Consider the following 82,794-nt stretch of genomic DNA (forward strand, 5'->3'; position numbering starts at 1 on the left):
TCGCACTGCTTCATCTTGTCATTCTGCCCGCCTCGCTTGAGGCTCAGAAAAGATACAGGCCCACGCCCAAACTGTCAACCCCTCCCCACAGATACCAAGCGAAAGCCCAGAGGATTCTGAGAAAACCTGCGCCGCGTCGCAAAAAATCGGAAAGGCCGTGACAGCCTTTCCGATTGATGATGGGGAGTCCGGAGGCCGCTCAGCCCGGCTGCACCGTTTCCCGCGCACCCTGTTTCTGCTCTTCCAGCACTTCCGGCTTCGGCTGCTCGCCCAGGGCGGCGGCGATCACGGCGGCCTGCTCGCGGGCGTGGACGCTGGCGTATCCGGCGGCGGTACTCGCGCTGCGCGGGCGGCTGGCATGGCTGAGGGTCTGGCCGGGAGCAAGCACGTATTCCAGGTCCTCCCAGATCATCAGCCACGCTCCCTGGTTCTCGGGCTCTTCCTGGGCCCAGACCACCTGTGCGCCCGGGTGGCGGGCCAGCTCGGCGCGCAGGGCGTCGGCGGGGAAAGGGTACAGCTGTTCCAAGCGGACCAGGGCCGTCTGCGCGTGGGCTTCCGGCTGGGCGGCGCGGGCCTCGACGAGTTCCCAGTGCAGCTTGCCGCTGCTGATCACCACGCGGCGTGCTCCGCTGACCTCTGCGTCGCCGATCACCTCACAGAAACGGCCGTCGGTAAAGTCGCTCAGGGGGTTCATGGCCTGTTTGTTGCGCAGCAGGCTCTTGGGCGTCATCACGATCAGGGGCTTGCGGTAGGGCCGCAACACCTGGCGGCGCAGGAGATGGAACATCTGGGCTGCGCTGCTGGGTACAACCACTTGCATGTTCTTCTGGGCACACAGCTGCAGGTAGCGCTCCAGGCGGGCGCTGGAGTGTTCCGGTCCCGCGCCCTCGTAGCCGTGGGGCAGCAGCAGGGTCAGGCCGCTGAGACGCAGCCACTTGCTCTCCCCGGCCGAGAGGAACTGGTCAATTACCGCCTGCGCGCCATTGGCGAAGTCCCCAAACTGACCTTCCCAGGCCACCAGCCCCTTGGGTTCAGAGGTGGAATAACCGTACTCGAAGGCCATCACGGCCTCTTCCGAGAGCGTGCTGTCCACCACTTCCACCCGGCCCTGCTCGGGCGAGAGGTGGGCGAGCGCCATGTATTCCTCGTTCAGGGGGTCCTGGGCATTCTGGTTGTGCAGCACGGCGTGGCGGTGAACGAAGGTGCCGCGTCCACTGTCCTGCCCGACCAGGCGCACCCCGTAGCCCTCGTCCAGCAGCGTGGCGTAGGCGAGCATCTCGCCCATACCCCAGTCGAGGGGCTGCTCGCCGCGTGCCATCGCCGCCCGCGCCTTCAGGACGCGCTCCACGCCCCGGTGGGGCTGGAAGTTCTCGGGCACGCTGGCAAGCTGCAGCCCCAGTTCCTCCAGTTTGGCCTGCGGAACCGCCGTGGGCACCTCGTCTTCCCAGCGGGTGTCGGTGTAGGCCGACCAGTCCACGGCCAGCGCACTCTGGGCCAAGTTCTCCATCTCGGTGACCACCGGCTTGCCCGCGTCGAGGGCGTCTCGGAACTGGTTGATGAGTTCATCACCCTCACCCGCTTTGAGCACTCCCTCCTGTTCCAGACGGGCGGCGTACAGCGCGCGCGCGCCGGGGTGCTTGTCGATCTCGCGGTACATGATCGGCTGGGTCATGCGCGGCTCGTCGCCCTCGTTGTGACCGTTGCGCCGGAACGAGATCAGGTCAATGAACACGTCCTTGCCAAATTCCTGACGGTAGGCCAGCGCGAGGTCGCCGCAGAACACCACCGCCTCAGGATCGTCGCCGTTGACGTGCAGAACCGGCGCGTTGGCGACCTTGGCGATGTCGGTGCAGTACCGGCTGGAGCGGGTGTCGCGCGGATCGCTGATGGTGAATCCCACCTGGTTGTTGATCACGATGCGCACCGCGCCCCCGGTGGCAAAGCCGCGCAGGCGCGAGAGGTTCAGGGTCTCCATGACCACGCCCTGCCCGCTGACGGCCGCGTCACCGTGAATGGTGATGGGCAGGACGGTCTTGCGCTCGGTGTCGCCCCGGCGGTCCTGGCGGGCCCGCACGCTGCCGTGAACGACCGGCGAGACGATTTCCAGGTGCGAGGGATTGAAGGCCAGCGCGAGGTGCATCGGCCCGCCGGGGGTCCGCACGTCGCTGGAGTAGCCCATGTGGTACTTCACGTCGCCCGCCACGTCGGGGTTGTCGCTGAGCTTCTTCTTGCCGTCGAACTCGTCGAACAATACGCCCGGCGGCTTGCCGAAGATGTTGACCAGCGTGTTCAGGCGGCCGCGGTGGGCCATGCCGATCACCACTTCCTTGACTCCGTAGACGCCGGCCTGCTGAATCAGGCGGTCCATCAGCGGAATAAAGCTCTCGGAGCCTTCTAGGCCAAAGCGCTTGACCCCGGGGTACTTGTTCTTGAGGTACAGCTCCAGACCCTCGGCGGCGTTGAGCTTGAGCATGATGCGCCGGCGTTCCTCGGCGCTGAAAGCGTGCCGGCCCTGCCCGCGGCCCTTCTCGATGCGCTCCTGGAACCAGCGGCGCTCGTTGGCAGGCAGATAGTTGTACTCAAAGCCGATGGAACCGCAGTAGGTGTCCTGCAGCTGGGCGATCACGTCGCGCAGCGGCCCGCTGAAGGGACCTTCGTGCACGTGCTCACTGAGGTCAGCCTCCGACAGACCGTAGAACTCCGGGGTCAGTTCGGGAACCACCGGCTGACCGCGCATCTTGAGGGGATTGTTGCGGGCGCTGATGTGCCCGTAGACCCGGTAGGCCGTGACCAGGGCGCCGCCCGCCTGCTGAGCGCCACTGACACTGGCCGGAGCCGCCTGCGGCGCGGCACCCCGGCGGCTCTGACCGAGCTCATAGAAGGCCTGCTGGACCGGTGAATGGGCGATGTCCTGCGCCCCGCCACGCATTTCATCAAAGTAGGTGCGCCACTCGGGGTCCACGCTCTGCGGGTCACTGAGGTACGCCTCGTACAGGCCCTCAATAAAGGCCGCGTTCCCGCCGGACATGATCGTCTGCCACTGCGTCATAACGCCTCCCAGCATACCCCTGTCCCGCGTGGCAAAGGTGGCCTTCTGAAATCCCCGCGAAATGTTCCTGCGGCGGTGTCAAGCCGGGAAAGTCTTTAACTCTCTGTCAGGGACAGTGTGGGACAGGTCGTCCCCGACGGCCTTAAAATGGGTTCATGCAGCTTCTGTCCCGCTTCGTTCTGGCGTTCGGTTTGATCATGATCATCGCGGCGGCGCTGCTGCTCGGCAAGGACGTGATCGACATCAATCAGTTGCACGCCGTTGCCAACGCCAACCGCTCGGCCACCTTTCCCAGTCCGCTGAACAATGTGCTGATCACCTTCGTGCTCGCAGTGGCCGGGGGCTTTCTGCTGGGCCTGGGCATCACGTTGCCGCGCCGCCGCAAGGTCTGAGCTAACGCAGCGCGCCGATCAGTTCGGCCTTGCTCATCTTGCTGCGTCCGTGAATGTTCTTTTCCCGGGCGCGGTTGTACAGCTCGTCGCGGGTCAGATCGGACAGGTCGGCGTGGGGATTACCGGTGCCCTGCGTGCGGGTGTTGGGAGTGCGGCCCTCCTCGCGGCGGCCCTTGTTGACCGTGCGCGCCGCGATCTCCTCGGCGCGGTCCTCGCCCACGCCACGCTCCAGCTCACTGTCCCTGATGTGGCCGTACTTGCGTTCGTCCTTTCGGCTCCAGGCATCTGGCATGAAGATCACCTCCTGCCCGCACGGTAAAACCCGCGTTTCAGACGGGGGTGAGAGGTGCCGTCAGATCCGCTTTAGCTCTGCTGGTCTGCCGCACCACCCTCTGTAGCCAGCGCCTGCACCCGTCCGACCTCCCCGGTAGCGAGGCGCACCTTGATGCCGTGCGGATGCGTGGCCGAGCGCGTGAGCAGCTGCGCCACCTCTCCGCGCGTGCGCCGCCCCGTCCGCTGGTCCTGCTTCTGGACGATGTCCACTACGGTGCCGGGCGTCAGGGCCGAGCGGGGGGGCAGGCCGCTCATGCCTGACCGCCCAGCCGCCCGATCAGAGCGCGCGCCACGGTGGGCAGCGACCCGGAGACGTCGGCGCGCATCAGCGGGTTCTGGGCCTGTCCGGGCCGCTCCACAAAAGCGGTGCGCAGGCCCGCCGCCCGCGCCCCGGAGATGTCCCAGCCGTGCGCGGCGAGCAGCCAGCTGTCCTGCGGGGTGGCCCCCACCTGGGCCATACCGTACTCGTAGGCCCCGCGTCCGGGCTTGAGCACTCCCGAAGGGTCCACCGACACGGCGCGGTCCACCAGATCGGCAAATCCGGCCTGGGCCAGCTGGGCGTCCAGCACCTCCTGCTTGTTGTTGGTCAGGCACACCAGCCGCGCTCCGCCGGCCCGGAGGATTTCCAGCCCCTCGCGGGTATCAGCGTGCGCGGGCAGCGCCCGCATGGTCGCCGCCACCTGTGCGGGCAGCTCCCCGGGCACCGCCTCCCCCCGCGCCTCTCCCAGCGCCGACAGCGCCTCGCGGCCCAGCACCGAGAAGTCGCGGTACTCCCCCAGGACCGTGTGGGTCAGCGCGAGCTGCAGCACCAGATTGAACCACTGCTTTCTGGCTCCCATGTCCCCGAACGCCCCGGCGAACAGCGGATCGAGCGCCGAGAGGTCCAGCAGGGTCTCGTTCATGTCCAGAAAGACGGTGGGAGTCATGGGGCCAGCATAGTGGAGCGCCCGCGCACTCCGGGACGGGACCACCCGGGATGGGTCTTAACACCTTCTCCACTTCAGCCTTTCTCGCGGCGCTCCCCGTGCCGCTTCAGTGGCCTAGGGGTCAGGCGGCTTATTTCAGGGCGTCGGCGGCAATTCTGGCCAGGGCGGTGCTCGCCTTGCCGAAAGCCTCCCCACAGCCGCTGGCGCGGTGACGCCGCTGAAGGTAGACCGGATCGTTATAGGCCAGCACCACCTGGCCGGCCGCGTTCTGGTACGCCAGAAACTTCATGGGCAGGTCAATGGCGACCGTCTGGGCACACTGCATCAGCGGCGTGCCGCCGGCCGGGTTGCCCAGCAGCAGTACCTCGGTGGGCCGCAGGGTCAGCCCGGCGTCCTGCGCGGCCTGCGCGTGGTTGATGCGGGCCGCCGTCTTGAAGCCCAGCGCGGCCCCGGCGGCAGAAACGCGGTCAAGTGTGTCGGTGACGCTGTACGGGCTGCGCAGTTCAATCAGGCCGCTGGCCCCCGGCAGGTCGTGACCGGACATCATGGTGCAGGCGCTCAGGGAAGCGGCGAGGCTGCCCACGGTCAACAGGCGGAAAACGGTGGTCATCGGTCACGCTCCTTGGGTCCAGGAACCGGGAATGAAGGAAGCAGGACGGGCGAGTCCTCAGTGTAAGGCCTGTCGCCCGGGTAATCCCCAGCCGGCCCGGGCACCCTGGAAGCACCCAAGAAGAAGGACACTGGCGGGCCACCGGCGTCCTCTCTGGACAGACTCCCGAGCGGGAGGCTCAGACCTCCAGCGCCAGCTTGTCCACATCATTGAGCAGCGGCGTGCCCGCCGGGTACTCGCCGTTGAAACACGCCAGACACAGGCCCGGTCCACCCACCGCCTCACGGATGCCACGCTCGCTGATGAACGCCAGGGTGTCCGCACCGATCAGGGCCCGGATCTCCTCCAGGGTGTGCGTGCTCGCCACGAGTTCCTTGCGGGCGGCGGTGTCAATGCCGTAAAAGCACGGATGCGTGATGGGCGGACTGCTCACCCGGAAATGCACCTCGGTGGCCCCCGCCTCGCGCAGCAGGTTCACGATCTGGCGGCTGGTCGTGCCGCGCACGATGGAATCATCCACCAGAATCACGCGCTTGCCGCGCACGGCGCTGGTGGGCGAGAGTTTCATCTTCACCTTCAGCTCGCGGGCCTCCTGGGTGGGTGCGATGAAGGTGCGGCCCGCGTAGGGATTCTTGTACAGGCCGTAATCAAAGGGAATGCCGCTCTGGCGGGCGTAGCCGATGGCCGCGCCGATGCCGCTGTCGGGCACCGGAACCACGATGTCAGCCTCGATGGGCCGTTCGCGGGCCAGCTGCTCGCCCATGCGGATGCGGCTCTCGTGGGCGTCGATGCCGTCGAGCTGGCTGTCGCTGCGGGCAAAGTAGATCCACTCGAAGGCGCAGGGGGTCGGGGCGCGCGGCTCGACCATCAGGCTGTGCAGGCCGTCTCTGTCCACCCAGACCAGTTCGCCCGGCTGCACGTCGCGCAGCAGCCGCGCGCCCACGGCGTACAGGGCGCAGGGTTCACTGGCCAGCGCATAGGCCCCGTCGTCGCGCTGCCCGATCACCAGCGGCCGGACCCCGTGCGGATCCCGGAAGCCGATCAGCTGGGTGCGGCTCATCAGGACGCAGGCGTAGCCGCCCTTGAGCCGACGCATGGCGGCGGCGGTCGCCTCGATCAGGTCCATGTGGCTCTCGCGGGCGATCAGGTTGAGCATCACCTCGGAGTCGTTGGTGGTCTGGAACAGCGCGCCCTCATTGAGCATCTCGGCGCGGACTTCCAGAGCGTTCACGAAGTTGCCGTTGTGCGCCATGCCCAGAATGCCCTTGTTCGTGCGGGTGGTCAGCGGCTGGGCATTGAAGCGCAGGTTGGAGCCGGTGGTGCTGTAGCGCACGTGGCCGATGCTGACGCGGGCGTTGGGCAGACGCACGCTGTCCAGGCGGCGCTCATCGAAGACCTGCGTGACCAGCCCCAGGTCCTTTTCCACGTGGAACCGCTCGCCGTCGCTGACGCACATGCCCGCCGCCTCCTGGCCACGGTGCTGCAGGGCGAACATGCCCAGGTAGGTCAGCCACGCCAGATCGTTGGGCACCGGCGAGTACAGGCCAAAGACCCCACATTCCTCGCGCGGCTTGTCGGTGGCGAAGTCGTTTTCGGTCAGGACCTGCAGGGGAAGATCAGGTTGCATGGCACTCCCCCGGGACAGGGCGCCTCATCCCAGAATCCCCACGAGCGGGCTTTCGAAGGCGTCTTTCAGGGCGGCGAGGTTCACACTCAAGTGTAGGCCGCGGGTGGGGGCGGCAACCGTGAGCGTATCGCCCCCGCTGACGCCCAGCCGCGTGAAGGGCACGCCGAGGTGGCGCAGGTGGCTTTCGGCAGCGCCGGCATCGGAAACGGCCACCACCACGCGGCTGTGGGCCTCGCCGAACAGCAGCGCGTCGGTGCGGATGTCGCCGGGGGCGTCAAGCTGCACGCGGGCACCGATGCCCCCGGCAATCGCCATCTCGGCCAGCGCCACGGCCAGCCCGCCCTCGGCACAGTCGTGGGCGGTGTCGGTCAGGCCCGCGCGGATCAGCGAGAGCGTCGCGTCAATCACCCGCTGTTCCAGATTCAGGTCCAGCGGCGGAACGTGTCCGGCCTCCAGGCCGTGCACCGTTTCCAGGTACTGCGAGGCCCCGATGCTGTCTGCGTGCTCACCGAGCAGATACAGCGTCTGATCTGCCGCCTTGAGGCCCAGCGTCGCCCGCCTGGAAATATCGGGCAGCACGCCCACCATGCCGATCGTGGGGGTGGGGTGAATCGCCACACGCTCGTCGCCCTGGGTGTACTGGTTGTACAGGCTGACGTTGCCGCCCGTGACCGGCGTGTTCAGGGCGCGGCAGGCGTCCGCAATGCCCTGCACGGCCTGCTGAAGCTGGTAGTACACCTCCAGGCGGTGCGGATTGCCGAAGTTGAGGTTGTCGGTGATGGCCAGCGGCGTGGCCCCCACACACGCCAGGTTGCGCGCGGCCTCGGCGACGGCGGCGGCGGCCCCGGTGTACGGATCGAGCTGCACGAAACGCGGGTTGCAGTCGCTGGTGGCGGCCACGCCCATGCCCGAGCCCTTCACGCGCATCACGGCGGCGTCGGCGGCTCCTGGCACGACCACGGTGTTTGTCATCACCTGATGGTCAAAGCGCTGGAAGATGGGGCGCTTGCTCGCGATGGTGGGGTGCGAGAGCAGGTCCAGCAGCACCGCGCCCGCGTCGCCGGGGACGGGCACCGCGCTGAGGTCACGCTCGCGGGCCGCGCGGATGTCCGGGGACTCCACACCCTCACGGGTGTACTTGGGGGCCTCGTTCAGCAGGGCCACCGGCAGGTCACAGACCACCTCGCCCTTCCACGTCAGGCGGTAGTTGTTGTGGGCCTCCACCTCGCCGATCGTCACCACGTCCAGTTCCCACTTGGCAAGCAGGTCCAGCAGGGCCTGCTCCTTGCCCGGCACCGGCACCAGGATCATGCGCTCCTGCGACTCGCTGAGACACAGTTCCATGGGCACCATGCCCGATTCACGGGTGGGCACCAGATCCAGGTTCATGGTGATGCCCAGCCCGGCACGGTAGGCCATCTCGCAGGTGCTGGACACCAGGCCCGCGGCGCCCATGTCCTGCACGCCCGCCACCACACCGGACTCGATGGCCTCCAGAGTGGCTTCCAGCAGCAGTTTTTCCATGAATGGATCGCCCACCTGCACGGCAGGGCGGTCGGCCTGACTCGCCTCACTGAGGTCCGCCGAGGCGAACACCGCGCCGCCCAGCCCGTCGCGCCCGGTCTTGGAGCCCACGTAGACGATGGTGTTGCCGACCTCGCCCATGGTGCCCTTGGCAAGGTCCTCGTGGCGCAGCAGGCCCAGGGCCATCACGTTGACCAGCGGGTTTTCCTGATAGCTGGGATGAAAGGTGACCTCGCCGCCCACGGTGGGCACACCGATGGCGTTGCCGTAGTGGGCGATGCCTTCCACCACACCGTTCACCAGAAAACGGGTGCGGGGGCTGTCCGGGTTGCCAAAGCGCAGGCTGTCCAGCACGGCAAAGGGCCGCGCTCCCATGGCGAAGATGTCGCGCAGGATGCCGCCCACGCCGGTCGCCGCGCCCTGGACGGGCTCCACCGCCGAGGGGTGGTTGTGGGACTCCATCTTGAAGGCCACGCCCCAGCCCTCGCCGATGTCCACCACGCCGGCGTTCTCGCCGGGGCCCTGCAGCACCTGCGGGCCGGTGGTGGGAAAGGCGCTGAACAGTGGACGCGAGTTCTTGTAGCCGCAGTGTTCGGACCACATCGCGCCCACGATGGCGGCTTCCAGCGCGTTGGGCTCGCGGCCGATGCCGGACACGAGCAGGTCGAATTCCTCGGCGGACAGACCGAAGGTGGCAGCCTGGGAGCGCAGCGAGGTCGGAGACGGGCGGGCAGGAGTCTGGGTCATGGGAAATCCTTGAAGCGGGAAGGGCGGCGAGGAGGCGAAGCGGAGGACAGCACCAGGGTCGCTCAGGCCTTCTGTCCCAGCACGACCTGACCCCGGTGGTACGCCACGTGCCGCAGGTGCAGGCCCACGGCGGCCAGGCGCGGGCGCTCTCCGGTCGGGGCGCTGGGCGAGAAGGTCATGCCCTGCATGTCGGTGTCGCTCGCCCCGCGCAGATAGACAACGGCCTGTTCACCCACTGCCTCCAGCCGCGCCAGGACGGCGGCCTTGCCCCCAGCCTCGGTCATGGGAGCAGCCTCCGTCCCCATGGCCTGCGCCCAGTCCTTGTCCTCCCAGCCCAGGTAGTGGTAATTGGCCGCCCGGTCACCCAGCACGGTCAGGCGCAGCCAGTCGGCGATGTGCAGGGCGTGCCACGCCGGGCTGTGGCCCAGGCGGTCCGTTCCAAACGTTTCCTCGGAGATGGTGTCCAGCACCGCCCGGAAGGCCGTCAGCTCGGTGCGGTAGTTGTCGGCCAGAAATTCCTGAATGCTCGTCATTTGACCAGTGCTCCTTGCAGACTCTGAAACACGCCGCGACCGTCCTCGCCGCCCAGCAGGGCCTCCACAGCGCGCTCGGGGTGGGGCATCATGCCCAGCACATTGCCGCGCTCATTCACGATTCCGGCGATGTCGTTGAGGCTGCCGTTGGGGTTGTCCAGATACCGGAAGACCACCCGGCCCTCGCCCTCCAGCCGCGCCACCGTTTCCGGGTCGGCGTAGTAGTTGCCCTCCCCGTGCGCGATGGGAATTTCGATGGTCTGGCCCCCGCGGTACGCCGAGGTAAACGCCGTCTGGTTGTTCTCCACACGCAGATGCACCGGCTTGCACGAGAAGTGCAGGTCACGGTTGCGTCCCAGCGCACCGGGCAGCAATCCCGCCTCGGTCAGAATCTGAAAGCCGTTGCACACGCCCAGCACAAAACCGCCGCGTTCGGCGTGCGCCTTGATGGCGGTCATGATCGGACTGCGGGCAGCGACCGCGCCGCTGCGCAGATGGTCACCGTAGGAAAAGCCCCCAGGAACAAAGACCAGATCGGTGCCGTCCGGCAGGCCCGCCTCGCTGTGCCACACAAACCGGGCGTCCGGGTCCAGGGTCAGGCGGGCGGCGTGCAGCGCGTCGGCGTCGCAGTTGGAGCCGGGAAACTGAATAACGGCCGTCTTCATAGCCGCTGCAACTCGCTGACCGTACGCTCACTCACGACGTTTCCGGTGTTCAGGGTGCCTGCCGGCTCGAACATCATGATCCAGGTCTCCTCGGTCTCGGCGACCGGCAGGTGTTCCACGCCACGCGGAACCACGATGAGTTCGCCCTCGTTCACGACCGCCTCGCCGTCACGGAATTTCAGCCGCAGCACCCCGCGCACCACCATGAACAGCTCGTCCTCCTGTTCATGGGCATGCCACTCGAATTCGCCGGCAATGCGGGCAATCTTGACGTGCTGACCGTTGAGTTCAGCGACGATCCTGGGTTGCCAGCGCTCGGTGAACTGGCCGAACTTCTCGGGCAGGTTCACGGTTGCGGGCACGCTCATGCCGGCTCCAGATCCGTCTGGGCCGCCGCTTCTTCCAGTTCCCAGCGGGCATCTTCCATCACCGGGTTGCTCAGGACGTTCTGGGTGATGTCGCGCAGCTGGGCCTCGACGGCGGCGCGCTCACCGTCCAGGGTCAGTTCGATGTACTTGCCGACGCGCACGCCGCTGACATTGCCATGGTCGAGGTGCGACAGCGCACGCTCCACGGTGCGGCCCTGCGGATCGAGGATGCTGGGTTTCAGGGTGACAAAGACTCTGGCGCGGTACTGGGACATACAGGCTCCTTTGGGAGACGGCAGACGAGACAGACGGAAAAGGTGGGGCAGCGCAAAGGCGGGCGGAGGGGGCAATCAGCCCAGGGCGGGCGACGTCACGCGGCGCAGCATCTCGGCATAGGCATCCTCGACGCCGCCCAGATCGCGGCGAAAACGGTCCTTGTCCATCTTCTCGCCGCTCGCCGCGTCCCAGAAGCGGCAGGTGTCGGGGCTGATCTCGTCGGCCAGGATCACCGTGCCGTCGGGCAACTTGCCAAATTCCAGCTTGAAGTCGATCAACCGGACGCCGCGTTCCAGGAAGAACGGCACCAGAAAGTCGCGGACCTCCAGGGCCAGCGCACGCACCCGCGTCAGCTCGGCTTCGGTGGCCCAGCCCAGGGCCAGGGCGGTGTCCGTGTTGATCAGCGGATCGCCCAGCGCATCGGACTTGTAGCAGTACTCCACGACCGGCCGCGACAGTTCGGTGCCTTCCTCGATGCCCAGCCGTTTGCTGAAGCTGCCGGCGGCCACGTTGCGCACAATAACTTCGACCGGAATGATGGTCACGGCCCGGACACGCTGCTCGGTCTCGCTCAGTTGCTCAAGAAAGTGGGTGGGAATGCCCGCCGCCTCCAGCATGGGGTACAGGTGGGCGGTGATCGCGTTGTTGGTGGCCCCCTTGCCTGCCCACTGGCCGCGCTTGGCCGCGTTGAAGGCGGTGGCCTCGTCCTTGTACTCCACGATGTACTCGCCGGGGTGGCTGGAGGCGTAGACCCGCTTGGCCTTGCCCTCGTAGCGCAGTTCGCCCCTGTGCCGTTTGCCGCTGTGCCCCGTGTTGGTGGACCGTTCGCCTTGGCTCATGCATGCTCCATTCCGCGCAGCAAATCCCGCGCGGACAAAGTAGAAACGGCGCCCCCCGGAGTGATCTCGGGGCGACGCTGTGGTGTCGCGGTGCAGGTCATCTTGTGCCTCTCCATCGCCGCCTCTCGGGCGGACTTACCAGCTCCCTGTACGGGCGCCGGGGCGTCTCACAGGACGCGGGTGGAAATTCTGGCCTTCCCCCTGTGCGCTCGGGGCGGCCAACAATCAGCGTAACACCCCCGCACATGAAGACGGTGGGGGTGTTCAGAGGACAGAGACAGCTCCGGATCAAGCCGCCCAGGCCCGGATTCAGTGGTTGTGTGTGTGCCCGCCGCCCCGCTTGCCGCTGACCTCTTCGCGCACTTCGGCAACCAGGAAGGTGCAGGCTTCCGCACAGGGAATGCCGCCGGGCACGCCGTCAAAGAAGGTGTGGGGCAGTTTCCTGCCCGCCCACAGCCGCGTGCGCAGGCAGCCGCCGCAGACGTCCTCGGCCACCGCCTCGACCTGCGCGGGCGTGGCCTTCTGCACCTTGGCGTAGATGCCCGTCTGGCGGCGGGCCGTGGTCGGCCACGGGGTGTGGCGCAGGACGTGGCAGGTATGGGCGTAGGTTTCCTCCACCACGGCCGGATACAGGTAGTGAATCGCCCGCTTGAGGTCGGCCTCGTTGAGAACCGCCCGCCAGCCGCGCGGCAGGTTGCGCAGGGTATGCACCGGCCGGTGGTGGCCGCCCTCGTCGCGCCGCGTCGCGTCGCGCACGCCCTCGGGGGTCACCAGGGTCTGCAGTTCGTGACCGGGCATGCCCTCGTCCAGCGCGTGCCGGATCTCAAAGACCCCGCTCTGACAGGTGATCAGCACCTCGCCCAGGCGCAGACCCTGACGGGCGCGCTCCATCACGGTGGCCCAGGCAGCGGTGTGGGCGTGGTCAGGGTCACCGTCCTCGGTGGACGCTCCGCTCGCCTCCTCGGCCAGATGCAGGATCACGTCGGCCACGGCGCGGTGCGTGCCCACGGGTTTGGCGTAGTAGACCGTCTGCGGGCCGTGAGGATTCTCGGCGAAGACGGTCACCGGCCCGCTCAGGTCCATGTCCTCGGGAATGGTTTCCAGGGTGTGCCAGCCCTCGGAGGCGAAGAACGGCACCACCACGACCCGGGCCGCGCGGACGACCTCGGGCCAGGTGCCCACCTTGGGATCCTCATCGAGAAACAGGGCATGCACCTCGGCAAACTGCCCGGATTCACGCAGCGTCTGGGCGTTGTGGTAGATGACGCGGTTGCTGTTCTCGTTGCGGGTGGTGCCGTGCCCCAGCACGATCAGGGCCGTATCGGCCGCCGAGAAGTCCGGCAGGGCCTCGCGCGCCCGCTCCACGATCACGTCGGTCATGGCGGGATGCACGCCGTAAGGCAGCGTGTAGCGCACGGTCCGCCCGCCGAGCACGCGGGCCACGCCGCCGGGCGGCACCGGTCCCTGATGACCCAGCCCCAGCTCGCGCGGAATGACGGTCTCGGTGAAGTAGCCCTCCGAGATGAACATCGGAATCACGGTGACGTCCGTGCTGGCCGTGGTTTTCAGCACTTGGCGCAGCGAGGGGTCTTCCTTCCAGTAGCCCTCGATCACCTCGTCGTACAAGCCGCGCTCGCGGATCAGTTCGGCGTAGCGGTACACCGCCGAGGCCGATTCGCCGTTGAGGTGGGAGCCGTGTCCGATCAAGACCAGGGAACGCATATGACCTGCACTGTAACGCCGTGCCGGGCGCAACAATGTCCCGCTTGTTGCAGGCCGGACCCCGACGGCGTCCGCGGACCTAAGGTCCCCTGAACGGACCGCTCACGCCGGCCCTATGGTCCGCCCCTACCGTGAGTGGGAACACAAAGCAAGTGAGCCACAGGAGGTTCGTCATGTTCTTCAACCAGAAAGACCGCCACGAGCAGATGGCCCGCCTCGATCCCCGCGACACCGACGGCGACGGTCAGGTCAGCCCGCAGGAAGCCGCCGCCTACGTCCACGACTACATGCAGAACGCCTCGCCCGAGGAGCGACAGCAGATTCTGCGCGACTACCTGGGCGGCCTGTCGCCCGATCAGCGTCAGCAGATGGGCAACGCCATCGTGCGCAGTGAGGCCAATCCGGTCCAGCAGGTGAATGCCGAGGACCCCAACGACCTCGCCGACGCCTATGCCCGCACGGCCCAGGCTTCCCAGCAGGGCGACAAGAGCCCGCTGGAGGCGGCCTTCAGCGAGGGCGGCATGCTCAGCAGTCCGCTGGTCAAGGCGGGGCTGGTCGGGCTGGCGGGCATGATCGGCAGCCGAATGCTGCGGCGCTGACACGGAAGGAACCCCAGCGCGTCCAGAACCCCGGTGGTTCTGGGCGCGCTGTTTGCGGGCAGGGGTTAAAGACTTCTGTGGCCCGCCCCGCCGCTCCCCGGTCATCCAGCCGCTAGAATTGCGCCCGATGCCTCTCTCGTACCTGGCGCGCATCGCGCAGACGCCCGCTCCCACCTCGCAGGAGGGGGAGCGGGCCGACCTGATGGCCCAGCTGTGGGGCGAACTGGGCTACGCCACCGAGCGCGACAGCGTGGGCAACGTGCTGACGCGCATTACTCCGCCCGGCACCGAGGGCCGCCCGGCCCTGCTGCTCGCCGCCCATCTGGACACCGTGTTTGAGGCGGGCACCGATGTGCGGGTACGCGAGGACGGCGGCCGCCTGATCGGACCGGGGGTGGGCGACAACAGCGCCAGCCTGGCGGTGGTCACGGCGCTGCTGCGCGACCTGCGCGGGCACACCGACATGTTGAGCCGGCCCCTGTGGGTGGCCGCCAACGTGGGAGAGGAGGGCCTGGGCGACCTGCGCGGCAGCAAACACCTGCTCGCCCAGCACCGCCGGCAGCTGGGGGCCTTTATCGCGGTGGACGGCTATCTGGGGGTCGCGGTGACGCGCGGAGTGGGGGTGCGGCGTTACCGGGCCACCTTTCTGGGACCGGGAGGACACTCGTGGGGAGACCAAGGACCCAGCGCCCTGCACGCCCTGGGCCGGGCCATCCGGGCGCTGTACGCCCTGCCGCTGCCCACCTCGCCGCGCACCACCCTGAACGTGGGCATGGCCTCGGGCGGCACCAGCGTCAATTCCATCGCGGGCGACGCCGAACTGCTGCTCGACCTGCGTTCGCTGGGGCCCGACGAACTCACCGACCTCGACCGCCGCGCGCTGGGCGCGCTGCACGCGGCGGCGCGCGAGACCGGCGTGACCGTGCGGATCGAGCGCGTCGGCGACCGCCCCGGTGGAGACCTGCACAGCGGCGCGCTGCTGCCGCTGATCCGGGAGGCGGCCCGCGAGGTCCGCACCGACCTGCGTACGGCGTCGAGCAGCACCGATGCCAACGCCGCCGCGCCCTACGGCCTGAGCGCCGTGGCGGTGGGGGTCTACCGCGGCGGCAACGCCCACCGCCATGACGAGTGGGTCCAGACGGGCAGCTTGGCGCCGGGGCTGAGCTTCCTGCGGCACATCGTCGAGCTGTACCAGCGGCAGCCGGTAGCCTGAGGCGTCCGGCCCACCACCCGTGAGGAGCCTCACGTTTTGAGTTCCGGGTTTTACCGGCCAGGAGCGGCTTTTTCGTAACTTTTGCGGCAATCGCAACCCACCAATTTCCCATCTGGACGACGCACAATGAGGGACCCATGACTCCTTCCCTGCGCCGCCCACAACCGCGCCGTGACCTGTCCGTCCGCTTCTCCCCACGCCGGATGCTGCGGGCCGCCGCGCTGGGCGGTGTCATGCTGCTGGGCGCGTCCGGAGCGCAGGCGGCCTCGTCGCCGGCCCAGCTGATCTTCAACCGCGTCAACCACCTGCTGCAGGGCGAATACGGCGGCCTGTCCACGGTGGACCGTCAGAAGCTGCAACGCGAGTATCAGGGCCGGCTGGACGCCGTGTGCAGCGCCGCCCCCGACTGCGCCGAGAGCAAGGCGTATCCGGTGATTCAGGCCGAACTCACGGCGCTGGGCGACGAACACAGCTATTTCGAGACGCCCGAGGATTACCGCGAGTTTGTGGCCAGCGCGACCGGCGGCAACCGGCGGCAGTTTGGCGTGAAGCTCGCGCGGCTGGACGGCGAGAACCGGGTCGTCACCGAGGTCGTGCCGGGCAGCGCCGCCGAGGAGGCGGGGCTGCAACGCGGGGACCTGCTGCTGACCCTCAACGGACAGCCGTATACCTACGCGGCCCTCAGGGCAGCCAAGGAGGGCGGTCAGGATACCCGGCTGGGTCTGACCCGCCGCGGCGCGAGCGTGACCACCACCCTCAAGGCCCGTGAGAGCAGCACCCGGGACCTGCCGCGCCTGAGTTACGTGCCCGCGAACACCACCGGCGTGGCGAGCGCCGTGACCACCGTGCGCGGCAGCGAGGTGGGCGTGCTGCGTATTCCCACCTTTCTGTCGGGCGGGGGCGTGGCCCAGGCGGTCCACGATCTGGTAGGTCAGGCCCAGGCGCGCGGCGTCTCAGGACTCATCGTGGACCTGCGCGGCAACGGCGGCGGCAGCCTGAGCGAGTGCGACAGCGGCGTGAGCGCCTTCGTGCCCAGCGTGACCCGGCTGGCCCGCAGCGTGGGCGGCAGCGCCCGCACCGTGGTCAGCCGCGGTACCCGCGTGGAAAACGGCCAGATCGCCGGAGGCGTGCGCAACCCGCACCTGTGGACCGGCCCGATGGCAGTGCTGGTGGACGCAGGCAGCGCCTCGTGCAGCGAGTTCTTTGCCTATGAAATCCAGTACGCCGGGCGTGGCCCGGTCATCGGCGAATCCACCGCCGGAGTCGGCAACACTGCCACCCGGGTCTTCGAGGTCGGAGACGGCGCGCTGCACCTCACGGTGCTGAACTACGCCAAGCCCGACGGCACGCCGTACCCCACGCGCATTACCCCGGACCGGCCCAGTGTTCAGGGCGAGGAACAGGTCCGGCACCTGACCCAGGGCCAGGATGACCTGCTGACCGAGGGACTGCGGGCGCTGGTGAATGCCCCGGTGCTGAGCCTCGACCCCTTCCGCGACCGGCCCTGACTCGGAGCGTGGGCGTCAGCTCGGTCCGGACCGCTGGCGGGCGTACCACTGGGGCTGTGTTCCGTCGAGATCGGTAAAGCCGTAGAGCCCGGCGAGTTCGCCCACGTCCAGAACCCGGCCGGTGTGCCTCAGGGCGTCCGGGTCACGGGCCAGCGCCACGATGCCGCGCGCGGCGTAGTGTGGCGTCTCGGTCTGCCCGGTCAGTTCCTGCGGCGTGTGGTGGGTCAGCATCAGTTCGGTGCGCATCCACCCGGGGGCCACACCGATCACGGGAATGCCCCGCGCCTTCAGGTGGTGGCCCAGGGCGTAGGTCAGGCGATTCTTGGCCGCCTTGCTGACCTCGTAGGGCAGCCAGCCGGGCGGTTCGTCGGTGTGTCAGGTGGTGTTGACGATCATGCCGTGTCCGGCGGGTCCCAGCAGATGCTTGAGGGCCAGCAGACCCGTCAGGTAATCGCTGTACGCTCCGGCGAGCAGCATGTGCCGGAGCTGTTCGGGCGGCTCGTCCCAGACTTCCGGATCGGTGCCGGGTGTGCCCGTGGGCGCGTCCCCCAGCGGATCATGGCCTCCCCACGCATTGTTCACCAGCAGGTCCAGGCGTCCCCAGCGTTCGGCAATCCGGAGCATCAGGGCGTCCACCTGTGCGGGATCGGTGTGGTCACACCGCAGAGCTTCGGCGCGGCCGCCTGCGGCGCGGATGGCGTCGGCCGTGTCGTCCACCGTGGTGTCCGGAAGCCGGGGCTGCGTGCTGTGGCCACGCGTGCTGCGCGCCGTGCAAAGGACGTGCGCGCCCGCCGCCGCCAGTTCCAGCGCGGTGGCCCGTCCCAGGCCGCGTGAGGCTCCGGTGACCAGCGCGACCTGACCGTCCAGCGGCCCGCTCAGTGAGTCACTTCGTGGCGCGGCCGAAGTCATACCGGACCCCGCGCGGGGGCGCGACGCATGCACGCTTCACCGGGGGTGAACACAGAATTCGGGATGTTCATCAACACCTCCGTGGGCCGTGCCCGTCCGGTGGACCGTTGGGGTCCCCCGACCCCTCCACGGTACCGCGCGGGCATGGGTGCCGCCTGACCGTTGATCCGCCTGTGGTCAGGCAGGCTCAGGCCGCAGAGGGCGCCGGGGCCAGATCACGCAGCGCCCAGCGCAGCCCCCAGGCGGTGACCAGGCCGGTGGCCGCCAGGATCAGCCACGGCGCGGCCGGCAGGCCCACCCGCGCGCCGGTGTCGATGAGCCAGCCCCCCAGCACGCTGCCCAGCGCCCCACCCAGCCCCAGGCTGATGGCGCTGAAGCCGAAGTAGCTGCCCACCTGTTCGGGGGGAGCGAAACGGGCGGTCAGGGTCTGCTGGGTGGGATACACGAGCATGGTGCCCAGGCTGTACAGGGCCACGCACAGCAGCAGCGCACCGAAGCTGGAGACCAGGGCCATCAGCCCCAGGGCCAGCCCCACGGTGCCCACCGCCAGCGTCAGGACCGTGCGCACGCGCAGATACCGCTCGGCCAGCCGCAGCAGCGGGTATTGCAGCGCCACCGCGAGCCCCGCCGATACCGCGTACAGCGGCCCCGTCGCCTGCGGGCCGGCCAACGCAATCGCCTTGAGGGTCACGGCCACGTTGATCTGCGTGCTGAGCAGAAAGTAGCCGACCAGAACCAGCGTGAAGCGGCGAAAGGGCACGTTGGCGGCGGCGGCGCGCAGTCCGGCCATGCCGCTGCCGGGGGGGCGACGCGGGGGGCGTACATGCGGCAGGGTCAGGCCCATCAGGGCGGCAGCAAGCAGGTACACGCTCGCCGAGGCCAGGGCCGCCACCTGAAAGCCCAGGCCCAGCAGCGCCGCGCCGATCAGGGGGCCGGTGACCATGCCCAGGTTCCCGGAGATGCTCGCCAGACTGAACATCCGCGTGCGGTGCTCCGGGCGGGTCACGGCAGTGATGGCCGCACTCTTGGGAGCATCGAACAGCCCGCCCCCGATGCCGGCGAGCAGCGCCGAGGCGAGCAGTTCAGGCAGAGAACCGCTGAAGGCCATCCAGGCGAAGCCCAGCGAGCGCAGCACACACCCGGCCAGAATCAGCGGCTTGGGCCCCACCCGGTCGGCCCAGGCGCCGCCCAGCACCGTCAGGCCCTGCTGGGTGAGCTGCCGCAGGCCCAGCACCAGCCCCACGCTCGCCGCCGCCCAGCCCAGCCCCCCGGACGCCACCGACCCGGCAAAATGCACCGTCACCAGCGGAATCACGGCGAAGAAGCCGCCCCACATCAGAAAGTTGGCGACGATCAGTCCCAGCTGCGCCCCGGACAGGCGCAGCGGCGGGGGCGGGGCTGGTGGGGCGGGGGTCGGGGGCGCCGCAACGGTCACGGGCGTCACCATATCCCGGTCGCCTGCCGCCGCAGGAACACGGTCCCGTCCGGCGGAACGCTCAGATCGAGCCCTCGAAGCGGTCGCGGTAGACCACATACGCCACGCCCAGGGTTGCCAGCGTGCTGAGCAGGCTGCTCAGGCCGTAGCTGATCAGCGGCAGGGTGATGCCGGTCAGGGGCAGCACCCCCAGGGCCGCCCCGATGTTCTCCAGCACCTGAAAGCCCAGTTGCCCCAGCACCCCGGCGAACAGCACCTGATCCTGCAGCCGGGGAGAATCACCCGCCATGCTCGCCAGACCCCAGAACAGCGCGCCGTACAGCAGCAGCACGGCCAACCCACCGATCAGGCCCTGTTCCTCGGCCCAGGTGCTGAAGGCAAAGTCGGTGTGCGCCTCGGGCAGAAAGCCGTTGTGCGACTGGCTGCCCTGCTTGTAGCCCTTGCCCTGGATTCCGCCCGAGCCGACCGCGATGGTGCTCTGAATGACCTGATATCCAGCGCCGCGCGGGTCCTGATAGGGATCGAGAAAGATGGTGAGGCGCTTTTGCTGGTACGGCTCGAGGTGCGGGTACAGCACCGTGGGCACTGCGGCCCCCACAAGCAGCAGCGCCAGCAGCGCGTGCCACCACGGAATGCGGGCCGCGAGCAGCATCACTCCGAAGATGGCGGCGAGCACCAGCGCTCCGCCGAAATCCTGCACGACCACCAGCCCCAGGGCCGGCAAAAACACGGCCAGGGCCATCAGGTATGTGCGCAGGCCCGTGTAGCCCGCCCTGAGCGTCAGGGCGAGCATCAGGATCAGGGCCAGCTTCAGCAGTTCCAGCGGCTGAAACTGCACCGGCCCGATCACGATCCAGTTCTGCTGACCGTTCACGTCCCGGCCGATCACGAAGGTGCTCGCCTGCAGCAACAGCGCGAAGCCAAACAGCCACGGCGCAAAGGCGTAAATGCGGTCGCGGCCCGCCCACCACAGCAGCGCCAGTGGCACGGCGGCGAGCGCCACGCCGATCAGCTGTTTGGTCAGGATGCCGTCCGAGGCGCGCGGCGACAGCGCGGCGGTGCTCACGGTGAGCAGCCCCACGGCGAGCAGCGCCGCGACGATCAGGGGAAAACGCAGGTCGTATTTCAAGGCAGCCTCACCCCCTCAGGGTAGGGTCTGCGGGGCTGAGGGAAGTAAGTTCTCGGGCCGCGTGAGGAGTCAGGCCACGGGCCGGCCCCGCCGCAGCTGCCCGGCCTCCTTCTCGCCGTCGGGGCAGTGCGCCAGCGCCCACGCGGCGGCGGCCTCCACGTCGTATGCGGTGCGGCGAAAGGTGACGTTCCACAGCGGGCCGCGCCGCTCCAGCAGGGCCCAGCGCGCCGCCGGATCACCCTGCAACTGCCGCGACACCGGACCCACATTCACGAAGGTCACGCCGTCTGCGCACGCCACCTGTTCGCGGTGGGTGTGACCGACGACGACCACCCGCGCCCGCGGCCAGCTGCCCACCTGTTCCAGCAATTCGTCGGGGGACGCCGCGCCGCCGGACCGGTTCACGAACAGGGCGTCCCAGGCGCTGTGCAGGCTGCCATGCGCGAGCAGCAGCTCGCCGCCCGCGGCCTCGGCAGTGGTGGGCAACCGGCCCAGCACGCCGGGCACTTCCGGGGGCAGTTGGGCAACCACCCACTCCCGCCAGTGCTCGGCGCGGCCTGCGTGCCAGCCGGCCACCGTCTCGTCGGTGTTGCCGCGCACGGTGGGCGGGGCATGTTCCAGCTGCTCCGCCCACGCGCGGGCCGGGTCTGCCCCGCCCCACACCGTATCGCCCAGGTTGTACACGGCGTCCGGCGCGGCGGCGCGGATGTCGGCGAGCACCGCCTCCAGCGCGTAGACGTTGCCATGAACGTCGGAGAGCACGGCCAGACGCATGTCAGCTCACCGTGGGGACAGAAGGCTCAGACCGGGCCACGGCCCGGCGCGTTCTCGTCGATGGGGATGTTGGCGAGCAGCACCACCATGTCGCCGCGCTGCTCGATCTCAATGCTGCTGTGGCCGGTGGGAAAGTAGCGCCGCACCACTTCCAGCAGATCGTTGCGCAGGGCTTCCACCTTGCCGGGCGGAATCTGGGCGCGGTCGTAGGCGAGCACCAGTTCCAGGCGGTCTTTCAGGGTTTCCTTGGTCCGTCCGCGCTTGAGCCAGGAAAACATGTCAGGCCCCCCCGAACAGACGGCGCAGGGCGGCCAGGAACCCGCCCTCCTCCTCGAATTTGGGATACGGCACGGTCTCCCCCTTCAGGCGGCGGGCGGTCGACATGAAGGCCTCACCCGCCTTGGTCTTGCCCAGCACGGCGGGTTCACCCACGTTTGTGCTGACGATGATGCCCTCGTCCTCGGGAATGATTCCGATGGGTTTGACGCCCAGAATGTCGAGGATGTCGGCCTCGCTGAGCATGTTGCCGCTCGCGACCATCTTGGGGCGCAGGCGGTTGATGACCAGCCGGATCTCGGTGATCTGCTGGGCTTCGAGCAGACCGATGATGCGGTCGGCGTCGCGCACGCTGGACACCTCGGGGTTGACGACCACCAGCGCACCCGACGCGGGGGCGGCGGCGGTCCGGAAGCCCGACTCGATCCCGGCGGGCGAGTCGATCAGGATGCGGTCGAATTTTTCATCCTCGATCAGCCCCTGGACCACGCCCTTGAACACCTCGGGGTCCAAGGCGTCCTTGTCGCGGGTCTGGCTGGCGGGCAGCAGGTACAGGTTCTCCACGCGCTTGTCGCGGATCAGTGCCTGACTCATGCGGCACTTGCCCTCCAGCACGTCGATCAGGTCGAAGACCACCCGCGATTCCAGCCCCATGACCACATCGAGGTTGCGCAGACCCACGTCCACGTCAATCACCGCGACCTTCTCTCCCAGCCGGGCGAGCGCCGCCCCGATATTCGCGGTGGTCGTGGTTTTTCCCACGCCACCCTTGCCCGACGTGACCACAATTGCCTTGGCGTCCATTGCCGCGCAGTGTAGCGCGTGGACGCAAAGACCGGGAGGGCACCGTGTAAGACCGGTCCTATCCGGCCCCGGCAGCGGCCCTGTACACTGCTTGGCTGGAACCTCCCCGTTCATCCGGACGGGTGGCAGGAATCAGGTACGCGGGCAGGACAGCGGGCCAGGGAGTGAATGTGACGAATATACTGTCGCCCACACACGTGGGCACCCAAGAAGCGGCCGGGCAGAAAGTGGCTCAAAAAGTGGGGTTCATCAGCCTGGGCTGCCCCAAGGCGCTGGTGGACAGCGAACGAATCCTGACCCAGCTGCGCGTGGAGGGCTACGAGGTCGCCGACAGCTATGAGGGCGCAGACGCCGTGATCGTCAACACCTGCGGCTTCATCACGCCCGCCGTGGAGGAGTCGCTGAGCGCCATCGGTGAGGCGCTGGACGCCACCGGCCGCGTGATCGTGACCGGTTGCTTGGGCGAGCGCCCCGAGAAGATTCTGGAACGGCACCCCAAGGTCGCGGCCATCACCGGCAGCGAGGCGGTGGACGACGTGATGCGGCATGTGCGCGAACTGTTGCCGATCGAAACGGATGAGTTCACCGGCGTGCTGCCGGTGGCCGCCCCCGGCATGCGCCCCGAGCGCGAGGCCACCCGGCACGGCGACGTGTTCGCTCCCAGCGTCAAGCTCACGCCCCGGCACTACGCCTACGTCAAGATCGCCGAGGGCTGCAACCACACCTGCGCGTTCTGCATCATTCCCAAGCTGCGCGGCAAGCAGGTCTCGCGTGACGCGGGCGCGGTGCTGTACGAGTCCTTCCGCCTGATCGCCGGCGGCACCAAGGAACTGATGGTGATCTCGCAGGACACCAGCGCCTACGGGGTGGATGTGCGTTACCGCGAATCCGAGTTTCAGGGGGGGCAGGTCCGCGCCCACCTCACCGACCTGGCCGAGAAGCTGGGCGAGATGGGCGCGTGGGTGCGCATGCACTACGTCTACCCGTACCCGCACGTGGACCGGATTGTGGAACTGATGGCGCAGGGCAAGATCCTGCCGTACCTGGACGTACCGCTGCAGCACGCCTCGCCGCGCATCCTGCGGCTGATGCGGCGGCCCGGCGCGGGCAAACAACTGGATACCATCCGGCGCTGGCGCGGCATCTGCCCCGAACTCACCATCCGCAGCACCTTTATCGTGGGCTTTCCCGGCGAGACGGAAGAGGAGTTCCAGGAACTGCTGACCTTCCTGGAAGACGCCCGTCTGGACCGTGTGGGCGCCTTCGTATACTCGGATGTGGAGGAGGCCGACGCCAACACCCTGCCCGACCCCGTACCCGAGGATGTGAAGCAGGAGCGGCTGGCCCGCTTCATGGAGGTCGCCCAGCGCATCAGCACCGAGCGGCTGGCCGAGAAGGTGGGCCGCGTGATGGACGTGATCATCGACGAATTCAACGACGACGAGGACGACGCACCGGGCACCCGCCTGATCGGACGCACCAAGGGAGACGCGCCGGGCATTGACGGTCAGGTCTACCTGTTCGCGGGCGACTTCGCGGGTCAGATCAAGATCGGCGACATCGTGCGGGTCCGGATTGAGGACAGTGACGAATACGACCTGTTCGGTGAGGTCGTGGAGCGCCCCGAGTGGAAACCGAACGTGCCGCAGCTGGGGCACTTCGGGGGGCACCACTGAACCCGGCATGAACCCCAGAACGGTGGCGGCCGCCTCAACGAAGGGCGGCCACCACCGTTTTTCTACTTTGCCTGTGCTCAGGCCCCCGGCTGATACCGCCCCAGCAGGTACTCCACCACATCTTCTGCCCGGTAGCCACGCGGCCACGCGGCGATGTCGTTCAGGCTGTCCCCGCTGGTGATCAGCGAATCTTCCACATACCCACCCTTCTGAACCTGGGCGTAGCCCGCGTCGGTCATCAGGGCGTTGCACAGGCACTTGCGGCCCACGGTGTCCTCGACCTTGCCGCCCTTGGACACGTAGGCGTCCACCGGTTCGGCGGCGCAGCGCAGGCCGGTCTTGCCGTCCTCACCGGCATACGCCTCGCGCAGGTAGCCGATGTCGCACACGCGGGGGCGCTCGGCATACAGCTCCGGGCGGGCGAGCGTGCCGTCCACCTGCACCACCTTGAAGGGAAAGCCGGTGGGCGAGGCCAGCGGATCGGTATACACGTCCACACCGCCCTCCTTGGTCAGACCATGCACCCGCTGACGCAGGTCGTCGCGCAGGCCGCTGTCGGCGCAATACGCGAACAGCGTGCCGACCTGAATGCCCGCCGCGCCGCGTTCCAGCGCCTCGGCGAGGGCCTCCGGAGTCGCCCGGCTGCCCGCGAGCCAGAACGGCAGGCCCAGCTTCTTCATCTCATCGAGATCGGCAATGTCCCGCTCGCCGTACACCGGCTGGCCGATCTCGTCGAAGGTGGGCTGTCCGCGGGGGGGAGCGTTGTGGCCGCCGGCGGTGGGGCCCTCGATCACAAAACCCTCGACCGAGCCGCTGGCCTTCTTCATCAGCACGCCCGCCAGAATGTGCGAGGTCACAATCGGGTAGAACTTCGGACGCTTCAACTCGCGCCGCTCCAGCCCATACTCGGCCGGATCGAAGGTCAGGGTGACGGCGTCCCCGCCCTTGACGTCCAGCTTGATCGAGGCCGGGCCGCCCGCCGCGAAGGCGTCCAGCACCCCCGGAATCTCGCGGGGAATACCGGCCCCCATGATCACAACGTCGGCCCCGGCGAGCATGGAGCCGTACAGGGCGGGAACGGTGTGCAGTTGCAGCTTGGTGAGCAGGTTCACGCCCACCGGGTTATCGTGGCCCTCACGCGCGAGAAAGACCTCCACGAAGCTGCCCATCACGCCGAGTTCCCACGCGGCCCCGTGCTTGGTCACGGTGGGCAGCGGCACGCGGCGGTACGCCTGTCCTGGCTCACGGCCCGCAGGCAGGAAATACATGCGCAGCACCTTTTCCACGCGCTCCTGGTTGGGGTAGGCGGCCAGCGCGCGGCGCACGTGCCCTCCCGAATCGCCGTCCTGCAGGCGGCGCACCAGCACGTTGTCGATGCCGGTGCACGACACGATGCCCAGTTGCCCCACGCCCGAGACGGCCCGGGCCAAGCCCCAGTGCGAGATGCCCACGCCCATGCCGCCCTGAATGATCTGAGGCAGGGTGGAGGTGGAGCCGGTAGGTTCGAAAACAGCGGTGGTTTGCATCATGGTGTAGACCCTTTGAAACGCCCGAACGGGCGACGAAGCGGCTGGAGATCCCAGGGCGTGGGGGGCAGGCGCTGTTCTGGAAGGCTGCCCCCCATCTGCATGCCCTCCATCTGAATGCCTGCAGTATCCCCCCCTTCCCGAGGATGCCGCCCGGGTTGGAACGCGGTCAAAAGGAACTGGCCCACCCCACCGTCCCCCAGGGCTGGCCAGGAGCCAGATGAGGCGCGCGCACTGCTTTTTCACGCTTGCCACGTGTGGGCGTGCTACCCGTTGGAACAATGAATGTCCTTGATCTCGCCCGCGCTGCCGGGCCGCTGCTGTGGGTGTTGCTGGCCCTGTCGCTGTATGTCGTTTACCTCGCGGTGGTTCGCGCGCAGGTGCTGTCCCGGCTGGGGCAGGACGCCACCGCGCTGATCGAGCGGGCGCGGGCCGTGACCGCTGAGAGCGGGCCCGGCGCGGCCCTGGCCGAGGTGGACCGCGCGGGCCATCCCTCGCCCGCCGCCAACGTGCTGCGCGCTGGCCTGAGCCGCGCCGACCGCGGAGTGGACGCGGCCGGAGCCGCCATGCAGTCGGCGCTGCTCGCCGAGGATGCCCGGCTGTACGCGGGCCTCAGTGCGCTGGGCACCTCCGCACAGATCGCTCCGCTGCTCGGGTTGCTCGGCACGGTGATCGGGATGGTCCGCTCGTTCCTGGTCTTCAGCCAGAACGCCGCTCCCACGCCCGCGCAGCTCGCCACCGGCATCAGCGAGGCGCTGGTGAACACAGCGGGCGGCCTGATCGTGGCGATCATCGCGTACGTGGCCCGCAACGCGCTGCGCGCCCGCGCCGACCGCATCGCCGTGCAGGCCGAACGGGTGCGTGAGGACCTGCCCGGCTGGCTGCTGCGCCCGGAAGGCCACAGGCCACATCGGGCCGGGGGTCACGTGCCGGAAATGGCCTTCAACTTTGACGGAGCGGTGCCGGTCACCCCGCTGCCCTCCGGGAATGGCCGGTGAGACGGCGGCTGCGAGACGGTGGGGACGGCGTGACCTTCGATTTCGCGCCGATGGTGGATGTGGTGCTGCTGCTGCTGATCTTCTTCTTCCTGACGAGCAGCCTGGGAGCCCGCCAGAATGCCCTGCCGCTGGACCTGCCGCGCGCAAGCACCACCGTGCAGGAGACGCCCGAACTGCCCATCGTGAGCGTGGACCGGGCCGGCAAGCTGTTTCTGAACGGCCAGGAAACCACCCTGACCAAGCTGGGCGGGCAGCTCAAGCCCCTGCTCGGCACCTCGGCCGGCGTGGTGGGGCTGCGCGCCGACGAGCGGGGCAGCTACGGCACCGTCGTGCGCGTGATGGACGTGATCAAGCAGGCCGGGGGCGAGCGGCTGGCCCTGGGTACGAGGCCCACTCCATGAGGGTGGGCCCATGACCGTCCTGTCTCCCGGGTCTTCCCTGCCCGCTCCCGAAAAACGCGAACGCTTCCGCGCGGTGGCCGCGACCCTGGGGCTGCACGCGGCCCTGCTCTCCGGGCTGCTGCTGCTGCGCCCGCATCAGCCGGTGGTTCAGACCACGCCCGACCCGCTGCGGACTCCCCTGGAGGTCGTGACGCTGGCCCCACCCCCCACCGCGAGCTCCCCGGTGCCGGTGGCCAGGCCTCCAGTGGCCCCCACCCCGGTGAAACCCCCAGCACCCAAACCGCCAACGCCCAAACCGGCGGCCACCAAACCCGCCACGCCTCCCAAACCGCCCACTCCCCCGGCGGTCAAACCGGCCCCCACGCCTCCGCCTGCTCCGACCCCCAGCGTTCAACCGGCCCCGCCCACGCCAGCACCACAGCCCTCCGCACCCCCCGCACAGGTCCGGGCGCCCTCGCCTGCGCCGACGCCCCGGCCGGCCGAGACGCCCGCCGCCATTCCGCGGCCGGCCCCGACGCCGGCGGCTCCGGCGGCCGTACGGGCCCCCGCAGTACAGGCCCGGACGCCGGCGGCGGCGCCGGCCCCCAGTGCCCCCGCACGGGCGCAGGCCCAGCCCAACCCTGCCCAGCCTGTGCAGGCCACGCCCGCCGAGCGCACGCCCGCGACCCAGCCCACCGCCGAGGCACCCGCCCCGGCCCGCAGCCCGGCCACCACCCCCGAGGCCCCCTCGCCGCAGCCGGCCCCCGAGGCCGCGCCGCAGCGGGTCACGACGCCCGAGGTGGGCAGCGTGGAGCCGCAGGCCCGCACGGCGGCCCCCGAGACGCCCGCCGAGCCGGTCCAGGCAGCCCCCGCCGCGCCCGCGCCCCAGCCCGAGGCGGTGACTGCGCTGCCCCGCCGCGAGGACGCCGCGCCGCAGAGTGCTGCGGAGTCCAGCGCGCCGGCCCGCGGTCAGGCGACCGCCAGCGAGGCCCCGGCCCCCGCGCGGGCCACGGCGCGGGACCCGGCCGACCAGGCGGCCCCCAGCGCCGATCCGGTGGCCCGCATTCCCGCCCGCCCGCAGGCGAGCAGTGCGCCCCAGGCCGCCGCTCCCGCCGCGCCGGTCACTTCGCGCCCCACCCCGGTGCCGGTCACCCCACAGGCCCAGGCCGGACGGGCCGGCAGCGTGACCGATACGCCCACCACCCCTGTGCCCGCCCCGGTGGCCTCGGTCCCCAGCCGCACGTCGGCTCCGGCGGCAGCGGCCACTCCGACCCCCGCCCCCACGGCGACGCGGGGAGCAGGCGGGGACGCAAGCAGCCCGGCCCCCGCCGCGACGCCCCGGCCCGACGAAACGCCAGGGGCGCCCGCCGGCACCCAGGCGGGCACCGCCCCGGCCGTGGCCCGAGACGACACAGGGGCCACCACCTCACCCGGCGTCCCGGCCCAGGCCCCCTCACGCGGCACGGCGGGCAGTGGAGGCGTGACTTCCGGCGCACCCGCTGCCCCCCGTGAATCGGCCGGTGGATCAAGCACGGGAACCGGAGGCAGTCCGGACACGGGCGCCCCGGCCAGCGGACGTGGCGCGGGGACCGGTCAACCCGGCTCCGGGCAGGCGGGCAGTGCCCAGGGCGCTCAGGGCACGGCCCCCGCCGCGGCCCGGCCCGGCGTGGCGGGCGGCGCAGCGGGGGGCGGCGCCGGCAATGGCTCCTCGGGTGGCGAGGCCGCCGGTGGGGGCGGCGCGGGCAGTGCGGGGGGCATCAGCGCCCGCGCCGGCGGGGGGGGCGGCGGCAGCGGCGGCAGCGAGGACCGCCTGCTGAACTGCACGGTGGTCGTCGACGTGCGCGGGCTGGGCAACTTCCAGCGTGCCCAGTCGAGCTTTGTGTTCGATCAGGGCGGCACCCAGCTGTGGCCCGATGCCGTGCTGATTCAGGGCGTCAGCAGCCAGCTGGTGCAGGAAGGCAGCCTGCAGACCTATGTCACCAGCGAGTCGCAACTGGGCGAGTTCAAGAACGTCACGCGCGTCAAGGCCCAGGCCGTCAAGCCCACCAAATTTGCCCCCAGCAGCAACTACCTCACCGACGCCGTTCTGTCTCCCGCCGCCGCCGCGCAGTTCCGTTCGGCGGGCAAGGCGTGCCGGGTGGTGTATTTCAAGGACTAGTCCGTCGGGCCGCAGTGGTCTGGACCTGTGAATCGTCCGGACCCTGCGCGGGCGGCCCCCTTTCCTGCTGCCGGCGTTTCATTTGCTCCCGACGCCCCCAACGTGCCCGTCAGCTTCCCGTCAACCTCAACCCCTTCAATGGAGTGCAAGATGCGTAAACCCACCTTTCTGATCCTGACCATGCTGCTCTCGACGCCCGCGCTGGCCTGGGTACCCCAGCTGGACGAGTCCACCGCCAAATCCGTGATTGACGGTGCCTATGGCCGCCGCGCACCGGTCCCCACCTTCCAGACCGTGGACCTGAGTGTCAAGGACGGCCAGTTCGCCGCCGGCAAGGACGTGGTCAAGGCGTTTGAGGGGGGGTCCACCTGCGTTCAGAACTGGGTGGCCGCGCCCCAGGATTTCAGCGCGGGCAGCCGCCCCGTCTCGCTGACCCTCAGCGGTCAGGCCGATCAGCTGTTCTTCCAGGCCCAGGACGCCCGCGACTCGTTCAAGAATCTGAGTGCCAAGGAAGCGCTGGGCGAGGAATATGCGAGCAAACGGTTGCCTAACGGCGAACTGCGGATTGACGTGGGTGTGCGCGGCCTGCCCACCGAACAGGCCCGCAGCGCCTATCTGGTGCGTCTGAAGGGCAAGGATGGCCAGTTGCTCGCCCCCAGTCGCTCGACCTATGTCAACGACTGGAAGCCCATGGACATTGCCGGAAATCCAGGCCCTGTATCCGCAACGGCCCCGGCCAAGAGCACCACAGATGGAAACACCACGGCAACTGCGGCGCCTGCCAAGGGGCCTTTCCAGGGCACGCTGGTCTATTACTTCCAGCCACTCAAGGCCGGCCTGGGAGCCAGTGACAAGGCAGAGTTGCTGCTGCGCACCGAGGCCGATACCAGCTGCGCTTACAGCATCACGCTGGACCTGGGCAGCTTCCAGTAATTTCCCCATCCCCGCCGTCCGGACCGCACAGGTGTCCGGACGGCGGTTGCCTTGAGATCAAGACAAGACCTGCGAGGCCGGGACCCGCACATTCAAAGTACGGCGGCCTGCACCGCTTCGCCGGTCAGCCAGTCCAGGGCTGTGCGGGCCGTATGCAGCTCCGTCCACGAGTCGCGGCCCGGCGCGGCCACCGGCGTCAGGCGGGCCACGTCGGCCTCCACCTGACGCCGCAGCAGCTCGCCCCCGGCCCGCAGCAGGTGGGGGCCGTAGCGCAGCGCTGCGGCGGTGGGCAGCCCCACGTACGCTGGATCCGGTCCCCCGACCCGCTCCAGTCGCAATACCGCGTAGGTCCAGTACCCCGCCACCAGCCGCTCGGCCCGGACATGAAAACCCGCCTCGCGCGCCCACAGCCGCAGCAACAGCGCCGAATCGTTGGGCTGCAACACCAGCGCCGGGGGCAGGCGGTCTGCCGCCCGCTTCAGGATGCCCATGATGGTATGAGCGCCCATGCCACACACGCTGGCGCTGTCCACCTCGCCGGGCTGCAGGGGCGCAAAACCGTTGCCCTCACGCACCTCGATGTGGTTCTGTAACCGGGTCCGGGCGACGCTGCGCCGGGCCTGTTCCAGCGGACCGGGATTGAGTTCCACCACGACGCAGCGTGCCGCGTGGCCGTCCCGGATCAGACGCACCGGCAGGCGGGCGTGGTCGCTGCCGATGTCGGCGTGAACCCCGGCCCGGATCAGGTGCTTGACCGCTTCCAGGCGGGCGTCAAGAACGGGATTCGACATGACCCTCTCTCGGCTCGGTCCGCGCTGGGGGATGATGCAGGCGGTTGAGGACCAGGCTGTAGATTCCCACTGCCAGGATGACAGCGGCGACTGCCGCTCCGTACAGCAGGATGCTGGCGTCCCCAGTCCACTCCAGCGCCACCGCAAAGAAGTTGACCGCCAGCGCCGTGACCACCACGCCCAGCAACTTCTGCTTGAGGTCGTCGAAGGACCGCACATGCAGCCACTCCGGCACATTCTGAAGCCGGCCCACAAACAGCGCCTGCAACCCCAGACTGATGATCAGCAGGGCCACGCCCACGAGCAGGGTATCGGCCTGCTCCACGGCAGCCACAAGCAGGTGCTTGGTGGTCTCGGGGTCATCCAGATGCTCGAATGCGTCACGGATGGTGTGGTAGGCCTGCACGATGGCCGCGATGAACAGGGCCAGGCTGAAGGCCAGCGAACTGAACACGCCCAGTTCCACGATCAGGCGCGTGAACCCGAAGGCCCGCGCCACCGTGCGGGAAGCTGAGTTCCGCGCCATCAATCCCGCTCCGCCGGGTCAGGGGCCGGCAGGGCCGTCACCGTGTCGCCCACCCGGATGACCCCGCCCACGACCACCCGCGCGGTCAGGCCGCCGTGGCCGCGCACCGCGTTGTAGCCGCCGGGGCCCAGGGTCTCCTCCATACGCGAACACGGATGGCACTCGCCGGTGCCCTCCAGCACCACCGTACCGATGCGAAAGCGGGCGTCCTTGAGGGCAAGCAGCGACAGGCCGCTGACCACGATGTTGCGCCGCAGCTGTTCCGGCGTGACCTCGGCCTGCCCAGTCAGGGCGGCCATCACCGGAAAATGCTCGGCCTGGATCAGCGTGACCTGCCGCCGGCCGGGTCCGCCGGGAACCGGCTGGGCGGGCGCTCTGGTCGTTTCCTCCAGAACACCGGACAGGGCCGTCAGGCGCCCCGGGGCGGTCTTGCCGTGGTCGCCGATCAGCCCGACCAGCGGATGCGCCTCGACCTCAGCCACGGCAACCACCGCCGCGCGGCGGGCCGGTCGCAGGCCCAGCCACTGCACCCGTCCGGGGCGGGGAAAGGTCGCGCGCAGCTCATGAATCGTCTTCACGTCCGACATGCTAGCGGCCCCTCCCCTCCTTCCGGAGAGACGCGCTACACTCTGGGTCATGAGGCGTCTGACCCGACGTGCATATCGACCCCGCCGCTAACGGTGGGAGGTCAGCCACAGCCTGAAATCCAATCCCGAAGCGGCGCATCCGGCGAGACCAGCCTGTGCGCCGCTCTGTTCTATACGGAGTCCCTATGAACGAAATTCGCCGGAATGTCCCTGTCGACGAGCAGCTCGAGATCCTGAAACGCGGAGTGGTCGATCTGGTCAGCGAGGACGACCTGCGCCGCAAGCTCGGCACCGGAAAGCCGCTGCGCGTCAAGCTGGGCGCCGACCCCACCCGCCCGGACCTGCACCTGGGCCACGCGGTCATTCTGCGCAAGATGCGGCAGTTTCAGGACCTGGGGCATCAGGTGATCATGCTGATCGGGGATTTCACGGCCATGATCGGCGATCCCAGCGGCAAGTCCAAGACCCGCCCACCGCTGACGCTGCAAGAAACGCGTGCCAACGCCCAGAGTTACCTGGAACAGTGCCGCCTGATCCTGCGCTCCGAGCCGGAGGTCCTGGAAATCCGCTACAACGGTGAGTGGCTTGAGCCGATGGGCTACGCCGACGTGATTCGTCTGGCGAGCAAGTACACGGTGGCCCGCATCCTGGAGCGCGACGACTTCACCAAGCGCCTGAACGCGGGGACACCCATCAGCCTGCACGAGCTGCTGTACCCGGTCACCCAGGGGTACGACTCGGTGGCGCTGGAGGCGGACGTGGAGCTGGGCGGAACGGATCAGCTGTTCAACAATCTGGTGGGCCGGGCGCTGCAGCGCGACTATGGCCAGGAAGCGCAGGTGGTGATGACCCTGCCGCTGCTCGTGGGGCTGGACGGCAGCGAGAAGATGTCCAAGAGCCTGGACAACTACATCGGCCTGACCGATGAACCCCACGCCATGTTCGCCGGCCTGATGAAGGTCCCCGACGCGCTGCTGGACAACTACTTCACGCTGCTGACCGACCTGCCCCGTTCCCGGATCGAGGAACTGCTCGCCGGGCACCCGGTGGCCGCGCACCGTGAACTGGCCCGCGAGGTCGTCGCGTGGTTCCATTCCGATGCGGATCTGGACGCCGCCGAGGAACGCTTCCGCAGCGTGGCGAAGGGCGGCATCCCCGACAACATCCCGGTGGTGACCGTGCACGCCTCAGAGCTGGACGACAGCGTGGACACCAACCGCATCAGCATGGCCAAGCTGGTGGTGCTCGCCGGGCTGGAACCCAGCAACGGCGCGGCTCGCAAGCTGATCCAGAACCGCGGCCTCAAACTCAACGGCGAGACGTACCCCGACCCCCAGGGCCAGCTCACGCGCGCCGACCTCGCCCGGGAGGGGGGCACGGTTATCCAGAAGGGTAAGGACAAGTTCGCGCGGCTGATCCTGTCTTCCTGAGTCAGGGGTGTGGACCGGGTTTAAATAAAGGGGCTAAGAGGGCCGGGCGCGCCCTTTATATCCCCCACACCCTTCACAAAATCTTTAATGAAGTTGCGGCCTCTCGCATGGAGAAGGCCGCTTTTTCAGAGTTATACACAGGCGAGTGTGGATAAGCTCCCGTTGCTGTTAACAACGTGGACAACGTCAAAAACAGGGCGTGACCGCCTTCACTTATCCACAGGTTCAGTGTGGACAAAGTACGTGCCTGTGGATAAAAAAACCGACCCGCTCTGGACAGCGCCAGGAGCAGGTAGGAGGGTGGAGATTATTCAGGGCAAAACCGCGCGGTTCTGGACCCCGGACTTCAGAACTGGGAGACGATGCCCTCTTCGCGCAGGTGTTCCACCCGCAGCATGTTGGTGGTGCCCTGCACGCCGAAGGGAACGCCGGCCGTGATCACGTAGCGGTCGCCTACATCGGCCAGTCCACTGGCCTTGAGTTCCTTGTTGGCGATCCTCACCATGTCGTCGGTGCTGCGTGGGTCCTCGCTGAGCATGGGCACCACGCCCCAGCTCAGGGCCAGCTGATTGCGGGTGGTCTCGCTGGGGGTCAGCGCCAGGATGGCCAGCGGGGGGCGGTTCTTGGCAATGCGGATGGCCGCGCCGCCGGTACTGGTAAAGGCCACGATGGCGGGCGCTTCCAGCTTGGCCCCGATGGTGCACGCCGAGTACGCGATGGAATCCTGGGCCAGCGTGGTGTCGATGACCAGTGAGCGCTGCAGCAGGCTGTAGTGCTCGCTGGACTCGGCCTCGCGGGCAATGCGGTCCATCATGGCGACCGACTCGACCGGGTACAGGCCCGCCGCCGACTCGGCCGAGAGCATCACGGCGTCGGTGCCGTCGTAGATGGCGTTTGCCACGTCGCTCGCCTCGGCGCGGGTGGGGCGCGGCAGGTTGATCATGCTCTCGAGCATCTGGGTGGCGGTGATCACCGGCTTGCCCGCCTCGCGGCACATGCGGATGATGCGTTTCTGGATGGTCGGCACCTGCTCGGGGCGCATCTCGACCCCCAGGTCGCCGCGCGCCACCATGATGCCGTCGACTTCCTTGAGGATGTCCTCGAAGCGGTCGACCGCCTGAGGCTTCTCGATCTTTGCCATCAACTTGGCGCGGCTGCCAAAGCGCGACAGATAGTGCCGGGCCAGCAGCAGGTCATCGCGCGAACGCACGAAGCTCAGGGCCACCCAGTCCACGCCCAGTTCCGCGCCGAACTCCATGTCCCTGACGTCCTTGTCGGACAGCGCGGGCACGCTCAGGTCAGCGTCGGGCACGTTAATGCCCTTGTTGTTCTTCAGCACTCCCCCGATCACCACGCTGGTCACGATGTCCGGACCACGCACCTGCTCGACCCGCAGCGCCATGTTGCCGTCGTCGAGCAGCAGGCTCATGCCCGGATGCACGTCGCGGGCCAGGTCCTTGTAGGTGCTCGAGACCCGGGTGGCGTCGCCCTCCACATCCTGCATGGTGATGGTGAAGGTGTCGCCGGGCGCCAGCGTGACCGACCCCTCGGCAAAGCGGCCCACGCGGATCTTGGGGCCCTGCAGGTCCTGCAGGATGCCCACGGTGATGCCCTTGCGGGCGGCCAGCTCGCGCACCATCTGCACCGTCTGGCGGTGGTCCTCGGGGTCGCCGTGGCTGAAGTTCATGCGAACGACGTTCAGGCCCGCATCCATCATGCGGCCCAGAACTTCCGGGGTGCGGCTGGCAGGCCCAACGGTGGCGACGATCTTGGTGGCTCGGTCAAAGTGTTTCATGTGTGGTTTCTTCCTCATTTCAGTTCGGTTCCTACCGGATCCGGGTGGAATCACTTCCAATCACCGTCAAAAGAGCGATGAACCCGGCGCTGTGCTCGCCCCGGTGTTCATCGCCGGTCGCGTCCGGGTTACCTCAGCGCCTTGCGGCCCGGGTACACAGCGCGGTCGCCCAGCATGTCCTCGATGCGCAGCAGCTGGTTGTACTTGGCGATGCGGTCCGAGCGGCTCGCCGATCCGGTCTTGATCTGCCCGGCGTTGGTGGCCACCGCCAGATCGGCGATAAAGGCGTCCTCGGACTCCCCGCTGCGGTGGCTGATAATGGTGCCGTAGTGGTGGCGCTTGGCGAGCTCAATGGCGTCCATGCTCTCGGTCAGCGAGCCGATCTGATTGACCTTGACCAGGATGGCATTGCCCACACCAGTATCGATGCCGCGCTGCAGGCGCTCGGGGTTGGTCACGAACAGGTCGTCGCCGACCAGCTGTACGCGGTCGCCGATCTTACTCGTCAGCGCCTGCCAGCCGTCCCAGTCGTCCTCGGCCAGCCCGTCCTCGATGCTCACGATGGGGTAACGGCTGCTCCAGTCGGCCCAGAAGTCCACCATCTCGGCGGTGGAGAGCACGCGGCCTTCGCTTTCCAGGTGGTACTGGCCGTCTCTGAACAGTTCGGTCACGGCCGGGTCCAGCGCAATGGCGATGTCCTTGCCGGGCTCGTATCCGGCCTTCTCGATGGCCTCGAGCAGCACGTCGAGCGCCTCCTCATTGCTCTTCAGGTCGGGAGCAAACCCGCCCTCGTCTCCGACGTTGGTGTTGTAGCCCTTGCCCGACAAGACCTTCTTGAGGCTGTGGAAGGTCTCGGTGCCGTAGCGCAGCGCTTCACGGAAGGTCGGCGCTCCCACCGGCATCACCATGAATTCCTGAAAGTCCACCGAGTTGTCGGCGTGGGCGCCGCCGTTGATGACGTTCATCATCGGAACCGGCAGCGTCTTGGCGTTGCTGCCGCCCAGGTAGCGGTACAGCGGGATGTCCAGTTCCTGCGCGGCCGCGCGGGCGGTGGCCAAGCTGACGGCCAGGATGGCGTTGCCCCCCAGCTTGCCCTTGTTGGGGGTGCCGTCCAGCGCCATCAGGGCGGCGTCCACCGCACCCTGGTCGCTGGCGTCCAGGCCCACCACAGCGGGGCCCAGGGCCTCGTTGACGTTCTTCACAGCCTGCTGCACGCCCTTGCCGCCGTAGCGCGGGCCGCCGTCACGCAGCTCCAGCGCTTCATGGGTTCCGGTGCTGGCCCCGCTGGGCACGATGGCCCGGCCCGAGAAGCCGCTGTCCAGATGGACTTCGGCCTCCACGGTCGGGTTCCCACGCGAATCCAGCACCTCACGGGCGATCACTTTTTCAATGTTCATGGTGGATCCTCCTGAACGCAGCCTGTCCACTCCCAGCAAGCTCTGGGACCGACTAGGTGTATCCCGGACACTATAAGCGCCTCATGTCAGCTGCGGGTGTATCCGGTCTAACCGCTGGGGCGAGGACAGGGCAGAAATCAAAAAACAGCGACGCAATCGAGGTTATCCACAAAAGTTATCCACAGACGAAATACCTGTGGATAACTTTGTTCAAAACCAAGAAAGTCATTAAGCCGGGTTGAGGGGCATGAAGGAGCCGCTGCCTGCTGGATGGAATGCGGAGGGCCCACCCTTCCTGTCCCGCCAACCACGATCTGTCTTCCGGTCCTGTGATCCCCTCCCCGCATGCCCCGTGGCGGCCCGGAGAGGCCCCTTAAACGCGCAGCGTGACCATGACCGCCATGTACCCGCCCCCCCCGCTCGCGCGGAAGATGGCGGGGCTGGTGGAGCCGGAGAAGAGCAGCTCGGCTTCACCGTCAATGGGCCCCAGGGCATCGAGGACATGGCGGGCATTGAAGGCCAAGCTCATGGCCGGTTCGGCGCCGCCCTGCGTGACCGGCAGGGTGTCCTGGGCACGGCCGTAGTCACCCTCGGCGGCCAGACGCAGCTGACCCTCGGACACCAGAAACTCCACCCGGTTGTTGGCATTCTTGTCGGCCAGCACGGCCACACGGTTCACCGCTTCCTTGAGGGCCGTGGCAGGCAGGGTGACCTGCAGCTTGATGTCTTTGGGAATGACCCGTTCATAGTCGGGAAAGTCGCCGTCCAGCAATTTGAGGTTCATGCGCACGCGGTCGGTGGTCACGCTGAGCATGCCCTCGCCGTAGGTGAAACGGGCCTCGCCGTCCTTGAGCACGCGGATCAGCTCGTCCACGCTGCGGGCCGGAATGATCAGATTCCGGCCGTCACCGCTGGCCGGAAAATCGCGGATGGCGACCCTGTAGCCATCCGAGGCCACCACCCGCGCCGAACCGTCCTCAGGATGGTGTTCGAGCTTGATGCCCCGGAACACGGCCTGGAAAGCCTCGTTGCTGGCGGCGTACCGCACGCTGCCCAGGGCGCGGGCCAGTTCCTCAGCATTCAGGCTCAGGTCCGCGTTGCCCGGGAAGCTCAGCGGCGGATACGCCTCGAGGTCGCCGGTCTGCAGTTTGAAATCTGAACCGCCCGCCCGCACTGAAAGCTCCTGCGCGTTAAGTTCGAGTTCGACGAGTTCGCCACCCAGATTGCGGACGATCTGCGCAAACAGGTGTGCAGGAACCACAAAGCTCTGTGGCTGCTGCACTTCGGCAGGAACGAAGCATGACAGGTCGATTTCCAGGTTCGTGCCGCTGAGGGTCAATCCTGCCTCGCTCGCCTCGACCTTGAGGGAAGTGAGCAGGGGATTGCTGCTGCGGTTGGGGACGACGCGTTCGAGGAGACCCAGACCTTCGCTGAGAACTTTTTTGGTGACGTGTGCTTTCATGCCATGCCTCACTGAATGGTTCCCTATCTTTTACCTGTTCTTATAAACATAAAAAGATAGTAGTAGTAGTAATAGGGCCTGTGGAAACTGTGGAAAAGTGGCTTAGGGCTGCGCTGGGAGCGGGTTCGTCTTGTGGATGAAATTGTGGATAAGTGGCCGCTTCCTGTGGATAACCTGTGGACAAAAAGGCGGGTTATCCACAGGGGTCTGGAAAGCCCGAGTTATCCACAAAGTTATCCACAGAAAAAACGGGGTTATCCACAGCTTATCCACAGGGTTATCCACAGCTTGTGAAAGTCTGCACACGGTTTTGGAACGGAATTTGGAACTTATTTGTTGTGAAACAGAATGCTGCAAGCTCATTATGTTCCGGATTCCTCATCGTCAAGACCCTGCATCTTGCGGCGCAGCACCTCCACCGCGGCGGTGATTTCCTGATCTCTGCCCACCTGTTCCGTGACCTTGCTGATGGCGTGCATGACGGTGGAGTGGTCGCGCCCAAAAAACTGGCCGATCTCGGGCAGCGAGTGGTCCGTGAGTTCGCGGATCAGGTACTGGGCGACCTGACGCGGCACGACGACCTCACGCACGCGCCCTGAGCCACGAATCACGTCGGGGGGCATGTTGTAGTGGGCCGCAACCTGCCGCAGCACGTCCATCATCTCGACCTTGACTTCCTGCGGGGCAAACACGTTGCTCAGGGCCTTGGCGGCCACCGCCCGTGAGAAGGGCACATTGTTCAGGCTGGAAAACGCCACCACCCGCATCAGCGCGCCTTCCAGCTCGCGGATGTTGCTGGTGACCTGCCGGGCGATGAGTTCCAGCACTTCCTGCGGAATGTCGATGCGGTTGTGTTCGGCGTTCATCTTGAGAATCGCCACGCGCGTTTCGTACTCCGGCGACTGGATATCTGTGATCAGCCCCCACTCAAAGCGGCTGCGCAGCCGGCCTTCCAGGGTCTGGATGTCCTTGGGCGGCCGGTCGGAACTCAGGATGATTTGCTTGTGGTTCTCGTACAGCGCGTTGAAGGTGTGGAAGAACTCTTCTTGAGTGCGTTCCTTGCCCGCCAGAAACTGAATATCGTCCACCAGCAACAGATCCACGCTGCGGTAGCGGTTGCGGAACTGGGTCATGCGGTCTTCGCGGATCGCATTGATCAGGTCGTTGGTAAACGACTCGGTAGAGACGTACTCGATGCGTTTTCCGGGAAAGCGCTCGGTCATGTAGTGGCCCACCGCGTGCATCAGGTGGGTCTTTCCCAGCCCCACATCTCCGTAGATAAACAGAGGGTTGTAGGCTTTGCCGGGAGATTCCGCGACGGCCAGGGCCGCGGCGTGAGCGAGGTTGTTGTTCGGCCCGACCACGAAATTCTCAAAGGTGTATTTCGGGTTCAGCACCTTGCGGTTCTCGAATGAAGCCGGTGCCGGAGCCGAGCGGCTCGGCGCGGCAGCCGGAGGAGGGGGCGGCGGATCGTTGGGCAGCAGCAGGGCGTCCTGTGCAGCGGGCAGCACCTGAAAACTCACCTGCGGATTCTGCGCCCCCAGGCTGCGGAGCGCGTCTTCCAGCAGCTCCAAGTAATGTTTGCGGAACCACTCCTGCGCAAACGAGTTCCGCACGCCCAGCACCAGCGATCCTTCCTGCACGCCCAGGTTTTTGACCGGAGCAAACCAGGTGTGGTATTCGACCTCTGAAATGTTCTTGCGGACGTACCCCAGCACGTCCGCCCAGATTTCCTGCGAGATAAGCGCGCACCTCCCTTACCGCCTGCGTCCAGCGCCGGCGTGTGGTTCTTAGCCCAGTGCGCGGCCAGCATACCACTCCCCTTTTCTCTCCCGAAAGGAAAAGAGCGGTCCGGACAGAGAGTTCAGTGCTGTGAAACCGAGAGCAGGGCGGCCTCGCGCTCCGGGGTCAGGGTGTACGGAAGGCCAGCGCCCTGGCTCCATGCGCGGGTGTCGCGCGCCGTTGTGGCCGGATCGGTCAGGGTCAGGCCCGCCGAGACGGCACGCGTGTTGTCCACGTCCATCAGGCCGGCCTGCTCGCCGTGTTCGGGCAGGTACAGCGGCAGGTCACGTGCGGCCAGCCCGTGCTTCTCCAGGGCCTGTGGATCGGTCCACCGCGCGTCGGTGACCTCCAGTACGGTCAGGAACTCGGCCCAGGTCAGCCGTGGGCCGGCGAGGTTGAAGATGCCGCCCACTTGCTCCTCGGTCACGGTGACCGTGAACCGGGCAAGGTCACGCGCGTCAATCACCTGCACATGATCCTGGCCGTCGCCGGGAGCGAGGACGGTACCTCCGCGTGCCGCGCGGTCCACCCAGTACGGGTAACGCGCGGTGTGGTCAAACGGTCCGGCCACGATCTGCGGGCGCAGGAGGGTGCAGGCCCCGCCATAGACCTCCTGCACGATGCGCTCGCAGGTGACCTTGAGGGGCCCGTAGGTCTCGCCCGTGACCTCGGTCACGTCCTCGGCGGCGCCCGTGGACAGCGGATCGTCCTCACGCACCGGATGGCGGCCTGGCTCGGCGTACACGCTGACCGTGCTGATGAACACGTAACGGTCCACGCGGCCCTGCAGCGCCTCGGCGCTGGCCCGCACCTGCCCGGGCGTGTAGCCGCTGACGTCCACACACGCGTCCCAGCGGCGGCCCTCCAGCGCGCTCAGGCCCGCCGCCCCCTTGTTGCGGTCTCCGTGCAGGCGTTCGACCTCCGCGGACAACTCATCCTTGGATTTGCCCCGGGTCAGGACCGTGACCGCGTGGCCCTTGTCCAGAAACGCCTCCACGATATGCCGCCCTACGAACTGCGTGCCGCCCAGGATCAGGATGTTCATGCCCACACCATAGAGCGGGCAGAATAGACCGCATGAAAATCCGCTTCACTTCGCGCGGGGTCCGCGTGCGCATCGATGATCTGGAACTCGCCGCCCTGATCCGGGGCGAACGCCTCACGGTGCAGGTGGACTGGCCCGCCGGAGGGTGGATGCTGAACCTTGATCCCCACGGTGATGGAGTACAGGGAAGCGGCGGACATCTGAACATCGGGCTGCGCGGCTGTCTCGCTCTGCTGACCGATCCCCAGCGGGAGGGCGTCACGCTGGATGGGCCGCCGCGGGTAGATGTGGAAAAGGACTTCGGCCCTCAGCACGTGTAGGTGGCCGCAGGACGTGCCCTAACGCCGTGCCCAGCGCCCCCCAATCTCTTCAGCTAAGCCCATCAGATTCAGCATTACCAGGGCAGTCTGAAGGTCGGGCAGGGCCAGTCCGGTCGTGCCCTGCAGGTCATCCAGCGTGACCGGGACGCTCAGGGCAGCCAGCACGCGCCGCTGTTCGGGGGGCAGGTCGGGCTGGGGCGCGGCGGGGGCCACACCCCAGCCCATCTCGTTCAGGATGTCCTGGGCCGTCTCGGTAAGGACCGCGCCGTCGCGGAGCAACTGGTGGGGACCGGCGGCCCGTGGGTCGCCCGCCCGACCGGGAACCGCGAAGACCGTACGGCCGCATTCCAGCGCGTGCGTAGCGGTGATCAGTGACCCGGATTTGCGTTCGCCTTCCACGACCAGCGTGCCGGCGCTCAGCGCGGCGATCACCCGGTTGCGGGTGGGAAAATGGTGCTGCGCCGGGCCGGTGCCCAGCGGATACTCGCTGATCACGGTGAGGCGCTCGGCCAGACGCTCATTCTCGCGCGGGTAGATCACGTTCACGGCGCTGCCCAGCACGCCGATGCTGAGGCCTCCGGCCTCCACCGCCGCCGTGTGGGCGGCTGTATCGACGCCGCGCGCCAGTCCGCTCACCACCACCACGCCGGCCCGTGCCAGGTCGGCGGTGAGCGCCCGGGTCAGGCTCAGGGCGTAGGGGCTCGCCGCCCGCGTGCCCACGATGCCCACGGCGCGCGGCACGACCGGCAGGGCGGGCAGCCCACCGCGCACCCACAGCACCGGGGGCGGGTCGTCCAGGGCCTCCAGCGCCTCCGGGTAGCCTTGCAGGCCCCGGCCCAGCAGGGTCACCCCCGTCCGCGCGGCCTTCTGCACTTCGTCCTGTGCCTCCGCCGCCGCCCTGGGAAGGCCGATGGCCGCCACGCTCCGGCTGTCCAGTCCCGGCACCCCGCGCAGGTCGCCCACGGGTGCCTGCAGGGCGGTTTGCGCGCTGCCAAAATGCCGCCGCAAGGCCTCGATGCGGCGCGGTCCCAGGTGCGGCGTGAGGCGCAGGGTGAGCAGGGCCAGCAGTTCGGCGGCGGGAGTGGGGGGTGCGGCGCGGGTCACGCAGTTCAGGATAGGCAGAGCCGTCTTCCAGCTTCCTTTCCGGGGCCGGTCAGTCCTCGTCGCCCAGCGCCGCCCCGGGAATGGTGAGTACAAATTCCGCGCCGCCCTGTGGGTGGGTGCCGCCGTGCAACTGGCCGCCGTGCATCACAGCGATCTGCCGCGAGACGCTCAGGCCCAGGCCGCTGCTGCCCGCTCCGCTCACAAAGGGCTCGAAGATGCGCTCACCGAGTTCGGGGGGCAGGCCGGGGCCGCTGTCGCGCACCGTGAAGCTCAGGTGGTCAGCCGTTTCCTGCAGGGTGAGCCACACCTTGCCGTGGGGTCCGGCGGCGCGGCGGGCGTTGGCGAGCAGATTACGCAGCGCCTGGGTCAGCCGGTCCGGGTCGCACAGGATGCCGCCCCCCCAGTCGCCCTCAAAGGCCGTGCCGGACACCAGCCGGTCCAGCCGCTCCTGCAACGTGCGTGCGGGGATGTAGTGCCACGCCAGCCGCATTTCCAGCTGTCCGCGGGCGAGCTGCATCAGGTCCTGGGTGGTGAAGGTCAGCTCGTCGGCCACCAGCGCCGCGCGCCGGACCTCGGGGTCGTCGGTGCGCTCCTCGGCGCGGCGCAGGCTCGCCTTCAGCACGGTCAGCGGCGCGCCCAGTTCATGCACGATCTGGCCCAGCAGCTGCTTCTCGCGGGCCTGCCCCGCCTCGATGCGCACAAGCAGGCGGTTGATGGCGCTGAGCAGGCGGTGGACCTCGTCCTCGCGGGCGGGCAGCGGCAGCGTGGCGAGGCTGCGGGTGGGGTCAATCCGGTCGGCGAGGTTGGCCGCGCCCTGCAGTCCCGACAGGGCCCGCTGACCCACGCCCCAGCCCACCACCAGCAGGATCAAGGGCGTGAACACCAGCGCGGCGAGCAGGGCGCTGATGGCACTCTGGCGGGCGGCAATCAGGTCATCTTCCGGCAGGCCGACCCACAGCGTTCCGAACAGGCCAATCTTGCGCTGAACGGCCCGCACCGAGGTGTCCTGGATGGTCACGCGGCTCTGGGTGCCGTAGGGATAAGGCGCTTTCTCAAAAGAGCGCAGGATCGGGCTGGCCGCGAAGACCAGACCGTCGCCGTCTATGAGCATGGTGTAGGCCCCCGCGCCGCCCGCCGCCTTGCCCAGGCCCGCGCCGGGGCTGGTAAAGGCCTCAGCCAGGGTGTCGGCCCGCTCGTTGAGACGGTCGTTGAACTGCTGGTCCATGCGCGAGAGCAGCAGCGTGACCACGCCCAGACTGATCAGCAGAATCAGGGCGAGTGCCAGCAGGCTGTAGGTGGCGGCCAGCCGGAAGCGCAGGCTGTGGCGCCACGCCACCCGCGCCGAGGACAGCCCGGTGCCGGGCGTCAGTGCCGAGGACAGGGCCGCGCCCCGCCGGAAGGGCGCGCGGGGGGGCACACTTCGGGCGGGGCGCGGGGGCAGCATCGGGTCTCTAGGCCTGCAGCACGTAGCCGACGTTGCGGATGGTGCGGATCTTGAGGTCGCTGTCGGCCTGCTCCAGCTTCTTGCGCAGCTGCGAGATGCGGACCTCCACCGAGTTGGAGTTGGGCGTCTCCCAGCCGTACAGGTGCGACTCGATATCGGCGCGCGAGAACACGCGCTCGGGCGTGCGCATCATGAGCTCCAGAATGCGCGCCTCGTGTTCAGTCAGGTTGGTGCTCTTGTCGTTCACGGTGAGCAGCAGGCTGCTGGTGGACAGGCTGGTGTTGCCCAGATTCACCCCGGTGCCGGCGGCGGTGCGGCGCAGCAGCGCGGTGATGCGGGCGTCCAGCTCGGGCATGGCAAAGGGCTTGGTCAGGTAGTCGTCGGCTCCGGCATTCAGCCCGGCGACCCGTTCTTGCACCCCGCTGCGGGCCGAGAGCACCAGCACCGGCGTGCTGCTGTACTGCCGCAGCGCCGAGACCAGGTCCAGACCGTCCCCGTCGGGCAGGTTCAGGTCGAGCAGAATCAGCTGCGCGCTGTGCATGCCCAGCCACGTCTGCGCGTCGCGCAGGGTCGAGGAGTGGTGAACCTGATAGTCCGCCGACAGGTATTCCTTAAGCAGGGGACCGAGGTGTGGATCGTCTTCCACAACGAGAATCTGCGCCAGCATGGGAGCTCCTTGAATCAGGGAAAGGTGGGTTCGGGCAGACCGCGGAACGCTGGCCGGCTTATTTGAGGCTGGGGACGACAGGAAGCGGGAGGGCCACCTTGAGGCCCGGCAGGCTCAGGGACTGTCCGGCCGGCTGGGCACTCAGGGTCAGTTTGTAGGGAGCGAGGAATTTGACGAAGGTCACGTCGGTGTTGACGCTGCGTTCGCCCGCCGTGGCCGGAATCTGCAGGGTCAGCTTGCCGTCGCTGAGGGTGCCGTTGTAGCGGCTCTTGAGGCCCGGAAAGGTCACGCGGGCCTTTTCCTCGTCGGTGGGGGCAAACAGGACGACCACCGGGCCGTCGTAGTCCCCGACGAACTGCATGACCAGCTTGCCGCCGCTGCTCTCGCCGTCGCCCACCTTGGTCTGGAGTTCGCGGTCCCACACCTGAACTTTCAGCGCCTGCGCCGCGGGGGCCAGGGCTGTCAGGCACAGCAGGAAAAGAAGCAGACGGGGCATCATGACAGTGTAACGGAGTCTCCTGAAAGCGGGGGGAACATCGGCGAAAAAAGGCGGGTGGGCCGGGACCTGTGATCCCGGTGTTCCACCCTAGCGCCTCAAGCTGACGCCCTTTTGATGCCGCCAGGCACGCACCTTCAGGAAAGCCTGAGGTCTGCCCTCTCCCCGGTTACATCGCTTCGAGCATCAGGCGGTCGGGGTTTTCCAGCAGGCGGATGACTTCCTTGCAGAAGCGGGCCGCCTCGGCGCCGTCCACCAGGCGGTGGTCAAACGACAGGCTCAGGTACATCATGTGCGCCACGACGATGTTGTCGTTCTCGTCCACAATGGGCCGCTTGATGATGCTGTGCACGCCCAGAATGGCCGCGTCGGGCACATTGATGATCGGGAAGGAGAACAGCGCGCCGATGGAGCCGATGTTGGTGATGGAAAAGGTGCTGCCGGCCAGCTCGTCCGCCGCCAGTTTGCCGCTTCCCGCACGGCCCGCGAGATCGACAACCTCACGCGCGAGCTCGAAGACGCTCTTGTGGTTCACGTCGCGGATCACCGGCACGGTCAGGCCCGCGTCGGTGGCGACGGCCATACCGAGGTTGTAGTAGCGCTTCTGCACGATTTCCTGGGCGGCCTCGTCAAAGGAGGTGTTCAGGCTGGGGTACTTCTTGAGCGCGGCCACCACTGCCTTGAAGATGAAGGGCAGGTACGACAGCTTGACGCCCGCCGCGCTCGCCTCGTCCTTGACGCGGCTGCGGAACTCGACGAGCTTGCTGAGGTTCACCTCGTCCACGGTCAGGGTGCGGACGGTGTACAGGTGGCTGGCTTGCATCTGGTTGCTGATGGCCCGGCGCATGCCCCGCAGCGGCACGCGGTCCTCAAGCGCCTCACACCCTTTGGGTGTGCGGTACTGCACCGGTGCCACCGGCATTCCGCCCGTTCCCTTCGCGGCGGCCGGAGTGGTCGGCTGCGCAGAGGCCGGCGCCGACGCGGTCTGCGGCTGGGCGGCAGCGGACGGCGTGGCCGGGGCCTGGGCCGCTGCGCCCTGCCCGTGCGCCACCACGTCCTGCACGCGGATGCGCCCGTTGGGACCGCTGCCCTGCACCTGAGACAGGTCGAGGTTCAGTTCGCGGGCCAGCTGCCGCGCGGCGGGCACGGCGAGGACCCGGCCGTCGGCGCGGGCGGGTGCGGCGGATTCACGGTTCAGTGTGCCCGTGCCGGCGGTGGAGCTGCCCGGCGCACCGCTGGCGCTGCGGGCTCCCAGTCCCTGGACCTTCACCGTCTCGTTCGAGGCGAAGGCCTTGAACAGGCTGGCCGAGTCGTCATCGGCCCCGCCGCGCATGTGGCCGGCCTCCACGATGCTTCCGCCCTGATCGGCGATCTGTTCGCGTTCCTCCTGGGCCTGCGCCGGCAGCTGGGCATCGGCGGTGGTGGGGTTCTCGGCGCTGTCCTGAATGGCCTGGGTGGGACTGGGGGCGGCGTTTCCGCCCTCATCAATCAACGCGATGACGGCGTGAACGGCCACCACGTCGCCCTCATTGGCCATGCGCTGCTTGAGGATGCCTGCCACCGGGCTGGGCAGTTCCACGGTCACCTTGTCGGTCATGACCTCGCACAGCGGTTGTTCCAGGGCCACGGGGTCGCCCTCGTTGACCAGCCACTTGAGAATTTCGCCTTCGACCACGCTTTCGGCCAGTTCGGGGAGCAGGACTTCTTTCACAGGAATACCTCGGGAAACAGAATGGGGAAACAAGGTTGGGTGCGGCCGGCTGTTCTAGCCGATCACGAAGGCCCGCAACACGCCGTAGAGGATCAGGACACTGCCCAGCACCTGAATCCAGCGCTCGCCCCGCGCATACAGCACGGCGCTGATTCCCAGCGCGGCGAACATCGCACCGATGCTCAGCCGCTGCCACGGCTGGGGCAGATCGCCGGCCCAGGCATACAGGCCAAAGCCGATCAGCAGGCCCAGGGTGCCCAGCAGCGGGCGCAGCAGGTCAGGCCTCATGGACACGGGCCCACATTAATGGTTCAGCGCCTGCACACACGCCGCCGTGATGCGGTTGGGGCCAGGCAGGTAGATCTTGTCCTGCACGTAGGGATAGGGCGTGTCGAAGCCCGCCACCTGCGTGACCGGAGCGAGCAGCGAGTCGAAGGCCTCGTTCTGGATCACGTAGGCCACCTCGCCCATGAAGTTGGCGGTGCGCGGCGCCTCGCTGACAAGCACGGCGCGGCCAGTCTTCTGGACGCTCTGCACCACCGTTTCACGGTCCCACGGCACCAAGCTGCGCAGGTCGATGACCTCCACGCCCACGCCCTCGGCCGCCAGCGCGTCGGCGGCGCGTTCCAGGTCCGGCATCACGCCGCCGTAGCCGATCAGGCTCAGATCCGTGCCCTCGCGGCGGATGGCGGCCTCACCCAGACGCACGGTGTAGTCGTGGTCCGGCACCTCGCCCTTGGCGGCACGGTACAGCCGCTTGGGCTCGAAGAAGATCACCGGATCATCGCCGCGGATGGCGGCCTTCAGCAGTCCCTTGGCGTCGTAGGGCGTGCTGGGCATCACGACCTTCAGGCCCGGCGTGTGTGCGTAATAGCTCTCCGGACTCTGGCTGTGGTGGTGCCCGCCCTTGACTCCGCCGCCCGAGGGCGTGCGGATCACGAGCGGAGCCGTGAACTGCCCGCCCGAGCGGTAGCGGATCTTGGCCGCCTGGCTGATGATCTGGTCAAAGCCCGGGCCCATGTAATCGGCGAACTGGATCTCGGCCACGGGCCGCAGGCCGCGCACCGCCATGCCCACGGCCGCGCCCACGATGCTCGCCTCGCTCAGCGGGGTGTCAAAGACCCGCTCCTTGCCGAAAGTGGCCTGCAACCCGGCGGTGGCCATGAACACGCCTCCGCGGGCGCCCACGTCCTGCCCGAACAGAACCACGCGCTCGTCGCGCTGCAGTTCCTCGTGCAGCGCCTCGGTGACGGCCTGAATCAGGTTGATGGTGCGGGTGCCGGCGCCGGCCTGGGCCGCTTCCTTTCTGTCCTGGGTGGCGGTCATTTTGCGCTCCCTTCCTGCTCGGCGCGCAGTTCGGCGGCCTGAATGCGCAGGTGGCCCGGAAGATCGGCATAGACGTCCTCGAACATGATGCGCCAGTCGGGCTGGCCGGTGGCCTCGGCGCGGATGACCTGCTCGTCCACCTCGCGGTGGGTCTCGGAGATCAACCGGGCACGCTCCTCGGCGTCGATGGGATGGCCCAGATGCTCAAGCAGTTTCTCAACGCGCACGATGGGATCGCGGTCCAGCCACTCCTGCACTTCCTCACGGGTGCGGTAGTTCTTCTCGGCGTCCGCGTCGGCGTTGCTGTGCGAGCCGACCCGGTAAGTCAGGCACTCCACCAGCGCCGGGCCATTGCCCTCCCGCACCCACTGCGCGGCGTGGGCGCAGACCTCCATGACGGCCACGATGTCGTTGCCGTCCACGTAAAAACCGGGCATGCCGTAGGCCTTGGCCTTGATGTGGATGGTCTCGCTGGCGGTCTGCCCCGCCAGATTGGTGCTGATGGCCCACTGGTTGTTCTCGCACACGAACAGGCACGGAGCGTGGGCGGCGCCCGCCATGTTCATGCCCGCGTGCCAGTCGCCCTCGCTGGTCGCGCCGTCCCCGAAGGTGCACACCGTGATCTCGTCGGTGCCCAGGTACTTCTGCGCCATCGCGTTGCCCGCGGCGGGCGGCACCTGCGAGGCAATCGAGGAGCTGATCGACACGAAGTGCTGCTTGCGGGCGGCGAAGTGGTGCGGCATCTGGCGGCCCCGGCTGGGGTCGGAGTTGCTGCCCAGGCACTGGCTGATCAACTCGAACATCGGCACGCCCATCGCCAGCCCCAGGGTGTGGTCGCGGTAGTACGGCCACACCCAGTCGTGGCCCACGCGGATGGACCGGGCCAGACCCACCTGGGTGGCCTCCATTCCGCTGGACTGGGCGTAGAAGGTCGTGCGTCCCTGACGCAGCAGGGTGATGAGCTTGCGGTCAAATTCGCGGGCGCGCAGCATCAGCGCGTGCAGCTCGCGCAGCCGCTCGGGCGTGTAGGCGGCGGGCAGGTCCTGAACCGGCGTGCCGTCTTCGGCGACATACCGGATGGGCTGGGGAGTAAAGGGCTGCGGGGTGGATGGAATTGGCAGTGAAGAAGTCTGGGTCATGTGAAGCGGGCCTCCTGTGCAGTGGACAGAAGCGGAAGGCTGCCTCCGCCCCGCCGCTGGCAACATCTGTCTGGCTAACGGTCGTTAGGCATTCTAGACGGTCCATATGGGCCGGGGCTTCCCCCAGTGCGTCCGGCCCATGCGGACAGAAGGCCACCCCCAGGGGCGGCGCAGTCTGAAAAACCCCGTTCAGTACGTGAAGAACACCAGCTCGGCCGGAACGTGGTCGGGCAGCACCCTCCTCTCCCCTGCCGGGCCCAGGGTCTCCACCACGCGGCAGGCCTCGGCCAGATAGGCAGCGTAGGGCACGGGTCCCGGAGCGGTGACAGGCCGCTCCGGGCCGAACAGGTCCAGGGGCGGTTGATCGTTGTCATGCGTCCACGCGCCGCTCATCCAGTCAAAGTGGTACTGATTTAGAAAGCGCTCGCCGTGTTGGGCCACGAACTCGATGGCCGAGAGCAGAAAGTCCACCTCGTCGTCGGTGGCCCACGGCGCGAGGTTCAGGCGGGTCCAGCCGGGCTTCAGGCCGTCAATGTTGGAAAGGGCGCACTGCCGGTACTGCTCGCTGCGTTCGTCATCTATGCGCAGCAACACGTGTCCGTAAGGGCCCGCGCACGCGCAGCCGCCGCGGGCCTGGATGCCGAACAGGTCGTTGAGCAGCCGGACCACCAGCCGGGGATGCAGGTACGCGCCGTCTGGGGCCTGGATCAGGAATGACAGGAAGGCCAGCCGGGGGGCGTCGGGATTGCCGAGCAGCTGAATGCGGGGATGATTCCTCAGCCGGTCCAGCGCTCGCGCAAACAGCTCGTGTTCCCGGGTGGTCAGGGCCTGCACCCCCAGCTCCTCCTTGACCCGGAAGGCGAGGGCCGTGCGCAGCTTGCCCAGGATGGCGGGAGTTCCCGCATCCTCGCGCGCCTCGATGTCCTCGATGTACACCTGTTGTGTGCGGCTGACGTAGCGCACCGTTCCCCCGCCCGCCGTGCTGGGGACGTTCAGGTGATACAGGTGCTCCTGAAAACACAGCAGCCCCGGCGTTCCCGGGCCGCCCACGAACTTGTGCGGGCTGAGGAACACCGCGTCGTACCCGTCCGGCTGACCGGGCTTCATGTCGATGACAACGTAGGGGCCGCTCGCCGCGAAGTCGAAGAAGGCGTAGGCCCCGTGCCGGTGCAGGATGCGCGCCACCGTGCGGGTGTCGGTGAGCAGGCCGGTGACGTTGCTCGCGGCGCTGAAGGAGCCGATCTTGGGCCGGCGGGCGTACTGCGGCGCTTTCAGTGCCCGCACCAGGGCGTCCAGATCCAGATTGCCGCGTTCGCACAGCGGAATCTCCACGACCTCGGCGAGCGTCTCGCGCCAGCTCACCTCGTTGCTGTGGTGTTCATAGGGGCCGACGAACACCACCGGGCGCTCGTGTTCGGGAAGCGAGGCCAGCACGGCGGCGCGGTGTGGCCCGCAGACCGTCAGCCCCAGGATGTCCTGTATGCGCCGCACGGCCGCCGTGCTGCCCGAGCCGCAGAACACGAGCTTGCAACTGGCGTCTCCCCCGAGCTGACCCCGGATGTAGTCGGCCGCCTGGTGCGTCAGGTGGGTGCTGTGCGCCCCGGTGGCGCTGTCCTCGGTGTGGGTGTTGGCATACAGCGGCAGCGCAAGCGACGCGATGCGGTCTTCCACGCTGCGCAGCGCCCGCCCCGAAGCGACATAGTCCGCGTAGGTGACCCGGCGCGCTCCGAAGGGCGTCTGGATCACTGTGTCCGTCCCGATCAGGTCGGCCCTCAGTGTGGCGAAGTCCATGACTGATTGTAGGCAATCCGGCGGCGCGGCGGCGGGCGTGTCCCCCACTTCCGCCCTGCGCCCCTCTATACGCTGCCGTGGGAAAGACCCGCGTTACCGTTGCGGCGTGGCTGTCCCGGTACACTCCGCAACAGGATGAGCGGCTGGAATGTGATTGTGATTGGTGGAGGCCACGCGGGCCTGGAGGCGGCCTGGGCGGCGGCCAAGTTCTCACGGGTGGCCCTGCTGGTGGGCAACCCGGCAACGGTGGGACGCATGCCCTGCAATCCTGCCGTAGGGGGACCGGGCAAGAGCCAGCTGGTCTTTGAGGTCCAGGCCCTGGGCGGCCTGATGGGCCGTCTGGCCGACGACACCGCCATCCACACCCGCGTGCTCAACGCGAGCAAGGGCCCGGCGGTGCAGTCGCTGCGGGTTCAGAACGAGCGCGACGCCTATGCCGAACGGGCGCAGGACGTGATCTTCGGCCACCCCGAGATTGACGTTGTGCGGGGCGAGGCCGCCGATCTGGAGCCGGACGGTCACGGGGGCTGGACCGTGGTCACCACCGATGGCCGCCGTCTGGCGTGCCGCAGCGTCGTGGTTGCTGCGGGCACCTTCATGCAGGCGGTGACGTGGTACGGCCGGCAATCACGGCCCGAAGGGCGGCAGGGCGAGCCCCCCTCGCGCTTCCTTTCGGCCCCGCTGGCCCGCGCAGGCCACGTGCTCAAGCGCTTCAAGACCGGCACACCCCCACGGGTGCGGGCCGACTCGGTCAACTTCGCCGAACTGCTGAGCATTCCCGCCGATCCCCAGCCCCGCGGATTTACGGGCATGCCCGGGCCGCGCGCCGCCGAGTCTCCCACCTGGCAGACCCACACCACCCCGGAAACCCACCAACTGATCCACGACAATCTGCATGAATCTCCGATGTTTTCGGGCGACATCGAGGGCCGGGGCCCACGATACTGCCCGAGCATTGAGGACAAAGTCGTGCGTTTTGCCCACCATGACCGGCACCTGCTGTTTGTGGAACCCGACGGCGTGCAGACCAGCGAGGTGTACCTGCAGGGCTTCAGTTCGTCGCTGCCCGCCGGACTGCAGGACCAGCTGGTGAGAACGCTGCCCGGCTTTGAGAAAGCGGTGATTCAGCGGTACGCCTACGCGGTGGAATACGACGTGGTGGATTCCACCGAGCTGACCCTGAATCTGGAATCCCGGTTGCTGCCTGGGGTCTTTACAGCGGGCCAGATCAATGGAACCAGTGGCTATGAGGAGGCGGCGGCACAGGGACTGGTCGCCGGCCTCTCGGCGGCCCACCGGGCGCAGGCCCTGTCCATGCCGGTCATCGGCCGTGACACCGGGTACATCGGGGTTCTGCTGGACGACCTGGTCTTCAAGGGCAGTGACGAGCCGTACCGCATGATGACCAGCCGGGTGGAACATCGCCTGCTCGTCCGGCAGGACAACGCCGACGAACGCATGACCCCCCTGGGCCACGCCTGGGGACTGGTCGACCAGTCCGAACTGGACCGGGTGCAGACCAAATACCGCCGGGTGGCGGCCGGTGCCGAGGCCCTGGGGCGGCAGCGCAGTGCGGGAGTGACCGGCGACGCATGGCTACGTCGCCCCGAGTTCTCGCTGGCCGATGTCGAGGCGCTGGGCATGAAACTGCCCTCCCTGGATACCGCCGAGCGCGAAGCCCTCGAAATCCGCGTGAAGTATGCGGGCTACATCGAACGGGCCCGCCAGCAGCTCCGCGCCGAGGACCATGCCCGCGACCTGAGTCTGTCCGGTGTGGATTTTGCGGCCATCGCCTCCCTGTCCAACGAGGCGCGCGAGAAGCTGAGCCGGGTGCGGCCCGCCACCCTGGAGCAGGCGGCCCGGCTATCCGGGGTGCGCCACGCCGATATCGGAGCGCTGCTCGTTCACCTCAGGAAGCACGGCGTTTCACGGGAAACCTGACGGTGAAACAAAACCCTGATCTCGCTTGACGCCCCACCCGTTTCACGGGAAACTTGACGGTGAAACAGGAGGGCAAGGATTTTGGCGACATTTGATGAAGGCCTGCTGCTGGGCATCTTGATCGGCGAGGGACACTTTGGCGGCGACGGCAAACAGCCACAGGTCACCCTGCGCATGCACACCCGCCACCTGCGGCTGTTTGAGACGCTGCTGCGGCTGTGCCCCGGTTCCAAGCTGTATGGCCCCTACGAACACGGGGGACGGCGGTATTACCAGTGGATGGCCCGCGGAGAGGTGCTGCGCGAGACCCTGCTGCCGATTCTGGAGCGCCTGCCCCTGCAGGAAATTGATGCCCACGTCTACGAACGCTACAGCGAGATGAAGCTGCGGTACGGCCTGTGAACGCCCGGATCCTGGACCTGCTACGGCGGGGCGCAGATGAACTTGGCGTGGACGTGGAGGCCAAGCTGCCGCAGTTTGGTCAACTGCTCGAACTGCTGCAGCAGGGCAATGCCCGCTTCAACCTGACGGCCCTCAAATCGGAGGAGGACATCGTCCTCAAGCATTTTGTGGACTCCCTGAGCTGTCTGCGCGGCGGGTATTTCACCGCCTCAAACCGCGTGCTGGATCTGGGAACCGGAGCAGGCTTTCCTACGCTGCCTCTGGCCCTGGTGCGGCCCGACCTGCGTTTTACGCCGGTGGATTCCATCCGCAAGAAAATTGGCTTTGTCGCGGAGACGGCCCGGGCGCTGGGCCTGGACCATGTGACGCCCCTAGTGGGCCGTGCCGAGACCCTGGGACGACAGACCGAACACCGCGCCGCCTATGACCGGGTGGTGGTCCGCGCCGTGGCCGCCCTGCCCATTCTGGTGGAGCTGGCCCTGCCGCTGCTACGTGAGGGCGGACTGCTCGTGGCCCAGAAAGGCCCGATAGGAGAAGACGAACTGAATGCTGGACGGCGTGCGGCCGGCGAGCTGGGGGGGCGGGTGCAGGTGGTGGATCCGTTTGGCCTGCCGCTGTCGGGCGACGCCCGGACCCTGGTGGTGGTCGAGAAGCTCCGGCCCACCCCCGAGAAGTACCCCCGGCGCGAGGGCGTTCCCAATGCCCAGCCGCTATTCTGGAAAACGAAGTGAGGTCACGACATGACAACAGGCCAGTGGAAGCGACGCGGATGAGCGGCGGAGAGGGGCCGGAATGAAGGTGCTTGGTCTGGTCAATCAGAAGGGGGGGGTGGGCAAGACCACCACCGCCATCAACCTCGCGGCATATCTGGCGGCGGGCGGGCGGCGGGTACTGCTGCTCGACATGGACCCGCAGGGCAATGCGACAAGCGGGCTGGGACTGCGCGGCGCCGAACACGGCCTGTACGAGGCCCTGGGAGAGCCCGCCCGCGCCGCCGAGTTCACGCGGCCCACCGAGCAGGCGGGGCTGGACGTGCTGCCCGCAACGCCGGACCTCGCCGGGGCGGGCGTGGAACTCGCCGACGACCCGGACGCGCTGGGCCGCCTGCTGGCGAGCATCCACGGTTACGATCTGGTTCTGGTGGACGCTCCGCCCAGCCTGGGGCCGCTGACCGTCAACGTGCTGGCCGCCGCCGACGCCCTGCTGATTCCACTGCAGGCCGAGTACTACGCGCTGGAAGGCTTGGCCGGCCTGATGGAAACGGTGGAGCGGGTGCAGGGAGGCCTGAATCCGCGCCTGAAGGTGCTCGGCGTGGTGCTCACCATGTTCGACGGCCGCACCAATCTGGCCCAGGAGGTCGAAACCATGGTGAGGCGCCACTTCGGAGATCTGGTGTTCTGGTCAGTGATTCCGCGCAACGTGCGGCTGTCCGAGGCCCCCAGCTTCTCCAAACCGATCAACGCCTTTGCCCCGCTGTCCAGCGGTGCGGCGGCCTACAAGCGTCTGGCGGAGGAGGTGATGGCCCGTGTCGAAAAAAACTAGCCTGGGCCGTGGGCTTGATGCCCTGCTCGCCCGGCCTGCGGGTGAAGCGGCCGCAATGGTGGGAACGCCCACCAGCGGCGCACAGACCCTGGACATCACGCGGATTGTGCAGGCGGCCTACCAGCCCCGCCAGGTTTTCGAACCCGAGTCGCTGGCCGAACTGGCCCAGAGCATCCGCGAGAAGGGCGTGCTGCAGCCGCTGCTTGTGCGGCCCCGCGGCGAGGCTTTTGAGATCGTGGCGGGAGAGCGGCGCTGGCGGGCCAGTCAGCTTGCAGGGCTCACCGAGTTGCCGGTCATCATCCGTGATCTGGGGGACCGTGAGGCGCTGGAAATCGCCATCGTGGAAAACCTGCAGCGCGAGGACCTGGGACCGCTGGAAGAGGCGCGCGCCTACCAGACGCTGCTGGATCAGGGACTGAATCAGGAGGGAGTGGCGCGGGCGGTGGGCAAGGGCCGCAGCACAGTGTCCAACGCCCTGCGCCTGCTGACGCTGAACGAGGCCGCTCTGCGTGCGCTGGATTCCGGCAAGATCAGCGCCGGGCACGCCCGCGCGATCCTGGCCCAGCCGGACGGCGACCGGGCCTGGGCGCTGGAGCAGATCACCGCACGCGGACTGAGCGTCCGGGAAGCCGAGGCCCTGCGGCGCGGCGCCCGCCCGGCCGGCTCCGACTCCCAGCCCATCAAGGTCAATCCTCCGCGCACCTACCGCCAGCTGGAGCTGGACCTGAGCCGCCGCACCGGCACCCGGGTCCGCATTACCGGTGAGGACCGGGGGCGCGTGGAACTCGCCTACGCTTCGCGCGAGGAGCTTGACCGACTGCTGGGGCTGCTCGGCTTCGAGGCCGAGGAATAGAGCGCCGCGCGGCAGGGGAGAACAGGGGAGGAGAGGAGCGCTGGTCCGTCACACGGGACCAGCGCTCAATCGCTGTTCAGCAGACCTTGAGCCTCACGCGCGATCATCCACTCCTCGTTGGTGTTGATGACCAGCGCAGGTGGGCTGTCCGGCGCAGTGATGATGCCGGGATGGCCGCGGACTGCCCGCCCGTTGGCTTCCTGATCCACAGCAAACCCAAGGACCCTCAGCCGTGTCAGGGTGGCGGCCCGCACCGAGGCACTGTTCTCGCCGATACCGCCGGTAAAGACCACGCCGTCGAGCCCACCCAGCGATACGGCCATGGCGGCAATGGAGCGGGCCAGCCGGTTCACGAAGATGTCGATGGCCAGCTGCGCCTGGGCGTGGCCGCGTGCCGCCGCCTCTTCCAGCTCACGCATGTCGTTCGTCAGCCCCGACAGGGCGAGCAGGCCGCTTTCCCGGTTGAGGGCCGCCGTGACCTCAGTCAGGCTCAGGCCCGCCTGACGCGAGATGTAGTCGTGCAGCCCCGGGTCGACGTCGCCGCTGCGGGTTCCCATCACCAGTCCCTCCAGCGGCGTGAGGCCCATGCTGCTGTCCACGCTGCGCCCGCCCAGGACGGCGCAGACGCTGCAGCCGTTGCCCAGATGGGCGGTGACCAGCTTCAGCTCCGTCAATGGGCGGGCCAGCAGCTGCGCCGCCTCGGCCGCGACAAAAGCGTGGCTGGTGCCATGAAAGCCGTAGCGGCGAACTCCGTGCTGGCGATACCAAGCCTCTGGCACGGCATAGCGGTAGGCGACCTCGGGCATGGTCTGGTGGAAGGCCGTGTCGAAGACAGCCACCTGGGGCAGATCCGGAAAGGCGCGGATGGCCGCCTTGATGCCGGCGATGTTGGCTGGGTTGTGCAGCGGAGCCAGCGGCACACAGGTGCGGATGGCCTCCAGAACCTCGGGCGTGATGAGTGCCGGGGCGCTGAAACGCTCGCCCCCATGCACGACCCGGTGGCCCACCGCCCGCAGCTGACCCCACAGGCCCAGCCGGCCCAGCTCGGCCAGCACCAGATCCAGCGCCTGTGCGTAGCTGCCTCCCTTGAGGGCATGCGTCTGCCGCTCGCCACCGCGGTCCATCCGCATTGAGGCCGCCTCGCTGCCCAGCCGCTCGGCCAGTCCCGACAGCCGCACCTCACCGCTGCCCGGATTGACCACGGCGAACTTCAGGCTGCTGCTGCCGCTGTTGAGAACCAGAATCCACATGCCCGCATTCTTTCAGACCCGTCTGGTCTTGGGGATTGCCGGTGCCCAGCGTTCTTTCAGGTCCAGCGTTCCGCGTGCCTGGGAAATCAGCGCATCCGGGTGAGCCGCCGCACCTCGCCCAGGCCCTCAACGTGTTCCAGGCGCAGAATCGGGGCGTCCGGGTAATCGGCGTACAGCCCCTCGCCCCACTCGATCACGCTCAGGCGGCTGTCCGCGATCAGGTCCTCCAGGTCCATCTCATACAGCTCCTGCACATCGCGGACGCGGTAGGCGTCCACATGCAGCGCGCGGCCCGACGGAGTCGGGTAGGCGTGCATCAGGGCGTAGGTCGGGCTGGTGACGGGCCCGTCAAAGCCCAGCGCACCGATCAGCCCTCCGGTCAGGGTGGTCTTGCCGGCGCCCAGCTCGCCTTCCAGGAACAGCACCGCGCCGGGCGACAGTGCGGGCACCAGGGCGGCCCCCAGGGCGCGTTGTTCGTCGGGGCCCTGCAGGTGCCGGACCTCTCCCACCTGCAAGAGGTCTGCCAGAGTGTGCGCGCGGGTCATCACCGCCCATGCTAGAGCAGGGCCCGCCAACTTGCCCCCGGCTCAGCGGGGCGAACGGGTAATTTCCCAGCGCCCTGCCGCGTGCCGGGCTTCCCAGCGCTCACCGGGACCGCTCAGCGTCAGCTCGGTGAGGTTCAGGTCCCCGGCCAGCGCAATCAGCTGCAGCAGAGGGGCAGGCAGCGGCTCCTGCTCGCCGCCGGACAGCTGGCCTCCCTGGAGGGTCCAGGTCTGGACACCGGTGCCGGCGATGGTCTGCGGCGCGGCGGGCCACGCTCCCTCGGCCTCGCCTCCGAGCTCGAACACGTCGAGCAGTCCATTCAGGGCTTCGTTTCCGAAGGAGGCCGTGACTTCCTGCGCCGCGCGGTGCTCGGCCTGGGCCTCGGTCAGCAGGGCCTCGGCGTCGCTCAGGGTCTGGGCATAGCGCTCCTGGGCCGCGCGGCTCATCGTCCCCAGCCGGCGCTGGGCGCGCAGGGTATCGGCCAGGCGGCCCAGACGCTGGATGGTCTCTCCGGCGAGGTCACGGACCGCGTCATACTCGGCCACCACGCGGTCGGCGCGGGCATCGAAGCTCTCGCGCTCCTGGGCCGCGGCGCCCCTGCGGCGTTCCAGCACCGCCCACAGGGTGTCGAGGTCCACGGCGGCGCCCGCAGCCAGCTGCGTCTGCGCCCAGTCCAGCAGGGGGGCCAGCTCGGCGGCGGCGCCGGGAATGTCGCGGGCCGAGCGCTCGATTTCGCGCAGTTCACGCTGGAGGCCCAGACCGCCCTCGCCGCGCTTGAGGGCGTCCAGCGTGCCACGCAGCTCGTGCAGTTCGTCATTGGCGAGGTTGCCGCCGTCCAGCAGGTGCCGCGCGGCGTCCAGGGCCACGCGCACGTCGGCGCCGGCGTCCAGGCCCGCGAGCTGCTGTTCCAGACTGGTCAGCTGCGCACGCTGCTCGGTCAGGACGGTGTCGCGCACCATGCGCAGCGACTCGCGCCAGCTTTCCACCGCGTCGGTCGTGAGCTGGCCGGCGGCGGCCTCGCCGCGCAGTCCCGCCTGACGGTCGCGCAGGTCGGCGCGGGCCTGCAGCAGCGAGGCGAACTCGCGGTCCAGCGCGTTCAGGACGCCCTGAATGTGTTCCTGTTCCAGGGCGAGCACCCGGGCCTGGGCTTCCGGATCCAGGGACGGATTGCCCGGCATCCCCTGCACCACCGAGGATTCCAGCAGCTTGCGCAGGCCGTAGGTCAGGGTACGGGCGCGCTCGACCTCTCCGGGCAGCAGCGTGCCCTGCTGCTGGGCCTCGTCAATCTGGACAACCAGGGCGTCCAGGCGGCGCACCTCGCGGCCGCCCATGCCCTGCACCCGCGTCAGGGCGGCGCGCAGCTCGGCAAGGTCCTGTGCCTGCGCGACCAGTCCCTCCTGCAGGCGGCGGTCCATCTGCGCGACGAGCTCCTGTCCCTCCTGGACCAGCGCCCCGATGTCGCGCCCCTCTTCCTCCTCCTGGCGGGCAACGCTCAGGATGCCGCGCAGGCGCTGGGTCTCGGGCCAGTCGAAATACAGCGAGAACCGGCGGGCGCTGTCCTCCAGGGGCAGCAGCGAATGCTCGACCGTGCTGGCGGCCGGGCGCTCCTGGCTGGTCTTGAGCAGCTCGTCGAGCACCTCCGACACCCGGCGCTTGGCCAGGGGGGCGGGCACGCTGAGCTGCAGCCGCTTGAACACCTCACGTTTGAGGATGTCCTCCAGGGCGGCGGCGTCCAGCTGGGCGGGGGTGGTGCCGCGGGCCCCGGCGGCGTCCTGCAGGATGCGTTCCAGCGCGCGCGGCGAGACCAGATCTCCCAGCATCTGAACGGGCAGCCGGTGCAGGCCGGAGGCTGCCATCACAGGTCCTCATCCCAGTCGAGGCTCTGGCTGGCGGGAATGGCCGGATCGGCGCGGCGGCCCAGAAGGCCGAACTGCTGGCACAGTCCGCGGAAGCCGTAGGCGCTCAGTCCGATGGCCAGCGCCGAGAGCAGCGCCCACACCGGCAGGGCGTAGGTGCCCTGGGTCAATGTGAGGTTGCTGGCACCGCGCAGCGCCCCCACCCCGGCCACGTCGCCGATGGCACCCAGCAGGCCGAACAGCCCCTCCAGGAACACCGGCATCAGCAGCAGGGCCAGCCCCACCGCAATGGCCCGCCAGTACGGATTGCGCCCGCCGAAGGCCAGGTTCAGCAGGTACAGGGGAACGGCGCACAGTCCGGCCAGCAGGGCAAAGACGAGCACGCGCAGCCAGCCGCTGAAGGTGCGTGAAACGCCCAGCGAGGCGCGGTCCAGCGCACTGATCTCCTCGCCCGCAGCGCGGCGTTCCAGGTTGCTCAGGCCACCGATCAGCGCCTGCACGTCTCCGGGCCGCAGGGGGCTGCGGGTCTGGGCCGCGTTCACGTCGGCAACCAGCGCGTCGTAGCCCTGGGCCGTGCGCAGCGCCGCCGGCACCCTGGCCAGGGCGGACTGGGCCTGCGTCAGCTGTCCGCGCGCTCCCACCGGGTCGCCGTGACCGGCGGCCGAGAGGGCCCGGCCCAGCGCGGAGTACACGGCGGCCGTCCGGTCTGTGCCGGTGGAGGGAGCCACAGCCGGAGAAGCCGCTGGGGGTGGTGCCGGCGGGGTCACCTGATTTTGCGGAGATGTGGCGGCCGGAGTCACCGGGGAGGGAGCGGCGGGAATGGTGGGAGGCGTCGCTCCCGGCGCCGTGCTCGCGGCGGCTTCACCCGTTGCATGGGTGGCCGGAGCGGGGGCGCTGGTGGAAGCCGGGGCCGAGGCCAGCGAACTGGCCAGCGTCTGGGTGCCCTGCCTCAGGGTGGTCAGCGAAGTGTTCAGCGCCGCGGTGTCTCCGCCGGTGAGCTGCCGCAGCGCGTCGCCGAACTGCGAAACCTTCAGGCCCCCGCCGGACGCGGCGTCCTGCACCACCGTGAACCAGCCCGTGGCGCGGGCCAGGTTCAGATAGGAGGCGGGCGTCTGTTCGGGCCGGCTGGCAGCCAGCGCCGCCGAGACCTTCTGGACCGCTGCGCGTTGCAGGCGCCACGCGACCCGGGGCAACTGCCCGCCCGCGCTGTCGGCCTTCAGGGCCGTGGTGGCCTCGTTGCTCAGTCCGAATTCGCGGGCGAGCAGCCCCAGCTGGGTCGGGGTTCCCTCTGGCGTGCCCCCCGACAGACCCGCGAGGGTCTGGTCGTACAGCGCGCGGCGCATCAGGCCGCGGGCGAGCAGCACCTGCGCTTCCAGTTCGGCGGGCGTGCGGGCCAGTGCGCCGCGCGCTCCTTCCAGCGCTCCGCGCAGGCCGGTGGTGAGCTGACGGTTGCGCAGCGTCGGCTCCAGCCGGGTGAAGGCGGCCTGCGCCGCGTCGAGCTGCGCCAGCGCCGCTCCTGCCGAGTTCGCCCGCGCCCGAACCGCCGCGTCCAGGCTGGCGGCCAGGGCGCTGTAGGCCTCCAGGCTCTGGGCCTGTGCGGAGGGGGCCGTCATGCCCAGGCCCAGGGCGCCGAGCAGCATCAGTCTGTGAACACTTGAACGGATCATGCCGCCACCTCTAGGCCCTGCAATTCCACCAGCAGCCGGCCCACATTGGCCTGTGCTCCTGCCGGCGTTCCCACCACCACTGCCACACAGTACCCGCCCAGCGGGCGCATACACACCGTCCGTGCTCCCAGGTCGGCCGACATCAGCCGCAGGGTGCGTCCCCGGAACAGCATGGCCGTCGCGGCGACCACGCCCCCCATTCCCGAGGCTTCCTGCAGGCTCCGGGCCAGCAGCACCTCGCCGTTAGCGCGGCACAGCATCACGCCCTGGACCCCCGAGAGCCGCGCCAGATCACGCAGCAGTTCTTCCTGCCCGGCGGCGTGCGTCAGGTCGTAGCGGCGGCCCGGGGCGTGGCCATAGTCGGGGTCGTCAAATTCGAAGTCGTCTACCCCCAGCTCCGGTTCGTCCCAGCCGGCGTCGGACAGTTCGGTACCCTCGTCCCAGGCCGCCTGGGGCAGCGCCCCGGTGAACAGGGTGGGGGCCTTGGGGTACTGCGTCTCCAGTTGCCGCGCCAGAGACAGCAGTTCCTGGCGTGCGCGCGCCTGCGGCAGGACCGCCGAGAGCCGCGTCAGCAGCGGCCCGGACAGCACCCGCTGCATGTCCTGGGCCGTCAGGGTGTCCGGGCTCAGGTGGTTCTCGCGCAGCAGCGCCTGCAGCATGGTCTCTGCCGCCCGCGCCGAGACAACGCCCGACAGGGCGCGGACAGTCATGGTGTACACAGCGTTGGTCATCGGTAACCTCAAGCGAGGTTAGCCGGGGGCCACTTACACTTTTGTCTCACGCTGGGGCGTTCAGGCCGCCGCCGGCCCGCCCGTGTTCCACCGGAGCGGTCTGGCCCACGGTACGGGCCACCTGGCTCCTGTGCGCTGCTTGCTATACTCTCCGGCGCACGCGCTTGCCCACCGCGGACGCGGACTGCGCCTGCGCCCCTGAACCTGCACTCGTAGCTCAGTTGGATAGAGCGGCCCCCTCCTAAGGGGCAGGCCACTGGTTCGAATCCAGTCGAGTGCACCACATACAGAACAGCAGAACCTCCCACCATCCGGCTGGGAGGTTCTGCTGTTTGATGTTGCAGCGGTGGAACCGGGCCGGGACTGGCCTGCCCTTACATACCCAGCAACTGCCGGTACCCGGCCACGATGCTGCCGCCCCAGATCAGTGCCACCACGGCGCCCAGCGCCAGGTAAGGGCCGAACTTGACGCGGTTCTCGCGCCGCAGGGCGAGCCCCACCACGCCCAGCACGGCTCCGGCGAACACGGCGATCACCAGCGCCACCAGCAGGCGCTCCCAGCCCAGGAAGGCCCCGATCACGGCGGCCAGCTTCACGTCGCCGAATCCCATGGCGCTGGCGTCGTAGGGTTCGTCTGCCGCGTCGGCCTCGGTGCCGGGCCGGTGCCTCCACCACCAGTACAGACCCGCGACCAGCGAGACGGCGCCCGCCGCCGCCAGCGATCCCTGCACCATCAGAATCAGGCCGGGGCCGATGCCGGCGCTGCCGATGACGACGCTCAGGAGCAGGCCGCCCAGGGTCAGCAGCTCGGGCACGCGCACCACCCGGCGCGCGAGCAGGTTGGCTCCTGCCGAGAGCAGGCCCACTCCCGCACCCCACCACGGACCCAGCCACGCTCCGGCAAGCAGGCCCAGGCTGATCTGCTGAAAGCCGATGGGGTACTCGGGATACTCCCGCTCGCGCAGGCGCCGCAGCACCCACGAGCCGTATTGGTTGATGGCGACCAGCAGTCCGGCTCCGAGCAGCGCTCCGTTCACGGAGGCCGCAAGGTCGGGCAGACCGCTCACGCCGGCACGGGTGTTCAGCACCCCGAACAGCAGTCCCAGCGCCACGCCGGGCAGCGTGAGCTCATCGGGAATGGTGTAGGTGTCGAGGTCAATGGCGCTGCCCACCAGCAGCAGCGTGAACAGCACCATCAGGCCCAGCGCGCCCGCTCCGTACACGGTGAGGGGAAACAGCGCCGCGATGGTGGCGTAGCCCAGGCCAGTCAGGGCTTCCACCACCGGATACCGGGACTTGATGGGGGCGCGGCAGTAGCGGCATTTTCCGCCCAGCGACAGCCAGGAGAACAGGGGCACCAGATCGGTGGCCCCCAGCCGGTGGTCACAGCCGGGGCAGTGACTGGGCGGAAAGGCGATGTTCTCGCCGCGGGGCAGCCGCCAGATCAGCACATTCGAGAACGAGCCCACCAGCAGGCCGAACACCCCGGCGAACACCACCAGCAACAGGTCGAGACTCACGTGCGGAGTCTAAGCGTCCCTTCCTTACAAATTTGCCTCTGCGCGCCTGCGGCTCCGGAGGCTTCCTGAGCCCGCAAACCGCGGCCCCAGATACCCCGAACCGCGCCGAACACCGTCAGGGAGGGTGTCCAGGAATCCACACCAATCCGCTCGACTTTAGCTCCCGGAATGGGTAAAATGGGCAGGTAAGTAGGAATCATTCTCAAATAGAAGTGCCATCACAAGGAGTCACATGACCACAGCAGATCCGTCCAGCCAGCCCCACCAGATCGAGATTCGCAACCTGCACGCCTCCGTGGGCGACCTGCCCATCCTCAAGGGCATCAACCTGACCATTCCGCGCGGCGAACTGCACGCCGTGATGGGCCCGAACGGCAACGGCAAGAGCACGCTGGCCAAGGTCATCGTGGGCGATCCCGAGTACACCGTCACCGAGGGCGAGGTTCTTGTGGACGGCCAGAACATCCTGGAAATGGAACCCGACGAGCGCGCGCGCCTGGGCGTGTTCCTGGCATTCCAGTACCCGGTCGAGATTCCCGGCGTGACCATCGCCAACTTCCTGCGCCTGGCCATGCAGGCCCGCAAGGCCGAGGGCGAAGAGGTCAGCTTCACCGAGTTCTACGGCAAGCTCCAGAGTGCCCTGAAGACCCTGGAGTGGGACGAGAGCATCGTCGAGCGCTACCTGAACGCGGGTTTCTCGGGCGGTGAGAAGAAGCGCAACGAGATTTTGCAGATGCTGATGCTGGAGCCCAACTACATCATCATGGACGAAACCGACAGCGGTCTGGACGTCGACGCCCTGAAGATCGTCTCCAAGGGCGTGAACTCCATGCGCGGCGAGAACCTCGGCGGCCTGATCATCACCCACTACCAGCGCCTGCTGGACTACATCGTGCCGGACCGGGTCCACATCATCGTGGACGGCAAGGTCGTGCAGAGCGGCGGCCCCGAACTGGCCCAGAAGCTGGATACCGAAGGCTACGACTGGGTCAAGGAACTGGCGCTGGCGTAAGTCGGCCGGGGGAGGGTGGGCCAGTTCCCTGAGGTCCTCCCACTCCCTGGCGTTTCGCCCTTTTCGCCCCCCGAGCACCCCCGAGGAGTACCCCATGACCATCAATCCCGAAGTCAAAGACATCAACAACGGCTACGAATACGGCTGGAGCAACCCCGAGAAGTACGCCATCAAGGCCCCCAAGGGCCTGCGGCGCGACGTGGTCGAGATGATCTCCAAGGCCAAGGACGAGCCGCAGTGGATGCTCGATTTCCGCCTCAAGGCGCTGGACATCTTCAACTCCAAGCCCATGCCCGAATGGGGCGCGGACCTGTCGGGTCTGAACCTTGACGAGATCTACTACTACATCAAGCCCGAGGGCATGAACGCCCGTTCCTGGGACGACGTGCCCGAGGACGTGAAGAACACCTTCGAGCGCCTGGGCATCCCCGAGGCCGAACGCGCCGCCCTGGCCGGGGTGGGCGCACAGTACGAATCCGAGATGGTGTACCACAACCTCAAAGAGGAGTGGGAAAAGCTGGGCGTGGTCTTCCTGAGCATCGAAGACGGCCTCAAGGAATACCCCGAGCTCTTCCGCGAGCACTTTGCCACCATCGTGCCGCCCGAGGACAACAAGTTCGCGGCCATCAACAGCGCGGTCTGGAGCGGCGGTTCTTTCGTGTACGTGCCCAAGGGCGTCAAGGTGGACATTCCCCTGCAGACGTACTTCCGCATCAACGCCGAGAGCAGCGGTCAGTTCGAGCGCACCCTGATCATCATTGACGAGGGCGCGCAGGCGCACTACATCGAGGGCTGCACCGCCCCGGCGTACAGCTCCGATTCCTTCCACTCCGGCGTGATCGAGATCGTGGTCAAGGAGGGGGCGCGTTTCCGCTACTCCACCATCCAGAACTGGAGCCACAACGTCTACAACCTCGTGACCCAGCGCGCCGCCGTGTACGGCAACGGCGTGATGGAGTGGGTGGACGGCAACCTGGGCAGCAAGGTCACCATGAAGTACCCCGCGTGCTACCTGCTCGAAGAAGGTGCGCGCGGCGAGGTCCTGAGCATCGCGATGGCCGGGCGCGGACAGCACCAGGACGCCGGGGCCAAGATCGTTCACTTTGCGGCGAACACCAGCGGCTCGATTGTTTCCAAGTCCATCTCCAAGGACTCGGGCCGCAGCAGCTACCGGGGTCTGGTCAAGATCTACGAGGGTGCGCGCAACGCCAAGACCAACGTGGAATGCGACGCCCTGCTGCTTGACGAGGAAGCCCGCACCGACACCTACCCGTACATCGAGATCGAGGAAAAGACCGCCCGGGTGGGCCACGAAGCCACCGTGTCCAAGATCAACGACGAGCAGATCCTGTACCTGCAAAGCCGTGGTCTGAGCGAGGACCAGGCGGCGGGCCTGATCGTGCGCGGCTTTATCGAGCCCATCGCCAAGGAGCTGCCGCTGGAATACGCGGTGGAACTCAACCGTCTGATCGAGCTGGAAATGGAAGGCTCCGTCGGCTGAGGTCCAGGGTGCCTGTCCGGAGCCCCTCCTGAGCGGAGCCCCGCTTCTGGAACGCACTGTTTCTGAAGCGGAGGCCACGTCCCGGGGTGGGGCACACCGGGTGCCCACAGGCACATGGTGGGCCTGCGTCTGCCGGGCTGCCCCGAAGTTTGAACGGCCTGAAAGGTGCCGTGAGGAGCTGGTTTGAAACTCAACCACATCAATCTGGGCGTGACCGACGTGCCCGCCACTGTGGAACTGTTCCAGACCTACTTCGGGCTGCGTCCGGCGGGCGGGGGCATGCCCCTGAACGAGCGGATGGCCTTTTTGCGTGACGACGCCGGTTCGCTCATCTCCGTGTTCAAGGCCAGCGACGTGACCTACCCCAGGGTCTTTCACATCGGCTTCCTGCAAGACACGCCCGAGCAGGTGCGGGCCATCTACCAGCAGCTCACGGACGGTGGCTATAGCATCCCGCCTCCCAGCGAGAACCATGGGCGGCTGACCTTTTACTTCGATACACCGGGCGGCTTCGTGGTGGAAGTCGAATCCTTCCTCGGCTGACCCCGCCCTCTCTCCCCCTTTCGGAGATCCCATGACACAACCCCTCAATGAACATCTCTCCGCCCACACCGGCCCCGAGTGGCTGACCGCCAAGCGCAAGCAGAGCTTTGACCTGTTCGACAGCCTCGAAGTGCCGCACAGCGGCGTGGAAGCCTGGAAATACACCCAGGTGGAAATTGACTTTGGCAAGCTGCGCCCCCACCCCAAACGCGACGTGGTGTCCGACGTGTCGCAGCTGCCCGACAGCGTGCAAAAGCGCCTGCAGGGCACCGACGTGGGCGCCTTCCTGGTGCTTGACGGGCCGGATGTGGTGTACCGCACCGAACTGCCGGCCGAACTGACCGCCAAGGGCGTGATCTTCACCGATCTCAAGACGGCGGTGGAACAGCACGCCGACAAGGTGCAGCAGTACCTCTACAGCGTGGTGCCCGCTGAAGTGCCCGACGACACCACCATCGCCGCCCCCGGCACCACGCCGAGCAAGTCGCCCGACCCCAGCGAGGGCAAGTTCTCCGCGCTGGCGGCCGCGCTGTGGAGCAACGGCGCGTTCGTGTACGTGCCGCGCGGCGTGGAGGTGGAGCTGCCGCTGGGCTCCTTCCGCGTGATGAGCGAGGCCGGCACCTTCACGGCGACCCGAACGCTGGTGGTGGCCGAGGAGAACGCGCAGGTTACCTTCATTGACGAGCAGGACTCCGAGGAACTGCCCGGCACCTACGCGATCGGCGCGGTGGAACTCGTCGTGAAGGACGGCGCACGTCTGCGCTACGTGTCCATCCAGAACTGGGGCAAGGGGGTGACCCACATCCAGCGCCAGCGCGGGGACGTGGCCAAGGACGCGACCCTGAACAGCTTGGTCGTGACGATGGGCGGCACGCTCTCGCGCACCGAGATGCAGAGCTATCTGCGCGGCCAGGGGTCGAGCAGCGAGATGCTCGCGCTGTACTTCGCCAACGAGGACCAGCACTTCGACCATTACACCCTGCAGCACCACGCCGCGCCGAACGCCTACAGCGATCTGCTGTACAAGGGCGTGGGCGACGATCAGGCCGTGGGCGTGTTCTCAGGCATGATCAAGGTGGATCTGGGTGCCCAGAAGACCGATGCGTACCAGAAGCACCGCACCCTGATGCTGTCCAGCGAGGCCCGCAACTTCAGCGTGCCGCAGCTGGAGATCAACGCCAACGACGTGCGCTGCTCCCACGGCTCGACCACCGGCCCGGTGGACGCCGAGTCCATGTTCTACTTGGGATCGCGCGGCATCCGGCGGGAGCTGGCCGAGAAGATGCTCGTCACAGCCTTCCTGGAAGACGTTCTGGGGCGTGTGCCGCTGCAGAGCGTCGTGAAGTACATCGAGGGCATCATCGCCGAGAAGGTGGGCGCCGCCTGAGCCCCCACGCTTAACCGCGCCGACGGACTGCGCCGCCAGCCTTGCTTCATGGAGCTGGTGGCGCCTGTGTTTTAAAACCCCAGGGGGAGGAGTTCAGGGGTCAGGCCGGTTCCTGGTTCCATCCGGGCACCCGTTTAATGCGTTCCCGCGCCGCCACCACATCCGTATGTTCCGGTCGGCACACATCTCAGTCCCGACCCCCAGCGTAGGCCCCGATCACCAGCAGGTCGGGGCTGGCGCCGTCGTTGCGGTGTCCCGTTCCAGCCGGGAGCAGAACAACGTCACCGCTTGTCAGGTGCAGCGACGTGCCCCCCTCGCCGCCCAGGGTCACCCGGACCTGACCGCGTACCACCACCAGCACCTCGTGGGCAGTGGAGTGGTAATGGTGAAAGGCATAGATGCCGTTGCGCCAGGCCCCGGTCCAGCCGCGTGCAGCCAGATACTCCTCGATCTGGTCGGGGCTATGTTCCGCCAGCGCGGCGCGGTACAGCACGGCGGGCCGGGAGTTGTTGGGCACCACACCGCCGGCAGGCAGCGTCAGCTGTTCTGGAACACGTGCGGCCATCTGGATAGGGTACCGATAGCAAAGAGGCGCCCGGATGAAGGCGGCTTTCAGGACTGAAGATACCCGGCGGTCAGTTGCCGGGCAGGGCCTGGGCCATCTGCAGGTATGTGGCAACCACCGGCTCGATGCTGGCCGCGTAGGCCAGCATCTGGGCATCCTGGCCGAAGGTGAGGTGGGTCCTGATCAGATGCAGGGAGGGTCGTCTGACCTTCTTGTACTCAGCGTCAAAAGCGGCCCCGGACAGGGTGGCGAGCTTGTTTCCGAGCAGGCGGGATGCCGACGGTGGCGAACCTGGACCCGGCTGCCGTCGCAGTGTCCTGCCCACTTTCTGGCTAGCATGGGCCATGGGTCTGGGTCTTCATCCGGGATTGCGTTCGCGTGGCCGCCGTTGCATCAAACAGGACGGTCATGCGGGGCGCTAGGGGACTGGCGCTGCTCGTCGGGGCGGTGGGCCTGGGCCTGCTGCTGGCCGGATGCTCGGAGGTCCGCTACCTGGCACAGGCGGCCGGCGGGCAGCTGGACCTGCTGCGCCGGGCCCGGCCGGTGGCGGAGGTGCTCGCCGACCCCACCACCGACGCCGGGGTGCGCCGCAAGCTGCAGCTCGCTTCGGATGTGCGGGCGTTTGCCCTGCACGACCTGGGCCTGCCCGACCACGGCTCCTTTCAGAAGTATGTGGACGTGGGGCGACCCGCGGTGGTCTGGAACGTCTTTTCTGCTGCGCCCGACAGCATCCAGCTGCAAACCTCCTGCTTTCCCATTGCGGGTTGTGTGGGCTACCGGGGCTACTTCCATGAGGCAGACGCGCGGGCCTACGCCGATCAGCGCCGCGCCGCCGGCGACGACGTGAGCGTGGGAGGCGTCAGTGCCTACAGCACGCTGGGATACCTCAATGACCCGGTGCTGTCCACCATGCTCGCTGCCTCCGACGCCACCGTGATCCGCACGGTCATTCATGAGCTGGCCCATCCAGCGCTGTACGTCAAGGACGACACCGTATTTAACGAGTCCTTTGCCACGGCGGTGGAGGAGGCGGGTATGCGCCGCTGGCTGGCCGCGCACGGCACCCCCGGGTTGCGGGAGGCCGACCGGCTGGCCCAGCACCGCGCGGGGGGGTTCGAGGCGCTGTTGCTGCAGACCCGCGGCGAGCTGGAAGCCCTGTACGCCCGGTCCCTGCCCGCCCCGGAGGTCCAGACCCGCAAGGCAGCCATTCTGGCCGACCTGAACACCCGCTACGTGGCCCTCAAAGACAGCTGGGGCGGCTACTCGGGTTACGACGGCTGGTTTGCGCGGGGAGCGAACAATGCCTCGCTGGGGGCGGTGGCGGCCTACGCAACCCTGGTACCGGAGTTTCTGGCACTGTTGGACCGCCACGGGGGGAACATTCCCGCTTTTGTCGAGGCGGCCCGGGCATGTGCCGCACAGTCCGCCGCACAGCGGGCCTCGTGTCTGCGCGGGGAATAACTGCCCCCGCCGTTCATCTCACCCGGGTCCGCACACCTGCCTTCTAGGCCGTGCTGCTCGGGGCCGTGACGCCCGTATCTGAACATGTTCGGGTTCTCCGCCGCCGGATACACCGGGCAGCCGGGAGCGCCGCGTCCGCACAGGGAATTGCGGCCGGTCTTCCCCGGTCTGCACCGGTTTCCCGGACAATTCACTTTCCCCGCGGTTACGCCCGGGCCGCCAGCGCCGCGCGCGCCTCGGCTTCCTCGTTCCACGGCAGGGTCTCGTCGGTGCGTTCCAGGGTATCTTCTGGCCCCTTGCCGGCCAGCAACACGGTGTCGCCGGGCCGCGCGGCCGCGACGATGTGCCGGATGGCCTCGCGCCGGTCGCCGATGGAGGTGAAGTTGTCCCGCCCCGCTTCCCGCGCGCCCCTTTCCATCTCGGCGAGGATGTCGGCCAGCGGCGTTTCGCGGTGGTCCTCCTCGGTGAAGACGGCGTGGTCGGCCAGCCGGGTCGCCACCTCTCCCAGCGGCGCACGCTTGCCCGGATCGCGCCGGCCCCCGGCCGAGCCGATCAACACCCACAGGCGGCCCGGGGTGGTGGCCCGCAGCATCTCCAGCACTTTTTCCAGGCTCGGCGGCGTGTGCGCGAAATCCACGATGACGCGCGGAGCGTCGGCGCCCGCTGCTACCCGCTCCATGCGCCCCGGGACGCCCCGGAACGCTGCCAGCCCGGCGAGCAGCTGTTCCAGCGTGGCTCCGCACCACGACGCTGCCGCCAGAGCAGCCAGCGCGTTCGCCACATTGAAGCGCCCGATCATGGGCAGATGGGCGTCTGCCTCCCCCTGGGGCGAGTGCAGGCGAAAGTGCAGCCCGTCCGCCGTCTCGCGGACCCCGGTGGCCCGCCACCCGGCTTCGGCGCCCGCAGCGCTGTAGGTCGTTTCCTGCGGAGCGACGCCGCGCAGCTGCGCCGTCCACGGATCGTCCGCGTTCAGCACGGCGAAGGGAGCGCGCTCGATCAGGCGCCGCTTGTCCGCGAAGTAGCGGTCCAGCGTGCCGTGAAAGTCCAGATGCTCGGCGCTGAGGTGGGTCCAGACCGCCACATCCCAGGCCACGCCGCGCACCCGGTCCAGCGCGAGGGCGTGGCTGCTCGCTTCCAGCACCGCTGCCCGAGCGCCGGCCGTGACCATCTCGCGCAGGGTCGCCTGCACCTGCGGGGCCTCGGGCGTCGTGAAGTGGGCGGGAAAGTGGCGCAGTTCGCCGTCGGGCAGCTCGTAGCCCACGGTGCTGAGCAGACCGGTGGGCAGGCCCGATGCGCGCAACAGATGGCGGGTCAGCCACGCGGTGGTCGTCTTGCCGTCGGTGCCGGTGATGCCCACCACGCGCAGCTCCCGGCTGGGGTGCTGTTCCAGCGCCGCGGCCGCGTCGGCCAGAGCCGCGCGCGCGTCGGGCACGGTCAGGTAGGGGAGCGCCGCGGTCTGTCCGTCCGCCATTCCCTCGCCGATCACGGCAACCGCGCCCCGCTGCGCCACGTCGCTCAGGAAACTGTGGCCGTCAAAGCGCGCTCCGCGAATCGCCACGAACACGAAGCCCGGTTCGACCCAGGCGGCGTTGTGGGTCACGCCGCGCACCGGCAGGTCGGGCAGGGTGGAGCCCGGGGTGGGGGAGACGTTCAGGGCGGCGGCGAGGGCGGGCAGGCGCATGCCCAGGAGAGTAGCAGCCCACGTGAAAAGCCCCCGCTGAATCTGGCGGGGGCCTGGGTGTTGCCGTGGTGTTTGCGGGGAGGAGCCTACAGCGAGATCAGGAAGGGATCTTCCAGCGCCTCGGCGATGAAGCGCACGAAGCGGGCCGCGTCCGCGCCGTCAATCAGACGGTGGTCGTACGTGAGGCTCAGGGGCAGCATGTTGCGCGGCTCGAACTCGCCCTTCTCGCGGTTCCACACCGGCTCCATGCCGCCGCGCGAGACGCCCAGAATGGCCACCTCGGGGCTGTTCACGATGGGCGTAAAGGCGTGGCCGCCGATGCCGCCCAGGTTGGAGATGGTAAAGGTCGCGCCCTGCATCTCGTCGGGTTTGAGCTTGCGCTCGCGGGCCCGGCCGGCCAGCTCACTCAGCTCCAGCACGAGTTCGGTGATGCTCTTGCGGTCGGCGTCCTTGACCACGGGGACCAGCAGCCCCACCGGGGTGTCTACCGCCACGCCGATGTTCACATAGTTCTTGAACACGACCTGCTCGGCGGCCAGGTCCAGGCTCGCGCCGAACTTGGGGAACTGGCGCAGGGCGTTCGCCACGACCTTCATCAGGATGTGGGTCATGGTGAGCTTGCCGCCCGCCTTTTCCACCCGCGCGCCGAAGCGTTTGCGGGTTTCTTCCATGGCGGTCACGTCTGCCTTGTCAAAGTGGGTGACCATCGGGATGGTGGACCACGAGGCGGTCATGGAGCGCACGGTGGCCTTGCGGATGCCGGACATGTCCTCGCGCTGGACCGTACCCCACTTCTCGAAATTGGGCAGCGGAGCCGTCCCCGCCGGGGCCGGAGCTGTGGCTGGAGCGGCTCCGGCTGCGGCAGGCGGCTGGGTGGGCGTTCCGGCGCTGCGGCGCACGTCCTCCTCGCTGATGCGGCCGGCGATGCCGCTGCCGTGAACGTCGTGGATGTCCACGCCGATCTCGCGCGCCAGCCGCCTCACGCTGGGCGCGGCGGGCACCACCGTGCGCCCATCGAAGGTCTGGGTGTTGTAGGGGCGCTGCGCGCCGGGCGCCTGGGTGGTGGCCCCGGCCGCGGCGGGCAGTCCGTCGTGGGCGTGGCCCGCAGCGGTTTGTGGCGCCGGCTGCGCCTTCTGGGCGGCCTGCTGTCCCTGGGCGACCCTCTGGGCCGTCCCGGCATCTGCGGCGGTGGCGCTGGACTCCGTCGCCGCCGCTTCGTTGCCCCCGCCCTGGGCCGGACTCCCGCCCAGCGTGAGGATGGTGCCGCCCACCTTCACGGTGTCGCCCACCCCCACCGCAATGCTCTGCACCGTACCGCCCGCGCCCGCAGGCACCTCGATGACGGCCTTGTCGGTCTCGATCTCGATGACCGGGTCCCCTTCCTTGATGGTGTCGCCCACCTTGACGAGCACGGTGACCACCGTGCCCTGCTCGATGTTGTCGCCCACGTCCGGCAGGGTCACGGGAGTGCTGCCCCCGGCGGCAGGAGCCGGCGCGCTGGGTTGCGGCTGTTCGGGAGCCTGGGGCGCCGCGGCTGCCGGTATGGACGCCTTCTGTTCGGGCGCAGCCTGCTCGGATGCCGGAGCCTGGCCTTCACCGCCCAGGGTCAGGATTACGCCGCCCACGTTCACGGTGTCGCCCACGCTGACCTTGATATCCTCCACCGTGCCGCCGGCGCCCGCAGGCACCTCGATGACGGCCTTGTCGGTCTCGATCTCGATGATCGGGTCGCCCTCATTGATGGTGTCGCCGGCCTTGACGAGCACGGTCACAACGGTTCCTTTCTCGATGTTGTCCCCCACGTCGGGGAGTTTCAGTTCTGTCGCCATGGAAGGCTCCTTGGTAGAGATGGTGATGGAAGGTGGTCCAGGGCGGAGGGGCGGAACTTGTGTTCCCTCCCCACCCACCGTTGGGGGTCAGCGCAGCACGGGTGCGTCGCGTTCGGGGTCAATGCCCAGATCGGCGATGGCCTTGGCCACCACCTCGCCCCGGACCTTGCCGTCCCGCTGCAGGGCGTACAGCGTCGCCAGAACAACGTGCCGGGCATCCACCTCGAAGAAGTCGCGCAGTTCCTCGCGCGCCTCGCTGCGCCCGAAGCCGTCGGTGCCCAGGGTCCACAGCTTGCGGTCCAGGTGTCCGTTCAGGCCGTCCGCCCCCAGCTTGATGTAATCCGAGACGCTGATCAGCACGCCGGGGGCGTTCTGCACCGTGAGCTGTGAGGCGAGGTAGCTTTCTTTCGGCTTGTCCTGTGGATGCAGCATGTTGTGGCGCTGGGTGAGCAGGGCGTCCTGATGCAGCTCCTTGTAGCTGGTGACGCTCCACAGGTCGGCGGCGACTCCGTAGCCCTCGAGCATCCCGACGGCCTCCTGCGCCGCGCCCATCGCCGGGCCGCTGGCGAGCAGCTGGGCACGCAGCTTGGCCTTCTTGTTCGGGCTGCGCTGGAACAGATACATGCCCTTGATAATGCCGTCGTGGATTTCCTGATGGCTGCGGCCATCGTCGGGCATGGGGGGCTGCACCTCGTTCTCGTTGTCCACCGTGACGTAATAGAACTCGTCGATGCCGTCCACGTACATGCGCTGGATGCCGCTCTCGATGATCACGGCCAGTTCATAGGCAAAGGCCGGGTCATAGACCTTGAGGTTGGGCACCACGTACGCCTGCAGCAGGCTGTTGCCGTCCTGATGTTGCAGACCCTCGCCGGCCAGGGTCGTGCGCCCGGCGGTCGCTCCGAGCAGGAAGCCGCGCGCGCGCTGATCGGCGGCGGCCCACACTAGATCGCCCACCCGCTGCATGCCAAACATCGAGTAGAACACATAGAAGGGAATGGTCGGCACGCCGTGGTTGGCGTAGCTCGTCGCGGCGGCGATCCACGACGCCATCGCGCCGTCCTCGGTGATACCTTCTTCCAGCATCTGGCCGTCAATGCTTTCCTTGTAGGCCATCAGCGAGCCGCTGTCGACCGGCGTGTAGGTCTGCCCGCGCGGACTGTAGATGCCGATGCGCGGCACGAGGGCGTCCATGCCGAAGGTGCGGGCCTCGTCGGGCACGATGGGCACGATCAGCTTGCCGATTTCCTTGTCGCGCAGCAGCTTGCTCATGATCGACACGGCGGCCATGGTCGTGCTGACCGCACGGCCCTTGCTGCCCGCCGCGAATTCCTCGTAGAACTCGCCGTCGGGGATGCTCGGGTGCGGGTACTCCACCCGGCGCTCGGGAATGAATCCGCCCAGCGCGGCGCGGCGCTCCCTAGTGTAGGCCACCTCCGGGCTGTCCTCGCCGGGATGGTAGTACTCGAGATGCTCGACCTGCTCGTCGCTCAGCGGCAGTTCCAGGGCGTCACGCAGGTTCTTCAGGCTCTCGAAGTCCAGCTTCTTGACTTGGTGGGCCACGTTGCGGGCCTGCGCGCTCTCGCCCAGGCCGTAGCCCTTGACGGTGCGCGGAATGATGATGGTGGGGCTGCCCTTATGCTCGGTGGCGGCCTTGTACGCCGCGTAGATCTTGTGGACATCGTGGCCGCCGCGGTTGAGCAGCTCCAGATCGGCGTCGCTCCAGCCGTCGATCAGGGCGCGCAGCTCGGGGGTGTTGAAGAACTTCTCGCGCAGCTCCTTGCCCCCAAAGGCCGCGTAGCGCTGCGACTCGCCGTCCACCAGCAGCTCGAAGCGCTTGACGATCTCGCCGTTGTAATCCTTTTCCAGCAGCTCGTCCCACTTGCCGTCCCAGATCACCTTGATGACGTTCCAGCCCGCGCCCCGGAACAGCGCCTCGAACTCCTGAATCACCTTGGAGTTGGCGCGCACCGGACCGTCCAGACGCTGCAGGTTGGCGTTCAGCACGAAGATCAGGTTGTCGAGGTTCTCGTAGGCTGCGAAGCGGATCGCGCCGATGCTCTGCGGCTCGTCCATCTCGCCGTCGCCCAGGAAGGCCCACACGCGGGCGTCGCCCTTGGGCTTCAGGCCCCGGTTTTCCAGGTACTTGATAAAGCGGGCCTGATAGATCGCCTGGATCGGTCCCAGCCCCATGCTCACGGTGGGAAATTCCCAGTAGTCGGGCATCAGCCACGGGTGGGGGTAGCTGCTCAGGCCCGGACCCTCTTTGCTCAGCTCGCGGCGAAAGCGGTTCATGCGGGCCTCGTCAAAACGGCCCTCCAAGAACGAACGCGCGTACACGCCGGGGCTGGCGTGGCCCTGGTAGAACACCAGGTCGCGGTCCTGCCCGGCTTCCTGCCCGCGGAAGAAGTGGTTGAAGCCCACCTCCAGCAGCTCGGCGGCCGAGGCGTAGGTGCTGAGGTGGCCGCCGATGCCGTCGGACTGCTTGTTGGCGCGCACGACCATCGCCACGGCGTTCCAGCGGATGATGTTGCGGATCTTGCGCTCCATCGCTACGTCGCCGGGGTACTCGGGCTGCGCCTCGACATCAATGGTGTTGATGTACGGGGTGTTCTGCTTGAACTCAATGGGTGCGCCGTGAAAGTAGGCGTAGTGGTCGAGTTCCTCCAGCAACTGCGCGGCGCGGTTGTCGCCGGCGTCGGCGAACACGTAGGCCAGCGAATCCAGCCATTCCTGCGTCTCCACGCTGTTCAGCGACTCGCGCTCCTGGGGGGGCAGCCCCGCACGCGGCGGGCGGTTGGGCGGCGGTTTTGTCATACCGTGCAGTGTATGCCCGCCCCTTCCACACTTCCAACAGGATGTTATGAAGGGATTGACCACGCACAGGCGTGAATCTGTCAAGCTGAACGGCACATGGAGCTGCGTCACCTGCGTCACTTCGTCGCGCTGGCCGAGGAGGAGCATTTCGGGCGGGCCGCCGAGCGCGTCTTTGTGGTTCAGCAGGCCCTGAGCAACAGCGTGCGCAATCTGGAAGAGGAGGTCGGCGTGCCGCTGGTGCTGCGGACCACCCGGCGGGTGCAGCTGACCCCGGCGGGCCAGGAATTTCTGGTGGGCGCCCGCGAGACGCTCTCGCTTGCGGCCCAGACGGTGGAACGGGCCCGCCGCGCCGCGCGGGGCGAGGTGGGCCGCCTGACCGTGGGCTTTGTCAGCGGGCTGGCCTTTGGCGGGCTGCCCGAGATCGTGCGCCGCTTCCGCGAGCTGTACCCGAACGTCAGCGTGGACCTGCGCGAGCTGACCGCCCAGGAGCAGGAGGCGGGGCTGCGCGGCGGCACCATCGACATCGGGCTGATGCTGCTGCCGGTGCGGGCCCCCAACCTGGATTCGCGGCCCCTGTGGCAGCAACCCCTGGTGGCGGCTCTGCCCGCCGGCCACCCGCTGGCCCGCAAACGCCGCCTGCGCATTGCGGACCTCGCCCCCGAACCGTTCGTGTTCTTTCCCCGGCAGCTGCGCGCCACCTACTTTGATCAGGTGATGCGCTGGTGCGCCTCGGCCGGCTTTACCCCCAATGTCGTGCAGGAGGCCATCGAGATTCCCACCCTGCTGTCGCTGGTCGCGGCGGGCGTGGGGGTGTTCCTGCCCATCGAGTTCTTCAGCCGGCTGTCGTTGCCGGGCGTGGTCTACCGTCCGCTGGAGGACGCCCCGGTGGTGGAGATCGTGGCGGTGTGGCGGCGCGACGAGGGACGCAATCCGGTGGTGCGGGCCTTTCTGGGAGTGGCGGGCGAGATGCTGGGCCGGCAGGAACCGGAGCGGGCGTAACAGCCCCGCCCCGGCGGCAGGAGACCAGGAGGGCCGGGCCTCCCTGAAGGTTCTGTATACGTCATCTGACCTAGCACGCTCTTCTGTCCAGGGCGTAAACTGAAGGGTGCGTTCAGAGTTCAGCCGTCCCATTTGCTCGAGCCTTCCTGGAGGGTATGCATGCTCAAGGTGAAATCCGACTTCACGCCGTCCGGCGATCAGCCCACTGCCATCCGCTCCCTGGTGGGCGGCCTGGAGTCCGGCCTGAGGTTCCAGACCCTGCTGGGAGCCACGGGCACCGGCAAGACCTACAGCATGGCCAAGGTGATCGAGGAAACCCAGCGCCCGGCGCTGATCATGGCCCCCAACAAGATCCTGACCGCGCAGCTCGCCTCGGAGTTCCGCGAGTTCTTCCCGGACGCGGCCGTCGAGTTCTTCATCTCCTACTACGATTACTACCAGCCGGAGGCCTACGTGCCGGGCAAGGACCTGTTCATCGAGAAGGATGCGTCGGTGAACCAGGAGATCGAGCGCCTGCGCCATTCCACCACCCGCAGCCTGCTGACCCGGCGCGACACCATCGTGGTGGCCTCGGTGTCGTGCATCTACGGACTGGGCGATCCCAAGGAATACACCGCCCTGAACCTGATTCTCAAGAAGGGCGAGGCGGTGGGCCGCGACGAGATCCTGGGACGCCTCGTGAACATGCAGTACGAGCGCAACGACATCGAGATGATGCCGGGCCGTTTCCGGGTCAAGGGCGAGATGATCGAGGTCTGGCCCGCCTACGACGAGCAGCCGCTGCGCATCGAACTCTGGGGCGACGACGTGGAGCGCGTCAGCGTGGTGCATCCGCTGACCGGCGACCGTCTCGCCGAACTTGATGCCACGGTGGTGTATCCGGCCAAGCACTATGTCTCCAGCGCGGGCAACATCGAGCGCGCCATCGTGACCATTCAGGAGGAACTCGAACAGCGCCTGGAGTACTTCAAATCCACCGGCAAGCTGCTTGAGGCCCAGCGCCTCAAGGAACGCACCCTGTACGACCTGGAGATGCTCAAGGTGCTCGGCTACTGCTCGGGCATCGAGAACTACTCGCGCCACATCGACGGGCGCGCGCCGGGCATGACGCCGTACACCATGCTCGACTACTTCAACGACGACTTCGTGACCTTCATTGACGAGTCGCACGTGACCGTGCCGCAGATCGGCGGAATGGCGAACGGCGACCGCGCCCGCAAACAGACGCTGGTGGATTACGGCTTCCGGCTGCCCTCGGCCATGGACAACCGTCCCCTGAACTTCGATGAGTTCATGTCCAAGACCGGGCAGGTCGTGTTCGTCTCGGCCACGCCGGGCCCTTTCGAGCGTGAGGTCAGCGACGGCGTGGCCGACCAGATCATCCGCCCCACTGGCCTGATCGACCCACCCGTGACGGTGCGGCCCATCCAGGGCCAGATCGAGGACCTGCTGGGGCGCGTGCGGCAGCGCGCCGGCATCGGCGAGCGCACCCTGGTCACCACCCTGACCAAGCGCATGTCCGAGGACCTGACCGAGTACTTGCTGGAAAAAGGCGTGCGGGCGCGGTACATGCACTCGGACATTGACTCGGTCGAGCGTCAGGTGATCATCCGCGACCTGAGGCTGGGCCACTATGACGTGCTCGTGGGCATCAACCTGCTGCGCGAGGGCCTGGACCTGCCCGAGGTCTCGCTGGTCGCCATTCTGGACGCCGACAAGCCCGGCTTCCTGCGCTCCGAGCGCGCCCTGATCCAGACCATCGGGCGCGCCGCCCGCAACGTCAACGGCGAGGTGATCCTGTACGGCGACACCGTTACACCCGCCATGCGTTTTGCCATGGAGGAGACGAGCCGCCGCCGCGAGAAGCAGGTGGCCTACAACGAGGAACACGGCATCACGCCTACCACCATCATCAAGGGGGTGCGCAACGTGATTCGCGGTGAGGAACAACCCGAGGAGGTGGGCAGTGCCAGCGTGGGCAACGACCGTGACGCCCTGAGCGCGCAACTCACCGATCTGGAACTCGACATGTGGCAGGCGTCCGAGGATCTGGACTTCGAGCGGGCCGCCAGCCTGCGCGACCAGATCCGCGCCATCGAGGCCAAGCTGCAGGGCAAGGAGTTCAAGCAGGCGACCGTGCCCGGTCAGAAGGTCCGCAGCCGGGGCCGCCGCTGATCGCCCTGCTGTTCAGGCAAGCAAACAGATTGGCAAAGAGGAGCCGCCTTCCCAGAACCGGGGGGCGGCTTTTCTCCTGAAGTTTCTCCTGAAGGCTCGCGGTTGAGGGCCCGTGGGTGTTCGCGCGGTCACGCCAGGCACTCAGTTCAGCATTTTCCGGGGCCCTTCCGGATCCTCTTCCGGGCGCTGCAGCGGCAGGATCAGGTTTGCCACGATGCCCACCACGGCGGCCAGCGCCATGCCCGAGAGGTTCAGGGTGGTGCCCCCCACCATCACCGGGAAGGTCGCGCCGCCCAGCCCCAGCACCAGAATCAGCGAGACGATGATCAGGTTGCGCGAGTGGGCGAAATCGATCTTCGCCTCGGCCAGCGTCCGGATGCCCACGCTGGCGATCATGCCGAACAGCAGAATGCTCACGCCGCCCAGCACTCCCTGGGGCAGGCCCTGCAGCACCGCCGCGAGCTTGGGCGAGCAGCCGTACGCCATGGCGAACACGGCCCCGATCCTCAGGATGGCGGGGTCGTATACCCGGGTCAGGGCAAGCACGCCGGTGTTCTCGGCGTAGGTGGTGGCCGCGGGGCCGCCCAGCGCGGCGCTGCTCATGTTCGCCACGCCATCGGCGAACAGGGTGCGGCTCAGCCCTGGAGTCTTCAGGAAGTCCTGGCCCACGACCCGGCCGTTCACGATCACGTCGCCCACGTGCTCGATAAAGGTCACCACCGCCACGGGCGCGATGATTGCCACCGCCCGCCAGTCCAGCGCGGGGGCATGAAAGTCCGGCCAGCCCAGCAGCGGTGCGGCGCGGACAGCGTCGAGGGCGGCGGGAGTCACCTGTCCGGTCAGCAGCGCGATCAGGTAACCCACGACCACGCCGATCAGAATGGGCAGCATGCGGAAGAGGCCGCGGCCATACACGCTGGCGACCACCGCCGAGGCCAGGGTTGCCAGGGCCAGCCACCAGTTCGACTTGGCCTGATCCACTGCCACGCTGGACAGACCCAGGCCGATCACGATGATGACCGGCCCGGTGACCACTGCCGGAAAGACGCGCAGCAGCCGTCCGGTGCCGAACAGCTTGACCAGCGCGCTGAACAGCAGGTACATCAGGCCGGCGGCGATCAGTCCGCCCCCGGCGGCGGCGGGGCCGAATTCCTTGACCACCAGGGCGGTGGGAGCGATAAACGCAAAGCTCGATCCCAGGAAAATCGGGACGCGGCCCCCCGACAGCAGGTGGAAAATCAGGGTGGCGACGCCGGCCCCGAACAGCGCCACGCTGGGGGGCAGCCCCACGAGAATCGGAACGAGGATGGTCGAGCCGAACATGGCCACCGAGTGCTGGGCTCCCAGCACCAGCCGCCGGGCAGGAGACAGGGAAGAAGAGGGGGATGGTGGGGTGTATGTCATGCGTGCAGCCTCCAGAGCCGGCCCACCGGAGCCTCGTTCCCATCCGGGTCCGTCCTCCCGGTCTTCCGCAGCGCGTGCGTCATGGAAGACGAGGACCTCGGTACAGACAGGAAGGCCCAGGCAGACGAATTGTTCCGGGTACCCACGGTAGCGCACCCGGCTGGCCCCGAGCCGTCAGCGCCCGGCGGAATCCGTGGGTGTTTGCCGCCGCAGGGTGCAGCGGCCGAGCCGCAGTTCGGCACTCGCCTCGGCGCGCTCCTGTGGGGTCCGCGTCACGCTCGCGACCGCCAGGGCCGTCTCCAGCATGGAGGGCAGGGCATTCAGGGTGGTGACTGCCAGCACGCCGTCAAACACCTCTCCCTCCAGTGGACCGATGTAGGCGCAGGCGAGGGCCAGCCCGCCGCTCCGGGCATCGGCAAGGTCCAGCGCGATCAGCGAGGTGTGTTCCTGATCCAGCAGCAGCGTTCCCCGGTCTGCGGGGTAGGTGGCGGTGCCGTTGTGTAGCTGCGGCGCGCCTCCGTTCAGGCGCAGGGTGGTGAGAAACTGCTCGCCATCGGCACTGAGCGCCTCCAGTGTCCAGACCTGACCCGGCTGCAGGGGAGAGGCTGGGGGGGCGCTGGCCGCTGCTTGGAACCCTCCCATCCACGGGGCCAGGGCACAGGCGGTCAGGAGGGCCAAAGACAGGCGCATGCGGCAGCGTAGCGCGCCATACTGGGGGGCATGAATGCCAAGGGGGACTTGATCGCGCGGCTGCTGGCTCAGGGGCGGGGAACGCCTGTTTTCGAGGCCACCGTGTATGGCCCGCCGCACGAGCGGTCATTTCAGGTGCAGGTGCTCTCGGGTGGCCGGGTGCTGGGTGAGGGAGGCCAGGGCCGCAGCAAGCGCGAGGCCGAGCGGCTGGCCGCAGAATCGGCCTTGCAGGTGCTGGACGCCGAGGCAGGGGGGCGGACGGACCCAGAGGGTGCCGCTGAACCGCCTTCCGGGTCCGTGGAGCCGGACCGCTGGCCCATCTATTCCTCTGTGCTTCAGGCGGCGCTGGAGACGGCGCTGGAACTCGCCCCCGAGGACACCACGCTCGATGAGGTACGCCAGGACGCCGCGCGGCTCTACCGCGACCTGCTGGAAGAACTGGGTCACGGTCCGGAGCAGGCGTGAGCGCGACCGCCTGGCCGTGGCGCCCGTCGGGGGTGCTCTTTGATATGGACGGAGTTCTGACCGCCAACAACACCTTTCACCGCCAGGCGTGGCAGGAGGTGGCGGCCACGGTGCTCGGCCTGACCCTCACCGATCATGACCTCGATACCAAGGTGGACGGGGGACGCAATCCCGAGATCATCGAGCGTCTCACCGGCCGGTACCCGGACGCCGGGGTGCTGGAACGCTTTCACGAGGCCAAGGAGGGCCGTTACCGCGAGCTGGCCCACGGCGCGCTGCAGGAGGTTGCGGGCCTGAGTCCCTACCTGGATGCCCTGGAGGAGCGGGGAATTCCCTATGCCCTGGTTACCAGTGCCGACCGCACCAACGTCGAGTTCGGAATGCGGGCGCTGGGCCTGGGGCACCGCTTTGGTCCCCGCGTGCTGGGAGAGGACGTCACGCGGGGAAAACCCCACCCTGAGCCGTTTCTGCTTGGAGCGCAGCGGCTGGGTTTGGCAGCCACCGCGTGCCTGGCCCACGAGGACGCGGTGAACGGGGTGCGCAGCGCCTCGAGAGCAGGCTGCCGGGTCGTGGCCCTGACCACCACCGCAGTCGCCCAGGACCTGCAGGCGGCCGGAGCGGCGCTGACCGTACCGGATTTCACGGCCTGGCCGGACTGGCTGGAATAGCTGAGGTGAGGCAAACCGGATGAAAGGTGCCGATGCCGAGGACCGCGCGGCCCTCCACCTGCAGGCGTTGGGCCGTGAGGTGCTGGCGCGGAATTACCGCATTCCAGGCGGCGAGATTGACCTCGTCACCCGGGAAGCGGACGGCACCCTGGTGTTCACGGAGGTCCGTCAGCGGCGTACAGACCGCTATGGCAGCGCAGCCGAGAGCGTGACCCCCCGCAAGCTGGCCCTGATGCGGCGGGCCGTCCTGAGTTATCTCGCCCGTGAAGTGGGGCAGGAAGTGGGGTGCCGGCTGGAGGTGCTGACCATTGAGGGAGGGGCAAAAAGCGGGACGCTCACGCTGTTTTTCGTTGACTGAGGGTGGGTGGCCTGGGGTGGTGTGGCGGAGCCTCAAGCAACTTCAGGAGGACAGGGGTTGACAGTTTTGGGAAAGGCCTGTATCTTTTCTGAGCCTCAAGCGAGGCGCGGTGCATGACAACCGAGCGTGAAACGAGCGAGAGAGACGCAAAATATCTGCGGCCATCCCACGGGATGACCGCTTGAGAATGGA

Annotated in this window: 77 protein-coding genes and 1 tRNA gene; 27 read left to right on the plus strand and 51 right to left on the minus strand. The window is 68.1% G+C overall.

Going from position 1 to position 82,794, the window contains the following annotated elements:
- Positions 1-199: 199 nt before the first annotated feature.
- Positions 200-3,049: a 2-oxoglutarate dehydrogenase E1 component gene (locus tag IEY21_RS09720; RefSeq protein ID WP_188903880.1), complete on the minus strand. Its 2,850-nt coding sequence runs from the start codon at positions 3,047-3,049 to the stop codon at positions 200-202.
- 155 nt (positions 3,050-3,204) lie between these two features.
- Here IEY21_RS09720 and IEY21_RS09725 point away from each other — a divergent pair, with 155 nt between their 5' ends.
- Positions 3,205-3,441, plus strand: coding sequence for a hypothetical protein (locus tag IEY21_RS09725; protein ID WP_188903882.1), 237 nt, complete (start codon positions 3,205-3,207; stop codon positions 3,439-3,441).
- 1 nt (position 3,442) lies between these two features.
- Here the strand turns inward: IEY21_RS09725 and IEY21_RS09730 are convergent, their stop codons facing one another.
- From IEY21_RS09730 to IEY21_RS09785, 12 genes are all read right to left on the minus strand, one after another.
- Complete coding sequence (locus tag IEY21_RS09730; protein ID WP_188903884.1) at positions 3,443-3,733, minus strand: addiction module toxin RelE; 291 nt, start codon at positions 3,731-3,733, stop codon at positions 3,443-3,445.
- 71 nt (positions 3,734-3,804) lie between these two features.
- Entirely contained in the window at positions 3,805-4,029 is a 225-nt protein-coding gene (locus tag IEY21_RS09735; RefSeq protein WP_188903886.1) for a YwbE family protein, read from the minus strand.
- Complete coding sequence (locus IEY21_RS09740; RefSeq protein WP_188903888.1) at positions 4,026-4,700, minus strand: haloacid dehalogenase type II; 675 nt, start codon at positions 4,698-4,700, stop codon at positions 4,026-4,028. The genes IEY21_RS09735 and IEY21_RS09740 overlap by 4 nt, the downstream gene beginning before the upstream one ends.
- Positions 4,701-4,830: 130 nt before the next feature.
- On the minus strand, positions 4,831-5,310 hold the full coding sequence (locus IEY21_RS09745) for a DUF302 domain-containing protein (RefSeq protein WP_229753014.1): 480 nt from the start codon (positions 5,308-5,310) through the stop codon (positions 4,831-4,833).
- A gap of 178 nt (positions 5,311-5,488) precedes the next feature.
- Positions 5,489-6,937, minus strand: a complete 1,449-nt coding sequence (gene purF / locus IEY21_RS09750) for an amidophosphoribosyltransferase (RefSeq protein WP_188903890.1) — start codon at positions 6,935-6,937, stop codon at positions 5,489-5,491.
- Between the two features lie 24 nt (positions 6,938-6,961).
- Positions 6,962-9,208: a phosphoribosylformylglycinamidine synthase subunit PurL gene (gene purL, locus IEY21_RS09755; protein ID WP_188903892.1), complete on the minus strand. Its 2,247-nt coding sequence runs from the start codon at positions 9,206-9,208 to the stop codon at positions 6,962-6,964.
- 62 nt (positions 9,209-9,270) lie between these two features.
- Positions 9,271-9,741 (minus strand): DinB family protein, encoded by a 471-nt coding sequence (locus IEY21_RS09760; RefSeq protein WP_188903894.1) that lies wholly within the window; start codon positions 9,739-9,741, stop codon positions 9,271-9,273.
- The gene (gene purQ, locus IEY21_RS09765; RefSeq protein WP_188903896.1) at positions 9,738-10,406 is read right to left on the minus strand and encodes a phosphoribosylformylglycinamidine synthase subunit PurQ; all 669 of its coding nucleotides are present in this window, start codon (positions 10,404-10,406) and stop codon (positions 9,738-9,740) included. Before purQ ends, IEY21_RS09760 begins: the two co-directional genes overlap by 4 nt.
- Positions 10,403-10,774 carry a cupin domain-containing protein gene (locus IEY21_RS09770; protein WP_188903898.1) on the minus strand — a complete coding sequence of 124 codons (372 nt, stop codon included), beginning with the start codon at positions 10,772-10,774 and terminating at the stop codon, positions 10,403-10,405. Before IEY21_RS09770 ends, purQ begins: the two co-directional genes overlap by 4 nt.
- Positions 10,771-11,049: a phosphoribosylformylglycinamidine synthase subunit PurS gene (gene purS / locus IEY21_RS09775; RefSeq protein WP_188903900.1), complete on the minus strand. Its 279-nt coding sequence runs from the start codon at positions 11,047-11,049 to the stop codon at positions 10,771-10,773. Before purS ends, IEY21_RS09770 begins: the two co-directional genes overlap by 4 nt.
- 75 nt (positions 11,050-11,124) lie before the next feature.
- Positions 11,125-11,889, minus strand: a complete 765-nt coding sequence (purC, locus tag IEY21_RS09780; protein WP_188903902.1) for a phosphoribosylaminoimidazolesuccinocarboxamide synthase — start codon at positions 11,887-11,889, stop codon at positions 11,125-11,127.
- Between the two features lie 309 nt (positions 11,890-12,198).
- Positions 12,199-13,644 carry a CbiX/SirB N-terminal domain-containing protein gene (locus IEY21_RS09785; protein ID WP_268237790.1) on the minus strand — a complete coding sequence of 482 codons (1,446 nt, stop codon included), beginning with the start codon at positions 13,642-13,644 and terminating at the stop codon, positions 12,199-12,201.
- Positions 13,645-13,784: 140 nt separating this feature from the next.
- Between IEY21_RS09785 and IEY21_RS09790 the strand changes: the two genes are divergently transcribed.
- From IEY21_RS09790 to IEY21_RS09800, 3 genes are all read left to right on the plus strand, one after another.
- Positions 13,785-14,210, plus strand: a complete 426-nt coding sequence (locus IEY21_RS09790; protein ID WP_188903906.1) for a hypothetical protein — start codon at positions 13,785-13,787, stop codon at positions 14,208-14,210.
- A gap of 127 nt (positions 14,211-14,337) precedes the next feature.
- Entirely contained in the window at positions 14,338-15,423 is a 1,086-nt protein-coding gene (locus IEY21_RS09795) for a M20/M25/M40 family metallo-hydrolase (protein ID WP_188903908.1), read from the plus strand.
- A 137-nt stretch (positions 15,424-15,560) separates the two neighbouring features.
- Positions 15,561-16,931: a S41 family peptidase gene (locus IEY21_RS09800; protein WP_188903910.1), complete on the plus strand. Its 1,371-nt coding sequence runs from the start codon at positions 15,561-15,563 to the stop codon at positions 16,929-16,931.
- Positions 16,932-16,946: 15 nt separating this feature from the next.
- On the opposite strand, the gene IEY21_RS09805 is transcribed toward IEY21_RS09800, so the two are convergent.
- The 7 genes from IEY21_RS09805 to minD all read right to left on the minus strand — a co-directional run bounded on the left by IEY21_RS09805 (position 16,947) and on the right by minD (position 22,258).
- Complete coding sequence (locus IEY21_RS09805) at positions 16,947-17,282, minus strand: Rossmann-fold NAD(P)-binding domain-containing protein (protein WP_188904015.1); 336 nt, start codon at positions 17,280-17,282, stop codon at positions 16,947-16,949.
- Positions 17,283-17,306: 24 nt separating this feature from the next.
- Positions 17,307-17,840, minus strand: a complete 534-nt coding sequence (locus IEY21_RS09810) for an SDR family NAD(P)-dependent oxidoreductase (protein ID WP_188903912.1) — start codon at positions 17,838-17,840, stop codon at positions 17,307-17,309.
- Between the two features lie 187 nt (positions 17,841-18,027).
- Positions 18,028-19,275, minus strand: a complete 1,248-nt coding sequence (locus IEY21_RS09815) for an MFS transporter (RefSeq protein WP_229753016.1) — start codon at positions 19,273-19,275, stop codon at positions 18,028-18,030.
- A 61-nt stretch (positions 19,276-19,336) separates the two neighbouring features.
- Positions 19,337-20,404 carry an FtsW/RodA/SpoVE family cell cycle protein gene (locus IEY21_RS09820; RefSeq protein WP_188903914.1) on the minus strand — a complete coding sequence of 356 codons (1,068 nt, stop codon included), beginning with the start codon at positions 20,402-20,404 and terminating at the stop codon, positions 19,337-19,339.
- Positions 20,405-20,473: 69 nt separating this feature from the next.
- A complete protein-coding gene (locus IEY21_RS09825) occupies positions 20,474-21,178 on the minus strand; it encodes a metallophosphoesterase family protein (protein WP_188903916.1) in 705 nt (234 codons plus the stop codon).
- A 26-nt stretch (positions 21,179-21,204) separates the two neighbouring features.
- Complete coding sequence (gene minE, locus IEY21_RS09830; protein WP_188903918.1) at positions 21,205-21,456, minus strand: cell division topological specificity factor MinE; 252 nt, start codon at positions 21,454-21,456, stop codon at positions 21,205-21,207.
- Between the two features lies 1 nt (position 21,457).
- Entirely contained in the window at positions 21,458-22,258 is an 801-nt protein-coding gene (gene minD, locus IEY21_RS09835) for a septum site-determining protein MinD (RefSeq protein ID WP_188903920.1), read from the minus strand.
- A 197-nt stretch (positions 22,259-22,455) separates the two neighbouring features.
- On the opposite strand from minD, the gene rimO reads away from it, so the two are divergent.
- Positions 22,456-23,934, plus strand: coding sequence for a 30S ribosomal protein S12 methylthiotransferase RimO (gene rimO / locus IEY21_RS09840; RefSeq protein ID WP_188903922.1), 1,479 nt, complete (start codon positions 22,456-22,458; stop codon positions 23,932-23,934).
- Positions 23,935-24,011: 77 nt separating this feature from the next.
- Here rimO and IEY21_RS09845 read toward each other — a convergent pair whose 3' ends face one another.
- Positions 24,012-25,463 carry a nitronate monooxygenase gene (locus IEY21_RS09845; RefSeq protein ID WP_229753017.1) on the minus strand — a complete coding sequence of 484 codons (1,452 nt, stop codon included), beginning with the start codon at positions 25,461-25,463 and terminating at the stop codon, positions 24,012-24,014.
- Between the two features lie 278 nt (positions 25,464-25,741).
- Between IEY21_RS09845 and IEY21_RS09850 the strand changes: the two genes are divergently transcribed.
- From IEY21_RS09850 to IEY21_RS09865, 4 genes are all read left to right on the plus strand, one after another.
- Complete coding sequence (locus IEY21_RS09850; protein ID WP_188903924.1) at positions 25,742-26,458, plus strand: MotA/TolQ/ExbB proton channel family protein; 717 nt, start codon at positions 25,742-25,744, stop codon at positions 26,456-26,458.
- The gene (locus IEY21_RS09855; protein WP_188903926.1) at positions 26,455-26,859 is read left to right on the plus strand and encodes an ExbD/TolR family protein; all 405 of its coding nucleotides are present in this window, start codon (positions 26,455-26,457) and stop codon (positions 26,857-26,859) included. Before IEY21_RS09850 ends, IEY21_RS09855 begins: the two co-directional genes overlap by 4 nt.
- Before the next feature lie 10 nt (positions 26,860-26,869).
- The gene (locus IEY21_RS09860) at positions 26,870-28,996 is read left to right on the plus strand and encodes a hypothetical protein (protein ID WP_188903928.1); all 2,127 of its coding nucleotides are present in this window, start codon (positions 26,870-26,872) and stop codon (positions 28,994-28,996) included.
- Positions 28,997-29,146: 150 nt separating this feature from the next.
- Complete coding sequence (locus IEY21_RS09865) at positions 29,147-29,929, plus strand: hypothetical protein (protein WP_188903930.1); 783 nt, start codon at positions 29,147-29,149, stop codon at positions 29,927-29,929.
- Between the two features lie 92 nt (positions 29,930-30,021).
- On the opposite strand, the gene IEY21_RS09870 is transcribed toward IEY21_RS09865, so the two are convergent.
- Genes IEY21_RS09870 through IEY21_RS09880 form a run of 3 tightly spaced genes read right to left on the minus strand, consistent with a single transcriptional unit; the run spans position 30,022 to position 31,824 of the window.
- Positions 30,022-30,720, minus strand: a complete 699-nt coding sequence (locus IEY21_RS09870; RefSeq protein WP_188903932.1) for a tRNA (adenine(22)-N(1))-methyltransferase TrmK — start codon at positions 30,718-30,720, stop codon at positions 30,022-30,024.
- Positions 30,701-31,246 (minus strand): YqhA family protein, encoded by a 546-nt coding sequence (locus IEY21_RS09875; protein WP_188903934.1) that lies wholly within the window; start codon positions 31,244-31,246, stop codon positions 30,701-30,703. Before IEY21_RS09875 ends, IEY21_RS09870 begins: the two co-directional genes overlap by 20 nt.
- The gene (locus tag IEY21_RS09880) at positions 31,246-31,824 is read right to left on the minus strand and encodes an MOSC domain-containing protein (RefSeq protein WP_188903937.1); all 579 of its coding nucleotides are present in this window, start codon (positions 31,822-31,824) and stop codon (positions 31,246-31,248) included. Before IEY21_RS09880 ends, IEY21_RS09875 begins: the two co-directional genes overlap by 1 nt.
- Positions 31,825-32,018: 194 nt before the next feature.
- On the opposite strand from IEY21_RS09880, the gene tyrS reads away from it, so the two are divergent.
- The gene (tyrS, locus tag IEY21_RS09885; protein WP_188903939.1) at positions 32,019-33,263 is read left to right on the plus strand and encodes a tyrosine--tRNA ligase; all 1,245 of its coding nucleotides are present in this window, start codon (positions 32,019-32,021) and stop codon (positions 33,261-33,263) included.
- Between the two features lie 346 nt (positions 33,264-33,609).
- On the opposite strand, the gene pyk is transcribed toward tyrS, so the two are convergent.
- The 5 genes from pyk to IEY21_RS09910 form a co-directional block, all read right to left on the minus strand.
- On the minus strand, positions 33,610-35,058 hold the full coding sequence (gene pyk / locus IEY21_RS09890; RefSeq protein WP_188903940.1) for a pyruvate kinase: 1,449 nt from the start codon (positions 35,056-35,058) through the stop codon (positions 33,610-33,612).
- A gap of 128 nt (positions 35,059-35,186) precedes the next feature.
- Positions 35,187-36,455, minus strand: coding sequence for a phosphopyruvate hydratase (eno, locus tag IEY21_RS09895; RefSeq protein WP_188903942.1), 1,269 nt, complete (start codon positions 36,453-36,455; stop codon positions 35,187-35,189).
- A 373-nt stretch (positions 36,456-36,828) separates the two neighbouring features.
- On the minus strand, positions 36,829-37,917 hold the full coding sequence (dnaN, locus tag IEY21_RS09900) for a DNA polymerase III subunit beta (RefSeq protein ID WP_188903944.1): 1,089 nt from the start codon (positions 37,915-37,917) through the stop codon (positions 36,829-36,831).
- A gap of 362 nt (positions 37,918-38,279) precedes the next feature.
- Positions 38,280-39,635, minus strand: a complete 1,356-nt coding sequence (dnaA, locus tag IEY21_RS09905) for a chromosomal replication initiator protein DnaA (protein ID WP_229753018.1) — start codon at positions 39,633-39,635, stop codon at positions 38,280-38,282.
- A gap of 146 nt (positions 39,636-39,781) precedes the next feature.
- On the minus strand, positions 39,782-40,744 hold the full coding sequence (locus tag IEY21_RS09910; RefSeq protein ID WP_188903946.1) for an NAD-dependent epimerase/dehydratase family protein: 963 nt from the start codon (positions 40,742-40,744) through the stop codon (positions 39,782-39,784).
- A gap of 32 nt (positions 40,745-40,776) precedes the next feature.
- Between IEY21_RS09910 and IEY21_RS09915 the strand changes: the two genes are divergently transcribed.
- Positions 40,777-41,064 carry a hypothetical protein gene (locus IEY21_RS09915; RefSeq protein WP_188903947.1) on the plus strand — a complete coding sequence of 96 codons (288 nt, stop codon included), beginning with the start codon at positions 40,777-40,779 and terminating at the stop codon, positions 41,062-41,064.
- An 18-nt stretch (positions 41,065-41,082) separates the two neighbouring features.
- On the opposite strand, the gene dprA is transcribed toward IEY21_RS09915, so the two are convergent.
- From dprA to IEY21_RS09960, 9 genes are all read right to left on the minus strand, one after another.
- Positions 41,083-42,168 (minus strand): DNA-processing protein DprA, encoded by a 1,086-nt coding sequence (gene dprA, locus IEY21_RS09920; RefSeq protein ID WP_373290503.1) that lies wholly within the window; start codon positions 42,166-42,168, stop codon positions 41,083-41,085.
- A gap of 49 nt (positions 42,169-42,217) precedes the next feature.
- The gene (locus IEY21_RS09925; protein WP_188903949.1) at positions 42,218-43,612 is read right to left on the minus strand and encodes a sensor histidine kinase; all 1,395 of its coding nucleotides are present in this window, start codon (positions 43,610-43,612) and stop codon (positions 42,218-42,220) included.
- 7 nt (positions 43,613-43,619) lie between these two features.
- Positions 43,620-44,279: a response regulator transcription factor gene (locus tag IEY21_RS09930; protein WP_188903951.1), complete on the minus strand. Its 660-nt coding sequence runs from the start codon at positions 44,277-44,279 to the stop codon at positions 43,620-43,622.
- Positions 44,280-44,337: 58 nt separating this feature from the next.
- The gene (locus IEY21_RS09935) at positions 44,338-44,775 is read right to left on the minus strand and encodes a hypothetical protein (protein ID WP_188903952.1); all 438 of its coding nucleotides are present in this window, start codon (positions 44,773-44,775) and stop codon (positions 44,338-44,340) included.
- 169 nt (positions 44,776-44,944) lie between these two features.
- The gene (locus tag IEY21_RS09940; protein WP_188903954.1) at positions 44,945-46,486 is read right to left on the minus strand and encodes a dihydrolipoamide acetyltransferase family protein; all 1,542 of its coding nucleotides are present in this window, start codon (positions 46,484-46,486) and stop codon (positions 44,945-44,947) included.
- A 54-nt stretch (positions 46,487-46,540) separates the two neighbouring features.
- Entirely contained in the window at positions 46,541-46,774 is a 234-nt protein-coding gene (locus tag IEY21_RS09945; RefSeq protein WP_188903955.1) for a hypothetical protein, read from the minus strand.
- Between the two features lie 15 nt (positions 46,775-46,789).
- Positions 46,790-47,812, minus strand: coding sequence for an alpha-ketoacid dehydrogenase subunit beta (locus tag IEY21_RS09950; RefSeq protein ID WP_188903957.1), 1,023 nt, complete (start codon positions 47,810-47,812; stop codon positions 46,790-46,792).
- The gene (locus IEY21_RS09955) at positions 47,809-48,951 is read right to left on the minus strand and encodes a thiamine pyrophosphate-dependent dehydrogenase E1 component subunit alpha (RefSeq protein ID WP_188903959.1); all 1,143 of its coding nucleotides are present in this window, start codon (positions 48,949-48,951) and stop codon (positions 47,809-47,811) included. Before IEY21_RS09955 ends, IEY21_RS09950 begins: the two co-directional genes overlap by 4 nt.
- 189 nt (positions 48,952-49,140) lie before the next feature.
- Positions 49,141-50,742 (minus strand): aminotransferase class V-fold PLP-dependent enzyme, encoded by a 1,602-nt coding sequence (locus IEY21_RS09960; protein WP_188903961.1) that lies wholly within the window; start codon positions 50,740-50,742, stop codon positions 49,141-49,143.
- A 135-nt stretch (positions 50,743-50,877) separates the two neighbouring features.
- Between IEY21_RS09960 and mnmG the strand changes: the two genes are divergently transcribed.
- The 5 genes from mnmG (at position 50,878) to parB (ending at position 55,480) form a co-directional block, all read left to right on the plus strand.
- Positions 50,878-52,683, plus strand: coding sequence for a tRNA uridine-5-carboxymethylaminomethyl(34) synthesis enzyme MnmG (mnmG, locus tag IEY21_RS09965; protein WP_188903963.1), 1,806 nt, complete (start codon positions 50,878-50,880; stop codon positions 52,681-52,683).
- 81 nt (positions 52,684-52,764) lie between these two features.
- Positions 52,765-53,085 carry a hypothetical protein gene (locus IEY21_RS09970; protein WP_188903965.1) on the plus strand — a complete coding sequence of 107 codons (321 nt, stop codon included), beginning with the start codon at positions 52,765-52,767 and terminating at the stop codon, positions 53,083-53,085.
- The gene (gene rsmG, locus IEY21_RS09975; protein WP_188903967.1) at positions 53,082-53,816 is read left to right on the plus strand and encodes a 16S rRNA (guanine(527)-N(7))-methyltransferase RsmG; all 735 of its coding nucleotides are present in this window, start codon (positions 53,082-53,084) and stop codon (positions 53,814-53,816) included. Before IEY21_RS09970 ends, rsmG begins: the two co-directional genes overlap by 4 nt.
- Before the next feature lie 61 nt (positions 53,817-53,877).
- Positions 53,878-54,627 carry a ParA family protein gene (locus tag IEY21_RS09980; RefSeq protein WP_188903969.1) on the plus strand — a complete coding sequence of 250 codons (750 nt, stop codon included), beginning with the start codon at positions 53,878-53,880 and terminating at the stop codon, positions 54,625-54,627.
- The gene (gene parB / locus IEY21_RS09985; RefSeq protein ID WP_188903971.1) at positions 54,611-55,480 is read left to right on the plus strand and encodes a ParB/RepB/Spo0J family partition protein ParB; all 870 of its coding nucleotides are present in this window, start codon (positions 54,611-54,613) and stop codon (positions 55,478-55,480) included. Before IEY21_RS09980 ends, parB begins: the two co-directional genes overlap by 17 nt.
- 65 nt (positions 55,481-55,545) lie before the next feature.
- On the opposite strand, the gene IEY21_RS09990 is transcribed toward parB, so the two are convergent.
- The 5 genes from IEY21_RS09990 to IEY21_RS10010 all read right to left on the minus strand — a co-directional run bounded on the left by IEY21_RS09990 (position 55,546) and on the right by IEY21_RS10010 (position 61,527).
- Positions 55,546-56,730, minus strand: a complete 1,185-nt coding sequence (locus IEY21_RS09990; protein WP_188903973.1) for an acetate kinase — start codon at positions 56,728-56,730, stop codon at positions 55,546-55,548.
- Between the two features lie 86 nt (positions 56,731-56,816).
- Complete coding sequence (tsaE, locus tag IEY21_RS09995; protein WP_188903975.1) at positions 56,817-57,275, minus strand: tRNA (adenosine(37)-N6)-threonylcarbamoyltransferase complex ATPase subunit type 1 TsaE; 459 nt, start codon at positions 57,273-57,275, stop codon at positions 56,817-56,819.
- A 42-nt stretch (positions 57,276-57,317) separates the two neighbouring features.
- A complete protein-coding gene (locus IEY21_RS10000; RefSeq protein ID WP_188903977.1) occupies positions 57,318-59,129 on the minus strand; it encodes a coiled-coil domain-containing protein in 1,812 nt (603 codons plus the stop codon).
- Positions 59,129-60,796: a hypothetical protein gene (locus IEY21_RS10005; RefSeq protein WP_229753019.1), complete on the minus strand. Its 1,668-nt coding sequence runs from the start codon at positions 60,794-60,796 to the stop codon at positions 59,129-59,131. Before IEY21_RS10005 ends, IEY21_RS10000 begins: the two co-directional genes overlap by 1 nt.
- Positions 60,793-61,527 (minus strand): roadblock/LC7 domain-containing protein, encoded by a 735-nt coding sequence (locus tag IEY21_RS10010; protein WP_188903979.1) that lies wholly within the window; start codon positions 61,525-61,527, stop codon positions 60,793-60,795. Before IEY21_RS10010 ends, IEY21_RS10005 begins: the two co-directional genes overlap by 4 nt.
- Positions 61,528-61,733: 206 nt before the next feature.
- On the opposite strand from IEY21_RS10010, the gene IEY21_RS10015 reads away from it, so the two are divergent.
- A tRNA-Arg gene (locus IEY21_RS10015) sits at positions 61,734-61,810 on the plus strand.
- 91 nt (positions 61,811-61,901) lie between these two features.
- On the opposite strand, the gene IEY21_RS10020 is transcribed toward IEY21_RS10015, so the two are convergent.
- Entirely contained in the window at positions 61,902-63,047 is a 1,146-nt protein-coding gene (locus tag IEY21_RS10020; RefSeq protein ID WP_188903981.1) for a prepilin peptidase, read from the minus strand.
- A 232-nt stretch (positions 63,048-63,279) separates the two neighbouring features.
- Between IEY21_RS10020 and sufC the strand changes: the two genes are divergently transcribed.
- The 4 genes from sufC (at position 63,280) to sufD (ending at position 67,490) form a co-directional block, all read left to right on the plus strand.
- Positions 63,280-64,059, plus strand: a complete 780-nt coding sequence (gene sufC / locus IEY21_RS10025; RefSeq protein ID WP_188903983.1) for a Fe-S cluster assembly ATPase SufC — start codon at positions 63,280-63,282, stop codon at positions 64,057-64,059.
- 94 nt (positions 64,060-64,153) lie between these two features.
- Entirely contained in the window at positions 64,154-65,560 is a 1,407-nt protein-coding gene (sufB, locus tag IEY21_RS10030; RefSeq protein ID WP_188903985.1) for a Fe-S cluster assembly protein SufB, read from the plus strand.
- A gap of 183 nt (positions 65,561-65,743) precedes the next feature.
- Positions 65,744-66,103 carry a VOC family protein gene (locus tag IEY21_RS10035; protein ID WP_188903987.1) on the plus strand — a complete coding sequence of 120 codons (360 nt, stop codon included), beginning with the start codon at positions 65,744-65,746 and terminating at the stop codon, positions 66,101-66,103.
- A gap of 31 nt (positions 66,104-66,134) precedes the next feature.
- Complete coding sequence (gene sufD, locus IEY21_RS10040; protein WP_188903989.1) at positions 66,135-67,490, plus strand: Fe-S cluster assembly protein SufD; 1,356 nt, start codon at positions 66,135-66,137, stop codon at positions 67,488-67,490.
- A 187-nt stretch (positions 67,491-67,677) separates the two neighbouring features.
- Here the strand turns inward: sufD and IEY21_RS10045 are convergent, their stop codons facing one another.
- Positions 67,678-68,055 (minus strand): cupin domain-containing protein, encoded by a 378-nt coding sequence (locus tag IEY21_RS10045; protein ID WP_229753020.1) that lies wholly within the window; start codon positions 68,053-68,055, stop codon positions 67,678-67,680.
- Positions 68,056-68,125: 70 nt separating this feature from the next.
- Positions 68,126-68,380: a DUF4142 domain-containing protein gene (locus IEY21_RS10050; RefSeq protein ID WP_188903991.1), complete on the minus strand. Its 255-nt coding sequence runs from the start codon at positions 68,378-68,380 to the stop codon at positions 68,126-68,128.
- An 83-nt stretch (positions 68,381-68,463) separates the two neighbouring features.
- Here IEY21_RS10050 and IEY21_RS10055 point away from each other — a divergent pair, with 83 nt between their 5' ends.
- Positions 68,464-69,516 (plus strand): aminopeptidase, encoded by a 1,053-nt coding sequence (locus IEY21_RS10055; protein ID WP_188903993.1) that lies wholly within the window; start codon positions 68,464-68,466, stop codon positions 69,514-69,516.
- A gap of 205 nt (positions 69,517-69,721) precedes the next feature.
- On the opposite strand, the gene IEY21_RS10060 is transcribed toward IEY21_RS10055, so the two are convergent.
- The 3 genes from IEY21_RS10060 to aceE all read right to left on the minus strand — a co-directional run bounded on the left by IEY21_RS10060 (position 69,722) and on the right by aceE (position 75,843).
- Positions 69,722-71,197 carry a UDP-N-acetylmuramoyl-L-alanyl-D-glutamate--2,6-diaminopimelate ligase gene (locus IEY21_RS10060; protein WP_188903995.1) on the minus strand — a complete coding sequence of 492 codons (1,476 nt, stop codon included), beginning with the start codon at positions 71,195-71,197 and terminating at the stop codon, positions 69,722-69,724.
- Between the two features lie 86 nt (positions 71,198-71,283).
- Complete coding sequence (gene aceF, locus IEY21_RS10065) at positions 71,284-73,026, minus strand: dihydrolipoyllysine-residue acetyltransferase (RefSeq protein WP_188903997.1); 1,743 nt, start codon at positions 73,024-73,026, stop codon at positions 71,284-71,286.
- 87 nt (positions 73,027-73,113) lie between these two features.
- Positions 73,114-75,843, minus strand: a complete 2,730-nt coding sequence (aceE, locus tag IEY21_RS10070) for a pyruvate dehydrogenase (acetyl-transferring), homodimeric type (protein ID WP_188903999.1) — start codon at positions 75,841-75,843, stop codon at positions 73,114-73,116.
- 96 nt (positions 75,844-75,939) lie between these two features.
- On the opposite strand from aceE, the gene IEY21_RS10075 reads away from it, so the two are divergent.
- Both IEY21_RS10075 and uvrB read left to right on the plus strand, forming a co-directional pair.
- A complete protein-coding gene (locus IEY21_RS10075) occupies positions 75,940-76,842 on the plus strand; it encodes a LysR family transcriptional regulator (RefSeq protein WP_188904001.1) in 903 nt (300 codons plus the stop codon).
- A 159-nt stretch (positions 76,843-77,001) separates the two neighbouring features.
- Positions 77,002-79,017 (plus strand): excinuclease ABC subunit UvrB, encoded by a 2,016-nt coding sequence (uvrB, locus tag IEY21_RS10080; protein WP_188904003.1) that lies wholly within the window; start codon positions 77,002-77,004, stop codon positions 79,015-79,017.
- Between the two features lie 141 nt (positions 79,018-79,158).
- Here uvrB and IEY21_RS10085 read toward each other — a convergent pair whose 3' ends face one another.
- Positions 79,159-80,421, minus strand: a complete 1,263-nt coding sequence (locus IEY21_RS10085) for a uracil-xanthine permease family protein (protein WP_188904005.1) — start codon at positions 80,419-80,421, stop codon at positions 79,159-79,161.
- A 174-nt stretch (positions 80,422-80,595) separates the two neighbouring features.
- Positions 80,596-81,111, minus strand: a complete 516-nt coding sequence (locus tag IEY21_RS10090) for a hypothetical protein (RefSeq protein ID WP_188904007.1) — start codon at positions 81,109-81,111, stop codon at positions 80,596-80,598.
- A gap of 30 nt (positions 81,112-81,141) precedes the next feature.
- Here IEY21_RS10090 and IEY21_RS10095 point away from each other — a divergent pair, with 30 nt between their 5' ends.
- From IEY21_RS10095 to IEY21_RS10105, 3 genes are read left to right on the plus strand one after another with little or no spacing between them, the layout of a single operon-like run.
- Complete coding sequence (locus tag IEY21_RS10095; RefSeq protein ID WP_188904009.1) at positions 81,142-81,576, plus strand: putative dsRNA-binding protein; 435 nt, start codon at positions 81,142-81,144, stop codon at positions 81,574-81,576.
- Entirely contained in the window at positions 81,573-82,244 is a 672-nt protein-coding gene (locus tag IEY21_RS10100; RefSeq protein ID WP_373290504.1) for an HAD family hydrolase, read from the plus strand. Before IEY21_RS10095 ends, IEY21_RS10100 begins: the two co-directional genes overlap by 4 nt.
- Positions 82,245-82,263: 19 nt before the next feature.
- Positions 82,264-82,602, plus strand: coding sequence for a YraN family protein (locus tag IEY21_RS10105; RefSeq protein WP_188904011.1), 339 nt, complete (start codon positions 82,264-82,266; stop codon positions 82,600-82,602).
- Positions 82,603-82,794: the final 192 nt, after the last annotated feature.

The organism is Deinococcus aerophilus (genome assembly GCF_014647075.1).
GTDB lineage: Bacteria > Deinococcota > Deinococci > Deinococcales > Deinococcaceae > Deinococcus > Deinococcus aerophilus.

Bases quoted from the DNA above. Each gene is read 5' to 3' on its own strand.
- IEY21_RS09720 (WP_188903880.1), bottom strand. From the start codon at position 3,049: ATGACGCAGTGGCAGACGATCATGTCCGGCGGGAACGCGGCCTTTATT.
- IEY21_RS09725 (WP_188903882.1), top strand. From the start codon at position 3,205: ATGCAGCTTCTGTCCCGCTTCGTTCTGGCGTTCGGTTTGATCATGATC.
- IEY21_RS09730 (WP_188903884.1), bottom strand. From the start codon at position 3,733: ATGCCAGATGCCTGGAGCCGAAAGGACGAACGCAAGTACGGCCACATC.
- IEY21_RS09735 (WP_188903886.1), bottom strand. From the start codon at position 4,029: ATGAGCGGCCTGCCCCCCCGCTCGGCCCTGACGCCCGGCACCGTAGTG.
- IEY21_RS09740 (WP_188903888.1), bottom strand. From the start codon at position 4,700: ATGACTCCCACCGTCTTTCTGGACATGAACGAGACCCTGCTGGACCTC.
- IEY21_RS09745 (WP_229753014.1), bottom strand. From the start codon at position 5,310: ATGACCACCGTTTTCCGCCTGTTGACCGTGGGCAGCCTCGCCGCTTCC.
- purF (WP_188903890.1), bottom strand. From the start codon at position 6,937: ATGCAACCTGATCTTCCCCTGCAGGTCCTGACCGAAAACGACTTCGCC.
- purL (WP_188903892.1), bottom strand. From the start codon at position 9,208: ATGACCCAGACTCCTGCCCGCCCGTCTCCGACCTCGCTGCGCTCCCAG.
- IEY21_RS09760 (WP_188903894.1), bottom strand. From the start codon at position 9,741: ATGACGAGCATTCAGGAATTTCTGGCCGACAACTACCGCACCGAGCTG.
- purQ (WP_188903896.1), bottom strand. From the start codon at position 10,406: ATGAAGACGGCCGTTATTCAGTTTCCCGGCTCCAACTGCGACGCCGAC.
- IEY21_RS09770 (WP_188903898.1), bottom strand. From the start codon at position 10,774: ATGAGCGTGCCCGCAACCGTGAACCTGCCCGAGAAGTTCGGCCAGTTC.
- purS (WP_188903900.1), bottom strand. From the start codon at position 11,049: ATGTCCCAGTACCGCGCCAGAGTCTTTGTCACCCTGAAACCCAGCATC.
- purC (WP_188903902.1), bottom strand. From the start codon at position 11,889: ATGAGCCAAGGCGAACGGTCCACCAACACGGGGCACAGCGGCAAACGG.
- IEY21_RS09790 (WP_188903906.1), top strand. From the start codon at position 13,785: ATGTTCTTCAACCAGAAAGACCGCCACGAGCAGATGGCCCGCCTCGAT.
- IEY21_RS09795 (WP_188903908.1), top strand. From the start codon at position 14,338: ATGCCTCTCTCGTACCTGGCGCGCATCGCGCAGACGCCCGCTCCCACC.
- IEY21_RS09800 (WP_188903910.1), top strand. From the start codon at position 15,561: ATGACTCCTTCCCTGCGCCGCCCACAACCGCGCCGTGACCTGTCCGTC.
- IEY21_RS09810 (WP_188903912.1), bottom strand. From the start codon at position 17,840: ATGACTTCGGCCGCGCCACGAAGTGACTCACTGAGCGGGCCGCTGGAC.
- IEY21_RS09825 (WP_188903916.1), bottom strand. From the start codon at position 21,178: ATGCGTCTGGCCGTGCTCTCCGACGTTCATGGCAACGTCTACGCGCTG.
- minE (WP_188903918.1), bottom strand. From the start codon at position 21,456: ATGTTTTCCTGGCTCAAGCGCGGACGGACCAAGGAAACCCTGAAAGAC.
- minD (WP_188903920.1), bottom strand. From the start codon at position 22,258: ATGGACGCCAAGGCAATTGTGGTCACGTCGGGCAAGGGTGGCGTGGGA.
- IEY21_RS09845 (WP_229753017.1), bottom strand. From the start codon at position 25,463: ATGATGCAAACCACCGCTGTTTTCGAACCTACCGGCTCCACCTCCACC.
- IEY21_RS09850 (WP_188903924.1), top strand. From the start codon at position 25,742: ATGAATGTCCTTGATCTCGCCCGCGCTGCCGGGCCGCTGCTGTGGGTG.
- IEY21_RS09860 (WP_188903928.1), top strand. From the start codon at position 26,870: ATGACCGTCCTGTCTCCCGGGTCTTCCCTGCCCGCTCCCGAAAAACGC.
- IEY21_RS09865 (WP_188903930.1), top strand. From the start codon at position 29,147: ATGCGTAAACCCACCTTTCTGATCCTGACCATGCTGCTCTCGACGCCC.
- IEY21_RS09870 (WP_188903932.1), bottom strand. From the start codon at position 30,720: ATGTCGAATCCCGTTCTTGACGCCCGCCTGGAAGCGGTCAAGCACCTG.
- IEY21_RS09875 (WP_188903934.1), bottom strand. From the start codon at position 31,246: ATGGCGCGGAACTCAGCTTCCCGCACGGTGGCGCGGGCCTTCGGGTTC.
- tyrS (WP_188903939.1), top strand. From the start codon at position 32,019: ATGAACGAAATTCGCCGGAATGTCCCTGTCGACGAGCAGCTCGAGATC.
- pyk (WP_188903940.1), bottom strand. From the start codon at position 35,058: ATGAAACACTTTGACCGAGCCACCAAGATCGTCGCCACCGTTGGGCCT.
- eno (WP_188903942.1), bottom strand. From the start codon at position 36,455: ATGAACATTGAAAAAGTGATCGCCCGTGAGGTGCTGGATTCGCGTGGG.
- dnaN (WP_188903944.1), bottom strand. From the start codon at position 37,917: ATGAAAGCACACGTCACCAAAAAAGTTCTCAGCGAAGGTCTGGGTCTC.
- IEY21_RS09910 (WP_188903946.1), bottom strand. From the start codon at position 40,744: ATGAACATCCTGATCCTGGGCGGCACGCAGTTCGTAGGGCGGCATATC.
- IEY21_RS09915 (WP_188903947.1), top strand. From the start codon at position 40,777: ATGAAAATCCGCTTCACTTCGCGCGGGGTCCGCGTGCGCATCGATGAT.
- IEY21_RS09925 (WP_188903949.1), bottom strand. From the start codon at position 43,612: ATGCTGCCCCCGCGCCCCGCCCGAAGTGTGCCCCCCCGCGCGCCCTTC.
- IEY21_RS09930 (WP_188903951.1), bottom strand. From the start codon at position 44,279: ATGCTGGCGCAGATTCTCGTTGTGGAAGACGATCCACACCTCGGTCCC.
- IEY21_RS09935 (WP_188903952.1), bottom strand. From the start codon at position 44,775: ATGCCCCGTCTGCTTCTTTTCCTGCTGTGCCTGACAGCCCTGGCCCCC.
- IEY21_RS09945 (WP_188903955.1), bottom strand. From the start codon at position 46,774: ATGAGGCCTGACCTGCTGCGCCCGCTGCTGGGCACCCTGGGCCTGCTG.
- IEY21_RS09950 (WP_188903957.1), bottom strand. From the start codon at position 47,812: ATGACCGCCACCCAGGACAGAAAGGAAGCGGCCCAGGCCGGCGCCGGC.
- IEY21_RS09955 (WP_188903959.1), bottom strand. From the start codon at position 48,951: ATGACCCAGACTTCTTCACTGCCAATTCCATCCACCCCGCAGCCCTTT.
- IEY21_RS09960 (WP_188903961.1), bottom strand. From the start codon at position 50,742: ATGGACTTCGCCACACTGAGGGCCGACCTGATCGGGACGGACACAGTG.
- mnmG (WP_188903963.1), top strand. From the start codon at position 50,878: ATGAGCGGCTGGAATGTGATTGTGATTGGTGGAGGCCACGCGGGCCTG.
- IEY21_RS09980 (WP_188903969.1), top strand. From the start codon at position 53,878: ATGAAGGTGCTTGGTCTGGTCAATCAGAAGGGGGGGGTGGGCAAGACC.
- IEY21_RS09990 (WP_188903973.1), bottom strand. From the start codon at position 56,730: ATGTGGATTCTGGTTCTCAACAGCGGCAGCAGCAGCCTGAAGTTCGCC.
- tsaE (WP_188903975.1), bottom strand. From the start codon at position 57,275: ATGACCCGCGCGCACACTCTGGCAGACCTCTTGCAGGTGGGAGAGGTC.
- IEY21_RS10000 (WP_188903977.1), bottom strand. From the start codon at position 59,129: ATGGCAGCCTCCGGCCTGCACCGGCTGCCCGTTCAGATGCTGGGAGAT.
- IEY21_RS10005 (WP_229753019.1), bottom strand. From the start codon at position 60,796: ATGATCCGTTCAAGTGTTCACAGACTGATGCTGCTCGGCGCCCTGGGC.
- IEY21_RS10010 (WP_188903979.1), bottom strand. From the start codon at position 61,527: ATGACCAACGCTGTGTACACCATGACTGTCCGCGCCCTGTCGGGCGTT.
- sufC (WP_188903983.1), top strand. From the start codon at position 63,280: ATGACCACAGCAGATCCGTCCAGCCAGCCCCACCAGATCGAGATTCGC.
- sufB (WP_188903985.1), top strand. From the start codon at position 64,154: ATGACCATCAATCCCGAAGTCAAAGACATCAACAACGGCTACGAATAC.
- sufD (WP_188903989.1), top strand. From the start codon at position 66,135: ATGACACAACCCCTCAATGAACATCTCTCCGCCCACACCGGCCCCGAG.
- IEY21_RS10045 (WP_229753020.1), bottom strand. From the start codon at position 68,055: ATGGCCGCACGTGTTCCAGAACAGCTGACGCTGCCTGCCGGCGGTGTG.
- IEY21_RS10055 (WP_188903993.1), top strand. From the start codon at position 68,464: ATGCGGGGCGCTAGGGGACTGGCGCTGCTCGTCGGGGCGGTGGGCCTG.
- IEY21_RS10060 (WP_188903995.1), bottom strand. From the start codon at position 71,197: ATGCGCCTGCCCGCCCTCGCCGCCGCCCTGAACGTCTCCCCCACCCCG.
- aceF (WP_188903997.1), bottom strand. From the start codon at position 73,026: ATGGCGACAGAACTGAAACTCCCCGACGTGGGGGACAACATCGAGAAA.
- aceE (WP_188903999.1), bottom strand. From the start codon at position 75,843: ATGACAAAACCGCCGCCCAACCGCCCGCCGCGTGCGGGGCTGCCCCCC.
- IEY21_RS10075 (WP_188904001.1), top strand. From the start codon at position 75,940: ATGGAGCTGCGTCACCTGCGTCACTTCGTCGCGCTGGCCGAGGAGGAG.
- uvrB (WP_188904003.1), top strand. From the start codon at position 77,002: ATGCTCAAGGTGAAATCCGACTTCACGCCGTCCGGCGATCAGCCCACT.
- IEY21_RS10085 (WP_188904005.1), bottom strand. From the start codon at position 80,421: ATGACATACACCCCACCATCCCCCTCTTCTTCCCTGTCTCCTGCCCGG.
- IEY21_RS10090 (WP_188904007.1), bottom strand. From the start codon at position 81,111: ATGCGCCTGTCTTTGGCCCTCCTGACCGCCTGTGCCCTGGCCCCGTGG.
- IEY21_RS10095 (WP_188904009.1), top strand. From the start codon at position 81,142: ATGAATGCCAAGGGGGACTTGATCGCGCGGCTGCTGGCTCAGGGGCGG.
- IEY21_RS10105 (WP_188904011.1), top strand. From the start codon at position 82,264: ATGAAAGGTGCCGATGCCGAGGACCGCGCGGCCCTCCACCTGCAGGCG.